We start from the raw sequence: 112,244 nt of genomic DNA on the forward strand, positions 1-112,244 counted from the left end.
CATGCTGCGTCCGAAGCAGGTCCGGCCGGGGTCGTGGTCACCGGTCTGGCCCGCCGCCGCCACGAAGCACTGGTTCTCGATCGCCCGTGCCCGCAGCAGAACCTCCCAGTGGTCCCGCCCGGTGTGCATCATGAACGCCGCCGGCACGACGAGCAGTTCGGCGCCGCCGTCGGTCGCGAGCTGCCGGTACAACTCCGGGAACCGCAGGTCGTAACAGATGGACAGGCCCACCCGGAGGCCCTCCACGTCGACCACAACGGGCTTCTCGCCGGGCGCGACGGTTGCCGACTCCAGGTAGGAGACCCGACCGGGGATCTCCACGTCGTACAGATGGATCTTCCGGTACGCGGCGGCGAGCGCGCCCTCGCGGTCGAACACCAGCGAGGTGTTCCAGGTGTGCGCCGGGTCCGGACCGGCCTCGTGGAACGAGCCGGCGATCACCCACATGCCCAACCGGCGGGCGGTCTCCGCGAAGAAGCGCCCCACCGTGCCGTCGACCGGCTCAGCGGGCGGCATCCGGTCGGCGTGACCGAGGTAGTCGACGTACTCCGGAAGCAGGGCGAGATCCGCGCCGGCCGCCGCGGCCCTGACCAGCAGGGCCTCGGCGGCGGCGAGGTTCGCCGCCCGGTCGTCGCGGGCGTTGAGCTGGCAGACGGCGACGCGCATGACCCGAGGGTACGGGCGGAAGCGGGCGCGCGACAGGGCTCAGACGCTGGACAGGACGAGCGCTGCCGCGGCGAAGCCGAGCCCCGCGACCTGTGCCGGCCGGAGTCGTTCCCGGTCGACGGCGAGCGCGAGCAGGACGGTGCTCGCCGGGTAGAGCGAGGCGATGGCGGCCACCACGCTCAGGTGTCCCCGGCCCGCCGCGGCGAGGAAGAGCGCGTTCGCGGCGGAGTCGAGCAGGCCGGCCGCCGCGGCCCAGCCGAGGACCCGCCGTCCCAGGCGCAGTCGTGCGCCGGTGCGGACGGCGAGCGCGAGGCCGAACGCGATCGAGCTGACGCGTACCGCCAGGACCGGCCACATGCCGGCGGCCTCGTCGGCCTGGCCGAGCAGCGCGAAGAAGATGCCGAAGAGCAGTCCGGCGGCCAGCGCCATGCCGAGCACGCGGCCGGAGACGCGGCGCGCCGCGCCGCGCTCCCCCAGGCTGACCAGGCCGATGGCGACCACGGCGAGCCCGGCGCCGCCGAGCGCGACGGCACCCGGGGAGTGGGCGAGGACCAGGCCGGCGACGATCGGCACGATCGCCGCGGTGATCGCGGTGACCGGGGCGACGACGGCCATCACGCCGGTGGCAAGCGCGCGGTAGAGCAGCATGACGCCACCCGCGCCCGCCACGCCGGCGAGCAGTCCCCATCCCAGGTCGAGCGGGCTCGGCGAGCCGGGCACCACGAGGACGAGGACGAGCAGCAGCGGAACGCTGAGGATCTGCGACACCACTGTCACGGCGATCGGGTCGGCGCGCCGGGACGCCTTGCCGCCGGCGAAGTCGGCGGTGCCGAAGGCGAGCGCGGACACGGCGGCGAGGACAATGGGGAGCACCCCGCAGTCGTACCACAATAGTGACCGTGAAGGACAGTGTGATGACCGACGCAAGCGGACGGGTCGGCGCGGTGACCTCCGCTGTCGCCCGTCAGGTACGTGAGCTACGCGCCGCCCGTGGCTGGTCGTTCGAGGAACTGGCCGGCCGGTCCGGGGTCAGCAAGGGCATGCTGGTGCAGATCGAGGGCGCCCGGACCAACCCCAGCATCGGCACGCTCTGCCGGGTCGCCGACGCGTTCGGCGTCAGCATCGCCCGGCTGCTGGAGCCCGCCGAGGAGAGCACCGTACGGGTCAGCGCGGCGGAGGAGGCGCCGGTGCTGTGGCGCGGCCCCCACGGCGGCCTCGCGCGTCTGCTCAGTGGGCTCGGCGAACCCGACCTGGTCGAGCTGTGGGACTGGCGGATGGAACCCGGGGAGGCGCTGCAGTCCCCCGACCACGCCCACGGCACCCGGGAGATCCTGCACGTGCTCAACGGCGCCGCCACTGTCACAGTCGACGGCGTCGACCACGAGGTACGCGCCGGCGAGACTGTCGAGTTCCACGCCGACCGGGAACACGGCTACCGCACGACCGGTGACGGGCCGGTGCGCCTGATGATGGTGGTGGTCACCCCGTCGGGCGAATGGGACCGGCGGACCCGCTCACGCGGACCGCGCCCGGGCTGACCCGGGCGCGGTCGCGAACGGCAGGTCAGGCCGACTTCTCCTCGCGGTCCCGCCGGCGCCGGCCGGTGAACTCGCGGGGCACGATCGTCGGGTTGACGTTCTCCAGGACGACCTCGCGGGTGATCAGCACCCGAGCGGCGTCGGGGTTGCTCGGCACCTCGTACATCACGGAGAGGAGCACCTCTTCCATGATCGCCCGCAGGCCGCGGGCGCCGGTGCCGCGGAGCATGGCCTGGTCGGCGATGGCCTCCAGCGCGGGCGGCTCGAACTCCAGCTCGACGCCGTCCAGCTCGAACAGGCGCTGGTACTGCCGGACCAGCGCGTTGCGCGGCTCGGTCAGGATCCGCACCAGGGCCGAGCGGTCGAGGCTGCGCACGTTGGTGATCACCGGAAGCCGGCCGATGAACTCGGGGATGAGCCCGAACTTCAGCATGTCCTCCGGCATGACCTGGCTGAAGATGTCGTCGGTCGACCGCTCGGACACCGACCGGAGCCGGGCGCCGAAGCCGGTGCCGCCGGAGCCGGTGCGTGCCTCGATGATCTGGTCGAGCCCGGCGAAGGCGCCACCGCAGATGAACAGCACGTTCGTGGTGTCGATCTGGATGAACTCCTGGTGCGGGTGCTTACGCCCGCCCTGCGGCGGCACGTTGGCGACAGTGCCTTCGAGCATCTTCAGCAGCGCCTGCTGCACACCCTCGCCGGAGACGTCGCGGGTGATCGACGGGTTCTCCGACTTACGGGCGATCTTGTCGACCTCGTCGATGTAGATGATGCCGGTCTCGGCGCGCTTGATGTCGTAGTCGGCGGCCTGGATGAGCTTCAGCAGGATGTTCTCGACGTCCTCACCGACGTAGCCCGCCTCGGTGAGCGCGGTGGCGTCGGCGATCGCGAACGGGACGTTGAGCATCCGGGCGAGCGTCTGCGCCAGGTGCGTCTTGCCGCAGCCGGTCGGGCCGAGCAGCAGGATGTTCGACTTGGCCAGCTCGACGCCGTCGGTGCCGGAGCCCGGCGCGCCGGCCGCCTCGGCCTGGATCCGCTTGTAGTGGTTGTAGACCGCGACGGCGAGCGCCTTCTTGGCCTGCTCCTGACCGACGACGTAGTTGTCGAGGAACTGGCAGATCTCCATCGGCTTGGGAAGCTCTTCCCACTTCACCTCGCCGGACTCGGCCAGCTCCTCTTCGATGATCTCGTTACAGAGATCGATGCACTCGTCGCAGATGTAGACACCAGGGCCCGCGATGAGCTTCTTGACCTGCTTCTGCGACTTGCCACAGAAGGAGCACTTGAGTAGGTCGCCGCCGTCACCGATCCGTGCCACCTACGTTCTCCCTGCACTCGTCGGCCGGAACGCCGGCCCTGACCTGCGGGCGCCGGAGCGCCCGTCCGTCCTGTCGTCCCACCATGCTGTCGGCTCCACCTGATCCGACCGGCGGAGCGGTACAGACCCGACGTTACCCGGTGGCCGGGTTTTCTCCGACCCCCAAAACGGGTGTGTCAGAGGTCGACCGGGAACGATACCCCGACCGACCTCCGACCACACGTTGCTCAGCCCGCGGCGTGCGACGCCAGCAGACCCTTCTTGCGGCTGGTCAGGATCGTGTCGACCAGCCCGTACTCCTTGGACTCCTCGGCCGTCATGATCTTGTCACGGTCGATGTCCTTGCGAACCTGCTCGATCGGGCGGTTGCAGTGCCGGGACAGCATGTCCTCCAGCTGCGTCCGCATCCGCAGGATCTCCCGCGCCTGGATCTCGATGTCCGAGCCCTGACCGTAGCCACCCTCGGTGGCCGGCTGGTGGATGATGATCCGGGAGTTGGGCAGCGCCATCCGCTTGCCCGGGGTGCCCGCGGAGAGCAGCACCGCCGCCGCGCTCGCCGCCTGCCCGAGGCAGACGGTCTGGATGTCCGGGCGGACGTACTGCATGGTGTCGTAGATCGCCGTCATGGCGGTGAAGGAGCCACCGGGCGAGTTGATGTACATGATGATGTCGCGGTCCGGGTCGGTGCCCTCCAGCGTCAGCAGCTGGGCCATCACGTCGTTGGCCGACGCGTCGTCCACCTGCACGCCGAGGAAGATGATCCGGTCCTCGAAGAGCTTGTTGTACGGGTTGGACTCCTTCATCCCGTACGACGTGCGCTCGACGAACGACGGCAGGACGTAGCGGTTGTGCACAGCCGCGAACTGGGGCGGCAGGCTCAGGTCGGTCATCGTCAGCTCCTCGGTCAGCTCAGGGTCCCGGCGCCATCCGGAACCTGCGCGGCCCCGATGATCACCTTGTCGATGAAGCCGTAGTCCATGGCCTCCTGGGCGGTGAACCAGCGGTCACGGTCCGAGTCCGCCTCGATCTGCGCCTGGGACTGGCCGGTGTGGAACGCGACCCGCTCCTGGAACATCCGCTTGGTGTAGAGCATCTGCTCGGCCTGGATCGCGATGTCCGACGCGGTGCCGCCGAGGCCACCCGACGGCTGGTGCATCATGATCCGCGCGTGCGGCAGGGCGTAGCGCTTGCCCTTGGTGCCCGCGCAGAGCAGCAGCTGGCCCATCGAGGCGGCCATGCCCATCGCCACGGTCGAGACGTCGTTGTCGATGTACTGCATGGTGTCGTAGATCGCCATGCCGGAGTAGACCGAGCCACCCGGCGAGTTGATCCAGAGGAAGATGTCGCGGTCCGGGTCCTCCGCGGCGAGCAGCAGGAGCTGCGCGCAGATGCGGTTGGCCACCTGGTCGTTCACCTCGCTGCCCAGGAAGATGATCCGTTCCTTGAGCAACCGGTTGTAGACCGAGTCGTCGAGGTTGCCAATGGAGTCGCCACCGCGGGCCTCGTTCACCCGGAGCGACTTCTTGGGGATGTGCATGTCGGTCATGGCAGCCCTTCGCTCTCCGTACCGTCCTACCCGACACTAACCGCTCAGCCGGGAGGCGTACTCCCGGTCGGGGCACTGTTCGCTCTCAGCGCAGTCACCCGCACGGCGTACCCCGGAAAGGGTTTCGGCCGCCCCCCGGCGCGCAGCGCGGGACGGCGGCCGACACCCCCGATGATCAGTGCTGGTGGTCGTGCTCGGCCTCGTTCTGGGCCCGCAGCGCGTCGAGGGAGACCTCGTTGCCCGCCGAGTCCTTGATCTTGATCTTCTCCATCACCGCGGCGAGCGCCTTGCCCCGGCGGACGTCGCCGAAGACGGCCGCGGCGGCGCCGGAGCGGACCAGCTGGTCGTAGTACTGCTGCGGGGCCATGCCGGCGCGCTGCGCCCGGTGCACGATCTCGTGACCGAACTCGTCGTCGGAGACCTGCACGTCCTCGGCGTCGGCCAGGGTGTCCAGCAGGAGCTGGATCTTGACGCCGTCGGTCGCCGCCTCGGTCAGCTCCGTGTCGATCTGCTCCTCGGTCTTCTCCTCCGCCGCGAGGTATTCCTCCAGGGAGGCGCCGATGCGCTCGAGCTGGTCGACCATCGCGGCCTTGCGGCTCTCGACCTCCTCCTTGACGACGCCCTCGGGCGCCGGCACCTCGGCGGCGGCCACCATCTGCTCCAGGGCCTTGTCACGGGCGGCGTAGATCTGCTCGACCTGCTTGCCCCGGGTGACCCGCTCCCGCAGGTCGCCGCGCAGCTCGTCGATGGTGTCGAACTCGCTGGCCATCTGCGCGAAGTCGTCGTTGAGCTCGGGGAGCTCCTTCTCCTTGACCGTGCGGACGGTCACCGCCACGTCTGCGTCACGGCCGGCGAAGTCGCCGCCGACGAGCTGCGTGGTGAAGGTGGTGCTGTCGCCGGCGGCCAGGCCGACCAGCGCCTCGTCCAGACCCGGCAGAAGCTGCTTGCTGCCCACCTCGTGCGAGATGTTGCTCGCCGAACCGCCCGGGACCTCCTCGCCGTCGACCGTGGCGTTCAGGTCGATCTGCACGAAGTCGCCCTCCTGGGCGGCCCGCTCGACGGTCTTCAGCGTGGCGAACCGCTCGCGCAGGCTGTTGATCTGCTCATCGATCTCGCTGTCGGCGATCTCGATCTCGTCGACGGTCACCTCGATGGTGGCCGGGTCCGGCAGGGTGATCTCCGGCCGAACGTCCACCTCGGCGGTGAAGTTGAGCGAGTCGCCGTCGTTGAACTCGGTGATGTCGACCTCGGGACGGCCGAGCGTCTTCAGGTCGTGCTCCCGGACCGCGGCGAGGATGTTCTGCGGGATGGCCTCCTGGATCGCCTCGTTGAGGACGGCCCCCCGGCCCACCCGCTGGTCGATCACCGCGCTGGGAACCTTGCCCCGGCGGAAGCCGGGAACCTGGACCTGCTGGCCGATCTCCCGGTACGCCTTCTTGAGGCTCGGCTCGAGCTCGACGAACGGCACCTCGATGGCGAGCCGCACGCGCGTCGGGCTCAGAGTCTCGACGGTGCTCTTCACAGGCGTACTCCTTGACGGATCTGGGTGTTCAGTCTGGGGCGTGATTGCGCGCATCGAGTGTAGGCGAGCCGGCCGACGGCATCGGCAGGGCCCGGGTACCGCGCGGAAAAAACCGGCGGTTCCCGGGACGATCCGGTCGCGAACGACAGTCGGGGTGGCGGGATTTGAACCCACGGCCCCTCGCTCCCAAAGCGAGTGCGCTACCAAGCTGCGCCACACCCCGGTGGCGACGAAGAGTGTATGCCGTCCGGCCCCCCGCGCGGGTGACCGGGGCGCGGCGCGCGGTGTGGCGGGCGCCGCCGGGTGGCGTCGGGTGGCGTCGGGCGCCACTTCGGGGAAGTGGCTGGGTCCGGGGCGTAGAAAGGCGCCACCTCGCCGAAGTTGTGTGGATCTTGACGGTCGGCGGGGTGCGCGGGGTACGCGCTGCACGGCGGCGGGGGTGATTCGGTACGCTGTCGGCGCGCCCTGCTGTGGTGGGGCGCTCGCGGGCGTAGCTCAATGGCAGAGCTTCAGTCTTCCAAACTGACGGTGCGGGTTCGATTCCCGTCGCCCGCTCCACCCACGAAGGCCCAGGCAGACCGCATGATCGCGGCACCTGGGCCTTTCGCTTCTCCCCCGGGTTGGATCTTGCGTGCCATCCGCGTGCCAGTCACGGTCGGCGTCGACCACTTCCGGCGATCCGGCGGTCCATCGCTTGGGCGATCTCGCGGTCACGCTCGCTGGTGGCGTGCTGGTAGATCAGGGCCGCGCGCATGGTGGCGTGGCCCATGCGATGCATCAGCTCGCGCGTGCTGGCCCCGGAGGCGGCGGCGAGGGTGTTGCCGGTATGGCGCAGGTCGTGGAAGTGGAAGCCAGCCAGGCCCACCGACGCGGCAGTCTTGGTCCACTTGACGGCACGCCCGAAGTTGCCGGAACGCAGCATCGCGCCCTTCGCCCCGGTGAAGATCAGCGCATCATTGCCGTCCTCGACGTGCTCGGCCAGGTGCTCACTCAGCGCCTCGACCGCAGCCTCAGGCAGCGCGACGACACGGACCCCGGCCGCAGACTTCGGTGGCCCGAACTCCAGACGATCCTTCAGCGCCGCCAGCTTCCGGGGCACTCGCACGGTCGCCGCGTCCAGGTCGACGTCACAGCGGCGCAGGGCAGCCAGCTCTCCCCACCGCAGGCCAGAGAGAGCAGCCAGGATGATCAGCGCGGAGAAGCGGGCCGGCATGGCGTCGGCCAGGGCGTAGACCTGGGCGATGGTGGCCGTGGGCCGTTCCGGGGTGTGGTAGCGGTCATAGCCTTTGATCCGGCACGGGTTCTGCCGAAGGATCTCGTCCTCGCGCACCGCCGTGTTGAGGATCGCCCGCAGCAGGCAGTACGCCTTGACCGCCTGGGGCTCCGGAGTGCCGCCGTTGAGCAGGTTGCCGCGCCAGGTCCGGATGGTCGCCGGCTTGATCGCGGCCAGGGCGAGGTGCCCGAGATGCGGCCCGATGTGCAGGGCGAACAGGTACTCGTAGAGCTGTCGGGTACGCGGGGCGAGACGGCGCTCCCTGATCCAACGATCCCCGTAGTCCGACAGCCGGATCTCCCCCGCCTCCGGAGGCACCCACTCCCCCCGCAGGATCTCCGACTCAACGACCGTGAGCCACTTCTCGGCCTGGCGCTCCGTGGCGAACGTCTGCGGTGCAGTCCGCATTACGCCGTCCGGGCCGAGATAACGGGCCTGCCAGCGGGCGGACGGCAGCTTGCGCACGTTGCCGAAACGCCGGCGACGCTTGGCGCCCATCAGGCCACCGCCCCGAACTGACGCCGAAGCTCCGCCCGCGAGGTTGGCACCACCCGATTGGCCTCGATGTACGCGGCCACCGCAGCAGGCTCGAACCGCACCAAGCGCCCGACCTTGACGTAGGCGATACGACGCTCAGCCACCAGCCGGCGGACGACGCGAGGTGTGGCACGAAGGCGAGCGGCCACCTCGCCGGGAGTCAGCAGATCATCCGTCACGTCGGGGCTCCTCTCGTTCTGGGCGGCTCTGAGCAGTTGCCGAAACATCGGCCGGTTCGACGGCGGCGCGTCTGGCGGCGTCGAGCTGGACGCGCCATTGGATGCGTTCGGAGATCGCCCGGAGGACCCGGTGGCCAAGGGGCGGCACGTCCGGGTCAGTCGGCTTGGCGAGTTCCCAGGCATGCCGGACCGTGTCGGACCCCGCCGGGGCGGTGTCGGCATCGGTGGTAACCCCGAGCAACGCCTTGACCCACTCCTTCCGGTCCGCCCGGTGATCCGTGAGGGTCTTACCGGACCACTGTCGGGAGATCAGGACGCGCCGACCGCCGATGCCGAGGGTGTCCCGCTTGTGGACCTTGTTCTTGCAGTTGCCCGGCTTCAACCCGGCCCGGGCCTTCTTCGGCTGGACACCGTAGAGCAGCCAGTTGGCGCACCGCTCCGAACAGGGCGTGTGTCGCAGCTCCTGCCAGAGCCGTTCCAGGTGTGCGCGTTGCCGGACGGTGGAGATGTCGTGGCAGTCGGCGGCCTGCTTGGTGAGGTATTTGGTGATGTAGCCGACGCACCGGTCCGCGTCCTTGGTCCCGGCAAGCACGCCCTTGGCGTCGACCTGAACGCCGAACCGGACCACGTGCACGGGTTCGGCATCGGGGTCGGCGTCGAGCTGGTCCAGGGCGTCATCCCAGGACGGCAGCAGCTCGCCCGAGTCCGGGTCGATGTAGCCGCCGGCGGTGGCGTCCCACTGCGGCGCCCTTCCCGGTTCGTAGACCAGCTCGGCGGCGGGTGGCCACCACACCTGGTGGTAGGTCGCGGCGGCGACCTGCCGGACCAGCGCCCGGGGGATGGTGCCCCGCATGGCGAAGTGCGCGTGAGGAGCCAGCCGGCGCTGCGGCTCGACCGCCCCGGCGTATTGGACGTTCCAGCCGACCGCCCGCCTGAGGTTCTGCCAGAACCGGTCCAGGAGCCGGGGGAAGTGCACCGCGTCCCAGGCGGCCCGCCGGTAGTCGTAGCTGTCCGGGTCGACCGGCGTCCCGTCGGAGTGCACCCGGCCGTAGGAGCCGAGGGTGAGGGTGAGGAACATCGACGGCCGGAACACCTGCCCGGCATGGCCCTCGAAGGTCCGCCCGATGGTGCGGTTCTCCACCGGCAGGCGGGGCAGGTCCGGGGCGTCCTGCCGGCGCTTGGTCGAGCGCACCCGCCGCTTGCCGTCGCCGTCCTCCTGGTCCTCGGCGGCGTGCGGAGGGGCAGGCCGGCCCCGCATGCCTTCGGTGGTGATCTGGGCTTCCAGCTCTCCAATGGCGTCGTCCAGGTCCGCGACCTGATCCCACTGCGAGGCGCGGACGGCTTCGTCGCGGGCGAATTCCAGGTGAGCGCGAGCCACGATCAGGCCGCGTTGGGCGTCGGTGGCGGGTTGGGGGCCGGGGTCGGGTTCGTCGTCGCGGTGCCAGCCCTCGCGGATCTGCTGCTGCCGCAGCCGGCGGGCGCGTTTGGCGCAGGCCGGGCACTTAGCTTCCTGCGTCGCGCCGCACGGCATGTCGATGACCTCAGTGCGGCCGGAGTCAAGGTCGGTGCGGCGCAGGCTGACGGGGCGGGTGCAGACGCCGTAGTCGGCGGCCAGATCCTTGACGACATCGACGGAGCGGGGCATAAGCATCCGGGCGGCCCGGGAGCCCGGCCTCGGCTCCACCACGGGGGCGGGAGCGAGGCCGGGCAGCATCGGGGCGGTCGTCATCGGCCCACCCGCAGCGACGGGGTGAGGTCGCGGACCCGGAGGGCGGGGCGGGGGTCGCCGGTGGTGTGGTCGTCGCGCAGCGGGTCGAAGGCCGCAACCCCGGAGCGGGTGGTCTTGGCGCGGTACATGGCCGCGTCGGCGTCGGCGAGGGCGGCGGCGAGCCCGGCGGGGCTGGCGGGCGCGAGGCCGATGCTGGCGGTCACCGACACCGCGATCCCGGAGGGCAGCCGGACGGGGGCGGCGATGGCGGCGGCCAACTGGCGGGCAGCCGCAGCCGGATCGGTGTTGAGCAGCAGGGCGGCGAACTCGTCCCCACCGAGGCGGGCGGCGACACCGTGAACGGTGCGGAGTCGGTGGGCAACGGCGGTGAGCACGTGGTCCCCGGCGGCGTGGCCGTGGGTGTCGTTGACGGGCTTGAAGCCGTCCAGGTCGACCACGACCACCCACGGGCGAAGCGCAGCGAGCTGTTCCCAGCCGGCGGCGAGGCCAGCGCGGTTGGCGAGGCCGGTGAGCGGGTCGCGGAGGGTCGCGCGTTGCAAGGCGGCCAGTTCGTAGCGGGCTACGTAGAGCCGGTACTGATCCCAGCAGAACAGGGCGAGGCCGGCGGCCAGGAACAGCCCGGAGAGCAGGTGGTCAGTCATCGGGTCACCTCTCCGATCAGCGGGACGCCGTTGCGGCGGGCAAAGGCGGCCGGCGGCACCGGGGCGACCGGGGCAGGCCGGGCCGGCTGGACGGGGGCAGGGCGGGTCGGCTCGACGTCGACCAGGGCGACGGGCTCAGGCACGACAGGAGTCGGTTGGACGGGCGGGGTCGGCGGCGTGACTGGCCGGGGCGTCGGGGTGACAGCCGGCGCAGCAGCGGGGGCGGAGGCAGGTTCGGCGGTCGGGACCGGAGCCGGGGCGGTGGTGAGGACGAGCTTGGACAGGCCCATGAACGCCAGAGCGGGCACGGCGGATAGCAGCCAGCCGGACAGGCCGGGCTTGGCGACGGCGAGCTGTGCGGCGAGGGACAGGAGCACGGCGGCGACGAGCAGGAACATTGGGTAGCCGACCGGCTGACCGTTGCGGCGTCGGCGGCGGATGGTCAGCAGCGCCGCGACGGGCACCAGTTCGGAGATGACGGCGTTGGCCCAGCCGAACCACTCGCCGGTGCCGGTGGGGCTGTTGTCGAGGGTCCAGTCCTTGACGTGGGTGAACGAGGCGGCCCCGGCGAAGCCGGCGACGAGTAGGAGGATGACGACGAGGACCAGGCCCTCAGCGCGGTCGGTGCGGGTGTGGGTGGGGTGGGGTTTCATGCTGCACCGTCCAGGACTTCACCGTCGATGACGCGGAGTCGGCCGTAGGTGTGGGCCATGTCGCGGATCTCGTCGTCGGTCAGGTAGGAGAAGCGGACCCGCATCGGCGTCGGATCACCGTCGATGACCACGAACCCGACACCGGGCAGGGACTGCGGGATGCGGTCGCACAGCGCACCCCGGTCCCGCATCCCCTCACCCAGCACCAGGTCCACCTGCGCCGCCTCAGCCAGCCGCAGCCCGATACGGGTCGGGAACAGGTCCCGGAACGGCAGCACCTCCTTGCGGGGGTCCTGGATCGCCGCCAGGACGTGCACCCCGACCGCGCGGCCCTGGCTGAGCAGGATGGACAGGGCGGCCTTGATCCGGTCCTTCAACTGCCGGTCGGTCAGATACGCGGTCAGGTTCGCCAGCTCATCGATCACCACGACGATCAGCGGCTCATCCGGCGTCGGCGTGTGCTGGCGGGTCCGGCCGTACAGCTTCCCGGCCCGGTCCTTGGCCACGGTGGCGGCTTCCTCGATCAGCTCACACATGGCCGCGTAGTCCTTGCGGGCGAACCGGGCGAACATCGGCGCGCCCATCCCGAGTTCCATGCCGCCCTTGGGGTCCAGGCCCCACAGCTGCACGAGGCCGGAGGTGACCCCGGCGGCGAGGGAGCGGACCACGGACCAGATGACCGAGCCCTTCCCCGAACCCGTGGCGCCCACCACCAAGACCTGAGTTCCGAAGAGGCGCAGGTTGTAGCCGTCGCCGTCCTCGCGCCGGCCGACCGGCAGGGCGGTGAACTCCGGCATTGCCGGCACCGGGAGGGGGCGGAGGAGCTTGGCGAGGGGGTCACCGCGGAACAGGTGCAGCAGCACCACGTCTGGCCGGTTGCCGGGGGTGGCTTTGACCTGGCGGACGCCGAAGGTGTGGGCGAGGCGTTCGGCCACCTTGGCGAAGTCATCGGGGATCTGCCCGGTGACCATCCGCACCATCACCACGTCGACGCCGGCCGCGCAGGTGACCCGGCGCAGGACGGGCAGGACGGTGTGCGAGTCGAAGGAAACGGCGAGCTTGGCGGTGACCATCGCGGCGTGCCAGTTCCGGCCGTACAGCCACCGCCGATACCGGGCCAGCACCGGCCACCACCCGAACCGCCGGAACGACGAACGATGACCGAAGCCCCACCCGGCGGCGACGACCGCCACCAGGACGACGACCCCGACCGGACCGGCCCAGCCGAACCGCACGTAGAGCCAGCCGAAGAACACGGCCGGGGCGGTGACGTACCAGAAGCGAACCAGCACCACGGCGAGGCGGGCGAGGGCCTTGACGGTCCACCAGGTCAGGGCCAGCCACAGCGGGATGCGGATGAACGGGGTACGCACGTTGATCGGGGCGGAGTCGACCCGGTCACCCCGGATCACGTTGACCAGCGGCATCCCTCAGCCCTCCCCGGCCGACGCGGCGGCGGTGAACAGGGAGCCCTGCCCCGGGGAGCCGGGTCGACGGCGCACAACACGGCGGCGGCCCGCCGGACGGGCCGGCATCAGCGCGGCCAGGTCCACCGGCCCCGACTCCGGGGCGGGAACGTGACGGGTCATGGTCGGCAGCCACCGGCCCCGACCGAGCACCGCCCGCAGGTCGACCCGGTCGGACACGTGCGGGGCGATCAAGTCCGGGTCGAGGTGCCGCAGCTTCACCACCGTCCGCGCCAAAGCTGCGGCGGCGGCGGAGATCTCCACCAGCGCGGCCACACGCACCGCGTCGGCCGGAACCGTGGTGTAGACCTCGCGGGCGGCCCGAATGCCGGGGCCGGCGAGGCGCATCACGGTGCGGCGGTGTGTCGTGCGGCGGGGGGCGGGGCGCGGGTTCCCGGCGATGCGGGCAGCGTCAGCTAGCGTGGGCATCAGCCCAACTCCTTCCAGGGAGAACGGGTCAGAGCGCGGGGCGGGCTTGGTCTTGGCGGATGAGGCCCGCCCCGCGTCCAGATCTGGTCAGGCCGCCTGCTTGACGGCGGCGGCTTCGGTCATGGCCCCGGCGCGGATCGACCACGCCTGCCGCGCCCGGCACTTCCCCGAGCCCTTGCACCGCTGGCTGTCGACGTACGGCGTCAGCGTCACGTCGGAGAACTGCACCGCCGGCGGATAGCCCGGGATCTTCGACGCCGGCGGCACCGGCTGCACCGGAGCGGCGATCTTCACCTTGACCTCCTTGGTCCCGCCGAACTTGCCGGCCTCCGGGTCCAGGTCGAGGACCTTGACAACCCACAGCCGCTCGCCCGTGTCCTTGTCGCGGGCCTGGTCGTCACCCTGGCCGCGCTTGTCGAAGTCCGTCACCGGCTCCACACCCAGGCACAGCGCACCCGCCGGGAACACGTAGTCGAACGGAACCGGAACCTTGATCGTGTTCGGGACAGCCACCTTGGCACTCCTTGTGTCTTCGCCACCGACCCCTGCCGGCTAGGCTTCGATGCCCGTCACACTAACAACTGTTAGCTCGACCTATCAACTGTTCGCTCACAAGATCTTCTAAACACGCTGTTGACCAGCGACTACGCACTGAACAACTGATAGGCCACTGATAGGCTCACCCGAAAACTCACGTTGACAGCGAGGGCAGCCATGTCATCCCCGCGTCCGCGCCTCTCCGAGTCGGAGAGCAAGCACCAGCAGGTGGCGCGCCACATCCGAAACGAGATTGAGGCCGGCGTTTTGCGCGACGGCCAGGTCCTGCCGTCCACCCGCGAGCTGGCCGCACAGTGGGACACCAGCGTCTTCACCATCAGCGAGGCGATGAAGCTGCTTGCGGATGAAGGCTTGATCGAGAGCAAATCGCGGTCGAAGCGAGTGGTCCGCAACCCGAACCAGGCCCGGACCAGCCAGATCCGGCTACCGAAGCCACACGTCATCCTGATCGGCGGCTATGCCGGCAGCGGAAAGACCGAGCTGGGCCGCGTCCTCGCGCGACAGACCGGTTGGCCGATGCTCGACAAGGACACCCTGACCCGTCCCGTTGTTGAGGCCGCGCTGGAGGTTCTCGGGCAGTCGCCGCATGACCGAGAATCCGAGACGTATCTGAACGTGGTCCGGCCACGCGAGTACGAGGCGCTGAGCGCCGCCGCTCTAGAGAACGTGGGTTGCGGCAACAGCGCCGTCGTCACTGCGCCCTTCATCCGCGAGTTCAGCGACCCCGCCTGGATCAGTCGTACCGAAGCCTCGTTCGCCAACCTCGAAGCCGCCGTCACGCTCGTTTGGCTCTACTGCGACCCGGACACCATGCACACCTATCTGCGTCGCCGAGGCGCAGCACGGGACGCCTTCAAGCTCTCCGACTGGCCCGGATACCTCGCCACCATGGATATCGACTTCCGCCCGGCAGGGCCGCACATCACTGTGGAGAACTGCGCGTCGAGCGCTCCCTTGCAAACCCAGGCCAAGGAACTGCTCGACACGGTGCTAAGGCGCGGTTCCGCCTGATGCGTGGCGTCATCCTCTATGGCCCTCCCGCTGCCGGCAAAGACACCATCACCCGAGCACTCCGCGACCTTGATCCCGCCTGCCGCCTGTTCCAACGGCTGAAGGCAGGACCGGGACGAACCGCCGGCTACCGCATGACAACCGTCGAGCACATCGACCAGCTGCGCGCCGCGGGCGATGTTGTGTGGGAGAACCACCGCTACGGAGCTGTGTACGTCGTCGACCGGCCCACGCTTGAGGCCGACCTCATCGACCACATACCCGTGCTGCACCTCGGCCAGGTCGATGCCGTCCAGGCCGTCAGGTCCTCCTTGCCGGACGTCCATTGGCTCACGGTCTACGTGCACTGCGCCCGCAACATCGCCCGAAACCGCATCACGGCACGAGCAACCGGCGACACCGCTGCCCGCCTACGTGCATGGGATGAGACCGCGCCGCTGCCGGATGCCAGCCTGGCAATCGACACCGGGACCACCAGCCCCGCCGATGCTGCCCGTCGGATATGCGAGCACCTGGCGCAGCTCGCCGTGTGACATTGCCGAATTGCGCTCTATCAGATCAAGGCGGCCCGCAAGCGGGCCGCGCCGGCCCGGCCCCGGCCTGCTGGCGACCTCCGGCCGGCATCGGCCGGGCCGACCGGCCACGCTTCGGGATTGCCAGACTTCGAAGACCTCGGGGCTCCGCCCCGAACCCCGACCCTCCTCAGAGATGCCGCCGCGGATCACCTCGCCGGGCACCACAAGGGCTACCAGCCTCCCCGGACGGGGCCAAGGTCGTTCGTCCGGTAGGGCGCTCCACCTTGTCCCCGTCCGGGGAGGCTGGACGGTCTGGCGACTGCCCGACGAGGAGATCCGCACACAACTGGCTGCCCCTCCCTGCCCCTCATCAACGAGCAGCCCCACTGGGCGGCCGGGCCGGTGGCGATCTCCGGTGCCTATGACCTACATGTCATGCAGGGGCGCCAGCCAGTTCAGGTGTCCGTCAACCTGCACCAGCGACGTCGGCTTGCTGTCGCCCGGACCGTGAAACGCGATCACTCCCCGGTCGTCCGCCAGCTCGCCGTGGTGCTGTGCCGACGGCGGCTCCTGCCAGACGTGGTACAGCGGCCCATCGCTGCCAATTGAATCGATCGCTTCATCGAAGGCGGCTCGCCGATGGGTGGGCACATGCATTCGTGTCGCGGCATGGAATACAACACGCGGCTCGCCGGGCGGCAGGCTTCGGCCCAGCGGCGAACAGACATCAATGGCGTCGCCGGCGATGATCTCCGGCGGGTCCGCCGCCACGTGTTCGAGGGCGGCCTCAAGAAGCCCCGCTCCGGCGTGGTCCTCGGGCCAGACCAGCGCCCTGAGCCAGCGCCGATTCTGAATGCTTGTGACATCCACTGGGTTCAGGTCCACGCCGACCCTGGTGGCGATCAGCGGGATGTCGTCTAAGTTCGGTGGCTGCTCCGTGCCGAGCCAGCGGCTCTCGATGGTGACCGGAGATTCCTGCCGCCCGAACGAGTGTCCGCCGATGAGGTAGCGGTATCGGTCCACTTGGAGGTGGATGCCCGCACTGGCGCCCACCTCGATCAGATGCACAGGGCCGTCACATTGGCGTCTGAGCGCGGCCAGCGCGAAGCGGAGACCGGCAGCTCTACGCACAACGTTCGATTGCACGAGACGGGAACGGACCAGCTCTCCAAGTTCGCGGCGAAACGCACGACAGAAGTCGACGAACACCGGTCCTGCCGACTCTGCGTCGGCAGCATCGGGCCCGACGACCGAGGGGTAGAAGTGGCGCAGATCGTGGTGGACACCGTCCAGCAGGAGGTAATGGGCTGCGCCGAAGAGCAGGAACGACGCCTGCTGCCCGGAGCGTCGTTCGAGCAGCATCTCCAGTGTTGGCTGGTCGGCCGCAACAGCTGTGCACAACGCCTGGTACAGCGGCGAGGTGGTGAAGATGGCTGGTGCCTGGGCGAAGTGCTCCGACAGACCCTCCAACTCCCGCGTCCGGTCCATGGCACTCCTGTCAGTCAGCCCCAGGCCAGCGTTACCGGCGTCACTGGGCGGCAAGTTAACGGGCAGCATCTGGAGTAGGTGATTGGCATCGCCTCGGTGGCGTCACGAGCCAGTACGGGTGGGGGTCGCCGGGATGGCGGCCGAGACCTCGGTAATCAAGTCGCGGACATCGTCGCCCCAGTGCGAGGCGATGACCAGGTCCCGGGCGGGGTCGATCCAGAGCAGGTGACGGCCGCCGTTGCCGCGGGCGCATCGTCCGCTGGCCGGAGCGCCGGGCTGTACCCGCTGGGAGTCGTTGCGCCACCAGAGGTAGCCGTAGTCGGGGTTCAAGTCGCAGGGACTCCAGGCGCGGTCGATCCACTCTTCGCTGAGCAGCCGCCGGCCCCGCCACTCGCCCCGGCACCGGTGCAGCTCGCCGAGCAGAGCCAGATCCCTCGCGGAGATCCACAGACCGCCGCCCCAGTGCGCCCCGCCGCTGACCACCGGCGTGGGCATCCCGTCGATGTCGATGACCGAGTCGGTGTAGCCGTGCCAGGACCAGGACGAGGAGGCACCGAGTGGTTCGAGCACGTCCTCGCGGAGCACGTCGGGCAGCGGTCGGCGGAACAGCACCGTCAAGGCAAGGCAGAGCAGGTTCACCCGTACGTCGTTGTAGGCCCACCCGGTACCGGGCGCTCCCTCGCGCTCGAAGCCCTCACGGCGGCTCTGCGCGTCCACCCCCGTCGGCTTCCCCCACAGCTCACCGTTCCACCCGCTGGTCTGCTGCAACAGATGCTGCCACGTGATCCCCTCCATTCCGAGGCAGTTGACCATCGGATGACGGACCGTCGCCGACACCAGCGCATCCGGGGCAAGCAGTCCTCGGTCGAAGGCCAATCCCGCTACGGTGGCGACGACGCTCTTGGTGCCGCTGAACAGCATTTCCGGGATCGCCGAGTCGCCCCATTCGGCGACCACCCGACCTCGGTACCGCACGACACCGCTCGCACCGGTGCCAGCCAGCAGGGGACCAGTCACCTCGCGATGCGACTCATCCGCCACCTGCTGGGACAGGTAGGACACCATGTCCTCGATGCCGGAGGTCGCCCGCTGGGCCTGCCGTCGGACAGCTTCCCGGATTGCCGTCAGGTCGCTGGTTGGTTCGCCGCTGTCGCCTGCGATCCCGGAGCCAGGCACCAGAAGCTGACCGGAGGAGTCCTCGTTGACGCTCACGCTCCGACCCTATGGCTGGCCACACTCATCCCGTGCTCCCGCCCACAGCGATGTGGATCACAGGCGACCTGGCCATGGCGGGGCGACGCGGCGAGCACTGGGGCGAACAGGCAGCGTGCCAGCCACGTGCCAGTAGCCAGGGCCCGGAGCGGGCACGAGCGGGCACGAGCGCTCACCTGGCCGGGCGCGACGAGCAGGCGTTTGGGGCATCCCGGGGCGTTGATCTTCGTCCTTCCAAACTGACGGTGCGGGTTCGATTCCCGTCGCCCGCTCCAACAGCCTCCGGCCCCGGTCAGGGGCTGCATCCCCGATCCTGGGCCGGTCGGCGACTCCCCCGCTCGGGCCAGCCGTGGCCGTCAGCTGCTCTGGCCGCCGGCGACGATCCGCCTCACGAACTCAACGGCCGGACCCCTGGAGCGCCGAAGCCAGCAGTTCGTACGTGGCCTGGTCGAAGGCGACCAGGCGGACGTGCTCGACGTTCGTCGGTGTCGCTCTGATGGTCGAGATTGCGATCTCCGCTGCCTGGTCGCCCGGAAACCCGTAGACACCAGTAGCGATGGCGGGGAAGGCGACGCGGCGAGCGGCGAGCTCATCGGCAACCTCGAGGCTGCGCCGGTAGCACGACGCCAGGACGTCGGCCTCACCGTAGCCGCCGCCTTCCCACACCGGCCCGACGGTGTGAATGACATGGCGTACCGGTGGGTCCAGATCGAACGCCGGCGTGGCGACCGCGTCGCCCGGATCGCACGGTGCCAGCGCGGCACCCGCCTGGGCCAGCCGCGGTCCGGCTGCACGATGAATCGCCCCGTCCACACCGCCGCCACCCAGCAGCGACTCATTCGCCGCGGTAACGACGGCATCGACGTCCTCTCGGGTGATGTCACCGAGGACAACTTCGATCACAGGCACGGATCGATGATGCCACCAGAGCACCTCGGCGGCAGATGACCTCCGCCGCTCTCATCGACCGAGGAACCCCACGACGGCGTCGCGCAGGTGCCGGTCCGGCTCGCGAGGGTCAAGGTCCGGGTCGGAGAACGGGCGACCGGCGACGAGTTCGGCCAGAACGGATCGCAGCCGCTCCCGTTCGGCTCGCAGGCCCGACCACGCCGGCTCGGGGAGCCGCAGCACGTTGGCGAGCAGGTCACCCGGGTAGTAGTCGCCCTCCGCCAACGGATCGCGCAGCAGGACCTGCAACGCGAGAGGCAGCAGAGCAGGAACGCCGATTTCCTGCCCGAGCATGATGCGCAGGTCTTCGACAGTGAACTCAGCCAGCGGCTTGCGTCGTAGCTCCACGCAGCGCCTCACGAGAGACGTGGCCTCCGGGCCGGGGTCCGGCCAGACGTCCCGTTCAAGCTGCTCGATCGACGTCACGGCGGTCAGGCTAGCCCGTCACGTTCTAGTTCCCAGGGCTGCTTCCGGGCTTCGGCGCAACGCAGCCCTCCGGAGAATGGGCGAGCAACCGAAGGCTCATCGGCACCCGCTGGCGGAGAGCCAGGCCGAGTACGAACCCCGCGGCCACGAACGAGATGGGAGTGGCTGACTTATGACCAGCCCCTGGCATGTCCTGACCGAGGCAGAGCGAGAGCAGTGGACGTACACGCCGTTGGTCAGCGTGGGACCTCTGCGGTTCGGCATGAGCCACGACGAGGCCGTCGAGGCGCTACCCGGGTTCGCTGCATCGGTCTCCGTCGCACAACACGACTTTCACCAGCCGAAGAAGGCGGAGTTCCGCAACGCGTGCGTCCCTGCCCATGCCACGGCGGTCACGGCTTATTTCGGCAGCTCGGAGGGCCTTTTCTGCGTGGTCGTCGATGCGCGGTACGGCCCACAGGTGACGCTGGACGGGATCAGGCTGGTCGGACGTGTGCCGTCCCGGCTGGAGGAGCAGTTCCTGAGCTACGTGCTGGCGCGCGGCATCGCATCGCAGTACGCCCCGGAAGGCGATCCGGCCTCCGACGAACTGGGGATCGTCGTGCGCGTCCAGCGGGCGGGCGACGTAGTGCTGTCCCGGCCGGTGTTCGCGGTCGTTCGCGAGCGTGCGAACACCCTGTGGGACTGCGTGCCGTACGACGAGTCGGGCATCCACTGATCAGCCCGCATGACCAGTAGCGACCGGATCGGTGACGGGCACGGCCGGATCCCGTCGCCTCGCGAGGACGATCACGCCGATCAGAAGGAGCACGAGCCAGAGCGGCACCAGCACGGGAGCGAGCCCGCGCCAGACGGGCCACACGGGCTCAGCGAGCCGATTCGCGGCCAGATCCGTCCAGGTGAGGGCGGCCCCCGGGAACAGGGCGACGGTCACCAGGGTGCCGACCAGCAGGGGTACGGGCCGACGACTCCGCGCCACCACCCGGAACAGCACCGCACCGGCGACGGCGCCGAGCAGGGTGCCGGTGATCGTGGCGGCTCGGAACCCTGCGGGGGCGGACTGTGTGATGCTCAGCCTCGACCCGTGCGCCGGATGGGTGAGCGTGGCCGTCATCCCGTCTCGCTCGGCCCGCCAGCCGTCGCACGAGGCGCCCGGCACCCGACGGATTTCCCGCCATCCGCGCGTCTCGGCGGCCCGCCGCATCAGCTCGGACAGCGCGCAGTCGGCGCCGTCGCCGTACTGGAACTCGATCCGGCTCCCGCCGACGTCGTCGGCGGCCAGCCAGACGCCGTACCGGTAGCCCTGCACTGTCGTCGCGCCGCTCGGCTCGACACCGGGAAGCAGTTCGCCGGGCGCGCTCCGAATTGCCTCGGCGCTCAGCGGCTCGGTGCCCCGGCCGCCGTACCAGGACCCGAGGGCCAGGCCGGCCGTACCGAACAGCAGCGCGCCGAGCAGCGCCATCGCGACGTACCCCGGCCGACGCCCCACCGGCCCACCCCCTGTCGCCGTGCGGCACAGCGTAGGCGTCGCACACCGTCCGCGGTGCCCCGCGTGACGACGGTGCCGGCACCCCGGTGCGTGGGCAGGCGATCTCCGCGTTCAGGCAGAGAAGCGGGCTTCGCCCGTTCGCTTGTCCACCGCGACCGGAGAGTTGCCGGCCATCGCCTCGCGCCAGTCGCCGGATTCGACGTACGCCTTCCCGTCGTAGGGGAACACGTACACGTCGTCGAGTTCCTTCACGGCGTCGTCCACGATGACGACCGGATGGGGGAAGCGGTATCGGATCTCGGTGTCCAGGAACTCTTCGGCGATCTGCCGCGCCGATTCCGGTGCGATCACGGTTTCACCGTCTCCACATCTCGGCCCAGCCGCTTCCTCGCAGCAGGAATGGCCACCACACGGCCATGTAGCGACGCCGGACGCCACCGCGCCGCTCGACCCGGTGCTCCGCCGTGGCGCGTCCACCGTCGCCCCGGTGCTAGTAGTGGTCCTCGATCGGCCGGCGTGCCTCGTCGAACAGCGCCGGCCCGTCGTACCGCACCGGGCGCGGCGCGGGGGTGGCGGGCTTGACCTGCTCGAACTGTTCGGTGGACAGCGCGTACACGACCCGGCCGAGGCCGGATGCGTTGATCGCCACAGTGCACATCGGGCAGGGCTGGCAACTGGTGTACATGGTGGTGGCGACCGCCGCCTCGGGGGCGAGCTGCCGGGCGGCCCAGCGGGCCAGTTTCAGCTCCGGATGGGCGGTGACGTCCCGGTCGGAGACCACCGTGTTGTGGTCCTCGATCAGGACTGTGCCGTCCGCGCCGACGAGCAGCGACGCGAACGGCCGCTCGCCGGACGCGCCGGCCCGGTCGGCGAGTTCCACGGCGCGGCGCAGGAACGCCTCGTCGTCGGGTGTCATCGGCCCTCCACGTGTTCAGTCTGCGGCCATCTGCTCGACGGATCGGGCCGCGACGGCGAGCAGGGCCGGGTCGGCGCTGCGGGCGTACGCATCACTCAGGGTGTCGATGAATTTGATCGCGTGCGCGTCCCCGGTGTCCAGCGCCCGCGCCATGACGTCGTCGAGTTCCGGCCCGGCGGCCGGCGGGAGGGAACGGGCCTCGGCCGGGGCGTAGGCCGCGGTGACGGCGGCGGTCGCCGCCCAGGCGGCGGCCAGGCTCCGTTGCCACAGCGCCGGCGGCAGGGCCGGCAGGGTACGCAGGACGGCGTTCGGCGCGGTGGCGGCGTGCACGAGCATCACGGGACTGGCGTACCCGTGCGTGCCGTGCCGGACCACCGCAGCGTCGACGACAGCGGCGAGCCGGGTGGGCACGTCGGCGGCGGCGTCGCCGGGCACGGCCGCCGCGGCGGCCGGCCACCGGTCCCGGTCGGCCAGCTGCGCCAGGCGGGACCGGATGCCGAACCGCTGATCGGGTACGCGCGGCACGGCGTCGAGCGCGGACCGGGCGTCGGTTCCGGGGTACGGCCCGCCGCCGGGCGGGGCGAGCGGCTGCCAGCGGGCGGCCCAGTAGGCGAGCCCCTGGCCGAGTTCGGCCACGCGCGGTGCGGTCTCGGCGTCGAGCAGCGCGCGCACGGCGTGGCCGACGCGGATGACGCCGTGGGTGGCGCCGGCGGCGATGCCCGGCAGCAGTCGTGGCCACCAGCGGGCCAGCACGTCGCGCCACGGGTCGCCGGCCAGCTCGCGGTCGAAGAGGTCGAGCCAGTCGCCGGTTCGCACCGGGTCGCCGAGCGGGTCGCGCCACTCGTCGGTGGCGATGCGCCGGATGCCGCGCGGGCGTTCCTCCAGCCGGTCGGCGTACGCGTCGATCCAGCGGTGCACAGCTCGTTCGTGGCCGTGGCGCACCAGGGCTTCCGCCGCCATCGGCACGTGGTTGGACAGCCACCCGTCGCGCTCGGGACCGGTGTGGCGTACGCGCTCGTACGCCTCGTCGAGTACGGAGTTCAGCACGCCCGCAAGCGTCCGACCTGAAGTCCGGTTGACGTCAAGCGGGCGCGGAACCGACTGGTGTCCGGCGGCGTCGAAGCGGCCATGAGACTTCGTGCCCTGCTCGTCGTCGCCCTGGCCGCGCTCGGCCTGGTCGTGGTCATGTCACCCGCCGAACCCGCGTGGGCCTGCTCGTGCGCCCTGTCCACGACCGAGCGGGACGAGCGGGCGGACAGCATCGTCGTCGGCACCGTCTCGGAGGTGACCGACCGCGGGGTCCGGATCACCGTCGACTCCGTCGAGAAGGGCGGCGCCGGGGTCGGGGACACGCTCGGCCTGAAGGTGTCGCGCAGCGAGGAGAGTTGCGGCTACGGCTTCCGCGTCGGCGCCCGTTACCGGGTGAACTCGTCAGCCGGGGAAACCGGGCTGTGCGCCGGGATCCGCGAGATCTCGGCCCCGGCGCTGGCCGCCACCCCGTCCGCCGTCTCGGCGGAGCGGACGCAGGTCGCGGCGCGGCACGTCCCCGGCCCCTGGTGGATCGTCGGCGGCGCGACAGTGGCGGTACTCGCCGCCGGGCTGGTGGTGGCGGCCAGGCGGCGGGCCGGAGGCGGACGCCCCTGACCGTCCTCCGGTCAGGACAGGCGGCGGCGGAGCTGCGCCATGTCCTCCGCGGGCAGCGCGTCGGCCACCAGCAGCCGGGGCAGCAGCTCCGGCTCCAGCATCGTGGCCCGGAACACCAGCGCCACAGTCACGTCGTGGTCGGGCCGGTGCACGATCTCGACCGGGTCCCCGGCGCCGACGCTGCCCGGCGTGATCACCCGCAGGTACGCCCCGGGCCGTACCTCCTGGGTGAACCGCTTGATCCAGCCGTGTTCGCCCAGCCACCCCTGGAACGTGCCGCAGGGGATGCGCGGGCAGGAGACCTCCAGCACCAGGTCCGGGCCGATCCGCCACCGCTCCCCGATCAGCGCGCCGTTGACGTCCAGCCCGCTGGTGGTCAGGTTCTCGCCGAAGCAGCCGTCGGCGAGCGGGCGGCCCAGCTCGGCCTCCCAGTGGTCGAGGTCCTCCCGCGCGTACGCGTAGACCGCCTGGTCGGTGCCGCCGTGGTGGGCGACGTCGTAGACCCGGTCACCGGCGAGCCCGACGTCGCCGGTGCCCTTGGGGCCGGGCGCGGTGACGGCGACGCGACCGTCCACGGGCCGCTTGTCGATGCCGGTGGCCCCGATCCCCTTCCACGGGTTCGGTTGCGGTCGGCCCACGTTGACGGAGATCACCTTCATGACGGTGACGGTATGCGGCCGGGCGTCGTACCGGCCAGTCCATTCCCGGGCCGGGTGGGCGGCGCGGCGGCGCGGCCTGCGTACGATGCGGGCCGGACATCCTCGTCGGGTGGTGGAGGTAGCCGCGGATGGCAGGCCAGCAGGACGGTTTCGCCCTCGGCGTGGACCTCGGCACCTCGAACACCGTGGCGGTGCTGCGCTGGCCGGACGGGCGGACCCGGCCGGTGCTCGTCGACGGCCACCCGATCCTGCCGTCCGGCGTCCACGCCGACGCGGACGGTCACCTGCACGTCGGGCGGGACGCGCAGCGCCTGGCCCAGGCCGACCCGGCCGGCTACGAGCCGAACCCGAAGCGCCGGGTCGACGAGGAGACGGTGGAGCTGGGCGGGCGGGCGTACCGGCCGGCGGAGCTGCTGGCCGCGACGCTGCGCGCGGTCGCGGACGCGGCGGTGGCGGCGGTCGGGATGCTGCCCCCGGCGGTGGTCACCCACCCGGCGGCCTGGACTCCGGCCCGCCGTCAGGTGCTGCACGACGCGCTGGAACTCGCCGGCTGGCCGGCCGCGGCCGAGCACACGCTGGCCGGGCCGATCGCGCCCGGCACCCGCCTGCTGCGCGAGCCGGTGGCCGCGGCGCGCTACTTCACGCAGGTGCTGCGCCGGCCGGTGCCGGTGGGCGGCTCGGTGGCGGTGTTCGACTTCGGCGGCGGCACGCTCGACGTGGCGGTGCTGCGCAACGAGGGCGCCGACCCGTGGGGCGACTCCGGTTTCCAGCTGGTCGCCACCGGCGGGATCCCCGACCTCGGCGGTCTCGACCTGGACGCGGCCCTGCTCGGACGGCTCGGCGAGCTGGTCGGCCCGGTCCACCCGCGCGAGTGGGCCCGGCTGACCGCTCCGGCGAGCACCGCCGAGCGGCGGGACCGCCAGCAACTCTGGGACAACGTGCGCGGCGCCAAGGAGATGCTGTCCCGGGCCATGGTGGCGCCGGTCGCCGTACCGGGGGTGGAGGCGGCGGTCCCGCTGTCCCGGGAGGACTTCGAACGCCTGGCCGCGCCGCTGCTGGCCCGGGCGGTGACGGAGACCCGGGAGGTGACCGCCGCCGCCGGGCTGCGCCCCGAGCAACTGTCCGGCCTGTTCCTGGTCGGCGGGTCGACGCGGGTGCCGCTCGTGGCCCGGCTGCTGCACGCCGAGCTGGGCATCGCGCCGACGGTGCTGGAACAGCCGGAGATGCCGGTCGCCGAGGGCGCGCTCACCGACCTGCCGCTGCCCCGGCGGTCCGGCCGTCCCGCCCACCCGGCGTCGGCACCACCCGCGCCGACCCGGCCCGAGCCGGCCGAACCCGCGCCCACCCCGCCCGGTTCGGCTGCGGACGCCACCGCGGCCACGGTCCCCGGCGGTGCGACGAGGCCGAACCCGACCGCGCCGTTCGGCGGAGCGGACGCGGCGCCCGCCGGTCCGCACGGCACGCTGGTCGCCGACGGGCCCGTCCCACCGACGTCCCCCACGAGATACGACGGCACGCCGCTCGCCGGGGGTCCGGTCCCGCACCCGAGGTACGACGGCACTCCGGGCGCCCCCGGTTTCGTGCCGGGGGCAGCGCCCGCCGCGCACCACGCCGGACCCGGCGTACCCGGGATGCCGCCGCCCCCGCCCGGTGGAGGATGGCCGCCGGCGGGGCCCGGTCCCCGCGTACCCGGGGCGCCCTTCTCCCCCGCCCCGGGCGGTGTCCGGCCCGGCGGCGGCCGGCCACGGCGCGGCCGGTGGGTCGCGCTGGGCGCGGGTCTCGTGGTCGTCGCCGTGGCGGCGGCGGTGCTGCTCTGGGTGTTCCGGGACCGGCACCCGGCGCTTGACTTCCACACCGCCGAGCTGGTGAGGACGGTGTCCGTTGGTGACGCGCGGCCGGACCAGATGTTCACCGCGACGCTCGGGGAACGCGCCTACCTGGTCCGTTCGCTGCCCGACGACCACCTGCACGTGACGGCCGTCGAGGCGGCCACCGGGAAGACGGTCTGGGAGAAGCGGACCGACGCGGCCGCGCAGCGGTGGGCGGGGATCCGGCCGCTGCCCGACGGGCTGCTCGTCCTCGGCGACGCCACCGGCAGCGGTACCCCGCGCGTGCTCGCGGTGCTCGACGGCGACTCCGGCAAGCAGCGCTGGCAGACCGATGTCGGCCGCGACGACACCCTGTACCTCGGGCCCGACACGATCGTCCGGCTGGACCGCACCGGCGAACGCCTGGTCGGGCTGCGGCTGGACGACGGCCGGCAGCGGTGGGAGCGGCCCAACCCGCGCACCGAGTACGGCGACGCGCGCACGAAGGTGGTACCGGTCGGCACCGGCGCGGCGCTGGACGGGCCCGGCAACGCCGAGGGCTCGCCGCTCGCCCCGTGGGCGGGGAAGGCGGACCGGCTCGTGCAGGTCGGCGCGGACCGGTCGGTCCGGGTCGTCGACATGCGCAGCGGGAAGATCCTCAAGGACCGGGGCAACGTCGCCGGGCTCGACGATCCGGTGGCCGCCCGCGACGACCGGCTGTACGTGGCGGAGAACGAGCGCGGCCTGCGGCTGCTCGCCTACGACCTGGGCGGTCTCGGCACGCCGAGCGTGCTGTACGAGGCGCCGGAACAGGGCGGCCGGGTGAAGGATCTCGTCACCTGCGGGGAGCGCCGCGTGTGCCTGCTGGAGACGCCCGGCAGCGGCGCCGACGACACGCGGGTGGTGGCGGCGACCGAGGGTGAGGGCACCCGGCAGTGGCCGGCACCGCGCGCCGAGTCGCTGGTGCCGGTCGGTGAGCACGTGCTGGCCGGGCGGGACTCGCCGGACGCGGTGACGCTGTTCGCGCCGGACGGCACGGCGGTGCTGCGCGACCGGGACGGGACGGCGGTCCGGTTGGACGCCGGCAACCTGCTGATCTTCTCCGAGGCGCCGAGCGCATACGAGGACGACCGCGTCCTCGCCGGGACGGCGGTGGACGGCAAACCGGTCGAGATGGGGCAGCTCAAGCAGATCCGCAGCGAGTCCTGCTCGTGGAACACCGAGATGCTGGTGTGCGGCGCGGAGAAGGAGTTCCGGTTGTACCGGTTCGCCGGCTGACCGGAACTGAGCTTGACAGCGATCGATGCCTCGGCTGGTGTGAACGGCAGAGAGATCGACGTTCGTCAGGAGGCCCCGTGTTCGTCCGACGACGGTGGACCGCACTCGCCACCACCAGCATCCTGATCGCCGCGGCGCTGGCCCATCCCGGGCCGGGCGCCGCCGCACCGCCCTCCCCCGCGATCACGCTCGCCCCCACCGAGACCGCGCTGGTCCGCGTGCGGCTCGCCGACCGGGCGCAGCTCGACCGCCTGGTCGCCGGCGGCGCCGACCTGGCCAACCGTCCCCGCTCGCGCGACGGCGAATGGACCGCCGACCTGGTCCTCACCGGACGGCAGCTCGCCGACCTCACCCGGCAGGGGGCCACCGCCGTGCAGGTGGTGCAGCGCGCCGACGACGGGGCCCGGCACCTGGCCGAGAGCCGCCGCGCCGCGCAGGAGCGCACCCGCGCCGGGCTGCGTACGAGCGGCGCCGCCGCTGTCGACACGCTCCAGTTCCTCCAGGCGTACTGGTGGACCACCGGCGGCCGGACGTTCCTCCAGGCCCAGGTCGCCACCACCGCCACCGACGACCCGGACGTGGAGATCACTGTGAGCTGGCGGACGGCCGACGGTGCCACCGGCTCGTTCCCGCTGTACCGCTTCGAGGACTCGGGCGAGTACCAGTACCACTACGCGCTGCCGCAGCCCGTGCCGAGCCGTCCGGTGCAGCTCACTGCCACCTCCACGCTGGGCGGCACGAGCCGGCCGGTGACGCCGTCGCTCTGGCCGAACGCGACCCCGCCGCCGCAGCCGGCCGGCTATCAGAAGGACTTCATCGACGCCTACCTGACGCCCGTCGACATCAAGGCGCGCATCGCCCGGCTCGGCCGCCAGTACCGCGACCTGGTGGACGTCATCGACCTGCCGAACAAGACCCAGGGATACCGCCGGACCGCCGCCGCCTACCTGGGCGACCCGGCGGCCGCCGCCGTGGTGGTGGAGTCGGTCCGCTTCGGCGACCAGGGCATGAACGGCGTGCAGGTACGCACCGTCGACCCGGGCCGGCCGAACCGGCCGCTGAACATGCGCTACCGGGACCGGGTGCTGACCATCTCGCTGGCCACCGACGGCGCGGGCAAGGTCACGAGCACCACCGACGACGTCGCCGCCCTGATCAACGCCCCGCGGGGCGCCCGCTTCCGGGCCACTGTGGAGGACGGCTCCGCCGGGCTGCCGATGCCGGTCACCGGGCCGGTGCGCCTCGACGACGGCTTGCAGGGCACCGAGGTGCCGGCCCGGCCGTGGACGGTGCAGGCGCTGCGGATCGGCAAGCACCGCGACGGCTCCCGGATCGGCGTGCTGGCGTACTCGCAGGAGCACGCCCGCGAGTGGGCGACCCCGCTCGTCACGCTGGAGTTCGCCGAGCGGCTGCTGGCGAACGCGCGTACCGACGCGGCGACCCGCAAGCTGCTGGAGCAGGTGGACGTGTTCGTCATCCCGACCGTGAACCCGGACGGCGCGAACTACTCGTTCCACGACTACAACTTCCAGCGCAAGAACCTGGTCAACCACTGCACCGGCGCCTCCCGTGACCCGAAGAACCGCACCATGTGGGGCGTCGACGTCAACCGCAACTACACGGTCGGATCCCTGTTCGACGGGTACGTGGGCGCGAGCGCCAACTGCCTGTCCGGCAACTACGCGGGCACGGCGGAGCTGTCCGAGCCGGAGAGCCGCAACGTGATCGACCTGGCCAAGGCCCACCCGAACATCAAGTTCGCGATGAACGTGCACTCGTACGGCGGCTACTTCATGTGGCCGCCCGGGGCGTACAAGGCCGACGGGCGGGTGACGCTGCCGCGCCCGTCGATCGACGAGTCGACACTCTTCCTGGGCAGCGCCCGGCGCATCGTGGGCGCGATCGCGGCCGAGCGCGGCACCGTCACCTGGCCGTCGCAGACCGGCCCGGTCGCCGACGTGCTCTACTCGGCGGCCGGCAACTCGGCCGACCAGCTCTACTACGAGCTGGGCATCTTCGCCTGGGACTTCGAGGTGGGCAACGACAGGTGGAACGAGGCCACCGGTCAGTGGGAGGGCGTCGGCTTCCAGCCGCCGTTCGACGAGGCGCACGCCGAGGCGCAGGAGTACGCCGGCGGCCTGGTGGAACTGGTGCGGGTCGCGCGCGACTACGCCGCCGGCAACCCGGTCCGGCGCTGACCGCGGCGGTCCCCGGCCGGTGGAGTCCGGCCGGGGACCGTCCGTCCGGCGCCGTGCCGGCCCGGTCGCGTCAGCTCGTGGCGCCGAGGTCGCGGAAGACGGCGAGCGCGCCCGGGTCGTCGATGGTCGCCGGGACGGGCTCGTCGCGCCCCTCCACCAGGCCCCGCATGGTGCGCCGCAGGATCTTCCCGGAGCGGGTCTTCGGCAACGCCGGCACCACAGTCACCCGGCGGAACGCGGCCACCGGGCCGATCCGCTGCCGGACCAGCGCGACCAGCTCCGCGGCGAGCGCGTCCGGGTCCACGTCGGCGCCGGCCTTGAGCACCACGTACCCGCTGGGCACCTGCCCCTTGAGCGCGTCGGCCACGCCGATCACCGCGCACTCGGCCACCGCCGGGTGCGTCGCCAGGACCTCCTCCATCGCGCCGGTGGACAGGCGGTGCCCGGCCACGTTGATGACGTCGTCGGTGCGGCCCATCACGTACAGGTAGCCGTCCTCGTCGAACCGGCCGCCGTCGCCGGTCAGGTAGTGGCCGGGGAACGTCGACAGGTAGGAGCGGACGAACCGCTCGTCGTCGCCCCAGAGCGTGGGCAGGCAGCCGGGCGGCAGCGGCAGCCGGATCACGATCGAGCCGTCCGTGCCGGGCGGCACGTCCCGGCCCGCGCCGTCGACCACGCGCACGTCGTAGCCGGGCACCGGCACCGACGGCGACCCGGGCTTGATCGGCAGCGGCTCCAGGCCGCGCGGGTTGGCCGCCACCGGCCAGCCGGTCTCCGTCTGCCACCAGTTGTCCACCACGGGTACGCCGAGCCGCTCCCCCGCCCAGGCCCAGGTGTCCGGGTCCAGCCGCTCACCGGCGAGGAAGAGGGTACGCAGCGCGCCCAGGTCGTACCGGTCGATGTGGCTGCCGTCCGGGTCCTGGCGGCGGATCGCCCGGATCGCGGTGGGCGCGGTGAACAACGCGGCCACCCGGTGCTCGGCGGCGACCCGCCAGAACGCCCCGGCGTCGGGGGTGCCGACCGGCTTGCCCTCGTAGAGCACCGTCGTCGCGCCGGTGAGCAGCGGCGCGTACACGATGTAGGAGTGGCCGACCACCCAGCCCACGTCGGAGGCGGCCCAGAAGACCTCGCCCGGCTCGATGCCGTAGACGTTGCGCATCGACCAGCGCAGCGCCACCGCGTGCCCGCCGTTGTCCCGCACCACGCCCTTGGGCCGGCCGGTGGTGCCGGAGGTGTAGAGGACGTAGAGCGGGTCGGTGGCGGCCACCGGCTCGCACGGCGCCGGTTCCGCGTCCGCCATCACCTCGGCCCAGGTCAGGTCGCGGCCCGGCACCAGCGGGGCCGGCTCCTGCGGGCGCTGCACCACCACGCAGCGCTCCGGCGCGTGCGCGGCCTCGTCGAGTGCGGCGGTCAGGATCGGGTGGTACGGCACCACCCGGTCGGCCTCGATGCCGCAGGAGGTGGCCACCACCACCTTCGGCCGCGCGTCGTCGATCCGGACGGCCAGTTCGTGCGCGGCGAATCCGCCGAACACCACGGAGTGCACCGCGCCGATCCGGGCGCACGCCAGCATGGCGACCACCGCCTCCGGGACCATCGCCAGGTAGAGCAGCACCCGGTCGCCCCGGCCGACGCCGAGACGGCGCAGCGCACCGGCGAACCGGGCGGTCTCGGCGAGCAGTTCGGCGTAGGTGAGGGTACGGACCGTGCCGGTCACCGGGCTGTCGTGGATCAGCGCGGGCTGGTCACCACGCCCGGCGGCGACGTGCCGGTCCAGCGCGTTGTGGCAGGTGTTCAGCACCCCGTCGGGGAACCAGCGGTACAGCGGCGCCGCCGAGTCGTCGAGGATGCGTTCCGGCGGGATGACCCAGTCGATGTCGGCCGCCGCGTCCCGCCAGAAGCCGGCCGGGTCGGCGATGCTCCGCTCGTACGCTGATCGATACGCGCCCATGCCGTCATGCTGCTCCGCGACGCCGGGCCGGCACGACGGCCGGGCGGGGCCGGTGCGCCGGAAGCACGCCCCGGCTCGCTGAACGGCCGCTCACGGCGGTGGGCGGTCGCCGGCCCGGCCGTTTCCGCCGGCCCGGACGGGGGTAGGGCGGGCACATGGAGACGAACACGAAGGCGTACCTGGTGGGCGGGCCCCGCGACGGCAGCAGCCAGGACGCGGACGGCAAGGCCCTGGTGGAGATCGAGATCGACGGGATGATCCACCGCTACATCCGGACCACCAAGCAGCACGGCGACGACGGCGTGGTCTACAACTACGACGGCATGGTGGCGCCCGGTGGCGGCGAGCCGGGCGTCGAGGACCCGGCGGCCCGGGTCGCGTCGCCGAAGGCCGACGAGCAGAGCTGAGCGCTCAGCCCAACGGGCGACGGATGAAGCCCGTGCGGCGGGGTAAGGCAGCACGGTCCTGGTGGAGCGACGACCGGTGTCGCGGCGTACCGCGGCCGGGCACGGGCGGGCGGCACGCATGCCGCCCGCCCGTGCGTCCCGCGGACCACCCCGGCAAACCGAGTTTGATCAATGACGGGCATCGACTAGCGTGCCCAGACGTGAAAACGAACCGGATCATCCCGATCCTCCTGACCTGTGCCGTGCTGGGCCTCGCCGCGTGCGGCGACGAGAAGCCCTCGACCACGGCCGGGCCGGCGGCCACGTCGGCCTCCGCGGCCCCCTCCACGGCGGCCCCCTCGCCGTCGGCGGCCGCCGTGAGCGACAAGGACCTCTGCACCGCCGCAGAGAAGATCAACAAGGACATGCGGACGAAGCTCATGGCCGTCGTGCAGGGGGGCGGCGACCTGACGAAGCAGACCGGCGCGATCCTGATCGAACTCGGCAGCCGGGTGACCGAGCTGGCCGGGACCGCCGGCGACGGCAAGGCGGCCACCGCCCTGAAGGAGTTCGGCGCGGAGGCCGGCAAGGCCGGCTCGGCCGCCGACCCGGGCACCGCTGCCGACAACCCCGCCATGGAGAAGGCCAGCAAGGACATCAACGCCGCCTGCAAGACGGCCGGCGCGCCGACCACCTTCTGAGGCCGACGCCCCGGGTCGTCCGTCCGGCGCGTACCGGACGGACGACCGGTGGGCTCAGTTGCCGGTCACCCAGTTCCAGGCGGAGACCACCCACTCGGTCTGCTGGAGATAGGCCACACCGACGCCGACCAGGAACAATGCGGTCACCAGGTGGGCGCCCCTGGCGCTGCGGCGCACCCGGCCGAACTGCCGCTCCAGGATCAGCCGGCCGAGCAGCCGGGCCAGCGCGAACAGGCCGACCGCGGTGAGCAGGCTGAGCACGAACGTCAGCAGCGGGGCGACCAGGTTGCCCCGGCCGGAGATCGCCCAGATGCCCCAGCACACGAACGCGAACAGCGCGCCGGCGGCGCTCAGCTCGCCGCCCTTGCGCGCCTGGGCCAGGTGCCAGCTCATCGGCCGGCGCGGCGCCGGCTCCGCCGCCCAGTCGCCGTGCTGCTCGACCGTGGGGAACTGCTCGGTGCGCGGCGTACGCGACGGGCGCGGCTGACCGACCGCCGCCACCCCGCGCTGGAACGCGTCCCGCTGCGGGGGCACCACCCCCGGCTGGGGCGGCACCTCCACGGTGCGCTCGGCCCACGGCTGTGTCTGGTCCGCCATCTTCCGTCCTCCCCCTCGACCGATACCGGCCTCCGTTCCGAGGGTAGCCAGCCCGCAAATAGGGTGCCGACCCCCGTCACCGTGCGATACACACGTGCCGTGACTGACGTGCTGGTATCCCGAGCCGAGGACTTCGACGACATCGCGGCGCTGCTGGCGCTGGCCTTCCACGGCGATCTCGACCCCGAGGTGCAGGCGCTGGAACGCCCGATCTTCGAGCCGGACCGGTCGCTGCTGGTCCGCGACGGCGGGACGGCGGTGGCCCACGCCGCCGCGTTCAGCCGCGAGCTCGCGGTGCCGGGCGCGGAGGTGCCCGCCGCGCACGTGACGATGGTCGCTGTCGCGCCGACGCACCGGCGGCGCGGCCTGCTCACCACGCTGATGCGCCGCCAGCTGCGGGACGTCCGCGACGCCGGCCGGGAGCCGATCGCGGTGCTCTGGGCCAGCGAGGGACGCATCTACCCCCGCTTCGGCTACGGGTCGGCGGCCCCGCGCTACGTCCTGTCCGTGGACACCACCGGCCTGCGGCTGCCCGCCCCGGCGCCCGCCGAGGGCAGGCTGCGTCTGGACCGTCCGGACGCGCACCGGGACGAGCTGGCCCGGCTGTACGAGCGGGTCCGCGCCGAACGTCCCGGCTGGTCCCGCCGCGACGAGCGCTGGTGGTCGTACGTGCTGGCGGACCTCAAGGCGCACCGGGGCGGCGCCACCGAGCGCCGGGTGCTGCTGCACGAGGGCGCCGACGGCCTCGACGGGTACGCGCTCTACCGGACGAAGGACAGCTCGTCGGCCACCGGGCCGCAGGCCGAGGTGCAGGTCGGCGAGGTGGTGGCGGCGACGCCGGAGGCGTACACGGCGCTGTGGCGGTTGCTGCTCTCGGTCGACCTGACCCGCCGGCTGTCGTTCCCGATCGCGGCTCTGGACGAGCCGCTGCTGCGGCTGGTGGACGAGCCCCGCCAGCTCTCCCCGCAGCTCGCCGACGCGCTCTGGGTGCGGGTGGTGGACGTGCCGGCCGCGCTCGCCGCCCGGCGCTACGCCACCGACGTGGACGTGGTGATCGAGGTCACCGACGAGCTGCTGAAGGAGAACACCGGCCGCTGGCGGCTGGTCGGCGGGCGCGACGGCGCGCAGTGCACGCCCACCACAGCCCCGGCCGGGCTGGCGTGTGACGTACGCGCGCTCGGCGAGCTGTACCTCGGCGGCGCGAACCCGTACGCGCTGGCCGCCGCCGGCCACGTCCAGGAGCTGATCCCGCACACGCTGACCGCGCTGACGCCCGCCTTCACCTGGCACCGCGCCCCCTCCCCCATGGAGGTCTTCTGACCGCCCCCGCCCGCTTCCCCCGTCGATCATGAAGTTGGCGGCGTGAACCGTCCGGTTCGTCCCGGCCAACTTCATGATCGCGCGACCCAGGGCGCGGGTGGGTCGGGGGCGGTACGGTCGGGGGATGGGTGAGGCGGAGCGACGGCGACGACGGCTGCGGCATCACGGCGAGGCCGGCACCCCGGCCGACGCCGACAGCACCGGCACCAGCGGGACCACCGCCAGCACCGCACCCGTACACGACGACGTGGTGTCCCGGCCCGCGCGCGGTGGCCGGCCGGGCGAGCCGGAGCCCCGGGGACGCCGCGCCGCCGCGCCCGCCGAGGAGGGCGAGCGCGGGCTGCGCGGGCTGGTCGGCTCCGGCTCGTCGCAGGTGAGCGTGACGGCCGCGCTGCGGGCACGCGACGCGGCCCGCCCCACCGAGGACGACCTCGCCGAGGCCGAACAGCGGGTGGTGCTCATCCGCCGCAACTGGGTGCCGCGCGAGGACCTGCCCCGCAACGGGCGGTGAACCCGGAGGGGTCCGCTCAGGCGGGCAGCTCGGGCAGGCGGCGGCTCTGCTCGTAGGCGGCCACCTGCTCGATGCGCCGGCTGTGCCGGGGGTTGCCGGAGAACGGCGTGGTCAGGAACGCCTCGACGAGCGCGGTGGCCTCGTCCAGCGTGTGCTGCCGGGCACCGATCGCGACGATGTTGGCGTCGTTGTGCTCGCGGGCGAGCTGGGCGGTGTCGACGCTCCAGGCGAGCGCCGCCCGGACGCCCGCGACCTTGTTCGAGGCGATCTGCTCGCCGTTGCCGGAGCCGCCGATCACCACGCCGAGGCTGCCCGGGTCACCGACCACCCGGTCACCGGTGTGCAGGCAGAACGCCGGGTAGTCGTCGTCCGGGTCGAAGACGTGCGGTCCCACGTCGACCACCTCGTAGCCCTGCTTGGCCAGGTGGTTGGCGAGGTGCACCTTCAACTCGAAACCGGCGTGGTCGGATCCCAGGTAGACGCGCATACCGCGCAGTCTGACAGGCCCGCGTCCGGGCCGGCGCGCGGGCGGCGACCCGGAGGCGGATTCGTCACACGGTCAGTGCGGCAGCTCGGCCACGACCAGGCCGGCCCGCGCCTTCGGGGTGAACCAGGTGCTCTTGCGCGGCATCTTCTCCCGGGCCAGGTTCACCGCGACGAAGTCGTCGACAGTCACCGGCGCGACGAGCACCGCCAGCTCGGCCCGGCCGGCGTCGACCTCACCGACGAGCCAGCTCGCCGGGTAGTCGCCGCCCACGTACGTGATCCGCTTGTCGCCCGGGTCGAGGCCCAGCGCGTCGCGCAGCAGCAGGCGCTCGACGAGCGCGTGGTCGAGGTTCTCCAGCCGGCCGGCGCCGACGTGCGGCAGCGTCACCGCGTAACCCCGGCCGCCCAGGTGGAGGTGCACGACGCCGCCGGTGGCCGGGACGTCGACCGGCCCGTGAACCGGGGTGACCTCCGCGCCCGCCGCGCGCAGCCGGTCGAGCAGCTCGTCCGGCGTGGTGGTCAGCTCGCTGACCAGCCGGTTGTAGGGCTGGATGGCGACCGACGCGGGCGTGGTGACCACCGCGAGGAAGCGCGGGAAACCGCCGGTCTGCGCGGCCAGGCTGCGGTGGTTGCCGTCCGCGACCACCAGATCCCCGCCGCCTGCCAGCGCGGTCAGTTCGTCCTGCGCCGGGCCCGGACCGAGCAGCCAGATCGCGTGCGTGCGGCCGGACTGGTCGACGTCCGTCGCGGCGGGCGCGCCGGCCGCGTCGGTCGCCGCCGCGAGCGCGGCGTGCAGCTCGTCGCCCTTGCCGGTCTGGAGCAGGAGTACGGGCGAGAGCAGGTGACCGAGCGCCTCGGCCAGGGCGACGCGCTCCCGCACCTTGGCGATGAACACGTCCTCGTTGCGGATCACCAGGCCCGGCTCGTCGGCGCGGGTGGAGATCTGGTCGGTGTCGACCATGGCCCACAGCCCGTACGCGCTCTCCTCGCCCGGCGCGCTGATCCGGTAGAGCACCATCACCTGCTCGGCCGGCGTGTAGCTGCCGTCCGCCTTCGCCTCGGCCAGGCGCGCCACGGCATCCGGCAGCGCGTCGAGGAAGGACTTCCCGAGGCTGCCGGGCGCCCGGTGGGGCATCTCGATGCCCAGGGCGCTGTGCGGATTCGCCTCGACGATGGAGGTGATCTCCGCGTCGTCGGCGAACTCGTCGTAGTTCTGCGCGCCGGTGCCGCCAGTGGTGATCCAGGCCCGGGCGATCGGATGCACGACCGTCATGTCCGCTGACGCTACCCGGGCCCCGATCGGCGCCGCCGCCGGACTCACCCGCTTACCACCAGGTGATAGCGACCAGCCCGGGACGGCTCAGGCGGTGGAGTTGCGGTGCCGGCCCGCGGCGGGGCGGCGCACCGGCGGGGCGGGGCGGGAGCCGGCGTTGAGGCGTACCGTCATCGCACCGACGGCGGCGCCGGACCGCGACGGCGCGCGGCCGGGCCGGACGGTCTCGCCCGGCGGTGTCATCCGCGAGGTGGCCACCACCCGGGCCACGCCGACCACGATCGGCGGGGCCAGCAGGTCGGCCACCTCGGCCGGGCCGGCCGGCCAGTGGCTCTCGGTCACCGACCAGTACGTCGCACCGGAGTCCTCGGTCGCCTGCTGCGGCGCGTCGTCGGACATGCGGCGGTGCTTGGCCATGGGAACGCCTCCAGGAGCTGCCGTGCTGCGGCCCCCGCGGGCCGTCGGCTGGGACACCCGGTGAAACGAGCCCCGCACCGGCCCGGTGACGGGCGGTGCGGGGCCCGGGCGCGTCACGTCCCGCGCTCAGTCGAAGATCGGACCCTGCTCCCGGGTGCGCTTCAGCTCGTAGAAGCCGGGGGTGCCGGCGACGAGCAGCACGCCGTCCCAGAGACGGCCGGCCGCCTCGCCCTTCGGCGCCGGGGTGATCACCGGGCCGAAGAAGGCGACCTGACCGCCGTTCGGACCCGGGGCGTGGATCACCGGGGTGCCCACGTCGGTGCCGACCGGCCGCATGCCCGCCTCGTGGCTGGCCCGCAGCGCCTCGTCGTACTGGGTGGACCCGGCCGCGTCGGCGAGCGCCGGGTCCAGGCCCACGTCGGTGAGCGCGCCCACCAGCATGTCCCGGCCCAGGCCCTCCTTGCCGAGGTGGATCCGGGTGCCCATCGCGGTGTAGAGCTTCGCCAGCGCCTCGGCGCCGTGCGCCTGCTCGACGGCGATGCACACCCGCACCGGGCCCCAGCCGTCGCGCATCAGGTCCCGGTACTCCTCCGGCAGTTCCCGGCCGTCGTTGAGCACGGACAGGCTCATCACGTGGAACCGGATGTCCACGTCCCGGACCTGCTCGACCTCCAGCAGCCAACGGGAGGTGATCCACGCCCACGGGCACAGCGGGTCGAACCACATGTCCGCGGTGACACGTTCGGTCACGGTGTTTTCCCTTCACGACATCGTCGCGCCGGGGACCCGGCGCGGTCACCTCCGATCCTCACCCCGTACCCCGGCGCCCGGTACCGGAATGAGAGCGTGACCTCGACCACCGAGAGCGGTCCGTGCATGGAAGACTCGGTCTTCGACGGGCCGTCACGAGCGGCCGGGGGAGAACCGGCGCCGCGGGGCGCGGCGAGACGAGTGGGATGGAGACGAACAGTGCCGGGAGTGCGCAACCTGACCCAGGTCGAGGCGACCGAGCGGGCCCGCCTGCTCGAGGTGACCGGGTACGACATCAGCCTTGACCTGTCGACCGCGGTGCAGTCCACCGGTCGCACGTTCCGCTCGGTGACCGAGGTCCGGTTCCGCTGTACCGAGCCGGGGGCGACCACATTCATCGAGACAGCCGCCGAATCGGTGCGGTCGGCCACGCTCAACGGCGAGCCGGTGGACCTGTCCGGCTGGTCCGCCGAGAAGGGACTGACGCTCAGCGGCCTGGCCGCCGACAACGTGCTGGTGGTCGACGCCGACTTCGGCTACTCCAACAGCGGGCAGGGCCTGCACCGCACCGTCGACCCGGTGGACGGCGAGACCTACCTCTACAGCCAGTTCGAGACCGCCGACGCGCAGAAGGTCTACGCCTGCTTCGACCAGCCCGACCTGAAGAGCGTCTACACCTGGCACGCCACCGTCCCGGACCACTGGCGGGTCGTGTCGAACATGCCGGTGCAGCGCGAGGAGGCCGCCGGTGAGGGCCTGAAGACGGTGCACTTCACCGTCTCGGAGCGGATGAGCACCTACATCACCGCGCTGTGCGCCGGCCCGTACCACGAGGTGCGCCGCACCCACGACGGCATCGACATGGGCTACTTCTGCCGGGCCAGCATGGCCCCGCACATGGACGCCGACGACCTGCACCTGATCACCACGCAGGGCTTCGACTTCTTCCAGGAGAAGTTCGGCGTGCGTTACCCGCTGCCCAAGTACGACCAGCTCTGGGTGCCGGACTTCAACGCCGGCGCGATGGAGAACTTCGGCTGCGTCACGCACGCCGAGTCGCACTACATCTTCCGGTCGCAGGTCACCGACTTCGAGTACGAGCAGCGCGCCAACACGATCCTGCACGAGCTGGCGCACATGTGGTTCGGCGACCTGGTCACCATGCGCTGGTGGAACGACCTGTGGCTCAACGAGTCGTTCGCCGAGTGGGCCAGCCACTGGTGCAACACGCACGCCACCCGCTTCACCGACGCGTGGACCACGTTCCTGTCGATCCGCAAGAACTGGGGCTACCGGCAGGACCAGCTCTCCTCCACCCACCCGGTCTACTGCGAGATGCCGGACCTGGAGGCCGTCGAGGTCAACTTCGACGGCATCACGTACGCCAAGGGCGCGAGCGTGCTCAAGCAGCTCGTCGCGTACGTGGGCGAGGAGCCGTTCCTGGCCGGCCTGCGCGCCTACTTCGGCAAGTACGCCTGGGGCAACGCCACCTTCGACGACCTGCTGTCCGAGCTGGAGTCGGCCTCCGGCCGGGAGCTGCGCAAGTTCGCCGCCCAGTGGCTGGAGACCGCGCAGGTCAACACGCTGCGCCCGGAGGTGACCATCGGCGCCGACGGCACGTACGAGCGGGTGGTGGTCCGGCAGGAGGCGCCGGCCGCCTACCCGACGCTGCGTACCCACCGCATCGGCGTCGGCCTGTACGACCTGACCGACGGCCGGCTGGTGCGCCGCGAGCTGATCGAGACGGACGTGACCGGCGAGCTGACCGAGCTGTCCGAGCTGCACGGCAAGCCGGCCGCCGACGTGCTGCTGCTCAACGACGAGGACCTCACCTACGCCAAGCTGCGGCTGGACGAGCGGTCGATGGCCACTGTGGTGCAGCACATCGCCGGCTTCGACTCGTCGCTGGCCCGCGCGCTGTGCTGGACCGCCGCCTGGGACATGACCCGGGACGCCGAGCTGTCGGCCCGCGACTACGTGGCGCTGGTGCTGGCCGGGCTGACCGCCGAGACCGACATCAACCTGGTCACGGCCACGCTGCGGCAGGCGACCACGGCGCTCACCTTCTACGCCGACCCGGAGTGGGCGCCGACCGGCTGGGCCGACCTGTCCCGTACCGCCCGGACCGCGCTCGCGGCGGCCGAGCCGGGCAGCGGCTTCCAGCTCGCCTGGGCCCGCGCGTACGCCTCGTCGGCCCGCTCCGGCGAGGACCTGGCCACGCTGCGCGGCTGGCTGGACGGCAACGGTGTGCCGGAGGGGCTGACCGTCGACACGGAGCTGCGCTGGACGGTGCTCCAGTCGCTCGTCGCCAACGGCGCGGCCGGTGCCGCCGACGTGGACGCGGAACTGGCCGCCGACCGTACCGCCAGCGGCGAGCGGGAGGCCGCGTACGCGCACGCGCTGGTGCCGACCGCCGAGAACAAGGCCGCGGTGTGGGCGCTGCTCACCGGCCCGGACGCGCTGCCCAACTGGCGCAACCGGGCGCTGTTGCAGGGCTTCACCCACCCGGCGCAGGTCGAGCTGACCGCGCCCTACCGGGAGCGGTACTTCGCCACGGTGGACCAGGTGTGGGCGCAGCGCGACAGCGAGCCGGCGCAGGAGTTCGTGCAGCTCGCCTACCCGGCGTACCTGGTCGAGGAGGACACCGTCGCGGCCACCGACGCCTGGCTGGCCCAGGACGGGCGGCCGGCGTCGCTGCGGCGGCTGGTGGCCGAGGGCCGCGACGGCGTGGTCCGCGCGCTGAAGGCCCGGGAGCGGGACGCGCGCAGCGCCTGAGTGAGGCATGCCGGCCGGGGCCGGCGCGGGTGGCAGCCCGCGCCGGCCCCGGCCGCTGTCGTGGGCCCTGCGCCGCCGGCGAACGAGAAAGCCCGGCCCGCGTGTGCGCGGGCCGGGCTTCGTCGTGTGTGCGGGCGGATCAGCCCTTGCCGGCGTGGCTGGCGAGCTGGTCGAGGCCCTGGATGATGCCGCCGGCCAGGTCGCCGCCGCCGAAGGAGGCCACCATGGAGAGCGCGGCCAGCTTGGCGTACGTGTCCGGGATGCGCTTGCGCGCGTACTTGCCGGTGACGATCTCCAGCTGCCGCTGGTTGGGCGACACCGCGATCAGCACCGAGCGGTCCGGGTCGGCGAGCTGGCGGTGCAGCCGCTCGGCGTGCTCCCGGATCGGCTCGTCGAGGCCGCCGACGTAGACCGAGAAGACCAGACCGGTGCCCTGGTCGGCGAGGCGCAGCGCCTCGTCGATGCGGAGCAGCTGACGGGTCGAGAACGGTCCGTCCAGCACGTTGGGCGGGGTGCCCGTCCCCGTCGTGGGCCGCGCTTCACCAACGGTCACTTGCGCCTCCGGTTCCACCGGCCGGCGCCTCCCGGCCGGCCTGCTCCTGCTTGCGGCTGGTCAACGCCGGCGCCTGCGCCCCGGCGGCCAGCGCCGTGCCGGCCGAGTCGGCCAGCTGCTCCGGACGGCCCAGGAACCAGACCGGAGTGAAGTCGAAGGGCCGGCCCGGCCGGTAGCGCTTGGCGCCGCCACCGTTGCCGCGGCTGCCGACGGCCGCCAGGGCGGCGATCAGCAGCACCGCGGCGGCCGGGATGCCGACGAAGACCACCAACGTCTCGGTAACAGACAATCCCAACGCCCCCAGGCGGAAAGAGAGACCAGGAATGGTGCGGGTCGGCCGGTCAGGACCGGTCGCGTCCCACGTCACTTGTGATGTTCACGTTAGCGGAGTCGGCGGCCCGCCAGATTGCGGGGTGCTGATCCCATCCGTCACTCCGGTGCTCCAGTTGCGCGGCAGTGGCGAGCAACGTCGCGTCGTCGCCGTACCGGCCGGTGAGCAGCACCCCGACCGGAAGCCCGTCGGCGGTCCGTCCGACCGGCAGCGAAACGGACGGATCGCCCGTCACGTTGAAGACCGCGCAGTACGGCGAGAAGCGCCGCTGCCGGTCGAAGTCCTCGGCCGGTTCGAGGGCGGCGAACGCGCCCACCGGCGCCTGCGGGGTCGCGAGCGTCGGGCAGAGCAGCAGGTCACAACCGGCGGTACGGCGTACGCCACGGCGTACCTGCGCCTGGAGTTCGCCGAGCGCGGCCATCAGCCGGGCCGCGCCGAGCGCCTCGCCGCGCTCGCGCAGGAACCGGGTCAGCGGCAGCAGGTCGCCCTCGCGCCCGGCCGGGACCGGGGTGACCGCCAGCGCGTACCAGACGGTCTCGAACAGCGGCCACGCCTCGGGGCCGAGCGGCGCGGGGACGTCGACCACCTCGTGGCCGGCGTCGGTGAGCAGCGCGGCGGCCCGGTCGACGGCGGCGACGCAGTCCGGGTGGACCGGTTCGTCGGCGAGCATCGGCGTGGTGAAGCGGCCGACGCGCAGCCGGCCGGGGCCGGTGGCGTGGGCGGCGCGGGTGACGCCGAGGTACCCGCCGGCGGGCGACTCCGGCGGCAGGTACGGCTCGCCGGGCACCGGGCGCGCGAGCACGTCGAGCAGCGCGGCCACGTCGCCGACGGTACGGCCGATCGGCCCGTTCACCGGCAGCCCGAAGCCGCCGAAGCCGAGCGGCCCGCCGGAGACCATGCCCCGGCTGGGTTTGTAGCCGACCAGGCCGCAGAGCGCGGCCGGGATGCGCAGCGAGCCGCCGCCGTCGGAGCCCTGGGCCACCGGCACGAGCCCGGCGGCGACCGCCGCTGCCGCTCCGCCGCTGGACCCGCCCGCGGTGTACGCGAGGTCCCACGGGTTGCGGGCCGGCGGCGCCACCAGCCCTTCGGAGTAGAGCGAGCAGCCGAGTTCGGAGGTGGTGGTCTTGCCGAGGCTGACCAGGCCGGCGTCGGCCAGGAGGCGGACCACGTCGGCGTCGACCGGCGGGACGAAGTCGGCGAAGGCGGCCGAGCCGAAGGTGGTGCGTACCCCGGCGGTGAGCGTGAGGTCCTTGATCGCGGTCGGCACCCCGTGCAGCGGGCCGCGTTCCTCCGCCCCGAGCGCGTCGGCGGCACGGGCGGCGGCAAGGGCCCGGCCGGCGGTGACGGTGACGAACGCGCCGACGGTGTCGCCGAGCGCCTCGACCCGGCGCAGGTGGTGCTCGACCAGCTCCAGGCTGGACAGCTCGCCCCGGCGGATCGCGGCGGCCTGTTCCAGCGCGGTCAGGTCATGCGGCTCGGCCATGCCGTCCATCCTGCCGGTCCGGCGGCCGGGAGGCCCGGCGACACGTCCGGCGGCAGGTCCATATGCGGGTGATCCGGCCCGCGGCGGCCGGTCCATATGCGGGTGACATGACCGGTTCGGGATGGTCCGCCGGGCGGGCGTGACGCGCAGGATGTGAAGATCGACGCAAGTCGATCGAAGGCCGCCCCCACCACCCCGAGGAGCACGCCGTGCACCACGCACCCGGCACACCGGACCACCCGTCCCGGCTTCCGCGCGCCCTGCGCCCCCTGCTCGCCCTCGCCCTGACCGCCGCCGGCCTCGCCGCCCTGCCGGTGACCCCGGCCGGTGCCGGTGACGGCGGGCCGGCGGCAGCGCTGGCCGCGAACCCCTACGAGCGCGGCCCCGCGCCCACCGCCGCCTCCATCGAGGCCACCCGGGGCCCGTTCGCGACCGCCCAGACCACCGTCTCCGCATCGAGCGTCAGCGGCTTCCGCGGTGGCACGATCTACTACCCGACCAGCACCGCCGAGGGCACGTTCGGCGCGGTCGCGATCTCCCCCGGCTTCACCGCCGGCCAGTCGGCAGTCTCCTGGCTCGGGCCGCGGCTGGCCTCGCAGGGCTTCGTGGTCATCACCATCGACACCCTCTCCGTCTACGACCAGCCGGCCAGCCGCGGCACCCAGCTCCTGGCCGCCCTGGACTACCTGACCAACACCAGCGCGGTACGTACCCGGATCGACCGCAACCGGCTCGCCGTGATGGGGCACTCGATGGGCGGCGGCGGCAGCCTGTCGGCGGCGAACGCCCGGCCCGCGCTCCAGGCGGCGATCCCGCTGACCGGCTGGCACACGACGAAGAACTGGTCGTCGGTACGCGTGCCGACGCTCGTCATCGGCGCCGAGAACGACTCGGTGGCACCGGTGTCGTCGCACTCGGAGCCGTTCTACACCAGCCTGCCGGCCACACTGGACAAGGCGTACCTGGAGTTGAACGCGGCCAGCCACTCGGCGCCGACCTCGCCGAACGTGACAGTCGCGAAATACAGCATCTCGTGGCTCAAGCGGTTCGTCGACGACGACACCCGCTACGAGCAGTTCCTCTGCCCGGCGCCTCGCGGCTCCGCGATCGAGGAGTACCGGGACACCTGCCCGCACTCCTGAGCCGTTCCGGGTGCGTCTGCCCTCGGCAGACGCACCCGGAGTTCGTCAGCGGCCGAGGAACCGCAGCGCGTTGCCGCCGAGCAGCGCGTCCCGCTGCGCGTCGGTGAGGAAGTCCGCCCGGTGCACCACCTGGCCGACCGGCCGCTCCCCCAGCGGGTACGGGTAGTCGCTGCCGAGCAGCACCCGCTCGGCGCCCATGGTGTCCACCAGCAGCCGCAGCGCGGCCGGCTCGAAGACCACCGAGTCGACGTGGAACCTGTCGACGTACGAGCTGGGCGGCGCGCTGGACGCGCCGCGCACCAGGTCTCCGCGACGGTGCCAGGCGTTGTCGGCGCGGCCCAGCCAGAACGGGAAGCTGCCGCCACCGTGCGCGAAGCAGATCCGCAGCGTGTCCGGCACCCGGTCGAACACGCCGCCGAGGATCAGCGCGAGCACCGACAGGTGCGTCTCGGCCGGCATCCCGGTCAGCCAGCGGGCCATCCACCGGTCCAGCCGGGGGCCGCCGGGCATGTCCCACGGGTGCACGAACACCGGCGCGCCGACCTCGGCGCAGTGGGTCAGGAACTGCACGATGCCCTCGTCGTCCAGGTCCCGGTCGCCGACGTGGTTGCCGATCTCCACGCCGGCGTGCCCCGCCGACAGGCAGCGGTCCAGCTCGGCGCAGGCCGCGTCCGGGTCCTGCAACGGCACCTGGCAGAACGGCACCAGCCGGCCGTTGCCGGCCGCGGTGACCTCCAGCGTGAGGTCGTTGAAGATCCGGGCCACCTTGACCGCCTGGTCGGCCGGTCGGTCGTAGCTGAAGAACACCGGGGTGGGCGAGACGACCTGCACGTCCACGCCGTCGGCCTCCATGTCGGCCAGCCGGGTCGGCGCGTCCCAGCACTGCGCGCCGATCGGGCGGAACTCCGTCTCCCCCACCATGATCATGGCGGCGCGCTCGGAGTCCACCCGCAGCCAGGGCCAGCCGGACCCGCCGCACGCCGCGGCGAGGTCCGGCCACCCCTTCGGTACGACGTGCGTGTGCACGTCCACGACCGGCACGCGTCAGCCCTTGCCCGGGTGCAGCGCGCCGCAGTTGTCGCAGGTGCGGGCCGTCTCGTCGGCGTAGAACGCGGCGAAGACCGGGGGCAGGTCGGCGGCGATGTCGCGGACCTGCAACTCCACCTCGTGCACCTTGTGGTGGCACTCGCCGCAGTACCACTGGAACTTCTCCAGCGTGCCCTCCTCGCGGACCCGCTCGATCACCATGCCGATCGAGCCGGCCTCGGGGCGCTGCGGCGAGTGCGGGGTGTTCCGCGGCAGCATCCACATCTGCCCCTCGCGCACGTGCACCGTACGCGGCCCCTCGGGCAGCATCAGGTTGATGTGCATGTTGCCCTTGACCTGGTAGAAGAACTCCTCGTACGGGTCGACGTGGAAGTCCGTGCGCTGGTTCGGGCCACCCACAACCATGACGATGAAGTCGTCGCTGCCGGGCAGCATCTCCTTGTTGCCCACCGGGGGCTTGAGCAGGTGCTGGTTCTCGCCGATCCAGCCGGAGAAGCTGAACGGCTCGGCGATCTCACTCATGGGAACCTCCCGACGGAAGTAGGGCGACTGCCTGCATCTCGATCAGCAGATGCGGGTGCGGAAGCTGGTGCACGGCCACCGTGGTCCGGGTCGGCCCGGTGGCGTCGAAGAACTCGGCCCACACCTCGTTGTAGCCACCGAAGTCGTTCATGTTGACCAGGTAGCTGGTGACCTGCACCAGGTCGGTCAGGTCGGCGCCGACCGTGCGCAGCAGGTCCCGGATGTTCTCGATCACGGCCCGGGTCTGCTCCCGGATGTCCAGGTCGGTGGTGCCGAACTCGTCCACCGACACCCCGGCGAACGTGTTGTCCGGCCGGCGCGACGACGTGCCGGACACGTAGACGAACCCGCCGGCCACCTTGACGTGCGGGAACGCGCCCCGCGGCACGGCCTTCCCGGCCACCACGCGGGCCGTCACGGCAGGGCCTTGAGCGTGGCGGAACCGAGCTTCTCCACAGTGGCGCGCACGTGTGCGCCGGGGCGCAGCGGCACCGCGGCGGTGGCCGCGCCGGCCAGGAACACCCAGCCCTTGCGCAGCCGGACGCCGTGCCGGCCGGCCAGACGCAGCCCCTCGTCCAGCGCGCGACGCGGGTCGCCGAGGATGGCGGCGGTCGAGCCGACCTGCGCCACCCGCCCGTCGATCTCCAGCAGCACGCCGAGGTTGTCCAGCCCGTCCGGCACCGGCGACCACGGCCCGACCACGAACGCGGCGGCCGAGGTGTTGTCGGCGATCACGTCCGGCAGCGAGAAGGTGAAGTTCGCGTACCGGGAGTCGATCAGCTCGATCGCCGGTGCGACCGCGCGCACCGCACGGGTGAACGAGCCGACCGGTTCGCCCGGGTCGGGCAGCCGGTCCAGCAGGAACGCCACCTCCGGCTCGACCCGGGGGTGGATGAAGTCGCCGACGTCGACACCGCCGCCGTCGGGCACCCGCATCACGTCGGTCAGCCGGCCCCAGATCACCTCGTCCACGCCGACCTGCGCCATCTTGGCCTTGCTGGTCAGCCCCATCTTCAGGCCGACCAGCCGCTCACCCCGGTCGAGGCGGCGCTGCACCAGCGCGGTCTGCACCGCGTACGCGGCGTCGACGTCGAGGCCGGTCTCGGCGGCGAGCTGCGGGATCGCGGTGGCGTCGTCGGCCGCCGCACCCAGCTTCTCCGCGATGCCGGCGATGTCCGGCCCGATCATGAGTTACTCCCCTTAGCCGCCAGGTCCAGTGCCACGTCCACGATCATGTCCTCCTGGCCGCCGACCATCCGGCGGCGGCCCAGCTCGACCAGGATCGAGCGGACGTCCACGCCGTACCTGGCCGAGGCCCGCTCGGCGTGCCGCAGGAAGCTGGAGTAGACGCCCGCGTACCCCAGGGAGAGCGTCTCCCGGTCGACCTGGACCGGCCGGTCCTGCAACGGGCGGACCAGGTCGTCGGCGGCGTCCATCAGCGCGAACACGTCGCAGCCGTGCTTCCAGCCGTGCAGCTCGGCGACCGCGACGAAGACCTCCAGCGGCGCGTTGCCCGCACCGGCGCCCATGCCGGCGAGCGACGCGTCCACCCGGACGGTCCGCCCGGACGGCGAACCGAGCGGGCCGTCGCCGAGGATCCGGCCGTGCTCGACCGCCAGCACGCTGTTCGCCACGCCCAGGGACAGGTTGTGGTGCGCGTGGATGCCGATCTGCGTCTCGGGTTCCAGCACCTGCCGGTACGCGTCGACGCGCTGCGCCACGTCCGACATCAGCAGCCGGCCGCCGGAGTCGGTGACGTAGACGCAGTGCGCGCCGTACGACTCCATCAGCTTGGCCTGCGCGGCCAGCCCGGCCGGGTCGTTGAGGTGCGACATCATGAGGAACCCGGAGACGTCCATGTCGTTCTCCCGGGCCCAGGCGATGTGCTGGGCGGAGATGTCCGCCTCGGTGCAGTGGGTGGCGATCCGGACGCTGGTCACGCCGAGCGCCTTCGCCGCCTTCAGGTCGGCGATGGTGCCGATGCCCGGCAGCAGCAGCGTGGTGAGCCGCGCGGTGGTCAGCACCTCGGCGGCGGCGGCGATCCAGTCCGCGTCGGCGGCGGCGCCGTGCCCGTAGTTGACGCTGGAACCGGCCAGGCCGTCGCCGTGCGCCACCTCGACCGCCGCCACACCGGCCGCGTCGAGCGCGGCGGCGATGGTACGCACCTGGTCGACCGTGTACCGGTGGGCGATGGCGTGCATGCCGTCGCGCAGCGTCACGTCCTGGATGTAGAGGTCGGTCATCGCGCACTCACCTCCCGCAGCGCCACCAGCCGCTCGGCGGTACGCAGCGCGGCCGACGTCATGATGTCGAGGTTCCCGGCGTACGCGGGCAGGTAGTGCCCGGCGCCGGAGACCTCCAGGAACACCGACACCTGAAGGCCGGTGAAGTGCCGGCCCAGCACCGGCGCGTACGTGTCGACCGCGTCGAACTGCACGTCCTGCTTGAGCCGGTAGCCGGGCACGTACTCCTGCACGGTCTTCACCATGTCGGCCACCGAGGCGGCGATCGAGCCCCGGTCGGCGTCGGCGTCCGGGCACAGGCAGTAGACCGTGTCGCGCATCAGCAGCGGCGGGTCGGCCGGGTTCAGCACGATGATGGCCTTGCCGCGCTCGGCGCCGCCGACCACCTCGATGGCGCGGGCGGTCGTCTCGGTGAACTCGTCGATGTTGGCCCGGGTGCCCGGACCCGCCGACTTCGAGGCGATCGAGGCGACGATCTCCCCGTACGCGACGGGGGTGACCCGGCCGACCGCGTGCACGATCGGCACCGTGGCCTGCCCGCCGCAGGTCACCATGTTGACGTTCGGTTCGCCCAGGTGCTCGTCGAGGTTCACCGGCGGCACCACGTACGGGCCGATCGCGGCGGGCGTCAGGTCGACGACGGTGCGGCCGTGTGCCCGCAGCACCTCGTCGTGCCGCTTGTGCGCGCCGGCCGAGGTGGCGTCGAAGACGAGCTGGACGTCCGCGAACTCGGGCAGCGCGACCAGGCCGTCGACGCCCTCGGCGGTGGTGGTCACGCCGAGCCGGCGGGCCCGGGCCAGACCGTCCGAGGCCGGGTCGATGCCGGCCATCGCCACCATGCGCAGGCTCTCACTGAGCCGCAGCACCTTGATCATCAGGTCGGTGCCGATGTTGCCCGACCCGAGCACCGCCACTCCGACGCTCATGCTGTGCCGCCTTTCGTTCGCGACTGCGGGGCTCGCAAAACCGGCTCACTCCTCGCGCTCACGGGTCTCCTCCGAGGAGAAGCAGGTACGCACCGAGCCGAGGCCGGAGATGCGCGCCTCGTACGCGGCGCCGGGCGTGACCGGCACCATCGGGCCGAGCGCGCCGGAGAGCACCACGTCGCCGGCCCGCAGCGGGTCACCGGCGCGGGCCATCGTGCCGGCCAGCCACTGCAACGCGTGCAGCGGATTGCCGAGGCAGGCCGCGCCCGCGCCGACCGAGACCGGCTCACCGGCGTGCTCCAGCACCATGCCGCACAGCCGCAGGTCCACGTCGGCGAGCCGCCGGGGCGCGGTGCCGAGCACGAACAGCCCGCTGGAGGCGTTGTCCGCCACCGTGTCCACGATGGAGATGTCCCAGTCCGCGATCCGCGAGTCGACGATCTCGATGGCCGGCAGCACGTGGTCCACCGCCCGGATCAGGTCGACAGTGGTGACCCGCTCGTCCGGCAGGTCCGCGCCGAGCACGAAGGCGATCTCCGCCTCCACCCGCGGCTGGAGCAGCCGGTCGATCGGCACCTCGACACCGTCGCCGACGGCCATGTCGTCGAAGAGCACCCCGAAGTCGGGCTGGAAGACGCCGAAGCTCTCCTGCACGGTCCGCGACGTCAGGCCGATCTTCGCGCCGACGCGGCGGTGCCCCTTGCCCAGCCGTTGCCGGGTGTAGACCTGCTGCACCTGGTACGCGGCCTCGATGTCGCCCTCGGGCAGCAGCCGGCCGCGTAGCGGCGGGCAGGGCTTCCCGTCCTGCCGGGCCACTGCCAGTTCCCGGTTGGCGGCCTCGATGTCCACGGTCATGGCGGCTCCTCGCTTACGTCGCTGGGGATTCCGGCCATTCTGCCCACCACGCGCACTCATGTGAGGTCCACGCAGACGTTGGTCAGCTCGGAGTAGAAGTCGAGCGAGTGCACGCCGCCCTCGCGGCCCACTCCCGACGCCTTCACCCCGCCGAACGGGGTGCGCAGGTCGCGCAGGAACCAGGTGTTCACCCAGACGATGCCCGCGTCGAGCCGGGCGCCGGCCCGGTGCGCCCGGCCCACGTCCCGCGTCCACACCGTCGCCGCCAGGCCGTAGGCGGTGCCGTTCGCCAGCGCGTACGCCTCGTCCTCGTCGTCGAACGGCGCGACGTGCACCACCGGGCCGAAGATCTCCTCCTGGTTGGTGCGGGCGTCCGCCCCCAGGCCGGTGAGCACAGTCGGCTGCACGTACGCCCCGCCGTCACGGCCGTCGCCGAAGCGCGGCGTGCCGCCTCCCGCGCGGACCTCGGCGCCCTCGGTGCGGGCCAGCGCGTAGTGGCCGAGCACCTTGTCCCGGTGCCCGTGCGAGATGAGCGGCATGTTCGCCGTCGCCTCGTCGTCCGGCCAGCCGTACGCCAGCTCGCCGGCCCGCTCGGCCAGCCGTGCGGTGAACTCCTCGAACACCGGCCGCTGCACGTAGATGCGCTCGGTGCAGAGACAGACCTGGCCGCCGTTGGTGAAGCTGGACCGCACCGAACCGGCGACCGCCGCGTCCAGGTCGGCGTCGGCGAACACCAGGCCGGCGTTCTTGCCGCCCAGCTCGAAGCTGACCGCCTTCACCCCGTCGGCGGCGGCGCGCATGATCGCGCTGCCGGTGGCCGACTCGCCGGTGAACGTGATCGCGTCCACGCCCGGGTGGCGGGTCAGGTGCTCACCGGCCGAGCCGGGGCCGAAGCCGTGCACCAGGTTGAACACGCCGTCGGGCACGCCCGCCGCGGCCATCACCTCGGCCAGCAGCGTGGCCGACGCGGGGGTCTCCTCGCTGGGCTTGACCACGACGGCGTTGCCGCAGGCCAGGGCCGGGGCGACCTTCCAGGTGAGCAGCAGCAGCGGCAGGTTCCACGGCACGATGACGGCGACCACGCCGACCGGCTTGCGGACCGCGTAGTTCAGCGCCCGGCCCCCGGCCGGGGTGACTGTGGTGAACGACTCGGTGGGCGCGGTGGCCACGATCTCGGCGAACGCCCGGAAGTTGGCCGCGCCGCGCGGGATGTCGAGCGTCCGGGCCTGCGAGATGGACTTGCCGGTGTCCGCGACCTCGGCGGCGACCAAGTCGTCGAAGCGCCGCTCCAGCTCGTCGGCGACCCGGCGCAGCACCTCGGCGCGTTCCCGCTCCCCCATCCGGCCCCACGGGCCGCGCAGCGCCGCCCGGGCCGCCGCGACCGCGTCGTCCACAGTCGACTCCGACGCCTCGACCACCTCGAACACCGGCTCGCCGGTGACCGGGCTGCGCTTGGTGAACCGGGAACCGGCGTGGACGAACTCGCCGCCGACGAAGTTGCGGAGCAGGCCGGGGCCGTCCGGCGCGTGCCCGGTCATCAGCCGGGGATCCCAGAGCGTCATCGCCGCCGCCCCAGCGCCGCGCGGACACCACCGGCCAGCAGCGCGACCGCGCCGGCCGCGACCGCACCGACCACCGCGTACTGCGCGCGCACCCGGCGGCGCACCTGCGCGTACGGGGTGGTGGAGAAGGAGACCAGCTCGTACTGGGAGACGTAGCGGCCGGGCAGCGCCCGTTCCAGCGCGTGCTCGACCTGCTTGCGGGTGCGGAACACCGGCGAGGCGACCTTGTCCCGCATCTCCACGAAGTTCGCCAGCGCCATCCGGGCGATCGCCTCGGCGTTGTCCTGGCGGCGGTGCTGGAACAGCGGCAATGCGGCGGCCCACTCGTCGTCGCACTCGTCCAGGCAGCGGTCCAGCTCGACCACGTCCTCGAACGCGCAGTTCGCGCCCTGGCCGTAGAACGGCACGATGGCGTGCGCGGCGTCGCCGATCAGGCCGACCTTGCCGGCCACCTGCCACGGCGTGCAGCGCACCGTGCCGAGCACACCGACCGGGTTGTGCTGGTAGTCGTCGACCAGGTTCGGCGCCAGCGGGACCAGGTCCGGGTAGTGCGTGGCGAAGAACTGCTCGATCGCCGCCGGGCTGCTGAGCGAGGCGAAGCTGCGGGTGCCGTGGGTGGGCCAGAACAGCGTGCAGGTGAAGGAGCGGTCCGGGTTCGGCAGCGCGATCATCATCGAGGTGCCGCGCGGCCAGATGTGCAGCGCGCCCGGGTCGAGCGCGAACTCCCCGCCCAGCGGCGGGATGGTCAGCTCCTTGTAGCCGTAGTCGAGGAAGTCCAGGCTCTCGGTCACGCCGCCGTACGCGAGCAGTTGCCCGCGCACCGCGGAGCCGGCGCCGTCGGCGCCGAGGACGACCGAGGCGGTGGCGGTGACCTTGCCCTGCGGGGTCTCGAACGTCATCTCGCCGCCGAGCGGGTCGAGCCCGACCAGCCGGTGGTCGAAGGCGACGCGCACGTTCGGCAGCGCGGCGGCGGCGTCGAGCAGCGCGTTGTTCAGCGCGCCCCGGCTGATCGAGTTGATCGCCCGGTCCCCGGAGCCGCTGTACGACTGGAACTCCGGCTCGCCCTCGACCGGGTGGATCATGCGGCCGCGCATCGGCAGCGCGTCCGCCATCACCTCCTCCTCCAGGCCGATGCGGCGAAGCGCGTCCAGGCCGCGCTCGGACAGCGCCAGGTTGATCGACCGGCCCCGCTCGACGGTGCCGGTACGCGGGTCGGGCCGCCGCTCGTAGAGGGCCACCGGGTAGCCGCGCCGGGCCAGGTAGCAGGCCAGCAGACAGCCGGCCAGCCCGGCGCCGACCACGGCGATCTCGTCGCGCTCGCTCACGAGCCCTCCTTCTCAAACGTTGCCGCCAGCGCCTCGGCGACCCGCCAGCAGTCGTGGTACGTGGAGTAGAGCGGCACCGGCGCGAACCGGACGATGTCCGGCTCCCGGGCGTCGGCGACCACGCCGTGCTCGTGCCGCAGCCGCTTGGTCAGCTCGTTCGCGCTGCCCACCCAGCCGCCTTCCGTTCGCGACTGCGGGGCTCGCAGACCCGGCTCACTCCTCGCGCTCACGCCGATGCGCACGGAGAGCTGGCAACCGCGCCGGGCCGGGTCACGCGGGGTGACCACCGTCAGCGGGCGGCCGGGCGTCACCTCGTCGAGCAGCTGCTCCAGCCAGGCGGTGAGCCGCAGGCTGCGTTCGCGCAGCGCCGGCATGCCGACGGAGTCGAACAGCTCCAGCGACGTGCGCACCGGGCCCATCGCGAAGATCGGCGGGTTGGAGATCTGCCACGCCTCGACGGTGGCCGGCGGCCGGGACACCGGCGTCATCTCGAACCGGGTGGCCGCCTCGGTGCTCCACCAGCCCTCGAAGCGCGGGATCGACGGGTCGCCGAGGTGCCGCTCGTGGACGAAGACGCCGCCCAGCGCGCCCGGGCCGGAGTTGAGGTACTTGTACGAGCACCAAGCGGCGAAGTCGACGTCCCAGTCGTGCAGCGACAGCGGCACGTTGCCCGCGGCGTGCGCCAGGTCCCAGCCGACCACGGCGCCCGCGGCCCGGCCGGCGGCGGTGATGGCGGGGATGTCCATCAGCTCGCCGGTCAGGTAGTTCACGCCGCCGAGCATCAGCAGCGCCACCGTGTGGCCCTCGCGGGCCAGGAAGTCCAGCACGTCCTGGGTGCCGAGCGTGTCGGAGCCGGGGCGCGGCTTGAGGCGGACCACAGTGGTGTCCGGGTCCAGGCCGTGGAAGCGGGCCTGGCTGCGCACGGCGTAGCTGTCCGAGGGGAACGCGCTGTCCTCGATCACGATGCGGGTGCGCTCGCCGGCGGGCCGGTAGAAGCTGACCATCAGCAGGTGCAGGTTGACCGTGAGGGAGTTCATCACCACGGTCTCCGCGGGCAGCGCGCCGACCAGGCGGGCGGCCGGTGCGGTCAGCAGCTCGTGGTACGGCAGCCAGGGCCGCTCCGACTCCAGGTGCCCCTCGACGCCCAGGCGGCTCCAGGCGTCCAGGTCGGCGAGGAGTTCGTCGCGGGTGGCCCGCGGCTGGAGGCCGAGCGAGTTGCCCGCCAGGTACGCCGTGTCGGGGTGGCGGCCGCCGTCGGCGGGCGGGATGTGGAACAGGTGCCGGTGGCCGGGGTCGGCGGCGTCGCGGCGGAGGGCTTCGTTCTCGGGGGTGTGCATGCTGTTCTCTCTCGTCACATCGCGGTGCGGGCCGACCACAGCTCCGGGAAGACCACCCGGGCCATGCTGCGCTGCAACCATGCCAGTCCGGCGGAACCACCGCTGCCGACCTTGGCGCCCATGGTGCGCTGGACGGCCTTGACGTGGTTCCAGCGCCAGTCGCCGAACTCCTCGGCGATCTCGGTGAGCGCGTCGCCGAGCAGGCGCAGGTGGTTGTCCGGCCCGTTGTCGCCGTAGATCCGGACCCAGGCCGCCTCGATCGCCGGGTGTCCCTCGTGCTCGGCGTTCACGTCCCGGGACAGCAGCTCGTCCGGCACGTCGAAGCCCTTGCGGGCCAGCAGCGCCACCACCTCGTCCCAGAGGCTCGGCGTGGCGAGCGCGGCGGTCAGCTCGTCGTACACCTCGGTCTGCCGGCGGAACGGGCGGATCAGCGCCCGGTCGCGCAGGCCGAGCAGGAACTCCAGCTGGCGGTACATGGCGGACTGGAAGCCGGAGCCCTCGCCGAGCCGGTCGCGGAAGCGGTTGAAGTCGGCCGGGCTCATCCAGCGCAGGCCGTGCCACGCGGCGTTGAGGCCCTCCAGGTGCAGGGCGGCCCGGCGCAGCGGGGGCAGCGCCTCCCAGATCCGGTCCTCGCGCAGCTCACGCTTGGCGTGCCGCAGCTCGTGGCAGGTCAGGCCGAAGTACAGCTCCATGATCTGGCTGACCATCAGGAAGGACATCTCGCCCGGGTCGTCGCTGAGCGGCTCCTGGAGCCGGTGCAGCGTGCTGGCCCGCACGTACGCGTCGTACGGCACGCGGTCGGCGAACTCCAGCGTCGGCTCGCCGCCGTTGCGTGCCGCCCGAGCCGCCCGTTCCTGGGGGGTTACCGGGCGCACCGCCGTCGTCTGTTCCACAGTCATTCTCCGTCCGTGCGCGGGGTAGACGTCATGATCCCGCTGGTGGGCGGCCGAATGGAATGCCTGTTCAACGGCGGTATGGTGGTCTCACTTCGCGAACCGAAACCATCTCGCGTCGCCGTCTTTACGGAAGGAAGGTCCGCGCGTGGACGACATGGACTGGGCGCTGCTGCGCGAGCTCCAGGCCGACGCCCGGCTCTCGTACAGCGAGTTGTCCCGCCGGGTTCACCTGTCGCCGCCCGCTGTCGCCGAGCGGGTACGGCGGCTGGAGGAATCCGGTGTGATCACCGGCTACCACGCCCACGTCGACCTCACCCGGGCCGGGCGCACGGTGCTCGCGCTGATCCGGATGTCCTGCTACGGCGCGCGCTGCATCCTCAACGACCCCGACGTCGCGGGCTGGCCGGAGATCATGGAGATCCACCGGATCACCGGGGACGCGTGCAGCATGCTCAAGGTCGCCGCCACCAACATGGGCGAGTTCGAGGAGGTCATCGACCGTCTCGCGCCGTACGGGCAGCCGTCCAGCACGATGGTGCTCTCCACCCCGCTGGCCTGGCACCCCGTGGTCAAGGCGCCTCGTTAGCTTCCCCTGCCCTCCGGGAAAGCAGGCGCCGCTGCCCGTCAGTGGTCCGGCGCACCGTCGCGCCGGGAGGGGGGAACCATGCGAGGGCTCCTGTCACATCGTGCGTTGTCGTCCGTGTTGGGCCTGCTCGGCCTGGTCGCGGCGTTCGTCCTGACCACCGCGCCACCGGCCCGGGCCGGGGAGAGCGTGTTCATCGAGGTGACGCCGAACAGCGTCCAGGCCGGTTCCCGGGTGAACCTGCGCGCCGGGTGCGACAACAGCAACAACCGCCAGGCGCAGGTCACCTCCGACGCCTTCGGGCGGGTGACGCTGCGGCCGGACAACGGCTTCCTCAGCGGCTCGGTCACCGTGCCCGGCAACAAGGCGCCGGGCGACTACCCGGTGAACCTGGACTGCTCCAACGGCAACACCGCCTCGACCATGCTCACCGTGCTCAACATGGCGCAGCCGAGCAAGGGACCGGCGACCGGCGGCGGTGGCACCGCGGGTAGCCGGGGCACCGGCTCGCTGCTGCTGGTCGGTGGCCTGGTCGCGGTGGCAGTGGTCGCCGGTGTGAGCGCCCGCCGTAAGTCCGGCGGCCGCGTCTGACGAGAGGTGCCGCAATGGCCCGCTCATCGCGCCGCCGGGACCGTACCGGCCCGGCGGCGGACCGCAGACGCCGCGCCGCCGCCCGTCCCGGCCGCCGGTCGCCGCAGCGCGCCGGCCGGCTCCGGGCCGCGCTGCGGCTGACCGCCGGGGCCGCGCGCCGGTTCGCCCACGTCGCCGGGCACGCGTTCTCGGCCAGCGTCGCCACCGCCGACCCGCAGTCCCGGCCGGTCCCGGCCCGCGCCGCCAGGACCACCACCCGCCGGTACGCCCCGAGCCGCAACCCGGGTGTCCCGGTGCTCGTGGTGGCGAGCGTGATGGCGCTGATCGTGGCCATGCTCGGCGTGGAACGGGTGACCGGCGTCAGCGTGCTGCCGGACCGGATCGTCGCCGGCCTGCGCCCACCGCCGAAGAAGTTCCCGGTGCTGCCGGCCAGTCCACCGACCGGCCTGAGCATCGGCAAGCTCGACCTGCGTGCGCCGGTGCACCGGGTGGGCATCGCGCCGGACGGCAGCATCGCCGTGCCGGACGTGGAGCGGGCCGGCGAGGTCGGCTGGTACGACCAGGGCCCCACCCCCGGCCAGTACGGACCGGCCGTGCTCGTCGGGCACGTCGACACCACCACCGGTCCGGCCGTCTTCCACGGGCTGAGGGAGCTGGACGACGGCGACCGGATCGAGGTGACGCGGGAGGACCGCTCGGTGGCGGTGTTCGAGGTGACGTCGATCGAGCGGTACGGCAAGGAGAAGCTGCCGGTGGAGGACGTCTACGGCGACTTCAGCCGGCCCAACCTGCGGCTGATCACCTGCGGCGGGCGCTGGGTTGGGGGCGAGACCGGGTACGCGGACAACCTGGTCGTCTACGCCTCGCTGGTCAAGGCGCGCTGAGCGGGCCGGTCAGGCCGCCTCGGGCTCGGGCTCGCGCAGGTCGAGCCAGTCCGCCCAGCGCGGGTCGGGGGCGCGGTGCCCGAGCACCCGCCAGGCGGCTCCTTTGGGCGCGGCCGGCAGGTGGTGCAGCCGCCAGCCCAGCTCGGCGGGCGTCTTGTCGCCTTTGGTGTGGTTGCACCGCGCGCACGCGGCGACCACGTTCTCCCAGGCGTGCCGACCGCCCCGGCTGCGTGGGAAGACGTGGTCGATGGTTTCGGCGGGCCCCCGGCAGTACGCGCACCGCCACCCGTCGCGGGCGAACACGGCCCGCCGGGACAGCCCGACGTGGGTGCGGTACGGCACCCGGACGTAGCGGGTCAGGCGTACCACCGAGGGCACCGGTAACGCGTTGCGCGCGCTGTGCAGGATGCCCTCGCCGTCGGCGACGCAGACCGCCTTGGCGGACAGGACGAGGATCGCGGCACGACGCACCGACACGACGCACAGGGGCTCGTAGGTGGCGTTGAGAACGAGTGCACCGGAGCCCGCCGTGGGTCGTATGTCAGGCATCGCGCTCACCCTCCCGGTCCAGTCGCTCCCGCCTCGTCTGCGCCGGAACCGCCCCGCGGACAGCGCGGAACGGCTCCGACGCCGGCCGGATCACCGACGTCCGTTGCGCCAATAGTCCCTGATCGCGCCCCGGATTGCACGTACTAATCCGGGCTACCCCCTCCGGTAGCGACACTTCACCGAGGTGGCGGTGTCCGCCGCTCGTCACCCGTGCGGTACGAAAGCAGGGTGAACGTCTCCGACCTGATCTCCGCCCTGCTGTCGGCCTTCTCCGACCGGCGCCCGGACTGCCAGGGCAGCAGTTCCTGCGAGTTCCTGTACCGGCTCACCGGCTCCGCCTGGTTCGCCGAGAGCAGCTACTGGATCCTGCTGAAGCCGCTACGGGTCGCGTTGATCCTGTTGATCGCGGTGGCCGCCCGGTGGGCGCTGCACCGGACCATCAACCGGCTGGTCCGGACCACCACCCAGGGCGCGGTGCCGACCATGCTCCGCCCGCTGCGGGAACGCATCCCCAGCGCCACGCTCGACCCGGACCAGTTCGTGCCGGAGCGGCGGCGGCAGCGGGCCGAGGCGATCGGGTCGGTGCTGCGCAGCATGGTCACCGCGTTCGTCTTCGGCATCGCGCTGCTGATGGTGCTCAAGGAGTTCAGCTTCGACCTGGCCCCGCTGCTGGCCAGCGCGGGCATCGCCGGCGTGGCGCTCGGCTTCGGCGCGCAGAGCCTGGTGAAGGACCTGATCGCCGGCCTGTTCATGTTGATAGAGGACCAGTACGGCGTCGGCGACACCGTCGACCTGGGCGAGGCCACCGGCGTGGTCGAGGCGGTGGGGCTGCGGGTCACCACGGTCCGGGACGGCCGCGGCGTGCTCTGGTACATCCGCAACGGCGAGATCGTCCGGGTCGGGAACAAGAGCCAGGGCTGGGCGCTGGTCGTGGTCGACCTGCCGATCGGTTTCGCCGGCACCGAGGAGGCCACCGCCGTGCTGCGTACCGCGGCGGCGTCGGTGGCGCTGGACCCGGAGCTGGCGCCGAGCATCGTGGAGCAGCCGGAGGTCCTGGGCGTCGAGCAGATGACAGTCGACGGGGCGGTGATCCGTACCGTCGTCAAGACCACAGCGGACGGGCAGTTCGCGGTCGGGCGCGAGCTGCGCCGGCGCCTCGCGGAGGCGTTGGAGAACTCGGGGATCGTCGCGCAGATCGCGGCCGCCCGGCTGTTCCCCGGCCTGCCGGTCCAGCCGCCGGCGCCGCCCGCCGCCGAGGGTACGGGCACCGGCGGACCCACCTGAGCCGCCGGACGAGCCGGGCTATTTTCCGGGGTTCCGCACCGCGCGGCCCCTCGGGTATCGTCCGTTCGTTCAGTCGGAGATGCGACGATCAATCCGTTCGCCCTAGCCAGTTGTCAGACGATCGGGCAGAATCCGGTGCACACGCTCCACCGGGGGGCGTGCTCGTGTCCTCGCTGATCGGTTGATCTGACGACGGTTCCCGGTCGGGCCATCACAAGTGGTCGACCAGGAACGATGGAGGCGACGGTGTCCGACGCGCGACCCGCCCGGGAGGGCCCGGCCACCTTCCGGGACGTCTTCGGTCAGTCGGAGTTCCGCGCCATCTTCGCCGCCAACACCCTGTCCTGGGTGGGTGACTACCTGGCCCGCGCCGCGGTCACCGTGCTCGTGCTGCGCGAGACCGATTCGGTCGCGCTCTCCGCCGCCGCGTTCGCCGCCAGCTACCTTCCGTGGCTGGTCGGCGGACCGCTGCTCTCCGCGCTCGCCGAGCGGCACCACTACCGGCGCGTCATGGTGGTCTGCGACGTCCTCCGGATGGCGCTGATGGCGCTGGTCGCGATGCCCTGGATGCCGACCTGGTCGGTCTTCGCGCTGATCTTCCTGGCCACGCTCGCGAACCCGCCGAGCCAGGCGGCGCGGTCCGCGCTGATGCCGCACATCCTGACCGGGGACCGGCTGGTCGTGGGCCTGTCCGCGTTCACCAGCGCCGGCCAGGCCGCCCAGGTCGTCGGCTACCTGATCGGCGCCACGGTGGCGGCGCTCAACCCGAACACCGCGCTGCTCGTCAACGCGGTGACCTTCGCCGTGTCGGCCGCGATCGTCCGCTTCGGCGTACGCGAGCGGCCACCGGCGATGACCGAGGTGCACCGCAGTCACCTGCTGCGGGAGACCGTCCAGGGTTTCCAGATCGTCTTCGAGCGGCCGGTGCTGCGCGCCATCGCGGTACTGGTGTTCAGCGCGATGCTCTTCTCGATCGTCCCGGAGGGGCTGGCCGCGGGCTGGGCCGCCGACCGGACCGACGGCGGGATGGACGCCGGCACCGCCCAAGGGCTGATCATGGCCGCCGTCCCGGTCGGATACATCCTCGGCGGGCTGACCATCAGCCGGCTCGTCGGCCCGGACCGGCGGCTGACGCTGATGCGGCCGTTGATGATCATCGCGCCGGCGACGCTCGTACCCGCGCTGCTCAATCCGCCGCCGGCCGTGGTGGCGCTGCTGGCCGCCGGGTGCGGCTTCGCCGTCGCCGGGCTCGTCCCGGTCGCCAACGGCCTGTTCGTGCAGGCGCTCCCGGACGGCTTCCGGGCCCGGGCGTTCGGCGTCATGGCCAGCGGCACACAGATCATCCAGGGTGCCGCTGTGCTGGCCACGGGCGCGCTCGCCGAGCGCTTCTCGGTCCCGTCGGTGGTCGGCGTGTGGAGCGCCGCCGGGGTGCTGATCATGTCTGTGGCGGCACTCGCCTGGCCCCGGCCGCAGGTGATCCACGACGCCATCGCGACGGCCCGCGCCGAGTCGCCGGCCGGCGGCGGAACCGCGCACGCGCCCGCGCGCGGCCCCGCGTCGGGTGACCGGAACCACGAGCACGGCCGACGCCGGCACGCGGTGACGTGATCCGCGCCGCCCCGCGGGCGGGCGCAGGCGCCGGGCCGCACCTGGCAGGATGGAAGCGTGACTTCCCCAGGCGAGTCGATGACCCTCTTCGAGGCGATCGGCGGTGAACCGGCCTTCCGCAAGCTGGTGGACGAGTTCTACGCCGGTGTCGCCGACGACCCGCTGCTGCGGCCGATGTACCCGGAGGAGGACCTGGGCCCGGCGGCGGACCGGCTGACCCTGTTCCTCATCCAGTACTGGGGTGGCCCGCACACCTACTCGGAGCAGCGCGGCCACCCGCGGCTGCGGATGCGGCACGCCCCGTACCGGATCGGCGCGGCCGAGCGGGACGCCTGGCTGCTGCACATGCGCCGGGCGGTGGACGCGCTCGACCTGCCGCCGCAGCTCGCCGCCGCGCTCTGGGACTACCTGGAGCGGGCCGCCTACTTCATGGTGAACGTGATGGAGGATCCGGCCGCCGGCTGAGCCCGGCCGGCCCGGCCTAGAGCAGGGCGCCCTCGTCGTGCAGCCAGTCGACGAACGTGACGGCGACCGCGGCGCCGCAGTCGAGCATCTCGACGAGCAGCGCGTCGTGGGCGCCGGCGCCGAGCGGGACCTGCAACTCGGCGTAGATCGGGAGCTGACCGCGCTCGGTCGGGTCACCGATGTACGCCTTGCAGAAGCGCCGGGTGTGGTTCCACTCGTTCACCACGCGGTAGGCGCGGTCGGCCCAGTCCGGCGGAACCGTCGCGTGCGGGCGGGCCCGCATCACCAGGATCTCGTCCTCCGGACCCTCCAGCGCGACCAGCACGGCGTGCCGCTCCCACATGGCCAGCAGGTTGCCGTCGCCGTCGGCCAGGTAGCGGACGTCGAGCAGGTCGAGCGCGTCGCAGACCCGGCTCAGCGTGACCGGCGCGACGGTGGCCGGCATGTCCGCGAGGACCGGCCGCTCGGGTGGCGCCACGTCGTCCCCCGGCTGGCGAGGGGTCGGTGGGCCGACCCGGATGGTGTCATCCACTGTGGTCCCGCTTCGAGTCTCCGGCTCCCCGCCAGCGGCGGGACCAGGGCGCCATGACCACCACGGCATCGCTCGCGCACCTCACTCCCCAGCGGATCCGGACGCCTACGGTGCGTTGGATCCGAGGATGGACGGTACCCGGACAGACGGCGTGAGGCATCCCCCCAACGACCGCCCCAAACCGGAAGGACGAACCGGGGTCATCCGTTCGGATGACCTAGCGTCGGCCTGAGTGCAAGATCGGCGACGGTACGCGACCAGGCCGCCCCGAACGGTCCGACGAGTCCGACCCATCGGCCCGCCGTGCGCACCTGAACGTCGTCCGCGCCAGCGCCGAGGAAACCCATCCGGACCAGGGCCTGCACCAGCCGCTGCGACACCTCCACGGGCGTGCGCGGCGCCTCGTCCGGGGTCACCACCACCGCGACGTGGTCCAGCAGCGCGTCCCGCAGCACCCGCTGCCCGACCGCGCGGCCCGCCACCCCGTGCGTGGCCGCCTCGCGCAGCGTCCCGGCCGCCGCCTCCGCGATCCGGCGCAGCTCGGCGCCGGGCAGCGCCTCCACCGCCCGGCTCGCCGCCGGTGGGAGCTGCCACCGCCAGCCGTCGTCCCGGCGTACCGGAAGCGCCCCGCCGCCGGCGGAGAGTTCGGCCAGCAGCTCCCCCGCGGCGACAGTGACGTCCCCGGGGGCGGTGCCCGGCACGGTACGGACCACGAGCACGCCCCACGGCAGCCGCGCCCAGAGGGCGGTACGGCCCGCACCCGGCACCGGCCGCAGCCGCACCAGTGTGGCCGGGTCGAACCGGACCAGCCGGGCCAGGAACGCCCCGGCGTCGGCCGCCCCGGTCAACCCGTGCCCGGTCATCCGCTGAGCCCCGGCGCGTATCGGAGCAGGAACGCCCGCTCCTCCGGCGAGATCCGGCGCGGGCGCTGCTCCGCCAGGTCGAACGGCACCAGCAGCGACCGGGCGGTGCCGGCCAGCGTGTCGCCGTCGTACAGCTCGTACGCGACCGAGAAGGAGGCGGCCCTGATCTGGTCCACCCACAGCTCGATCCGTACCGTCGGCGCGGCCTCGGCGCTGGCCCGGCCGAGCGCGTAGTCGACCGGGCGCAGGTAGTCGACCTCGTGCCGGCGGATGACCACACCGTCGGCGAACGAGCCCACTCCCCACGCCCGGCCGCCGGCGAACATCATCGCTACCCGGGCCTCCTCGTAGAGCGTGAGGAAGCGGGCGTTGTTGACGTGGCCGTACGCGTCCAGGTCGGACCAGCGCAGCGCGCAGTGGTAGACGAAGCGGTCAGTCACGGGTGAGCTTGCGGTAGGTCACCCGGTGCGGGCGGGCCGCCTCGGCGCCGAGCCGGTCGACCTTGTTCTTCTCGTACGCCTCGAAGTTGCCCTCGAACCAGAACCACTTGGCCGGGTTCTGGTCGTCGCCCTCCCAGGCCAGGATGTGCGTGGCGACCCGGTCCAGGAACATCCGGTCGTGGGAGATCACCACGGCGCAGCCGGGGAACTCCAGCAGCGCGTTCTCCAGGCTGGACAGCGTCTCCACGTCCAGGTCGTTCGTCGGCTCGTCGAGCAGGATCACGTTGCCGCCGATCTTCAGCGTCAGCGCCAGGTTGAGCCGGTTGCGCTCGCCGCCGGAGAGCACCTTGGTCGGCTTCTGCTGGTCCGGCCCCTTGAAGCCGAACGCGGCGATGTACGCCCGGGACGGCATCTCGACCTTGCCCACCATGAGGTGGTCGAGCCCGTCGGACACGACCTCCCAGACGGTCTTGTCGCCGTCCAGGCCCTGCCGGTTCTGGTCGACGTACGACAGCGAGACGGTCTCGCCGACCCGGACCGAACCGCTGGTCGGCTGCTCCAGCCCGACGATGGTCTTGAACAGCGTGGTCTTGCCGACGCCGTTCGGGCCGATGATGCCGACGATGCCGTTGCGGGGCAGCGAGAACGACAGGTCGTCGATCAGCACCCGGTCACCGAACGCCTTGGTGAGGTTCTGCGCCTCGATGACCGTGTTGCCCAGGCGCGGGCCCGGCGGGATCTGGATCTCCTCGAAGTCCAGCTTCCGGGTCTTCTCCGCCTCGGCGGCCATCTCGTCGTAGCGGTCCAGGCGGGCCTTGGACTTGGTCTGCCGCGCCTTGGCGTTCGAGCGGACCCACTCCAGTTCCTCGGAGAGGCGCTTCTTCATCTTGGCGTCGCGGCGTCCCTCGACGGAGAGCCGGGCGGCCTTCTTCTCCAGGTAGGTGGAGTAGTTGCCCTCGTACGGGTAGGCCCGGCCGCGGTCCAGCTCCAGGATCCAGTTGGCCACGTTGTCCAGGAAGTACCGGTCGTGGGTGATCGCCAGGACGGTGCCGGCGTACTTGGCGAGGTGCTGCTCCAGCCACTGCACGCTCTCCGCGTCCAGGTGGTTGGTGGGCTCGTCGAGCAGCAGCAGGTCCGGCGCCTCCAGCAGCAGCTTGCACAGCGCCACCCGGCGGCGCTCACCACCGGAGAGCGTGGTGACGTCGGCGTCCGGCGGCGGGCAGCGCAGCGCGTCCATCGCGAGTTCGAGCTTGGAGTCGATGTCCCACGCGTCGGCGGCGTCCAGATCCTCCTGGAGCTTGCCCATCTCCTCCATCAGCTCGTCGGAGTAGTCGGTGGCCATCTGCTCGGCGATCTTGTTGAACCGCTCCAGCTTGGCCTTGGTCTCGGCGACCGCCTCCTCGACGTTGCCGAGGACCGTCTTGGCGTCGTTGAGCGGCGGCTCCTGCGCGAGCATGCCGACGGAGTAGCCGGGCATGAGCCGGGCCTCGCCGTTGCTGGGCCGGTCCAGCCCTGCCATGATCTTGAGGAGGCTGGACTTACCGGCGCCGTTCGGACCGACCACCCCGATCTTGACACCCGGCAGGAAGTTCAGCGTCACGTTGTCGAGCACGACCTTGTCGCCGTGCGCCTTGCGCGCCTTGTCCAGGACGTAGATGAACTGGGCCACGGTGCGGGCTACCTCCGTCGGTTGCGATCGCGGGCTTGTCGGGTGCGGGGGGCCGTCGTCGATCTCCGCCGGCCGCCGCCGGCCGGGAGCCGGCCGCACGCACGCCGCCGTCAATCCTGACAGGTACGGACCGCGACGCCCACATCACCCCACCCCAGGGGTACGGCGGCGAGCCTCGTTGCCGACACGGGTACTACTCGTTAACGTCGGCAGTATGACCAAGAAGATCGCCATCAGCGTGCCCGACGACGTGGCCGAACGACTGGCCCAGGAGCCGAACGTCTCCGCGTTCGTCACCGAGAGCGTGCGGCAACGGATGGCGGGCGAGCGCACCCGGCGTACGCTCCGGCAGGTCGGCTTCCGGCTGTCCGACGGCGGGCTCGCCGACGCGGGCCACGCGCTCGACGAAGCCCAGGCGAAGATCACCCCGGAACTGCGCGCCCGGGCCGCCGCGTTGCTGAGCGAGTCGACACGTGGACGGCCGACCCGTGACTGACCCTGGGCTGGTGCTCGACACCGCGTGCCTGCTGGCCTACTCGGAGGGCACCGAGGCAGTCGGGGAGCAGATCGCGGCGGTCGCGGACCGGGGGCAGACGGTGATCGTGCCGGCGCTCTGTCTCGCCGAGGCGTACCGGCAGGTGGCCGTCGACGGCTGGCGCCTGCTCGACATCCTCGGCGATCTCGACCACGTGGTCGTCACCCCCGTGGCGCACGACATGTGCATGTTCCTCGGCGGCTGGTCGCGCACGCTCCCGAGCATGGACCTCGCCCAGGTGGCGCTGGAGGCCGCACGGGCCACCACACCGATCATGAGCGACCGGCGGGAACTGCTCGGTGAGGTGCTGCCCAAGGAGTGGCCGATCATCGACCTCTGAACCGCCGGTGTCGACAAGATCACGCGGTGGGTTCGGCGGTTCTGGGACGGGTAGGTAACTCCGGCACGGGGGATCAGACGCCGCAGCTACGCTCAGTACGCTCATCGCGGTGGACCCGTCAGTACCCGGAGGTGGCCGATCGTGACCGTCCGTAGCTCCTTTGTCGTAGTGGCCAACCGCCTGCCGGTCGACGAGGTGAGCACACCCGAGGGGCGGCAGTGGCGGCGCAGCCCCGGCGGGCTGGTGACCGCGCTGCACCCGGTGCTGGCCGAGCACCAGGGCACCTGGGTGGGGTGGGCCGGCGGCACCGGCGCCGCGCCCGAGCCGTTCGACCTGGAGGGCATCCGCCTGCACCCGGTGCCGCTGAGCGCCGAGGAGCTTGAGCGCTACTACGAGGGCCAGTCGAACGCCACGATCTGGCCGCTCTACCACGACGCGGTGGAGACGCCCGCCTACAAGCGGCGCTGGCGCGAGGCGTACCGGCTCGTCAACGCCCGGTTCGCGGAGGCCGCCGCCGACGTGGCCGCCGAGGGCGCCACGGTCTGGGTCCAGGACTACCAGCTCCAGCTCGTGCCGGCGATGCTCCGGGAGCTGCGGCCGGACCTGCGGATCGGTTTCTTCCTGCACATCCCGTTCCCGCCGATCGAGCTGTTCATGCAGATGCCGTTCCGCACCGAGATCCTGCGTGGACTGCTCGGCGCGGACCTGGTCGGCTTCCAGCAGCGGCTGGCGGCGCAGAACTTCGTCCGCCTGGCCCGGCACCTGCTCGGCCTGCGCTACGAGGGCCAGATGATCCAGGTCGACGGCCGGCAGGTGAAGGCGGGCGCGTTCCCCATCTCGATCGACACCAAGGAGATGGAGCGGCTGGCCGAGGATCCGGCGATCCAGGCCCGGGCCAAGCAGATCCGGGAGGAGCTGGGCAACCCGAAGACGATCATCCTGGGCGTCGACCGGCTCGACTACACCAAGGGCATCGAACTCCGGCTGAAGGCCTTCCGAGAACTCCTCGCTGACGGAAAGTTGACAGTTCCGGACGCGGTTATGGTGCAGGTCGCCACGCCCAGCCGCGAGCGTGTGGAGCACTACCAGGCACTTCGGGTGAAGGTGGAACGCGAGGTTGGCCGGATCAATGGTGAATTCGGCCGGGTCGGCGTGCCTGCCGTGCATTATCTGCATCAGTCGTACAGTCGCTCCGAACTGGCCGCGATGTACGTCGCGGCCGACGTGATGATGGTGACCCCGCTGCGAGACGGAATGAATCTGGTGGCCAAGGAGTACGTCGCATCGCGCGCCGACCAGGGCGGCGCGCTCGTGCTCAGTGAGTTCGCCGGCGCCGCGACAGAGCTGCGCCAGGCGTTCCTGTGTAATCCGCACGACCCGGACGCGGTGAAGGACGCGTTGCTGCGGGCCGTGCATGTCGAAAAGCCCGAAGCCCGCCGCCGGATGCGCGTCATGCAGCGCCATCTGCGCAGCCACGACGTGGGCCACTGGGCCAAGTCGTTCCTCAGCGAGCTCGGCGTCCCCGATACGGAGGCTGCGTGACCTCGCCCGCCCCCGCCGCCTCCCACGGCGGCGTGCTGGATCCCGAACTGCGTGCCGCCATCGGCCGTATCGCCCGGGTTCCGCAACTCCTGGTCGCCTGCGACTACGACGGCACACTGGCGCCGATCGTCGAGGACCCCAGCAAGGCCGTGCCGCTGCCCGAGTCGGTGGCGGCCGTACGCGCGCTCGCCGCACTGCCGCAGACGAGCGTCGCCGTCGTCTCCGGCCGGGCGCTGCGCGACCTGGCCACACTCTCCCGGCTGCCCAGCGAGGTGCACCTCGTCGGCAGCCACGGCTCGGAGTTCGACATCGGCTTCGTCGAGCGGCTCACCCCCGAGCTGATCGCGGTCCGGCACCGGCTCCGTGAGGCGCTGCGCGAGATCGCCGCCGAGCACCCGGGCATCCGCCTGGAACGCAAGCCGGCCAGCGTGGCCGTGCACACCCGGGGCGTCGACCCGCACGTCGCCGCCCGGGCCGTCGAGGCGGTCCGCAACGGCCCCGCGACCTGGGAGGGCGTGACCGTCACCCAGGGCAAGGAGGTCATCGAGCTGTCGGTGGTCGTGACCAACAAGGGCACCGCCGTCGACCAACTCCGCACCCAGCTCGCCGCGAGCGCGGTGCTGTTCATCGGCGACGACGTCACCGACGAGAACGCCTTCGGCAACCTGACCGGGCCGGACGTCGGCATCAAGATCGGTCCCGGGGAGACCCGGGCCGACTACCGGGTGGCCGAGCCGATCGAGGCGGCCCGCGCGCTGGGGCTGCTGCTGGAGACGCGGCGGCACTGGCTGTTCGGCGAGCGGGCGGTGCCGATCGAGCGGCACTCGATGCTGGCGAACGGCCGTACCGTCGCGCTCGTCACGCCGGAAGCCAAGATCACCTGGCTGTGCCACCCGAAGCCGGACTCGGCGGCGATCTTCGCCGACCTGGTCGGCGGCAGCCCGGCCGGGCACTTCACGGTCGGTCCGGAGCGGGGCGGCATCCCGCTGGGCCAGCGCTACCGCAGCAACACGATGACCGTCGAGACCCGCTGGTCCGGCCTGACCGTGACCGACTGGCTCGACCTGCCGGTCCGCGAGACCACGCCGGACGACCCGGCCGTGGTCAGCGGCGACTCGACACTGGTCCGGGTGCTCAGCGGCACCGGTCGGGCCCGCGTCGAGTTCGCGCCGCGCCCCGAGTTCGGCCAGGTGGCGGTGCAGCTCCAGCCGCTCGACGACGGCCTGCTGGTGCTCGGCTCCAACGAGCCGGTCGCGCTGCACTCCCCCGGCGTCGAGTGGGAGGTCACCAACGACGCCGGGTACGAGACCGCGAAGGCGGTGGTCGACCTGTCCGCGGCCGGCGGCCAGGTCGTGCTGGAGCTGCGCTTCGGCACGCAGAGCCTGGACCCGCACCGGCTGCCGCTGCACGAGCGGCAGGCCGCCGCGGAGCAGCCCTGGAAGGACTGGGTGGCCTCGCTGCGGCTGCCCGCGACCGCCCGGGACCTGGTCGCCCGCAGCGCGCTGACGCTGCGCGGCCTCTGCCACGAGCCGACCGGGTCGATCCTCGCCGCGGCCACCACGTCGCTACCGGAGGAGCTGGGCGGTGTCCGCAACTGGGACTACCGCTACTGCTGGCTGCGGGACGCCGCGATGACCGCCCGCGCGCTGGTCGACCTCGGCTCGACCGAGGAGGCCGAAGGGCTGCTGCGCTGGATCGACGGCGTGGTCGAGCGCACCGGCGGGCACCCGGAGCGGCTGCACCCGCTCTACACGGTGGACGGCTTCGAGCTGGGCGCCGAGGCGGTCATCGACACGCTGCCCGGCTATGCCGGCTCCCGGCCGGTACGCGTCGGCAACCTCGCCAACCACCAACTCCAGCTCGACGTCTTCGGCCCGGTCGCGGACCTGATCGCGGCGGTGGCCGACGCCCGGGGATCGATCCGCGACGACGAGTGGCGGGTGCTGGAGAACATGGTCGAGGCGGTACGCCGCCGCTGGCACGAGCCCGACCACGGCATCTGGGAGGCCCGCCTCCCCCCGCGGCACCACGTCTTCTCCAAGGTCATGCTCTGGATGACAGTGGACCGGGCGCTGCACGTGGTACGCCGGCACGGCGGCGAGGACCGGCCCGAGTGGGTCGAGCTGCGCGACCGGATCGCCGCCAACGTGCTGGAGCACGGCTGGCACCCGGAGGCCGAGGCGTACAGCGTCGCCTACGGCTACGAGGAGATGGACGCCTCGTCGCTGTGGATCGGCATCTCCGGGCTGCTCGCCGGCGACGACCCGCGCTTCCTCTCCACCGTCCTCAAGATCGAGGCGGAGCTGCGCAGCGGCCCGGTCGTCTACCGGTACCACTGGGACGACGGCCTGCCCGGCCGGGAGGGCGGCTTCCACATCTGCACGTCGTGGCTGATCGAGGCGTACCTGCGCACCGGCCGCCGCAGCGACGCGGAGGAGCTGTTCACCCAGATGCTCGACACGGCCGGGCCGACCGGGTTGCTGCCGGAGCAGTACGACCCGCTGGCCGAGCGCGGGCTGGGCAACCACCCGCAGGCGTACAGCCACCTCGGCCTGATCCGGTGCGCACTGCTGCTGGACAACATGCTCAAGCAGTGACCTGACCGAGCGCCCGGACGGCGGCGGGGACCCCACGGTCCCCGCCGCCGTCCCCGTCCCACCCCAGCCCGCCCCGCCCCAGCCCGCCCTCCCCCGGCGATCTTGCACTTACCGCCCTGCCATAAGGGGCTATAACGGGCGCATGGCGGGCGCTAAATGCAAGATCGGCGCCATCAGGCGTGGGCGCCGTCGGGCGCGCGCGTCAGGGGGTCAGGGCGTGGACCACGTCGCCTACGACCACGATCGCGGGTGGGCGCAGCGCGGCGGTCTCGACGTCTTGCGCGACCGTGCCCAGCGTGGAGCGCAGCGTGCGCTGGGCCGCCGTCGTGCCCTCCTGGATCACCGCGGCGGGGGTGTCCGCCGGCTTGCCGTGCGCGATCAGGGTCGCGGCGATGGCGGCGAGGTTCTTCAGGCCCATCAGGATCACGAGCGTGCCGCGCAGCCCGGCCAGGGCGTCCCAGCGTACGAGCGACGCGGGCGCGTCGGGTGCGAGGTGCCCGGACACCACTGTGAACTCGTGCGCCACGCCCCGGTGGGTCACCGGCACCCCGGCCACCTCCGGCACCGCGATCGCGCTGGTCACGCCGGGCACCACAGTCACCGGCACGCCCGCCTCGGCGCAGGCCAGCAGTTCCTCGCCACCGCGGCCGAAGACGTACGGGTCGCCGCCCTTGAGCCGTACCACCACCTTGCCGGCCCGGGCCCGGTCCACCAGGATCCGGTTGATCTCCTCCTGGGCGCGCGACGGCCCGTACGGGATCTTGGAGGCGTCGACCAGTTCGACGTCCGGGCGCAGCTCGTCCAGGAGCAGGCCGGGCACGAGCCGGTCGGCGACGACCACCTCGGCCTCGGTGAGCAGCCGCCACCCCTTCACGGTGATCAGCTCCGGGTCGCCCGGTCCGGCGCCGACGAGCGCGACCCGTCCCCCGGCGGCGCCTTCCGCCTCGGGCGACGGCGCGAAGCCGGGGCCGGTCCGCGCGCCCAGCAGGTCCCGCACGGCGTCGCGGACGCCCATCGCCCGGCGCGGGTCGCCGCCGCCGAGGACCGCCACGGTGACCGGGCCGTGCCGGGTCACCGCCGGAGTCCACGCGCTGGCCGCCGTGCGGTCGTCGGCGCGGACGCAGAAGATCCGCCGTTCGGCCGCTGCCGCGCTGACGGCAGCGGCGGCGGCCCGGTCGTCCACCGCCACCTGGACCAGCCAGGCGCCGTCCAGGTCGCCGGGGGCGAACCGGCGCGGCTCCCAGTGCAGCCGCCCGGCGTCGACGTGCGCGCGCAGCGCCGGGGTCAGTTCGGGCGACACCAGCAGCACGTCCGCGCCGGCGTCGAGCAGCGCGGGCACCCGCCGGGTGGCGACCGCTCCCCCGCCGACGACGACCACGCGCCGCCCGCCCAGCCGCAACCCCAGGGGGTACGGGCTCGGCGGCGTCGGCCTGGTCACTTCTCCGCCACCCCGGCGGAGTCGAACGTGGCCACCTCGTGCAGCACCCGGACCGCGCCGGTGACCACGGGCAGGGCGAGCAGCGCCCCGGTGCCCTCGCCGAGCCGCAGTCCCAGGTCGATCAGCGGCTCCAGGCCGAGGTGCCGCAGCGCCGCCGTGGCACCCGGCTCGGCGCTGCGGTGCCCGGCGACCATGGCGCCCACCGCGTCGGGCGCGAACGCGGCGGCGGCGAGCGCGGCGCTCACCGCGATCACGCCGTCGAGCAGCACCGGCACCCGTCGCGCGGCGGCGCCGAGGATCAGGCCGGTCAGCGCGGCGTGCTCCAGCCCGCCGACTGTGGCCAGCACGCCCAGCGGGTCGGCCGGGTCGGGCTCGTGCCGGGCCAGCGCGGCCCGCACGACCGCCACCTTGCGGGCGTACGTCTCGTCGTCGACCCCGGTGCCCCGCCCGGTGGCCGATTCCGCGTCGACGCCGGAGAACGCGGCGATGAGCGTGGCGGACGGGGTGGTGTTGCCGATGCCCATGTCGCCGGTGAGCAGGATGCCCGCCCCGGCGTCGATCAGCTCACCGGCGACCCGGATGCCGGTCTCGACGGCCGCGCGGGCCTCGTCCCGGGTCAGCGCGGCGGTGACTGTCATGTCGCGGGTGCCGGGGCGGACGTTCGCGGCCACCAGACGCGGCCCGGCCGGGTCGGCGGACTCGGCGCCGGGGATCGGGGTGGCGACGCCGACGTCCACCACCGTGACCGAGGCGCCGGCCTGGCGGGCGAACGCGTTGACCACCGCGCCACCGGCCAGGAAGTTGGCGATCATCTGGGCGGTGACCTCCTGCGGCCACGGGGTCACGCCCTGGGCGTGCACGCCGTGGTCACCGGCGAAGATCGCCACAGCGGCCGGTTCGGGCAGCGGCGGCGGGCAGGCACTGGCCAGCCCGGCGAGGCGTACCGAGAGCGGCTCCAGGGCGCCGAGCGAGCCGGCGGGCTTGGTCAGCCGTCCCTGCAACTCGCGGGCCGCCGCCATGGCGGCCTCGTCGAGCGGCCGGATCGCCGCGACTGTGGACTCCAGCATCATGCCTCCAGGATCCGTGCCAGCGTCTCGATGAACGCGTCGGTGGTGCCCCGGTCGCGTACCGCGATCCGGAGCCAGTCCGGGCCGAGCCCGGGGAACGTGTCGCCCCGGCGTACCGCCCAGCCGTGCGCGCGCAGCCGCTCGCGTACGTCGGCGGCACCGGCCACGTGGATCAGGACGAAGGCGGCGGCCGGGCGCCCCGCCACGCGTACCCCCGGCAGGCCGGACAGGCGGGCCACCAGGTGGTCGCGGTCGGCGGCGAGTTCGGCGGCGATGGCGCGTTCGGCCGCGACGGCGGCCGGCGCGGCGCAGGCGGTGGCGGCGGCGAGCGCCGGCGTGGAGACCGCCCAGAGCGGCTGCGCGGCGGCGAACCGGGCCAGCAGGGCGGCGTCGCCGAGCAGGTAGCCGATCCGCAGCCCGGCCAGGCCCCAGGTCTTGGTGAGGCTGCGCACCACCACGAGGCCGGGCAGGTCGCGGCGGGCGGCGAGGGACTCGGGCTCGCCGTCGACGCCGGGCGCGGCGGTGGTGTCGGCGAACGCCTCGTCGACCACGAGCACCCGGCCGGGACGGGCCAGCGCGGCGATCGTGTCCGCCGGGTGCAGCACCGAGGTCGGGTTCGTGGGGTTGCCGATCATGACCAGGTCGGCGTCGTCCGGGACGCAGGCCGGGTCCAGGCGGAAGCCGTCGGCGGGGTCGAGCAGCACCCGGTCGACCCGGTGCCCGGCGGCGCGCAGCGCGGCCTCCGGCTCGGTGAACTGCGGGTGCACCACCACGGGGTGGCGGACGCCGGACAGCGCGCGGGCGATCAGGACGAATCCCTCGGCGGCGCCGGCGGTGAGGAGTACCTCCTCCGGGGGTCGCCCGTGCCGGTGAGCGACGGCGGCGCGGGCCGGCGCCGGGTCCGGGTACGCGGCCAGGTCGCCCAGCGCGGCGACGACCGGGTCGGCCAGCCAGTCCGGCATCGGGGCACGGCGCACGTTCACCGCCAGGTCCACCAGGCCGGGCGTGGCCTCGGCGTCCCCGTGGTGGCCCAGGTCGGGCTCGTCGAGCGCGGCGGCGCTCCCGGTCGGTGCTGCGGGCATGTCCGCGATCCTGCCGGGTAGCCGCCGCCCGGGACAGCGCATCCCGGCGTGGGTCGCGTCACGGTCCGCCAGTTTATGAGTTCTTCTCATTTCCGAATCGGAAATGTCATAGCTTGACCCCGTGAGCAGTCGTCCCCTTGCTTCCGCTGGCCGTCTCGTTCCCCTTCTCCGCGCCGGGCTGATCGCCGGCATCGTGGTCGCCGCCGCCCTGTACCCGCTGGTCGCCGTCACCGGCATCGGGGCCAAGGCCACCGCGCACGCGATCGAACAGAAGACGAGCATCCTCAAGACCGCGCTGCCGGCCGAGACCTCGTACGTCTACGCGCCGGACGGCAAGACGGTGCTGACCATGTTCTACGAGGAGTACCGGCAGTACACCAAGATCGAGAGCATGTCGCCGAACATCCAGCAGGCGATCGTCGCCGCCGAGGACAACCGCTTCTACCAGCACCACGGCGTCGACCCGAAGGGCGTGGCGCGTGCCTTCGTCTCCAACGCCCGGTCCGGCGGGGTTTCCCAGGGCGCCTCGACGATCACCATGCAGTACGTGCGGATGGCGCTGCGGGACAGCGCGACCACGCCGAAGGAGGTCCAGGAGGCCACCCAGCAGACCAGCCTGCGCAAGGTCAAGGAGATGCGCATGGCGCTGGACATCGAGAAGCACCTGAGCAAGGAGCAGATCCTGGAGCGCTACCTCAACTCGGCCTACTTCGGCCACCGCGCGTACGGGATCTACGCCGCCTCGCAGATCTTCTTCTCCAAGACGCCGGCCACGCTCACCCCGGTCGAGGCGGCCACGCTGGCCGGGCTGGTGAAGTCACCGTCGGAGTACGACCCGATCACCTCGGACCAGAAGGACGCCACCGGCCGGCGCAACTACGTGCTGGACAACATGGCCCGCCTCGGCTACCTGTCACCTGACGCCGCCGCCGCGGCGAAGGGCCAGCCGATCAAGCTGAAGCTGACCGACCCGCCGAACGACTGCGCCGCGATCGACGGCGGGCACCGCAGCTGGGGCTTCTACTGCGACTACCTGAAGAACTGGTGGAGCTCCCAGCCCGCGTTCGGCGAGAACCGGCTGGAACGGATGGACAAGCTGCGCCGCGGCGGCTACCGGATCGTGCTCGCGCTCGACCCGAAGACCCAGGCGGCGGCGGAGAAGAACGTCGGGGCCAAGGACAACACCGGCAGCCCGTTCGCCAACGGGATCGTGGTCGCCGAACCCGGCACCGGGCGGATCAAGGCGATGGCGGTGAACCGGAACTACTCGCTCGACCTGGCCGAGAACCCGAACAGCTCGAACCCGGAGGCCGGCCCGAAGGTCAAGGCGAACTATCCGAACACGGTGGCGCCGCTGCTGGGCGGCGGGACGCTCCCGGGCTACCAGGCCGGTTCGACGTTCAAGATGTTCCCGATGCTCGCCGCGCTCAACGCCGGGATGCCGCTGTCCACCGCGTACGACTCGCCGCACACGTACAAGTCGGCCGTCTACGACGGGTGGGCCCCGTCCAACGCCAGCGGCGCGATGACCGGCCGGCAGACCATGTGGTCCGGGTTCGGCAAGTCGGTGAACACGTACTTCGTCCAACTGGAGGAGAAGATCGGCGCGGACGCCGGGGTGCGCCTGGCCGAGCAGCTGGGGCTGCGCTGGCGTACCGACGTGGACAAGGAACAGGCGTCGCCGGGGAAGGCGAAGAAGTGGGGCGCGTTCACGCTCGGCGTCTCCGACGCCACCCCGCTGGAGATGGCGAACGCGTACGCCGCCATCGCCGCCGACGGACGCTACTGCGAGGCCATCCCGGTCAACGCGATCATGAACCGGGACGGCACGCCCGCCACGTACACGACGGCGGGCGGGGTGCAGCGGGAGGTCGCCAAGCCGCGGTGCCGGCAGGTGGTGAACGCCGACGCGGCCCGGGCCGCCACCGACGCGGCGCGCTGCCCGACCGGCGACACCCCGGCCAAGGGGAGCTGCGGCGGCTGGTCGACAGCCGACAGCGTGCGGGGCACCGTGGGCCGCCCGGTCGCCGGCAAGACGGGTACGACGGACAGCACCCGGTCGGCGTGGTTCGTCGGCTACACGCCGGAGCTGGCGGCGGCGAGCTTCATCGCCGACCCGGACAATCCGTTCAACGCGGTGGGCGACGGGCAGTCGCAGATCCCGGTGAACGCGGTGGCGCAGACCCTGCGGGACTCCCTGAAGGGCCAGCCCACCCGCCAGTTCACCCCACCCTCGGACCAGATAGTCGGCTGATCCCCTCTGTTCCGCCCGGGGGTGCGCCCGGGTAGTTGATCAAGGAGTTTGCGTCAGGGATCGAACGATCTCCAGACGCGAACTCCTTGATCGACGTTGAGAGAGGGGCGGTCAGCGGAGGTCGGCGGCCACGAAGGACCACAGCTCCAGGTCGACCCGGGCGCCCCTGACGAAACCGGCGTTGCGCAACAGGCCTTCGTAACTGAAGCCGGCCTTCTCGGCGACCCGCCGCGACGCCACGTTGCCGGCCGCCACCCGCAGCTCCACCCGCTGGAACCCGTGCTCCAGGATCAGCGCGATCGCCACCGCGTCCACCGCCTCGACCGCCAGGCCGTAGCCCCGGGCGTGCAGCGCGATCGCGTACGACAACTCGGTGAGCCGCGCGCCCCAGTCCGTGCGGCGGGCCCAGAGCGAGCCGACCACCCGCTGGTCCTCCCGGCGGACCACCGCCCAGTGGTCGCCGTCGCCGCTGTCGCGCCGCTGCCGGGCAAGCTCGGTGCACCACGCCCGCCCGTCGATCTGCCCGGACGCGTCGGCCAGCGGCAGCCAGCGCTGCGTCTGCCGGTCGGCGAACACCTCGTCCACCGCCTCCGCGTCGGCGGCGACGAGGTGCCGGACCTCGATGCGCGGGGTGGAGACGGTCAGCGCCGGGAACCGGCGTACCGCCACCTGCCCGATCATGCCGAAGCCCCCACCGGTGCCAGGGCGGCGGCCACCAGCCGGGCCGCGATGTCCGGATGCGCGGCCCAGTGCGGTACGAGCTGCGAGGCGTGCACGGCCTGCCGGACGAAGCCCTCCGGGTTGCCACCCTCCCAGCGCCAGGCCGGCCGGTCACCGGCGCGCGGAGTGAGCACGGCGGCGTGCTGCTTGTGGCCGGTCACCGTGGCGCCGGCCGCCGCCACCACGCTGTCGGTGACCGCCGTGGCCGTCCGGTAGCCGACCACCAGGCCGTCCCGGACCGTGCCGACCGCGTCGAGCACCCCGCACATGGGCAGGCCGTCCAGCTCCCGGGCCAGCCAGAGCAGGCCCGCCCCCTCGGCGATCACCGGACGGCCGGAGCGGGCCAGCTCGGCCACCGCGATGCAGAGGCGGCGGTTGGCGGAGAGCTGCTCCGCGTACGTCTCGGGCAGCCCGCCGCCGACGACCAGCGCGCGGGCACCGGCGGGCAGCGCCTCGTCGCGCAGCGGATCGAGCGTCACCACCTCGGCGCCCGCCGCACGCAGCAGCTCGGCGGTCTCGGGGTGGCTGTAGGTGCCGGCCGGCCCGCCGGCGAGCGCCACCACCGGCCGCTCCCCCGACGGCTGCGGGGCGTCGGCCGGCTCCGGCGACCACGGCTCGACGGTGAGCGCGGGGGCGGAGCGGGCCAGCGCCAGCAGCCGGTCGAGGTCGACGGTGGCGGCCACCGCCTCACCGAGCCGGCGTACGCCGCGTTCGGCGTCCGCGTCGGCGCACACCACGGGCCCGGTGCCATAGCGGCGGGCGGGCAGCACCGGGGGCAGCTCGTGCCGGCGCAGCGCCCCGTAGACCGGCACGCCCACGTCGTCGAGCGCCTCGCGCAGCAGCGCCTCGTGCCGGGGTGAGGCCACCCGGTTGAGGATCACGCCGCCCAGCCACAGCTCGTCGTCGTACGCCCGGAAACCGTGCACCAGCGCGGCCACCGACTGGCCCATCGCGGCCACGTCCACCACGAGCACCACCGGACTGCGCAGCGCGGTGGCGACTGCCGCCGTGGACTCGCTCTCCGGTCGCCCGGCGACCGAGTCGTAGAGGCCCATCGTGCCCTGCACCAGCGCGAACCCGGCGCCGGCCGCGCCGTACGCGAAGAGGGGGGCGATGCGCTCCGGGCCGACGAGTCTCGGATCAAGCGTGCGCCCGGCGCGCCCGGCGGCGAGCCCCAGATACGCCGCGTCCACCTGGTCCGGCCCGACCTTGAACCCGGCCACCGGGATCCCCCGGTCGGTGAGCGCCGCGAGCAGGCCGAGGGAGACGGCGCCGGTGCCGTGCCCCGAGGAGGGCGCACTCAGTACGACGCGCGGCACGTCGGTCATCATCGACTCCTGATGTGGGTGGTTTCCGCCCGCGTGACCATACCCGTCCGGCCCGGCGCGCGAGGGCCACGCACTCCGCCGTTTTCTCCCTGGCCGCGGCGAGTGGCATCGCTCATACGGGTAGCCTTGGCTAACGTGTACCGGTTCCTGCTGACCCCGCGCTGGCTCGGCTACCTCGCGCTCACGCTCGTCGCCGCCACGGTGATGGTGTTCCTGGGCAACTGGCAGCTGGACCGCTACCGGGGCCGGACGGCGGTCAACGAACGGATCGACGCCGGGGCCACCATGACGCCCGCGCCGCTGCGCGACGCGCTCCCCGCACCCAGCGGCGGCGACGTCGGTCCCGCTCCGTCCGAGGAGCTGACCTGGAGCCGGGTCACCGCCACCGGCCGGTACGACAGCGCGAACACCGTCCTGATCCGCGGCCGGACCGTCGACCGGACGGTCGGCTTCGAGGTGCTCACCCCGCTGGTGCTGGCCGACGGCACCGCGGTGCTCGTCGACCGGGGCTGGATCCCGCCCGTGCCCGGCGCCGGCGCGACAGTCCAGCCGGAGGTGCCGGCGGCGCCGACCGGCGAGGTGACGGTCACCGGCCGGGTGGTCGGCAGCGAGAGCGGCGGCGGCGCGGTCAGCCGGCGCGACGGCAAGCTGGAGGCGCGGCGCATCGACATCCCGCGCCTGGCCCAGCAGCTCCCCTACCCGGTGACCGGCGGCTACGTGCTGCTCGACGGGCAGACGCCGGCCGCGGACCCGGCCTTCCAGGCGGTCCAGATCGGGCACACCAACAACTGGCAGAACTTCGGCTACGTCTGGCAGTGGTGGATCTTCGCGGTGATGAGCCTCTTCGGCTACGGCTGGGTGGCACGCCGGGAGGCCCGCCGCCGGGCCGGGCTGGACACCCCGGGTGAGCCGGTGGACCGCGCCGCCGAGCCGGCCGCCCCCACCTCCGCCTGAATCCGGCGCCCTCCCGGTGGGCACACCGGGCGGCGGGGACGTTGTAGGGTCCGCGGATGATCGTCAATCGTGGGGGTCGCGGTGACCTCTGACGCCACGACGCCCCCGGCCGCCGAGCCACCCGCGTACGACCCGTGGTCGGCCATGCCGCCGGCCGTCGCGCCGCCAACCGAGCAGTTCCCGGTGATCGCCGCGCCGGACGCACCCGTCGCCCCGGTGCCCACCGCGCAGTTCCCCGCCACGCCGGCGGCCCCGCCGCACTCCGCGCCGCCGTTCTCCGCCCCACCGGCCACCGCGCAGTTCCCGGCCGCGCCCCAGTTCTCGGCACCGCCTGCCCAGTTCTCGGCACCGCCCGCGCAGTTCTCCGCACCGCCCGCGCAGTTCTCCGCGCCGCCGATGGCGCCCGCCGGGGCGGTCGCGCCGTTCCACGGGCCGGCGGGCGCGCCCGGGCCGTACCCGCCGGCCGGGCCGGTGCCACCCACGCAGTCCGTGGTGGCGGTGCAGATCGCCGAGATCATGGTGACGCCACCGGTCATCCGTACCCCGGCCGGTGTCCTGCCGCTCGCCGGCGCCTCCTGGTACGTCACCGACCACTGGCAGAAGGAGGAGAAGATCGCCCCGTGGGCCGTCGTCGCCGCGATCCTCGGCTTCTTCTGCCTGACCGTGTTCAGCCTCCTGTTCCTGCTGATCAAGGAGACGCGGCACTACGGCACCGTGCAGGTGACGGTGAGCAGCGGCGGGCACCAGTACGTCGCGCGGATCCCGGTGACCGACCAGTTCCAGGTGCAGCAGCTCAACAACCAGGTCAACTACGCCCGGTCGTTGTCGGCCGGCTGAGCCGTCAGCCGGTGACCCGGCCGGCGTGGATGGCGCGGACCGCGTCGATGGTGTCCGCCTCGGCGGCGGTCTTGTCGTCGCGGTAGCGCAGCACGCGCGCGAAGCGCAACGCCACGCCGCCCGGGTACCGGCTGCTGGTCTGCACCCCGTCGAACGCGATCTCGACCACCTGCTCCGGCCGTACCCGCACCACCCAGTCGCCCTTCTCCACGGCGAGTGACAGGAACCGCTCGGTCTGCCAGCGCAGCAGCTCGTCGGTGAGCCCCTTGAAGGTCTTGCCGAGCATGACGAACTCGCCTGTGCGCGGATCGCGGGCACCGAGGTGCAGGTTGGACAGCCAGCCCTCCCGCCGGCCGCTGCCCCACTCGACCGCGAGGACGACGAGGTCGAGCGTGTGCCGCGGCTTGACCTTGACCCAGGCCGAGCCCCGCCGGCCGGCGTCGTAGGGCGCGGCCGGATCCTTGACCACCACGCCTTCCTGGCCGGCGTCGACAGCCGCGGCGAACGCCGTGGCCGCCTGGTCCACGTCGTCCACCTCGACCCGGTCGACGAGCAGCGAGGCGTCGACCGCGCCGGCCAGGGCCGCCCACCGCTCCCGCCCGGGCGCGTCGATCAGGTCGGTGCCGTCGAGGTGCAGCAGGTCGAAGAAGTACGGCGTGAGCACCGGCTCGCCGGTGCGCTCGGCGGCGGCCAGCACGGCGGGCGCGACCTGTGTCGGCCCGGTGGTGCTGGGCGTGGTGCGCCGGGCCGCGCGGCTGGACGTCTCCTGGAACGGCAGCGGACGGCCGGCGGCGTCCAGCCCGATCGCCTCACCGTCGAGCACCAGCTCGCGGGCGGGCAGCGCGCGGACGGCGGCCACCACCTGGGGCAGCCGGCCGGTGATCTCGTCGAGGCTGCGGGTGAAGACGGCGATGTCCGGGCCGGAGCGGTGCACCTGGATGCGGATGCCGTCGAGCTTGACGTCGACCACCGCCGGCACGCCGGTGGCGGTCAGCGCCTCGTCGACCGAGGGCGCGCTCTGCGCCAGCATCGGCGCGAGCGGCCGGCCCACCTGGAGCCCGAACCCGGCCAGCGCGGCGGCACCGCCGGTGAGCGCCGCGACCGCCACCGCCCGCAGGTCACCGGCGAGCAGCAGGGCACGCCGGACGGCGGTGACCGGGACGTCGGCGGCGCGCGCGACCGCGTCCGCCAGCAGCCCGGCCTGCGCGCCCTGGCGCAGCTCACCCCGGAACAGGCCGGTCAGCAGGCGCTGCTCGTCGGCGGTGGCCGCGGCGAAGAGACGGCCGACCAGCTCCCGTCGCCGGGCCTGCGAACCGGCCCCGGCGACGCGGGAGATCTCCTCGATCGCCGCGTCGACGGCGGCGACGGTGAGCGTCGGCTCGGCGGCCGGCGGAGGCAGATCACGCAGGCCCGCCCAGCCGACACCGGTCTGACGCTGGCGCAGCTCACCGGCGAGGTAGCCGGCGCCGGCCGGGATCTCGCCCGGCTCCAGCCCACGGAGCGCGGCGGCCAGCAGCTCCACCTTGGCCCGTCGGCCACTGGTGGCCCCGACCGCGGCCGAGGTGGCCGCCAGCTCCGCGAAACGCACGACCACATCCTGCCAGCCGGCTGTGACATCGGGGCGGATCCGGCGGCCCGGCACACCGCACGGGTGCGCCGGGCCGCCGGGCCGACGGTCAGGCCGAGACGGGTTCCTCGATGCGCAGGCCGCGCCCGCGCACGCCCTCGGCGACCCGGGTGAGCAGCGCGTCGAGCGTGACCAGAGCGGCGGAGAGCTCGCCGATCTGTTCGTTGAGCGTGTCCTCGGACCACGCGGAGACGTCGACGTCCCCCAGAGCACGGACGGCGGCCTGAAGCCGCTCCATCTCGTCGTTCGTACGCATGTTCGAAAGGCTATAACACCCCGCCCGCCGACACACCACAAACTCCGACATCGGCCCCGAAGTTACGGTTTCGACACCTCAGGCGCGGTTTCCGGCCTCCGCCACCCGGGCCAGCAGCAGCGCCTCGGCCAGGCACACCCGGGCGAACTCGCCCAGGTGCAGGCTCTCGTTCGGCCCGTGCGCCCGCGCGTGCGGGTCCTCCACACCGGTCACCAGGATCGCGGCCTGCGGGAACATCTCCTGGAACGTGGCGATGAACGGGATCGACCCGCCGACCCCGATGTCGACCGGGTCGGTGCCGTCCCAGGCCGTCCGGAACGCCGACCGGGCCGCGTCGAACATCGGCCCCGAGGCGTCGATGACGCAGGGCGCGCCGTCGTGCTCGAACGTCACCGACACCTGCGCGCCCCACGGCGCGTGCCGCTCCAGGTGCGCGGTCAGGGCCGCGTACGCCTTCTTCGGGTCGTCGCCCGGCGCCAGCCGCACGCTCAGCTTCGCCTTCGCGGATGGCACCAGCGCGTTCGGGGCCTCGCCGGTGGCCGGCGCGTCCACGCCGAGGATCGCCAGCGCCGGCTTGGTCCAGAGCCGGTCGGTGATCCGGCCGGTGCCGAACAGCTTCGCGCCGTCGACCAGGCCGGCCTCGGCCCGGAACCGGTCCTCCGGGTAGTCGACGCTGGCGCCCTCGCGGGCGGCCAGCCCGTCCACCGCGACGTCGCCGGCCTCGTCGTGCAACGTGCCGAGCAGCTTCACCAGCGCGGTGAGCGCGTCCGGCACGGCGCCGCCGAACATGCCGCTGTGCACCGCGTGGTCGAGCGTGCGCACCTCCACGAAGCAGTTGACGATGCCGCGCAGCGAGGTGGTCAGCGCCGGCACGCCGACGTCCCAGTTGGTGGAGTCGGCGATCACGATGACGTCCGAGGTCAGGTCGTCGCGGTGCTCGGCGAGCAGTCGCTCCAGCGAGTCCGAGCCGTACTCCTCCTCGCCCTCGATGAACAGCACCACGCCGACCGGGAGCCGGTCGCCGAACGCGCGCAGCGCGGCGACGTGCGCCATGATGCCGGCCTTGTCGTCGGCGGCGCCCCGGCCGTAGAGGCGGCCGTCGCGCTCCACCGGCTCGAACGGGTCCGACTCCCACAGCGACAGGTCGCCGACCGGCTGCACGTCGTGGTGGGCGTACAGGAGCACGGTGGGAGCACCGGGCGGGGCCGCCTTCGTGCCGATCACGGCCGGCTGGCCGCCGGACCGGACGATCCGCGTGTCGAGGCCGCAGCCGCGCAGCAGCTCCGCCACCGCCTCGGCGGAACGCTCCACGTGCGAGTGGTCGAAGCCCTCGAAGGCGATGCCCGGGATGCGGACGAGTCGCTCGAGGTCGGCACGGACGCCGGGCAGTTCCCGCTCGACGGCGGCCCGCACCTCGGACTCGGAGAGGATCGGAGTGGTCATGACCGGAATCGTATGCTGGCCTTACCCCGCCACGCCGCCCGAGCCCGATCGCCGCCCCACGCGCACGTAGTAGCGGTCGCCGTCGTGCGGCAGGTCCGGTGCGCCGTCGACGACCAGGTCCACCGCTGCCGCCGTACCGTCGGCGGCGAAGTGCGCCCGCTCCCCCGCGTGCCAGCGGCGCAGCTCCGGCAGGATCTGTTCCCCGTCGCGGGCCAGCGCCCGGCGCAACCGCAGTTCGGCCGGCGCGGTGACCAGCACCGACAGCGTCAGCTCGGGGCGTACCGCGGCGCGGGCGGCGCTCACCCCCTCGACGATCAGCACCGGTCCGGCCGGCACCGGCACCACCCGGTCCAGGAAGCGGCGGCGCACCCAGCTGTAGCGGCGGTACCCGCCCGCCCGGCCGGCCCGCAGCGGGCCGAGCACCTGCTCGTCCAGCCGGGTCCAGAACGTGAGCTGGTCGTCCCAGCCGTCGAGCAGGTCGTCGGTGTGCACGAGCGGCGGCCGGACGCCGCACGCCAGCTCCGCGAGGGCGTCCGCGAGGCGCGTCGCGAACCGGCTCTTGCCCGCGCCGCTGGGCCCGTCGACGGCGACCAGGCGGGTACGCCCCAACCGCGCCGGGCCGGCCAGCACCCGACGGGCCAGCCCGGAGTACGCCTCGATCACTGCGACGTTCACCCGACCGACGCTAACGTTCCCCCGTCCGCTGGAAACTGCGACCCGGGCGGACCGTTTCGCCGAGCGGCGGCCCGGCGCGCTGGGCATCATCGGGGGGTGCTCCATGACGTGATGTGTCCGGGCGTCGACGCCCTCCTGGAACAGGCCCGCGCCGGTCTCCGCCGGCTCACTCCGCACGAGACCGTCGAGGCGGTCCGTGGCGGCGCGCTGCTGATCGACACGCGTACCGAGGCGCAGCGCCGCGAGGAGGGTGAGCTGCCCGGCGCGATCGTCATCGACCGCACGGTGCTGGAGTGGCGGCTCGACCCGGCCAGCGCGTGGCGCATACCGGAGGCCACCGGGTACGACCGCGAGGTCATCGTGGTGTGCCGGGAGGGGTACAGCTCCAGTCTGGCCGCCGCCAGCCTCCAGACGCTGGGGCTGCGACAGGCCACCGACATGATCGGCGGGGTGCAGGGCTGGCGGGAGGCCGGGCTGCCGATGTCCGACCGCCCGGCCGACGTGCGCTACTGAGCCCTCGCGGTCGGCGCTGAGGCTCGCGATCCCAGCCGGATCGCACGGCCGGCGAGTGCCGGCGGAGCGGCCCTCTACGCCGGTGGCGCGCCGGGTGGGACGAACGGCAGTCCCGGCGGTGGGCCGGACTCGATGAGCCGCCACAGCGCGTCCGTGTCGAGGTGTTCCTCCACCAGGTCGCCCAGCAGGTCCAGCGTCCCCTCCCGGGCCGCCGCGAAGGACGTGTCCGGCGCGACCTTGAAGCCGGTCCGCCCGGCCGCCTGCGCGACCTCGGTCAGGAACCGGCGGCGGAACGCGTCGGAGGAGAAGGCGCCGTGCCAGTGCGTGCCGTACACGGTGCCGAGGCGCGCGCCCTCGCCGGTGCCGTCGGCGTAGCGCAGCAGCGGCGCGAGTCCCGGGTCGGCGGCCGTGACCCGGCCGTGGTGGATCTCGTACCCGTGCACCGGCACGTCGCCGGCGGCGGTGCCCTCGGCCCGGCGGACCGTCTTGCGCGGCTCGAAGGTGATCTCGACGGGCAGCAGCCCGAGGCCGGGTACGGTGCCCCGGCGGCTCTCCACCGCGTCGTGGATCGCCCGGCCCAGCATCTGGAAGCCGCCGCAGATGCCGAGCAGCGGCCGTCCGGCGGCGGCGTGCGCCCGGACCGCGTCGGCCAGGCCGGTCTCCCGCAGCCAGGCCAGGTCGGCGACTGTCGACTTGGTGCCGGGGAGCACCACCAGGTCGGCGGCGGCCAGTTCGGCCGGCTCGACGGTGAGGCGGACCCGCACGCCCGGCTCGGTCGCGAGGGCCTCCACGTCGGTGGCGTTGCTGATCCGCGGCAGCCGGACCACTGCGACGTCGAGCCAGTCGGTGCCCCGGGGCGCGGCCGGGCGGCCGAGCACCCGCCCGTACGCGAGCGAGTCCTCCGCGTCGAGCCACAGGTCCAGCGCCCACGGCACCACCCCGTACGTCGGGCGGCCGGTGACCCGGCGCAGCATGTCCAGCCCCGGCTGGAGCAGGCCGCGATCGCCCCGGAACTTGTTCACCACGAACCCGGCCAGCAGCGCCTGATCGGCCGCGTCGAGCAGGGCGACGGTGCCGAACATCGAGGCGAACACGCCGCCCCGGTCGATGTCGCCGACCACGATCGTGGGCAGCCCGGCCTGCCGCGCCAGGCCCATGTTGACGTAGTCGCCGTCGCGCAGGTTGATCTCGGCGGGGCTGCCCGCGCCCTCGCAGATCACCACGTCGTACTCGGCCCGCAGCTCGGCCAGCGCCGCGTACGCCGTGGTGGCGAGCCGGGACCGCACCTCGTGGTAGTTGCCGGCGGTGACCGTGTCGACCGCCTCGCCGAGCAGCACCACCTGGCTCGCGTGGTCGCTGCCCGGCTTGAGCAGTACCGGATTGAAACGCAGGTCGGCTTCGAGCCCGCAGGCGGCGGCCTGCATCGCCTGGGCGCGGCCCAGTTCGCCGCCGCGCCCGTCCGGGCCGACCACCACGGCGGAGTTGTTCGACATGTTCTGCGCCTTGAACGGCGCGACCCGGACGCCCCGGCGGCGCAGCCAGCGGCAGATGCCGGCGGTGAGCACGCTCTTGCCGGCGTCGGAGGTGGTGCCGGCGACCAGCAGCCCGCCGCTCACCGCCCGCTCCCCCGGCGGGCTGCACGCGTGAGGACGCCCAACGCCGCCCGGCCGGTGGCGCCGACCAGGCGACCGACTGTCACCGGGTAGAGCGCGGCCATGCCGAGCGCGGTCACGCCCACCGCGCCGGAGATCCGGGCGGCACGCTTCAGGTGCCGCGCCTCGGGGCGGGGGCCGTCACCGAGGAACGGCCGGGTCTCGGCGCGGCCGAAGTAGACGTTGCGCCCACCGAGCCGGACGCCGAGCGCGCCCGCCATCGCCGCCTCGCACTGACCGGCGTTCGGGCTCGGGTGGTCGGCCCGGTCCCGCCGCCACACGTGCCAGGCGGCGGCGCGGTCCCCGTGCGCCACCGGCGCGACGGCCACCGTGAGCAGCCCGGTGAGCCGGGACGGCACGAGGTTCAGCGCGTCGTCCAGCCGGGCCGCCGGGGTGCCGAAGCGGGCGTACCGGGGCGAGCGGTGGCCGACCATCGCGTCGAGCGTGTTCGCCGCCCGGTAGCCGAGCAGGCCGGGCAGGCCCGCGACCGCGCCCCAGACCAGCGGGGCGACCACGGCGTCGGAGGTGTTCTCGGCGACCGATTCGACTGTGGCGCGGGCGAGTTCGGGCTCGTCGAGGGCGGACGGGTCACGCCCGCACAGGTTGCCGAGGCGGGCCCGGGCGGCGGGCAGGTCGGCCCGGCCGAGTGCCCGCGCCATCACCCGGGACTCGTGCCGCAGCGTGCGCCCGCCGAGCACCGTCCAGGTGCCGGCGGCCACCAGCGCGGCCCGCGCGATCGGATGGTGTCGGGTCGCCAGCGCGGCGGCGGCACCGAGCAGGACCGGCGCGCCGACCGCGAGCGCCGTGAACGCGGTGCCGGCCGCCCGGTCGGGGCGGTAGACCCGCCGTTCCAGCGCACCGGCCGCGGTGCCGAAGCCGGCCACCGGATGCCACCGGCGGGGGTCGCCGAGCAGGGCGTCGAGCGCGTAGCCCGCCACCATCCCGGTCGCGTTCGCCATGGCGGTCGCCTGCCGCACCCGTCACCACCTCCGGCGGGCCAGCCTAGTCGTACCGCGGGGTGGTGACGCCGACGTCACCACCCCGCGCCCCCGTCGGACGAAGGGTCAGGCGGGCACCGGGGTGCGCCGCCGGCCACGGCGCCCGGAGGGGGTCCCGGCGGCGCCGCCGGAACTCGCGCCGCCCGGCTCGCCCTCACCCGGTCCACCGGCACCCGGTGCGGTGACCTCACCCAGCTCGTCGTCCCCGGCCGGGGCCGGCTCGTCGCCCTCCTCGGGGGACAGGTCGTCGTCCTCGGCCGGCAGGCCCGGGCCGGTGCCGGACGGACCGTCCGCCCGCACGCCCGGCAGACCGCCGGACGGTCCGCCGAACCGGGCGTCCCCGCCGCGAACGGGCGCACCGGGCCGGTCGTCGAACGGGTCGGGCTCGCCCACCCGCTCGACGGTGCCGACCAGCCCGACCCGGCCGCCCCCGTACTCCGGCGGCGGGAAGTCGTCGTCGAAGGGCCGGTCGTCGAACGTCGCCGGGGCCTGCGCGTCCGGCACCGGCTCGGTCGCCTCGCCGTGCACCCGCTGCTCGGCCTCCGCGTCCTCGACGGTGCTGGTGGCCGCGCGGGGCTGGTTGCGCAGGAAGCGGGCCCGGCCCCGGGACAGGTCGTGGCCGACCGCGACCGCCTCCAACTCGTAGAGCGTGCGGTGGGTGCCCGCCTCGTCGGTCCAGTCCCGGGTGTAGAGGCGCCCGGCCACGATGACCGGATCACCGACCGCCACCGAGGCGGCCACCCCCTCGGCGAGGCGGCGCCAGCAGTTGACGCGTACCCGAAGGCTGTTGCCGTCGACCCAGCGGCCGCTGTCGCGGTCGAGCCGGCGGGCGGTCGAGGCGACCTTGAAGTTGGCCACCAGCGTTCCGCTCTGCGTGGTCCGGCGCCACTCCGGCGCGGTCAGCACGTTGCCGACGATCGTCACGTACGTATCGAACATCGCCCCTCCCAGGGATCGACTTGTCCGGGAAGCGTCGGCCGACCGACCCGCCCGGACCACCCGCCCGGCCCGTGCCTGTGGATGACGGACCGCCCTGTGGACAACCACCTGATCAAGGTCCCGATCTGCTAGGCCGACCGGCCCTACGGGCCTGACCTGCGACGACGCATGATCGAAAGGAGCCGGCAGGCAGGCGTTCCGGAATCGCGCCGGTTGGGTAAGTACTTGATCAACCGAGAGAAAGGGAGCTCCCATGCTTCTCCGAGACGTCCGCGAGGCAGCGCGATGAGCGCCGTGGCGAACCCCGCGACCGTGGCCGAGTGCCTGCGGGTCGGCGCCGGGTTCTCCCAGGGCGACCGCAACTGGATCGCCGAGCAGTTCGCGACCCTGGACGCCCGGCTCGCCGGCTTCCACGCCGACGCCACCGAGCTTGAGGTGTCCGTCAAGGATCGCGAGGCCCGGGGCCAGAAGGTGACCCTGGAGTGCTGGGTCGCCGGGCGGCAGAAGATCGTCACCACCTCGACCGAGGAGGATCTGCACGCCGCGCTCAACGACGTCCGGGACGACCTGCGCCGCAAGCTCAACGACGCGAAGACCCGGCAGGAGCCGCGCCACAACAAGCACCTGCGCGCCGTCGACCAGCCCGATGGTGCCCCGTTGCAGGACGCCGAGCGCGAGGACGCCGAGACCGTCTGAGGCCCGTATGCCCCCGTCCGTCCGGTGCGGGCGGGCGGGGGCTACCGCCGGGTAGCCCGGCGGCGTACCGTCGCGGTCGTGGAACCGGACGTGCTGGGCGCCCCCTACGAGCGGCGGACGATCGACCTGGGCACCGACGACGAGGGGCCGGTGGTCGCGACCCTGGTGCGGCGGCGGGCCGACCGCCCGACCGGCCGCGCCGTGCTCTACGTGCACGGCTTCGTTGACTACTTCTTCCAGACCCACGTGGCCGACTTCTTCGCCGAGCGTGGCTGGGACTTCTATGCGCTCGACCTGCGCAAGTACGGCCGCAGCCTGCTCCCGCACCAGACCCCGAACTTCTGCCGCGACCTGAGCGACTACTTCCCCGAGCTGGACGCCGCCGCGGAGATCATCCGCGCCGAGGAGGGACACGACACCCTGCTCGCCATGGGCCACTCGACCGGGGGCCTGATCATCTCGCTGTGGGCGCACGACCGCCGCGACGCCGGCCTGGTCGACGGCATCGTGCTCAACAGCCCCTTCTTCGACATCAACGCGCCCTGGATGGTGCGCCGGCCCCTCGCGGCCGCCGTCTCCCGCCTGGGCCGCAGGGCGCCGCAGCGTGTGCTGCCGTTCGGGCTGGGCACGGTGTACGGCGAGAGCCTGCACGCCGACCACCGGGGCGAGTGGCGGTACGACCTGGCCTGGAAGCCGCTCGCCGGGTTCCCGGTCCGGGCCGGCTGGATCAACGCGATCCGCGCCGGTCAGCGCCGACTGCGGGCCGGGCTGGACATCCCGGTGCCGGTGCTGCTCGCCTGCTCCACGCGCAGCTTCCGGGGCACGAAGTGGCACGACAGCGCCACCGGCGCCGACGCCGTGCTCGACGTCGAGCACATGGTGCGCTGGGCGCCCCGCCTCGGCCGGCACATCACGCTCGCCCGCTTCGACGGCGGACTGCACGACCTCACGCTGTCCAGTCCCGGCGTACGCGAGAAGGTCTTCGCGGAGGTCGGACGGTGGGCGGAGGGATTCCTGCGCGCCGGGCCGACCGAGCCGGAGCCCACGACACCGCCGGCCCCGCGGCGGCCGGCCGACGCGGCCGCCGAGGGCTGAGGCCGGTCCGTCCCGCCGCCGGGACGCCCGGCCCAGTCGGCCGTCCCGCCGCCGGACGGCCGGTTCAGTCGGCGACGACCGCCGTGAGCGCGGCGCGGACCCGGTCGAAGGTGGCGATCGGATGGCCACCGGCCTGCGGCGGCAGCACCACGCCGAGGCAGCGCAACGCCGGCCCGCCGTCCGGCCCGGCCTCGACCGCGAACACCGGCGCGCCCACGTAGCCTGCGGGCAGCTCCGTGGTGACCCGCACCTCACCGCCGTCCCGGGCGACCCGCTCGACGACCGCCTCCAACGGCCGCGCCCCGCCGTCGCCGACGCCCAGGGCCAGCACGAACGCCGACGCGGGCGCCGCGCCGATCCGGGCGACCGAGTCGGCCGGCGCGGCCACCGCCTCGGTGACATGCTGGGTACGCCAGCGCCAGCCCCGGTCGTCGGCCCAGCCGTGCAGACCGCCGGTCGGCATCGCGGCGAGCCCCAGTTCCGGCAGGTGCAGCCAGTGGTCGGCGAAACCGGGCAGGTCGATCGGCTCGTCCGCCCCCTCGGCCGGGTCGGTGACACTCGGCCGCAACCCGATCTCGCCGTACGCGCGGTCGGTGAGCGCGTCGGCGGTGAGCAGCCACTCGTGCGCGACCTCGCCGTCGTCGGTGGCGCCGACCAGCTCGCTGTAGAAGAAGGCGGTGCCGGGGACGCCGGGCGGTGTGCCCGGGCCGTCCGAGCCGGTGAGGGGCAGGATGGCCCGTCCGAGGAGCTGACACAGCTCGAAGACGATCTCGTTCTCGGTTTCCTGGTCGAGCAGCATCCGACGAGGGTACGGATCGCGTCCCGCCCGGCCCGCGCCGGACCCGCCGCAACTGTGGTGCCGGTCCGGGCCCCGGCGTGGGACGCTGAGGGGCGGGTCGCGTCCACGGGAGTGGTGTACGACTTGCCCGTGATGGGCGTGTTGCGTAGATGAGAGACGGCCATCGCGTCGATCCTTCAAGACGACCAAGTCAGAGAAGGAAGAGAGAACGCGATGGCCGCATCAGAAAGTGTGAACCCTGTTGACCTGCTGCGCGAGCAGATCGCGGGCGCGTCGCCGGACGTGTTGCAGGCGATGATCAAGACGTTCGCGCAGGCGGTGATGTCCGCCGAGGCGGACGCGATCTGCGGCGCCGGTTACGGGCAGCGCAGCGACGAGCGGGTCAACTCCCGCAACGGCTACCGGCAGCGAGAGTGGGACACCCGTGCCGGGACGATCGACCTGGCGATCCCGAAGTTGCGCCAGGGCAGCTACTTCCCGGACTGGCTGCTGACGCACCGCCGGCGGGCCGAGCAGGCACTCGTGTCGGTCGTGGCGACGTCGTACCTGCTCGGGGTGTCGACGCGGCGAGTGGAGAAGCTGGTCGAGCAGCTCGGGATCCGCCAGCTGTCGAAGTCGCAGGTCTCGGAGATGGCCGCGCACCTGGACGCCCAGGTCGAGGCGTTCCGCAACCGGCCGCTCGACTCAGCGCACTACACGTTCGTGTGGATGGACGCGTTGACGATGAAGGTCCGTGAGCACGGGCGGACGGTCAATGTCCACGCGCTGATCGCTGTCGGGGTCAACGCCGATGGTCAACGCGAAGTGTTGGGCGTGGACGTCGCCTCCGACGAGGACGGCGCTGGCTGGCTGGCGTTCCTGCGGTCGCTGACCGCCCGCGGCCTGTCCGGTGTTCGCCTGGTCATCTCCGACGCCCATCCGGGCCTGGTGCAGGCCATCGGTGCGGCGCTGCCAGGGGCGTCCTGGCAGCGGTGCCGGACCCATTACCTGCGCAATCTGCTGACGAAGGTCCCGAAGTCAGCGCAGCCGTGGATCGCCACCCTGGTCCGCACGATCTTCGACCAGCCCGACGCCGACGCCGTCCGCGCCCAGTTCCAGCGGGTCGTCACGACGATCGAGGCGAAGTTCCCGACCGCGGCCGAGCACCTCGACGCCGCCCGCGACGACCTGCTCGCCTTCACTGCCTTCCCCCGCGAGATCTGGCGTCAGATCTGGTCGAACAACCCGCAGGAACGCCTGAACAAGGAGATCCGCCGTCGCACCGACGTCGTCGGGATCTTCCCCAACCGCCCGGCAATCATCCGCCTCGTCGGCGCGGTCCTGGCCGAGCAGACCGACGAGTGGACCGAAGGCCGCCGCTACATGGGCCTCGAACTACTCGCCAAAGCCCGCCTCGTCACCGTTGACGCCGACCAACGTGACACCGACCAGACCGGCCCCGCCCCGATCGCCGCATAACATCAGACCGGATCCCGCGATGGCCGTCTCCTACACCACCAACGCGGACGTGACCGAGGGGCGGAACGGACGCGCCGACCCGTACCCCCGGGCACGCGGGGAGCGGCGGTACCCTCTTGGCGCGACGACCGTCGGCGCGCGCCCGTAGCTCAGCGGATAGAGCAGGGGACTTCTAATCCCAAGGCCGCAGGTTCGAATCCTGCCGGGCGCACAGGCACTTCTCTGATCCGACCGGCTCGCGTGGGGCTATTCGTGGTGCGAGCGCGCTACGGTGGCCGCGTGGCAGCCTCGAACGGACGCACCAAGCGCCAGCGTGGCGAGATCGAAACCCTCCCCAGCGGGTCACTGCGCGTGAAGGTCTATGCCGGCGTCGACCCGATCAGCGGCAAGAGGCACTACCTGACCGAGGTCATCCCCGCCGGCCGCACCGCCGCCAAGGAAGCCGAGAAGGCACGTACGCGGCTGCTGGCCCAGGTGGACGAGCGGCGCAACCCGCGCACCCGCGCCACGCTCGACCAACTTCTAGACCGGTGGCTTGAGGTGGCCGACATTGAGGCCACCACCCGCATGGGCTACGTCAACAAGCTCAACAAGCATGTACGGCCGGTGCTCGGCAAGCTGCCGGTCGGCCGACTCGATGCCGAGACGTTGGAGTCGTTCTACGCGAGCCTGCGCCGCTGCCGCGACTGGTGCGGCGGCAAGACGTACGTGAAGCACCGCGTGGAGGGCGAGCACACCTGCACGGCAAAGTGCCGGCCGCACGTCTGCAAGCCGCTCAGCGCTTCGTCGGTACGGCAAATCCACTGGATCCTCAGTGGCGCTCTCAGCCGTGCCGTCCGGTGGCGTTGGATCGCCGTCAACCCCGCCAGCCAGGCCGAGCCACCCGCGCCGCCGCACCCCGACCCGCAGCCGCCGAGTCCGGCCGACGCAGCCCGCATCATCAGTGAGTCGTGGCGCGATCCGGACTGGGGTGCGCTGGTCTGGTTGGCCATGACCACCGGCGCCCGCCGCGGCGAGCTGGCCGCGCTGCGCTGGCACCATCTCGACCTGGCCGCCGGTGTGCTGACGCTGCGGCGCAGCGCCTACCTGGACGAGAACGGCCAGCTACAGGAGAAGGACACCAAGACGCACCAACAGCGGCGGGTGGCGCTCGACCCGGAAACGATCGAAGTGCTACGCGAGCTGCACGGCCGATACGTCGACCGCCTGGCGCAGCTCGACGCGGACGCCGATCCTGCCGACTACGTCTTCTCCCCCGAGCCGGACAACAGCCGCGGCTACCGCCCTGACACCATCACCCAGCGGTACGGCCGGCTCGCCAGCCGGCTCGGCATCGACAGCCACGTTCACGCGCTGCGCCACTACTCGGCAACCGAGCTAATCAACGCGGGTGTTGATGTGCGGACGGTCGCCGGACGGCTCGGCCATGGTGGTGGCGGCACGACGACGCTTAGGGTGTACGCCGCGTGGCTGTCGGAGTCTGACCAGCGGGCTGCTGGCACGCTGGCAGCCAGGATGCCGCCGCGCCCGATCACGCCAACGAATCGAAATGCGGCAAGCAGCCCGTACCAACAGATCGCGAGCAATCTGCACCAGCAGATCGACGCCGGTCGGCTCCAGCCCGGCGAGGAGCTTCCAACCGTTGCCGAGCTGGCAACGACCTATGGCGTCTCGGTCGGTACGGCTCACCGGGCTGTCGCTCTACTGACGGCACAGGGTTTGGTGAGCGTCACCCAAGGGCGCCGAGCAACTGTCGCAGCTAGATGAGATGTTGCCCCTGAGCGCCTGCCACTTTACCCACTACTCCCAATTTGAGGCGCGAGCGGCGCTCCTACCGAGCGATCTTGCAACCATGAGCTATAGACAGTGTTATGCCCTCGACTGACGCGCAACCTCCCCAGACATCCGGCGCACCCCATGACTTCGGCGCAAATGGCTCAGTTCCGATACTAAAACTGTGGGGTATCCGCTGGACGATCGCCGTAGCAGTATCCGTCGCGCTGATTAGCGTGGCGGGACTGCTAGCTGCCGCTCTCTGGTATGCAGGCTTTCCCGGGCTTGAACAAATAGAGACAGTTACCGCTGCAACGCTATTCGATCTACTCAAGTTGGTATTCGCGGTCGTTGCAGGTGTTGGCGGTGTCGCCGCATTGGTCGTGGCCTACCGGAAGCAAAGAGTCGCAGAGCATGCGAATCGGCTTTCGGAGTACGCGCAGGAGTTGGCGCGTGCAGCAGACGCTCGCGCAGACGCGTCCAAGGCTCTCGCCGAGCAAGCTGATCAGCGCGCAGAAACGGAGCACCACAGGAACGGCATTCGCTTGCTGAATGAGCGATTTTCAACCACAGCAGACCAACTGGGGTCCGACAAAGCTGCCATTCGACTGGCCGGAGTATATGCGATGGCTGGACTTGCGGATGATTGGCGGGAAGGCCGCCAAACCTGCATTGATGTTCTGTGCGCATACATGCGTCTTCCTTACAGCCCGCCTGGGATGACTGTCGCCACCGTCTCAGGCGAAGCGAATGATCAGAGGGTTTTAGCGAATGATGCCGATTTGAACTCTAAACAAGAACGAGAAGTCAGGCACACCGTATTGCGATTGATCGGAGATCACCTACGTCGCATCGAGGGAGATCCGTTCTCCTGGAGCGGGTACGAATTTGATTTCACGGGCGCAGTAATCGACGGAGGAAACTTCGCCGGGGCAGAGTTTAAAGGCGGAAGAGTATCTTTCGAGCGAGCCACTTTCGTCTTAGGCGAATTCAGCCTAGCCGGCGCCACCTTTGACACTACTCTCGCGTCTTTCGCGGGCGCCAAGTTCGAGGGCGCCGGCGTTTCTTTCAAAGCCGCGTCTTTCATGAACTCTGAACTCGATTTCGAGTCCTGCGAAGTGAGCGCAGGCGAGCTTGACTTTCGCGACATTAAGCTCAATGGGGGCCGCCTATCACTCCGATCGTCCAACCTCACGGGCGGTACGGTCGACTTCCATAGGGCGGTACTTGAGGATGGCGAGCTTGACTTTAGTGACTCGACCATCCGCGGCGCAGGGGTTCACTTCCATCGGGCTCAATTTCGATGCGATACTCGATTCGATCGGATCGAAGTTGACAATGGAGAGGTTACGTTTACGCAGGCAGTCTTCGCGAAAGCGTTGACATCGTTTTCCCAATCGAAACTGCGTGCCGGATTAGTGTCTTTCGGAGGAGCAAGCTTCGAAGGCTCGGACGTTTCCTTCAGTGGCACCCAGTTCCATGGTGCGGCAGTTTCCTTCACAAGCGCCTCGCTAACAGCGGGGTCGATAAACTTCTGGTCAACTAACTTCAATAGAGTAGACGTATCCTTCGGCGGCACCACCTTCCAGGGTGGAATTTTTATATTCAAAGCGGCGCAGGTAGGCGCGGATGCCACGGTCGACTTTCATGGATCAAGGTTCATTGGGACAAGTGCGCTCTTCGCGCACCTGCGCATTCAAGATGGAAGAATCGCAATGGCGGGCGCTCGATTCGAAATTCCCCCCATTTTCTCCTTCGACGGATCCCGCCTTGGGCCTCCCAGGGGCCTGGAACTGCCAAAGAACCTTCGACTTAACAGGGACGGCTCAGCGCAGGAAGTAGGATTGGATGCGAGCCAAGAGCTTGCGCTCAAAGAATGGCGGCCGACTAATCTAGCAAAAGATCGCCAGCCGGGGAAATCAGGCCACCCAAATCAGCCTAGGGATTAGAAATAGATCGAAGACATCGACGCCAGTTCGACCGGCTACGGCCGGGCCACCGAACATGAGATCAAAGGCAGCCCCCACATATGACCGCTGAATCGACTTCGCTCCAAATGACGCTCGACACGAGCTGCGTAATCCATGCCGCTCAAGAGGGCCGATATGCCGCGGAACTGGCCGAACTGGTATTCCTTGCCCAAGCCGAGAGGGTCGGCCTCTATTTAACCGGGGCTTTTGACGTAGACATGGAGAAGGCGAAGCAGCACAACAAGCAAGTAAATTTCGAATGGCTGCAGAAAAGACCAGTCATTAGGCGAATACCGCAACCCTTTCGCTTCGACTTCTCGCCGCTTGGCGACCCTCGCCACGCGCTGATGGGAGGTCCCGATGATTCTGCACTTGTCAAGAGACTTGAAGAGATCGTTCTCCCAACAGATCTCCGTCCTGGAAAATTCAATCCAGCGCAGGAACCGCATCTACAGGCCCGGTTTCGCCGGAAGGTCGCTGATGTTCAGCACCTAGGCGGCCACATGATGAGCGGCAACGACTACTTCGTCACGACGGACGCGGATGACATGATCAAGAAACGCGATCGGATTCGCGAAGCAACAGGAATTCGGATCATTGACCCAACCGAGGCTGCCACCATCGCCCGACTCGGCCGTGCGCTCTCGCCTTAATTGCCATCCCGTCCACCTCTCTTGGGTGGGTCTGCTTGACTTCGCCTCAGTCGATGGTGGACGGTATGGCTACTCAACCCGAAACCAGAGTGTCCTCGCCGGGACATATCATGTACCTGCGTGCCGGCTGATACCGGCGCTGCGCCGCCAGCAGCCCGAGCGTGGCCAGCGCACCCCTCTCGCGGCCCGCGCCGCTAAGCGCCAGAGGCAGATTCGGCTGCCCATCGCTTGCTCGGCATGATGGGCCTATGCGCTTGCTAGTTCTCGGCGGAACCTGGTTCGTGGGTCACGCGGTCGTTACGGCCGCGATCGATGCCGGCTGGGAGGTGACCACCTTCAACCGAGGCACATCCGATCCTTTCCTAGAGGCTGTGTCGTCCATCCGGGGTGATCGGACGAAGCCGGAAGACCTGGCTCGCCTCGCAGCCTCTGGGCCCTGGGACGCCGTGGTCGATACCTCGGGCTACGTGCCGAGCAACACGCTCGCAGTCACACGCGCGCTCGCGCCGGTCGCTGCCCGCTACGCCTTCATGTCGACGCTCAGCGTGTACCAAGACTGGCCGGTGAAGCCGCTCAGCGAGCAATCCGAGGTGCTCTACTGCCCGCCAGATGCCGGCCCGGACTACGGCACCGACACCGAGGACGGACCGACCCGCTACGGCTACCAGAAGGCCGGTTGCGAGGCTGCGGCAGTCGCCTCGTTCGGGGCTGACCGGACAACGATCCTGCGACCCGGTGTGGTGCTCGGCCCGCGAGAGTACGTGGGCCGCCTGCCCTGGTGGCTGCGCCGTGTGGGCGCTGCCGGGGAGGTGCTGGCGCCAGGCTCCCCGGGCCGGACCATCCAGCCGGTCGACGTGCGCGACCTGGCCGCCTTCACCTTGCAGACCATCAGCGACCAATCGTCCGGCGCATTCAACGTCTGCGCCCCGATTGGCAGCTCGACCTTCGGAGAGTTACTCGCGCGCTGCGCCGAATCGACGCACGCTGATGCCTCCTTTACGTGGGTGCCCGATGACTTCCTACTGGCACAGGGCGTACGGCAGTGGTCCGAGCTGCCGCTCTGGCGCACCTTCGACGGCGTGTGGAACGTCGACACCACCGCCGCGCAGGCCGCCGGTCTTCGCACCCGCCCGCTAGAACAGACCGTGCGGGACACCTGGCGATGGTTGGTCGACACCGAAGATATCGGCAACCATGACCGCGCTGCCGAGGTCGGTATCAGCCCAGCGAAGGAAGCACACGTGCTAGCGGCCTGGCACCGCTCAGGCGAGCGGTCGAGCTGAGGTCTCCGACAGCCACACCGCGATGCGCTCGCCGAGCTGCCGCGCCTCGGCGTCACCGCTCCACGGCGCTTCGTTCAGCAGACGCTCGATCCGGGCCAGCCGGCCAGTCAGCGAGACGTTGCGCTTGTGGGGAGGTAGTTCGAGAACGGTACGCAGAGCTTCCGCAGCGCCGTCCTTGTCCCGCATGTGAAGGTGCGCTGCGGCTACGTCGATGTTCGTTCCGCTGATCTGCGAGTACGGCCGCCTCGCCGCCGGCAGCGCTTCGTAGACGCTCAGCGCCTCTCGGGCGTACCTCGCGGCTTGGTCGCCGTTCCGGAGGTCGAGCCATGCGGCGGCGGCGCAAGCCGCGGCGCGCGCGTCTCCGAATGCGAACTCCCCGCCGGTCGACGTAGCCAGTTCGTCGGGGTGGCCCTCTGCCGCCTCCCGGTCCCGCTGGGCAGCGTCCAGCACCGCAGCCACCGACTCTGAGTCGTCGAGTAGGGCGTGGGAGCGAGCGGCGATGTAGCGCAGCCTCAACTTCGGCTCGCCGTCAGGCGCCGCGCGCATCGCTCGCTCGAAGTAGCTCAGGGCGGCATCCGGCTCACTGCGCCAGTTCGCCAGCGTCATTTGCAGGCCGTACGTCCACGCCTTCAACGACGCGTGGCCGGCGAGATCCGCGTACTGGGTCGCCGCCCTGGCCAACGCCGCCGACTCGTTCCAGTGCCCAAGGTCGAAGGCGGTAGAGGCCATGAGTGACGCACCTTGGCCGATGACCACGAACAGGTCAGCCAACTCCCCCGGCCGACGCGTCCGCTCAGCCAGTGCTCGCGCTTCGTCACGCAGCCGGCGTGCGCTTGAGAACGTATCGAAGGCAGCCATCCCGCCAGACCTGGCCAGCAGTGCCATGTCCTGCTGCAATGCCTCGATCGACTCGTGCGGCACCCCGATGCTCGACAAAAGCGAGTCGTTGACGATTGCGTCGGCAGCCTCGCTCACGACATCCCCAACAGCGTGACCACCGCTGAGGCTTCCTTCCTTGCCAGCCCCGCTGTTCAGGTTGTGGAGGAAACGTGATCTCACTGAGTCCGAGAGTCGATCGAAGGCAGCGTTCAGCACCTCCTGATTCGCGTTTCCGGGCACGGTCTCCGGCCGACTGTGCCAGTACGCGACCGTCCTGACCGCGACGCCCAGCCACCCAGCAAATCCCTCGTTCGTCATGCCGGCAGCGGCTTGCAGCGCGCAGGCGAGACGCCCCGTCCACTGATTCACCGCCGCCATCGTGGTCCCCGCGCTCGTTGCATCGGCTTGCCGCACGGTTGCACTTGCCTTGCATGGGCACGCCGTCCGACTTCGACTTCACTGGATATCAGAAAGTCATTCGTCACATCAGACTACTGAGGAGACTCCCGTGGCTGAACCCCTCGCCCGTGTTCAGGAGCGCCCCCGCTTCCGGTCCGTCGCGGACACCGCTGCGCTTCTCGGCATGTCGGAGGTGACTCTCTACCGAGCAATCCACGCCGGGCAGTTCCCGGCCATCAAGGTCCGAGGACGGTTCGTGATCCCCTCCCGCGCCATTGACGACATGGAAGCTTCCGCCCTGGCTCACGGCCTGGTCGACGCAGACAACTACGCGTTGCGGCCCGCTAGCTAGCCCGCACGCTTCGGCCCTGGCGGCGCCGGCGGAATGTCGTTCTCCCGAGCCAACTTCCGGATGTACGCCCCGCTGAACGGCGACAACCTCTCAACCTCGGAAGGGCCGACGCCCTCGCGGAGGGCAGCGAGGACAGCCGCCACTACGGCATCGCGGGCGGCCTCGTGAGCCGCCTCGGTCCGCTGGTATCGCTTCGTCGCTGCTGAGAGCACATCTCGGGCGTCACTCATCGCACCAACATACCGCTACCTACTTGCGCAACAGACCCGCGTATCGCTACCTTGTTGCGCAACAGATAAGCGCTTCGCAAGAGGTGTGAGGCGCGCGAAAGGACACGAGGTGACCAGCTTCCAGCCCTTCCCGGCACCCGACCCGACCGCCGACGACTTGGCCGCGATCGAGGGCGAGATTCCCTTGATCGAGGCGGAAGTCCTGCTGCTCGACGCCCAGATCGCCATCGTGACCAACGACGGCCACCCGAGTGACCTGGACTGGCAGCGCATCCGCCGAGCGCAGCGGCGCGTCCTGCGTGAGGCCCGTGCCCTGATCGACAGCAGCCGTACCGACCGGGCCGCCTAGCCGACCAGCGTCAACGAAGGCCCACCTGTTCCCACCTGCCGCCCTACTCGCCTGACCGGAGGCCACCTGCCATGACTGCCCCGACCATCAACGGCACCCGCTACCCGCAGCCCATCGAAGACCTGTTGCCCGCCGCCCGCGCGCTGAACCTGCCCGAGGGCGTGGCGTTCCCGTCGCGGAACCGGCTGATGCGCGAGTTCCGCATCGGCGCACCCAAGGCCGGCGAGTTGCTCGCGCTGCTCAAGGCCGAGCCCGCCACGCTGCCAGCCGACACCGCCGAGCCGACCACCACGGACCCGGTCGCCCCGCCGGCCGCACCCGAGCCCGCCGCACCCGCCGCGCCGGTCGCAATGGACCCGGCGCCCGCCCCGGAGATCACGTCCTCCGAGCCGGACACCGAGGCCACGCCGGTCGGTCGCCCGGACACGCCTACCCCGCCCACCCCGGCCGCGCCGGTCCGTTCGGCGGTGGTGTGGCCGGTGGTGCTGCTCGCGCTCCCGGCGTTCGTGGCGATCTGGTCCGGGTGGGTCGGACTCGGCGGACTCACTGGCTTCGGCGTCGTGCACCCGCTACCCGGGATCTGGGACAGCTTCTCCATCAACTCCGCGATCACGCTGCCGATCGGGGTGGAGACCTACGGCGCGTACGCGCTGTACGTGTGGCTGTCCGGCCGCGTACCGCAGCGGGCACGCCGCTTCGCGAAGTGGTCCGCCATCGCCTCACTCCTGGTCGGCGCGCTCGGCCAAGTCGCCTACCACCTCCTGGAGGCCGCCGGAGTCACCGCCGCCCCGTGGTGGATCACCACCGCCGTCGCCTGCCTCCCGGTCGCGGTGCTCGGCATGGGCGCCGCCCTCGCCCACCTCGTCCGCACCCACGACTAGCCCCGCCCGGCGGCACGGCCCCTGGCTACCAACCTGCGCCGTGCCGCCGGTCCCCCTTCCGATCCGTGAACCGTTGGAGGAACCTCCATCATGACGTCCCCCCGAGATGACGACCGTTTCGACTGGCACGCCGCCGAGCGTGACCTGAACAACCCGGACGCGGAGGTGGTCGACCTGGACGCCGCCCGCGCCGCCCGCACCACCAATCCCGACGACGAGGACGGGCGGCCGGTGCTGGTGGACTCGCCCGCCGCGCAGCGTCCGCCGCGGTTCACCCTCGCCGCCGTGCGCACCGGGCAGCGTCGCCCGATCCTGCCTGCCTGGCTGCGTTCCCGCTCGGAGCTGGCCGACGCGATGCGGTGGGCGGTCGGGCACCTGCTGCACACCACCGCCTACCACCTCACCCGGCTGCCGAAGTACGCCGGCAAGCTGGTGCTGCGTGCCCCTGGCGGGGCGCGGCGGCTGGCGTCTGGGGCGACGCGGTGGGTGTTCGATTGGGAGGGTGAGCGCCTGCGGCAGTCGACCTCGGAGACCCGCGATGGTGAGCTGTACTTGAAGCTGTCCCGGCAGCGTGACCGCCGGGTGCGGTGGCGGGGCATCGTCGCCACCTTCACCCTCGCCCTGTCCCTGATCGGCGGCGCGGCGATGGCGTGGGCGCCGATGTGGGCGCAGTGGGCTGTCCCCGCGCTGCTCGTCACCCTGTGCGGCCTGGCGGGGCAACCGGCGGACAAGCCGCTGCTCGACACCGCCGTGGTCGTGCCCCGAGTCGCCCGGCTGACCTCCGATGTGGTGGTCCGTGCCCTGGCCGTGCTCGGCATCGCCGGCATCAGCCAGGCCATCGCCAAGCAGGGCAGCCGCGCAATCGCCTTCACGGCCCCGATCACCCGCGACGGCCCCGGCTGGCGGGCCGACATCGACCTGCCCCCGGGCGTGACGGCCGGGGACGTGATCGAGCGCCGGGACCGGCTCGCCGCTGGCCTCACCCGCCCTCTCGGGTGCGTGTGGCCGGAGGGGCAGCCGGAGGTGCACCCCGGTCGGCTGCTGCTGTGGGTGGGCGATCAGGACATGGCCGCCACCCCGCCGAAGCCGTGGCCGCTGCTCAAGAGCACCGGGGGTTTCGACCTGGGCCGTGCGGTGCCGTTCGGCACCGACCCGCGCGGCCGGGTCATCTCCATCGAGATGCCCTACACCAACCTGCTGATCGGGTCGATTCCCGGCTACGGCAAGACCGCCGCCACCCAGGTTCCGATGCTCGCCGCTGCGCTGGATCCGTACGCGGAGTTGTGGTGCTTCGACTTCAAGGGCACCGGCGGCCTCGACCCCCTGGAGAAAGTGTCCGCCCGCTACGCCTCCGGGCAGGACGACGACACCGCCGAGCAGGGCCTCCTCGCCCTGCGGGAGCTGCGCAAGGAATGTCAGCGCCGCGCCGCCGTCATCAAGGGCCTCCCGAAGACGGTCTGCCCGGACAACAAGGTCACCCCCGAACTCGCCCGCCGCAAGAAGCTGGGCCTGCACTGGCTCGTCGTCGCCCTGGACGAGGTACAGGAACTCTTCTCGCACGCGGAGTTCGGCAAGGAAGCCGGAGAGCTGGCCGAGAAGGTCATCAAGCTCGGCCGCGCCCTGGGCGTCATCCTCGTGGTCGCCACGCAGCGGCCGGACGCCAAGAGCCTCCCCACGGGCGTGTCGGCGAACGCGGGGACGCGGTTCTGCCTGCGGGTCATGGGCCAGATCGAGAACGACATGATCCTCGGCACCAGCGCCTACAAGAACGGCATCAGGGCGACCATGTTCGCCAAGAAGGACAAGGGCGTCGGCTACCTCGTCGGCGCGGCCGACGACGCACAGATCGTCCGCACCTTCTACGTCGACGGCCCCACCGCCGAGAAGATCACCGACCGGGCACGCGCCCTGCGCGAGGCCGTCGGCACGCTCACCGGGCACGCCATCGGGCAGGCCGCGCCGACCCCGGCCGCCCGGCGGGACACGCTGCTCGACGACATCCTCACCGTGGTCCCGGCGACCGAGGCGAAGGTGTGGGCCGAGACACTCACCGAGCGGCTCGCCGACCTCAACCCCGAGGCGTACGGCGACCTGACCCGCGACCAGCTCACCGCCGCACTCAAGCCCTACGGCATCACCACTGGACAGGTGTGGGGCACCGACCCGACCACCGGCAAGGGCGCGAACCGGCGCGGCGTCGAGCGGCAGCACATCACCGACGCGGTCGCGGACCGTAACAAGCGCCGGGGAGACAAAGCCGCCTAACTCGGACAGCGTGTGGTTGCTAGGTCTAGCGGCACCCCCCGCTAGACCTAGCACCCCCGCTAGCAACCCATCCGGCCCCTGGCCAGCGCCCTAGTTCCTAGCGGCGTCAGCCCTTCGCACCCTCAGAACGGCTCGTGGAGGCGTTTCGTGACCACCATCGCCCTGCTCGCTAGCCTCGCCACCCTCGGTTACACACTGTGTTACCTCGCCGTCTGCGTCGCCTCGCCCTGGGGACGCTGCCGCCGCTGCCACGGCCGCCGCTACCACCGCACCACCATCGGCACCCGCCGCGACTGCCGCCGCTGCGACGGCACCGGCATCCAAGTCCGACTCGGCCGCCGCCTCATCAACTACATCCGCACCGAATACCGGGCAGGCCACCAGTGACCGCCCGACCCGGCCGACACGGTCACACCAACTGGTGCGGGCGGGACCACCGCTGCGGCCTCGGCGAACACCGCTCCGACGAAATCGTGGTGCACCTGCCCGGCCGCGCCCGCGCCGTCCTGGTCCGCGTGCGCACCGCCGCCGGTCGCGAACACGCCGAGGTGCGCGTCCGCGTCGCCCTTGCCCCCGGCGAGGTGGCCGCGCGCCGCCAGTTGGTCGGGCTGCTCGGTGACCTGCGCCAGGCCGTTACCCGTGCCGCCATCGCCGCTCGGCCGCGACCGGGGCGGGCCGCGTGAGGCCCGTACCGCGCCGCGACGGCGCGTCGCCCCGCGACCCGCACCTCACCGGCAGCCTCGAAGTGTGGATGACCGGCACGCCGGCCGAGCTGGATGCCGTCACGGCCATCCTGACCGCCGCTGGCCGGGTGGTTCAGCACGGCACCCGGTGGCCGCTAACCGGTGCCGACGGCCGCCACCGGCTCTACCTACGCCTCACCGTCACCGCCGGCAAACAGGCGACCCGCGCCCCAGACACCTCGCGCGGCGCGCTGATCGACCTCGACATCGCGCGCGCCCACCGCCGAACCGCCTGAGCACCGCTCAAGCCTGGACAGGAGTTCCCTATGTCTAATCTGCTCGCCGCCGCGCTCGCCCACGCCGCGCGCGGCTGGCACGTCTTCCCGCTGCGACCGAACGACAAACGGCCCGCGTTCCCTGACCACACCGCCGACGACTGCACCGGCCGCGACCCGCGCTGCCACGCCGGGCACGTCGGGTGGGAGCAGCGCGCCACCACCGACCCCGACCGCATCCGCCGCGCCTGGTCGACCCGCCCCTATGGCATCGGCATCGCGTGCGGCCCGTCCGGTCTGGTCGTGGTCGACCTGGACGTGCCCAAGCACCCCGACGACACCCCGCCTGCCGAATGGGCGGGAGCGCGCGACGGGTGGGACGTGTTCGCCACCCTCGCCGCCCGCCACGGCACCCCCACCGACCCATTCGACGGGTTCGGCCCGGATGCTGGACCGCGCACCGGCCTTGACGCCACCTACACGGTGACCACCGGCAGCGGCGGCACGCACCTCTACTACCGGCACCCCGCTCCCGGGCCGACGCTGCGCAACACCATCGGGGACCGGGGTGGCCTCGGGTGGAAGGTAGACACCCGCGCCCACGGCGGCTACATCGTCGCCGCCGGCAGCACGGTCGCCGGCCGTCCCTACGCCGTCGCCCTGGACTACGATCCCGCCCCGCTGGCCGGGTGGCTGGCCGGGCTACTCACCCCCGCCCCGCGACCGGCCCGGCAGACAGCCGCGGTAAGCCTGCCGCCCGACCGGCACGGCCGCTACCTGGCTGCCGCGATCCGCCGCCAGGTCGCCCACCTCGCCGCGGCCACTGATGGCCGCCGCAATCACGCCCTGTTCGCCTCGGCGGTGGCGTTGGGGCAGCTTGCCGCCGGAGGTGCACTCACCGGCGACGACGTGACCGCCGTCCTGGAACCCGTCGCCCTGTCCATCGGCCTGCGGCCCGGCGAGGTCGCCCGCACGATCGCCTCCGGGCTGCGGGTTGGCGCGCGGCAGCCCCGCCACCTGACCGACCTCGGGAGGGCAGCATGACAGAGCGGTTGCAGATCGGCACCGGCCCGGAAACCATCCGCGTCCTCAAAGCCGCCCTGACCAACGGGCTGCTGCCCGACACCTACGTCTCAGCCGGCTCCCTGGTACACATGGAAGCCGTCTCCGGCGGCCTCGCCACCGCCGCCGATGAGGACTCACCGCTGCCGGTGTCCGCCAGCGTGGTCACCCCGGCCGGGCTGGCGGGACTGCTCGCCGAGCACGCCTACGTCTACCGACTCAAGACCCGCAAAGGCGACACCGGCGACCCCGAGATGTTCGAAGAGGAAGTCACCCCGCCCCGCGACACCCTCGCCTCCGTCCTGGCGGGGAAGACGTGGCCGGGTGTGGCGCCGCTGCGCGGCATCATCGGCGCACCCGTCCTCCGACGCGACGGCACCCTGTTGCAGCAACCCGGCTACGACCCCGCGACCGGCCTCTACCTCGCCTCCAAAGTCGCCCTGCCACCCGTGCCCGACGAGCCCACCGCCGAGCAGGTAGCCGAGGCACGCACGTTCCTGCTCGGCCGGTTCCTCCGCGACTTCCCCTGGGCCAGCGCAGCGGACCGCGCGAACTATGTGGCGCTGCTGGCCACGCCGATCCTGCGGCACTTCACCCGCTCCCTGACGCCATTCGCGCTGATCGACGCCACCATGCCCTCATCCGGCAAGACGATCCTCACCGCCGGCCCCGGCATGCTTTACGGCCAGCGGGTCATGACGTGGGCGTACTCGGATGAAGAGCTACGCAAGTCCATCACCGCCGTGCTGGCCGAGCAGGTGGGCGTGGTCATCTGGGACAACCTCGCCGAGGGCAGCGTCATCGACTCCGCCGTGCTCGCCCAGCTCGTCACCAGCGGCGTCTGGTCCGACCGGCAGCTCGGCGCGTCGCGGAACATCGCCACCGTCAACGACCGGCTGTGGATGGCCACCGGCAACAACCTGCAAGTCGGCGGAGACATGGCCTCCCGCACCGTCCGCGTGCACCTCGACCCGGATATGCCCCGCCCCGAACTCCGCGACCAAACCGGGTTCGGTATTCCGCACCTCGACCAGTGGATCACCGACCCGACCAATCAACTCACCGTCCTTTGGCACCTCCTGGTCCTCGTCCTCGACTGGACGCGGCAGGGAGCACCCAAGGTGTCCGGACTGTCGATGCGGCAGTTCACCCCGTGGGCGCAAGCCCTCGGCGGATTCCTCGCCCACCACGGCATCGACGGATTCCTCACCAACGCCGCCGACATCCGCGAAATCGATGAAGACGAAACGCGCTGGCGCGCGTTCCTCACCACCTGGCACGACCGCCACGGCGGCCGTGCACTCACCGCCGCCGACCTTCGCCGCGACGCCGAACCGGTGCAGTTCGGCAGCGACACCCACGACCCGTGGGACGGGCAGTTCATCACCACCCACAACGGCCGCCTACCCAACCCCCTGCAACTCGGCCGCATGCTCACCGGACAGGCCGGACGCTGGCGCGGTGATCACGTCATCCGCGCCGGCCGCAACGACCGAGGCGACCGCGCCGTGTTCTGGGTCGAGCATCACGACGGATGAAGACCGCTGAACCATCTCCGCATCTCCGCAACGCCGCACCAACCCCCACCACCAGCGGAAACGGACTGCGGAGATCAGACCAGCAGAGACCGTGGATCTCCGCATCTCCGCAACCTCGTGAGGAGATGAACCCCCATTGCGGAGATGACGGGTCAACGGCACTCCGCATCTCCGCAAGCATTCGCCCAGCTCGCGGCCATGTTTGCGGAGATGCGGAGATGCGGAGATGGTTCAGCCCTTCACACAACGGGTGCCGCTCCGCAGTCTCATGCCGCCCGGTGGCGATTGGGAGGACTCGGCCAACGCGAGTCGGCACCTCCGGAGTAACCCGCCCGCCGATAGGGGCTAACCCCTCTTATGAAAGAAGATGCGAGAGTCGTCAGCTCGCGTGAGCCAGTCCAACAAGTACAGGTAGGCCAACAACGGGAGATCATGAGGAATGTCGCCATCATGGTGCGCCAACAAGGCATTGGTCTGATCTACCAAATGCCCGCTCTTCGCACCATGCCCATGAGTAGCGTTTCTCAGGAGCTTCACGTAACGAGCGGCGGCAACATCCTTCGGCAAACCGGCTATCTGGGTGCCAAGGACGCCTCCCTCAATGAAGAACCCGTCCTGAAGCTCCCTCAGAGCAGCTACCGCACGTCGAGCCAGCGGCAGCAGGATCTCCTTAGCCCCAGACGGGATAGTTGACTCCAAGTCCTGCAGCTTCTTCTCCGCAAATGGTAGGTGGCAAAGTCTGTCAACATCCCTACCTGTCAGCCTTTCAAGCGTGTCAAGCACTGTAAACAGAAGTACCCGCTGGACATGGGCATCTCGGGGCGAAGTCAGAATGGAACTCACCCGACGAAAAAGTTGCTCAACCGTCAGGAGCGCTTGCAGGTGCTTCCGTGGATTGTAGAGTCCTGCACTATCACCGAAAACCGCCAAATCACTCACGACACCAAACAGCGCATCAAGCCGGGCTGCCCACCACGCCACGGCCTCAGAGCAGGCCACGCCTGGCAGGTCGGTGATTGACCATGTTGGACGAATAGCCCCTTGGCTGGGCAACAGATGGAGAAATTCCCCCGGCCCTGACCGCGTTCCGTTGATCGTGTGACCCAGACTGAAAATCAACGGGCCGAAGGTGCGATGAGCCGAGAATGCCCAGAAGGTTGGAGTCATCGCACCGAGAAGTGGGCCCACGTAGGTGTCGAACAGCAAGACGCCTTGCAGGAGGTTTTCGCTACTAGAGAAGACTCTCCCCCCTGCGGCACTTAACTTCTTAACGTGCCGTACATCGCCACTAGCAAGTGTCTCGTCATAAGCGATCCGCAGTAGAACCCCTACCAACTTAGTGCGATGAACCAGCTCGTCCGATCGGTGGACTAGATGAACACCGGAATCCCGGAAAAGCTTGCGAGCCGGATTACCCTCGGCAGGCATATCAACAAGACCGACATAGATGTCACCGACTACCTTGGCAATCTCTTCCGGGTCAGCGACCGTTGCAAGCAATTGCCAGTAATAGAAAAGGTCGAGCAAGGCGCCCGATTGCTCAGCGCGCCGACCTAGTTCATTTACTTGGCCCTGCGCCTTGTTTCTGACCCCAAGAGCCCCATCGGCGTCCCGGGCGAGTCGAGTCAAGATCTCAAGACGAGTCCTTCTTTGCGCCGGTCCGGCCAGATGTTCCGCAACCACTAGCCCCGGTCGGACCCGGCGATAGCTCTCCTCAGTCTGCACTAGCCAGCGCTGAGGAGCAGCCGCGCTTCGGCGAACCCTGAGGTTTGCTTTCGCAAAGAACCCTTCTGGCGCGCCGCCCCACAGCCACGGTGGCACATCGACTGCCACCGACGAGGGAACTGGGTCTGACGGAGGCATGAGTACAGGCTATGCACGAGGTCAACCAACTTCCGGCGTGCCTTTGGCTGACGGCAGGCGGCGGCACACGTGGGGCCGTGCATGGTGCGAGACCAAGGCTCATCACAGAAACTTGCGGCTACCAGGCATGGGATAAGAGCAGCTCAGGAAGGCGAAGATAGATGCGGGTGTCAGGTAGCTGCCACTTCTAATCCCAAGGCCGCAGGTTCGAATCCTGCCGGGCGCACCCTCACCACCCGGGTCAACGGGTTGTGGCTTCCGGTCGAGACGATCACCACGGCCCGTACGGCGGTGGCCACAGCAATGACCGTCAGTAGCAGTCTTCAGTTCTCGCCACGACAACGCCTGAACCGCAGCCGGTAGCTCGAAGGACGATCTGCCGGGCTGCTTGGGCGGGCGTGAGGTGCGTGGTGTCGACGACCTCGGCCTCGGCATGCAGCCACGTGCGGGCCGCCTCGGCGTAGGGCTCGAGGTACTTGAGGCGGAACGGGGAGGGGACGGGATGTTCCCTCTCGATACGCCTGCGGAGGGTGTCCTGGTCGGCGTGGAGGACGAAATGCCTTACCGGTATGGCGTGTCGGGCAAGGCCCCCGCTGATCTCGCGCCAGTACTGCTCCACCAGGACGGTCATGGGCATCACCAGCGTGCCGCCGGTGTAGTCGAGCACGCGGCGGGCGGTTTCGACGACGAGATGCCGCCACGGCGGCCAGTGCTGGAAGTTGTCCGTCGCGGGCAACCCCGGCGTGATGTCCATGAGTGCCTCGCCTACCTTCTCGGCGTCGAACACCCGTGAATCCGGGATCAGTCGTTGCACGAGCACACTGGTCGTCGTCTTGCCCGCGCCGTGGGTGCCGTTGAGCCATACGATCACGGGGCACGTTAACGCGGGCGAGCAACCGGGCGGCGCTGACGTGTCCCCGGCTGAACGTCGGGTAGGTGGGCGCTTGGCGCAGGCCACTACGCTCCACACCAGAAGTGTGGGACTCGACTCTCCACCTCCCGGGCTCTGGAGGTAGTGGTGCCGGTCGTGCTTGGGCCATACCCGCTGTGTCCGACGTGCCAGAAGACGAACGGCGGCCTCATCGCCGCCAAGCACCGCCAGATTCACCTCCGGGCGCACGGCAGGGAGGCATGTGTCGATGCGGGCCTTGCCGGACTCATGGCCAGCCTCTGGGCTGTCTGCGACACGCGTAGCTGTTGCGAGAACGACCGCGGGCGGGCGTACGTCGTACCGACCGCGGACACCTGCGACGCAGCGGAACACCTGCTGACCAGGCTCGGACTGCGCCCGACGAATCTCGACGGGATCCTCTGTTTCCACAAGCCCAGCTCATTTCGACTGGACGACGCCGGCCAGGTGCGACGCGTGCTCGAACAACCAGGCGGTGCCCACTCGCGCTGGCGGGTGAACGAGAACGGGGTGTTCGAACCCGTCCGCCCGGCAGACGAATCCGCGGGCTCTGGCGCCGGTCCATGACGAGCGTCCCCTCAGCGACTACCGTGCCCTGATGGCCGTCTCGTCGTACGTGGCCCGGCTGCGGGCGGTGATCGGCCACGAGCTGATCCAGATGCCGTCGGTGTCGGTCGTCGTCGTCGACGACCGCGCGCGGATCCTGCTGGTACGTCATGCCGAGGACGGGAACGGGTGGGCGGTACCCGGCGGCGCGGTCGACATCGGAGAGTCGCCGGCCCAGGCGGCCGTGCGTGAGATCCGCGAGGAGATCGGCGTTCGGATCAACCGGCCGCGGCTGCTGGACGTGCTCGGCGGCCCCGACTACGAGGTGACCTACCCGAACGGCGACCGCGTCGCCTACGTCACGGCGGTCTACCAGGCGACCATCGCCGACGGAGAGCCGGTCCCCGACCACGACGAGATCAGCGAGCTGGACTGGTTCACTCCGCCGCAGCTAGCCGGTGCCGATCTCAACCGCTTCTCCCGGGCGCTACTGCGGGCCACCGGTCACCTCGCCGGTTGACGGCGACCGCTTCTCGCAGGCCGCTCCGCCGCCGACGGTCGAAAGGAAGCTTCCCGGTCAGGCCGGTCGGCGGTTGGCGTCCGCCCACTCCGCGTCGTTCCAGAGCGCGGGGACCGCGCCGACCGGCTGGAACCGGATCTGCGGATCGTTGCTCTGCACGAGACACATGAGACGGCGGCCGATCAGGCTTGCGCTTCGGGAGTGGCGCGCCATCGTGTCCAGCACGATCTGGGCGGACCGCGGGCCGTGCAGGCGCAACCCGTCCAGATCTAGCCCTCTGCCGACTGGCGACCTGCGGATCGGCTCCACAGCCGGGCCTCGGCCGACAACTGCGCAAACACCTTCTCCTTTGCTGCGCCGTACTGGGCCCGACTGTGGGGATGCAGCGCGGCTGCACGCCTCTTTGCCGCCTCGTAGCGACGGGCAGCCTCCGGGGTGGCCGCGAGGTAGGCGCGAAAGACTCGGTTCGCCTCCGGCACCTGCGACGTGACTCCGAAAACGTGCAGGTGGTGGCTTCGCTTTCCGGCCGTGTCCTTCGCGAAGAACAAGTGCTCATCGTCGTCCGGGAAGGCCAACGGACGATAGGCGTACCCGAGCTGCTCAAGTGGCCGGACGTCGGCGACCACCGCACCTACCTCAGGCACCACCACCAGGATGTCGATGACGGGTTTGGCAGCCAGGCCGGGGACGCTGGTGGAGCCGAAATGCTCGACGCTCAGCGCCGCGGGAAGCGCCTCCGACAACAGCCGTTCTTCGATCCTGAATCGCTCGGGCCAGGCCGGGTCGTAGGGCACCACCTCGACTACAGGCACGTCGTCGCTCACGTCGGCCACCGTAGCGGCCGGCACCTTCTTCCGACCGAGGCTACGACCCGGCTGGGGGCAGAACACGAGGCACATCAGGCGCCCACCGAACAGGGCGGGTTGAACCTCGCTCAGGCCGCCGTCAGCGCCGCCAGGGCCCGGTCCATCGCGGCGTTGAACTCCTCCGGCGTCAGCGTCAGCCGGGACTTGACGTCGCGGCTCCACTGGTCGGCGAGGACTTCGGCGGCACCCGCCTCGACGCCGTCGAGCGCCGCGTCGGCCAGGTCGGACGGCGCGATCTTGTCCACCGGCCAGCCGGCGGACATGTCGGTGTCGGCCAGGCCGAGGTGCACCGCCGTCACGAGCGTGCCCTGGTCGGCGAGTTCCAGGCGTACGCCGTTCGTCATCGCCCACGCGGCGGCCTTGGTCAGGTGGTACGCGCCGGCGCCTCGGGTTCCGAACCACGACATGGCGGAGAGCACGTTCACGATCGCGCCCCCGCCGTTGCGGCCGAGCGCCGGCGCGAAGGCCCGGATCATCTCCAGGTGGCCGAGCACGTTGGTGTTCACCTCGTGCCGCACCGCGTCCAGCGAACCGGCCACCAGGTCGGTGCCGGTCTGGATCCCGGCGTTGTTGACGAGCAGCGTGACGTCCGGGGCGGCAGCGGCGACGGCACGCACCGATGCGGGACTGGTGATGTCGAGCGCCAGCACCTCGACCCCTGGCAGGTCGACGGTTTCCGGCCGGCGCGCGGTCGCGTAGACCTTTCGGGCGCCGCGTTCGAGCAGGCGCTGGGCGAAGGCGCGGCCCAGGCCGCGGTTGGCGCCGGTGACGAGGGCTACCGAGTTGGTGATGTCCATGCCCGGTACGCTAAAACCTGACGTTGACGTCAGAGGCAAGTGTTGATCGCCGAGACCGGGGTGAGAGGAGTCACCGTGACCGAGCCGCTGATCCGCATCGGGGAGGTGGCTCGCGGCGCCGGTGTCTCGGTGCGCGCGGTGCGCTACTACGAGGAACAGGGTCTTCTCTTCCCCAGGCGCAGCCCGTCCGGCCAGCGCCTCTACCGGCCGGACACGGTCACGCTGGTCCGCTTCATCCAGCAGATGTACGCGGCGGGCCTGACCAGCAGCCGGATCGCGGAACTCCTGCCCTGCTGGGACTCCGGGCACACCGACCCCGCGCAGCGGGCCATGCTGCGCGCCGAGCGCGAGCGCATCCAGGCCAGGGTCGACGAGCTGCGGGCCGCGCTGGACCGCCTCGACGAGGTCATCGCGATCACCGACACCCACCCGTAGGCGCGGCCCGCCGGACGCCGCAGGTTTCAGCGGCCCTCGGTCTCGCGGTGGGCACGCAGTGCGCCGGCGACGGCCAGCCCCGCGCCGCCCAGAGCGACAGCCATCTCCACGGCCGAGGAGACCTCGATGGCACTGGCCGCCGGAGCACCCACGCTGATCATGAGCCCCGGTTGCAGGAAGGCGTCCTCGGCGGGCTCGACCAGGGTCCACCAGGTCGCCCACGCGGAGGCGAGAGCCGAGCAGGCCCTCACGGCGACCAGCGCCAGCAGGACCATCCCGGTCGGGAGGAGCCCGTGCCGGTCGCTCCGCCACCCGGACGACGCGAGCAACCTGGCGGTGACGAGCACGGCGAGCAACCCCGGCCAC

The 112,244-nt window shown here is 71.9% G+C and carries 112 protein-coding genes and 3 tRNA genes (2 of these 115 only partly in view); 47 read left to right on the forward strand and 68 right to left on the reverse strand.

The features are described 5' to 3' along the window. Together ACN27D_RS06510 and ACN27D_RS06515 are read right to left on the reverse strand one after the other, a co-directional pair. Window positions 1-666, reverse strand: the 5' portion of a protein-coding gene (locus ACN27D_RS06510) for a carbon-nitrogen hydrolase family protein (protein ID WP_357896923.1). The gene continues 132 nt to the left of window position 1, outside the view; 666 of the gene's 798 nt are visible here — the first part of the coding sequence; it begins with the start codon at window positions 664-666; its stop codon lies beyond the left edge, outside the window. A gap of 39 nt (window positions 667-705) precedes the next feature. Next, window positions 706-1,539, reverse strand: a complete 834-nt coding sequence (locus ACN27D_RS06515) for an EamA family transporter (protein WP_120574193.1) — start codon at window positions 1,537-1,539, stop codon at window positions 706-708. Window positions 1,540-1,580: 41 nt separating this feature from the next. On the opposite strand from ACN27D_RS06515, the gene ACN27D_RS06520 reads away from it, so the two are divergent. Then, window positions 1,581-2,204, forward strand: coding sequence for a helix-turn-helix domain-containing protein (locus ACN27D_RS06520; RefSeq protein WP_421498759.1), 624 nt, complete (start codon window positions 1,581-1,583; stop codon window positions 2,202-2,204). A 25-nt stretch (window positions 2,205-2,229) separates the two neighbouring features. Here the strand turns inward: ACN27D_RS06520 and clpX are convergent, their stop codons facing one another. The 5 genes from clpX to ACN27D_RS06545 all read right to left on the reverse strand — a co-directional run bounded on the left by clpX (window position 2,230) and on the right by ACN27D_RS06545 (window position 6,813). Further along, complete coding sequence (gene clpX / locus ACN27D_RS06525) at window positions 2,230-3,522, reverse strand: ATP-dependent Clp protease ATP-binding subunit ClpX (protein ID WP_091423211.1); 1,293 nt, start codon at window positions 3,520-3,522, stop codon at window positions 2,230-2,232. A 227-nt stretch (window positions 3,523-3,749) separates the two neighbouring features. Further along, on the reverse strand, window positions 3,750-4,412 hold the full coding sequence (locus ACN27D_RS06530; RefSeq protein ID WP_013288034.1) for an ATP-dependent Clp protease proteolytic subunit: 663 nt from the start codon (window positions 4,410-4,412) through the stop codon (window positions 3,750-3,752). Between the two features lie 14 nt (window positions 4,413-4,426). Next, a complete protein-coding gene (locus ACN27D_RS06535; protein WP_013288035.1) occupies window positions 4,427-5,068 on the reverse strand; it encodes an ATP-dependent Clp protease proteolytic subunit in 642 nt (213 codons plus the stop codon). Between the two features lie 175 nt (window positions 5,069-5,243). Beyond that, window positions 5,244-6,590 carry a trigger factor gene (gene tig, locus ACN27D_RS06540; RefSeq protein WP_421498760.1) on the reverse strand — a complete coding sequence of 449 codons (1,347 nt, stop codon included), beginning with the start codon at window positions 6,588-6,590 and terminating at the stop codon, window positions 5,244-5,246. A 149-nt stretch (window positions 6,591-6,739) separates the two neighbouring features. Continuing rightward, window positions 6,740-6,813 (reverse strand) — tRNA-Pro (locus tag ACN27D_RS06545). Window positions 6,814-7,074: 261 nt separating this feature from the next. Here ACN27D_RS06545 and ACN27D_RS06550 point away from each other — a divergent pair. Continuing rightward, window positions 7,075-7,148, forward strand: a tRNA-Gly gene (locus ACN27D_RS06550). A 91-nt stretch (window positions 7,149-7,239) separates the two neighbouring features. On the opposite strand, the gene ACN27D_RS06555 is transcribed toward ACN27D_RS06550, so the two are convergent. The 8 genes from ACN27D_RS06555 to ACN27D_RS06590 all read right to left on the reverse strand — a co-directional run bounded on the left by ACN27D_RS06555 (window position 7,240) and on the right by ACN27D_RS06590 (window position 14,010). Continuing rightward, the gene (locus ACN27D_RS06555; protein ID WP_030273363.1) at window positions 7,240-8,361 is read right to left on the reverse strand and encodes a tyrosine-type recombinase/integrase; all 1,122 of its coding nucleotides are present in this window, start codon (window positions 8,359-8,361) and stop codon (window positions 7,240-7,242) included. After that, window positions 8,361-8,579: a helix-turn-helix domain-containing protein gene (locus ACN27D_RS06560; RefSeq protein ID WP_421498761.1), complete on the reverse strand. Its 219-nt coding sequence runs from the start codon at window positions 8,577-8,579 to the stop codon at window positions 8,361-8,363. Before ACN27D_RS06560 ends, ACN27D_RS06555 begins: the two co-directional genes overlap by 1 nt. Further along, window positions 8,569-10,308 (reverse strand): replication initiator, encoded by a 1,740-nt coding sequence (locus ACN27D_RS06565; protein ID WP_334465658.1) that lies wholly within the window; start codon window positions 10,306-10,308, stop codon window positions 8,569-8,571. The genes ACN27D_RS06560 and ACN27D_RS06565 overlap by 11 nt, the downstream gene beginning before the upstream one ends. After that, entirely contained in the window at window positions 10,305-10,949 is a 645-nt protein-coding gene (locus ACN27D_RS06570) for a GGDEF domain-containing protein (protein WP_393158095.1), read from the reverse strand. Before ACN27D_RS06570 ends, ACN27D_RS06565 begins: the two co-directional genes overlap by 4 nt. Beyond that, entirely contained in the window at window positions 10,946-11,602 is a 657-nt protein-coding gene (locus tag ACN27D_RS06575; RefSeq protein ID WP_334465652.1) for a DUF2637 domain-containing protein, read from the reverse strand. The genes ACN27D_RS06570 and ACN27D_RS06575 overlap by 4 nt, the downstream gene beginning before the upstream one ends. Then, window positions 11,599-13,029: an FtsK/SpoIIIE domain-containing protein gene (locus ACN27D_RS06580; protein ID WP_334465650.1), complete on the reverse strand. Its 1,431-nt coding sequence runs from the start codon at window positions 13,027-13,029 to the stop codon at window positions 11,599-11,601. Before ACN27D_RS06580 ends, ACN27D_RS06575 begins: the two co-directional genes overlap by 4 nt. Before the next feature lie 3 nt (window positions 13,030-13,032). After that, complete coding sequence (locus ACN27D_RS06585) at window positions 13,033-13,497, reverse strand: hypothetical protein (protein ID WP_421498762.1); 465 nt, start codon at window positions 13,495-13,497, stop codon at window positions 13,033-13,035. 87 nt (window positions 13,498-13,584) lie between these two features. Next, window positions 13,585-14,010, reverse strand: coding sequence for a hypothetical protein (locus ACN27D_RS06590; protein WP_421498763.1), 426 nt, complete (start codon window positions 14,008-14,010; stop codon window positions 13,585-13,587). Between the two features lie 252 nt (window positions 14,011-14,262). Between ACN27D_RS06590 and ACN27D_RS06595 the strand changes: the two genes are divergently transcribed. Both ACN27D_RS06595 and ACN27D_RS06600 read left to right on the forward strand, forming a co-directional pair. Then, window positions 14,263-15,066: a GntR family transcriptional regulator gene (locus tag ACN27D_RS06595; RefSeq protein ID WP_232236748.1), complete on the forward strand. Its 804-nt coding sequence runs from the start codon at window positions 14,263-14,265 to the stop codon at window positions 15,064-15,066. Then, window positions 15,066-15,599 carry a kinase gene (locus tag ACN27D_RS06600; protein WP_421498764.1) on the forward strand — a complete coding sequence of 178 codons (534 nt, stop codon included), beginning with the start codon at window positions 15,066-15,068 and terminating at the stop codon, window positions 15,597-15,599. The genes ACN27D_RS06595 and ACN27D_RS06600 overlap by 1 nt, the downstream gene beginning before the upstream one ends. 408 nt (window positions 15,600-16,007) lie before the next feature. Here the strand turns inward: ACN27D_RS06600 and ACN27D_RS06605 are convergent, their stop codons facing one another. The 4 genes from ACN27D_RS06605 to ACN27D_RS06620 form a co-directional block, all read right to left on the reverse strand. After that, a complete protein-coding gene (locus ACN27D_RS06605) occupies window positions 16,008-17,069 on the reverse strand; it encodes a DUF2332 domain-containing protein (RefSeq protein ID WP_052166206.1) in 1,062 nt (353 codons plus the stop codon). A gap of 102 nt (window positions 17,070-17,171) precedes the next feature. Next, a complete protein-coding gene (locus ACN27D_RS06610) occupies window positions 17,172-18,281 on the reverse strand; it encodes a serine hydrolase domain-containing protein (protein WP_421498765.1) in 1,110 nt (369 codons plus the stop codon). Between the two features lie 396 nt (window positions 18,282-18,677). Beyond that, window positions 18,678-19,184, reverse strand: coding sequence for an O-acetyl-ADP-ribose deacetylase (locus ACN27D_RS06615; protein WP_357896959.1), 507 nt, complete (start codon window positions 19,182-19,184; stop codon window positions 18,678-18,680). A gap of 57 nt (window positions 19,185-19,241) precedes the next feature. Further along, on the reverse strand, window positions 19,242-19,655 hold the full coding sequence (locus ACN27D_RS06620; protein WP_421498766.1) for a contact-dependent growth inhibition system immunity protein: 414 nt from the start codon (window positions 19,653-19,655) through the stop codon (window positions 19,242-19,244). Between the two features lie 262 nt (window positions 19,656-19,917). Between ACN27D_RS06620 and ACN27D_RS06625 the strand changes: the two genes are divergently transcribed. Further along, window positions 19,918-20,373 (forward strand): hypothetical protein, encoded by a 456-nt coding sequence (locus ACN27D_RS06625; protein WP_358175178.1) that lies wholly within the window; start codon window positions 19,918-19,920, stop codon window positions 20,371-20,373. Here the strand turns inward: ACN27D_RS06625 and ACN27D_RS06630 are convergent, their stop codons facing one another. The 4 genes from ACN27D_RS06630 to ACN27D_RS06645 form a co-directional block, all read right to left on the reverse strand. Then, window positions 20,374-21,144 carry a hypothetical protein gene (locus ACN27D_RS06630; protein ID WP_421498767.1) on the reverse strand — a complete coding sequence of 257 codons (771 nt, stop codon included), beginning with the start codon at window positions 21,142-21,144 and terminating at the stop codon, window positions 20,374-20,376. A gap of 111 nt (window positions 21,145-21,255) precedes the next feature. Then, window positions 21,256-21,495 (reverse strand): YrhB domain-containing protein, encoded by a 240-nt coding sequence (locus ACN27D_RS06635; RefSeq protein ID WP_252450172.1) that lies wholly within the window; start codon window positions 21,493-21,495, stop codon window positions 21,256-21,258. A 139-nt stretch (window positions 21,496-21,634) separates the two neighbouring features. Beyond that, window positions 21,635-22,060, reverse strand: a complete 426-nt coding sequence (locus ACN27D_RS06640) for a nucleoside deaminase (RefSeq protein ID WP_194803417.1) — start codon at window positions 22,058-22,060, stop codon at window positions 21,635-21,637. 15 nt (window positions 22,061-22,075) lie between these two features. Then, window positions 22,076-23,107, reverse strand: coding sequence for a hypothetical protein (locus ACN27D_RS06645; protein WP_421498768.1), 1,032 nt, complete (start codon window positions 23,105-23,107; stop codon window positions 22,076-22,078). 81 nt (window positions 23,108-23,188) lie between these two features. On the opposite strand from ACN27D_RS06645, the gene ACN27D_RS06650 reads away from it, so the two are divergent. Beyond that, a complete protein-coding gene (locus ACN27D_RS06650; protein WP_421498769.1) occupies window positions 23,189-23,704 on the forward strand; it encodes a hypothetical protein in 516 nt (171 codons plus the stop codon). 11 nt (window positions 23,705-23,715) lie between these two features. Here ACN27D_RS06650 and ACN27D_RS06655 read toward each other — a convergent pair whose 3' ends face one another. Continuing rightward, on the reverse strand, window positions 23,716-24,363 hold the full coding sequence (locus tag ACN27D_RS06655) for an MOSC domain-containing protein (RefSeq protein WP_421498770.1): 648 nt from the start codon (window positions 24,361-24,363) through the stop codon (window positions 23,716-23,718). A gap of 128 nt (window positions 24,364-24,491) precedes the next feature. Here ACN27D_RS06655 and ACN27D_RS06660 point away from each other — a divergent pair, with 128 nt between their 5' ends. Then, window positions 24,492-27,449, forward strand: coding sequence for an Hsp70 family protein (locus ACN27D_RS06660; protein ID WP_421498771.1), 2,958 nt, complete (start codon window positions 24,492-24,494; stop codon window positions 27,447-27,449). A 77-nt stretch (window positions 27,450-27,526) separates the two neighbouring features. Then, a complete protein-coding gene (locus ACN27D_RS06665; protein WP_421498772.1) occupies window positions 27,527-29,647 on the forward strand; it encodes a M14 family zinc carboxypeptidase in 2,121 nt (706 codons plus the stop codon). Window positions 29,648-29,717: 70 nt separating this feature from the next. Here the strand turns inward: ACN27D_RS06665 and ACN27D_RS06670 are convergent, their stop codons facing one another. After that, entirely contained in the window at window positions 29,718-31,598 is a 1,881-nt protein-coding gene (locus ACN27D_RS06670) for a propionyl-CoA synthetase (protein ID WP_421498773.1), read from the reverse strand. A gap of 155 nt (window positions 31,599-31,753) precedes the next feature. Between ACN27D_RS06670 and ACN27D_RS06675 the strand changes: the two genes are divergently transcribed. Further along, the gene (locus tag ACN27D_RS06675; RefSeq protein WP_421498774.1) at window positions 31,754-32,005 is read left to right on the forward strand and encodes a hypothetical protein; all 252 of its coding nucleotides are present in this window, start codon (window positions 31,754-31,756) and stop codon (window positions 32,003-32,005) included. A 200-nt stretch (window positions 32,006-32,205) separates the two neighbouring features. Further along, window positions 32,206-32,685 carry a hypothetical protein gene (locus ACN27D_RS06680; RefSeq protein ID WP_421498775.1) on the forward strand — a complete coding sequence of 160 codons (480 nt, stop codon included), beginning with the start codon at window positions 32,206-32,208 and terminating at the stop codon, window positions 32,683-32,685. A gap of 54 nt (window positions 32,686-32,739) precedes the next feature. Here the strand turns inward: ACN27D_RS06680 and ACN27D_RS06685 are convergent, their stop codons facing one another. After that, window positions 32,740-33,282 carry a hypothetical protein gene (locus ACN27D_RS06685; RefSeq protein ID WP_120573593.1) on the reverse strand — a complete coding sequence of 181 codons (543 nt, stop codon included), beginning with the start codon at window positions 33,280-33,282 and terminating at the stop codon, window positions 32,740-32,742. Window positions 33,283-33,381: 99 nt separating this feature from the next. On the opposite strand from ACN27D_RS06685, the gene ACN27D_RS06690 reads away from it, so the two are divergent. Both ACN27D_RS06690 and ACN27D_RS06695 read left to right on the forward strand, forming a co-directional pair. After that, window positions 33,382-34,602, forward strand: a complete 1,221-nt coding sequence (locus ACN27D_RS06690; protein WP_244933215.1) for a GNAT family N-acetyltransferase — start codon at window positions 33,382-33,384, stop codon at window positions 34,600-34,602. A 124-nt stretch (window positions 34,603-34,726) separates the two neighbouring features. After that, entirely contained in the window at window positions 34,727-35,113 is a 387-nt protein-coding gene (locus ACN27D_RS06695; RefSeq protein WP_421498776.1) for a hypothetical protein, read from the forward strand. 16 nt (window positions 35,114-35,129) lie between these two features. Here the strand turns inward: ACN27D_RS06695 and ACN27D_RS06700 are convergent, their stop codons facing one another. From ACN27D_RS06700 to ACN27D_RS06715, 4 genes are all read right to left on the reverse strand, one after another. Further along, window positions 35,130-35,600 (reverse strand): ribose-5-phosphate isomerase, encoded by a 471-nt coding sequence (locus ACN27D_RS06700; RefSeq protein ID WP_358175155.1) that lies wholly within the window; start codon window positions 35,598-35,600, stop codon window positions 35,130-35,132. Window positions 35,601-35,672: 72 nt separating this feature from the next. Further along, window positions 35,673-36,872, reverse strand: a complete 1,200-nt coding sequence (locus ACN27D_RS06705) for a DUF1015 family protein (RefSeq protein ID WP_358175152.1) — start codon at window positions 36,870-36,872, stop codon at window positions 35,673-35,675. Window positions 36,873-36,959: 87 nt separating this feature from the next. Further along, complete coding sequence (locus ACN27D_RS06710) at window positions 36,960-37,289, reverse strand: hypothetical protein (RefSeq protein WP_421498777.1); 330 nt, start codon at window positions 37,287-37,289, stop codon at window positions 36,960-36,962. Window positions 37,290-37,415: 126 nt separating this feature from the next. Next, a complete protein-coding gene (locus tag ACN27D_RS06715; protein WP_421498778.1) occupies window positions 37,416-38,039 on the reverse strand; it encodes a disulfide bond formation protein DsbA in 624 nt (207 codons plus the stop codon). Between the two features lie 228 nt (window positions 38,040-38,267). Here ACN27D_RS06715 and pepN point away from each other — a divergent pair, with 228 nt between their 5' ends. Beyond that, window positions 38,268-40,814: an aminopeptidase N gene (gene pepN, locus ACN27D_RS06720; RefSeq protein WP_357896898.1), complete on the forward strand. Its 2,547-nt coding sequence runs from the start codon at window positions 38,268-38,270 to the stop codon at window positions 40,812-40,814. Between the two features lie 139 nt (window positions 40,815-40,953). Here the strand turns inward: pepN and ACN27D_RS06725 are convergent, their stop codons facing one another. The 3 genes from ACN27D_RS06725 to ACN27D_RS06735 all read right to left on the reverse strand — a co-directional run bounded on the left by ACN27D_RS06725 (window position 40,954) and on the right by ACN27D_RS06735 (window position 43,181). Next, the gene (locus ACN27D_RS06725) at window positions 40,954-41,367 is read right to left on the reverse strand and encodes a DUF5130 family protein (RefSeq protein WP_421498779.1); all 414 of its coding nucleotides are present in this window, start codon (window positions 41,365-41,367) and stop codon (window positions 40,954-40,956) included. Beyond that, entirely contained in the window at window positions 41,354-41,638 is a 285-nt protein-coding gene (locus ACN27D_RS06730) for a hypothetical protein (protein WP_026268244.1), read from the reverse strand. Before ACN27D_RS06730 ends, ACN27D_RS06725 begins: the two co-directional genes overlap by 14 nt. Before the next feature lie 70 nt (window positions 41,639-41,708). Then, window positions 41,709-43,181, reverse strand: coding sequence for an amidase (locus ACN27D_RS06735; protein ID WP_421498780.1), 1,473 nt, complete (start codon window positions 43,179-43,181; stop codon window positions 41,709-41,711). A gap of 209 nt (window positions 43,182-43,390) precedes the next feature. Between ACN27D_RS06735 and ACN27D_RS06740 the strand changes: the two genes are divergently transcribed. After that, window positions 43,391-44,323, forward strand: coding sequence for an alpha/beta hydrolase (locus ACN27D_RS06740; RefSeq protein WP_421498781.1), 933 nt, complete (start codon window positions 43,391-43,393; stop codon window positions 44,321-44,323). 45 nt (window positions 44,324-44,368) lie between these two features. Here the strand turns inward: ACN27D_RS06740 and ACN27D_RS06745 are convergent, their stop codons facing one another. The 11 genes from ACN27D_RS06745 to ACN27D_RS06795 are packed head-to-tail and all read right to left on the reverse strand — an operon-like array spanning window position 44,369 to window position 55,039. Next, entirely contained in the window at window positions 44,369-45,364 is a 996-nt protein-coding gene (locus ACN27D_RS06745; RefSeq protein WP_013288057.1) for an amidohydrolase family protein, read from the reverse strand. A gap of 3 nt (window positions 45,365-45,367) precedes the next feature. Further along, window positions 45,368-45,892: a 3-hydroxyanthranilate 3,4-dioxygenase gene (locus ACN27D_RS06750; RefSeq protein WP_421498782.1), complete on the reverse strand. Its 525-nt coding sequence runs from the start codon at window positions 45,890-45,892 to the stop codon at window positions 45,368-45,370. Beyond that, a complete protein-coding gene (locus ACN27D_RS06755) occupies window positions 45,885-46,310 on the reverse strand; it encodes a RidA family protein (protein WP_357896893.1) in 426 nt (141 codons plus the stop codon). Before ACN27D_RS06755 ends, ACN27D_RS06750 begins: the two co-directional genes overlap by 8 nt. Next, window positions 46,307-47,080, reverse strand: coding sequence for a 2-keto-4-pentenoate hydratase (locus tag ACN27D_RS06760; RefSeq protein WP_120573583.1), 774 nt, complete (start codon window positions 47,078-47,080; stop codon window positions 46,307-46,309). The genes ACN27D_RS06755 and ACN27D_RS06760 overlap by 4 nt, the downstream gene beginning before the upstream one ends. Next, complete coding sequence (gene dmpG, locus ACN27D_RS06765) at window positions 47,077-48,135, reverse strand: 4-hydroxy-2-oxovalerate aldolase (protein ID WP_393158123.1); 1,059 nt, start codon at window positions 48,133-48,135, stop codon at window positions 47,077-47,079. The genes ACN27D_RS06760 and dmpG overlap by 4 nt, the downstream gene beginning before the upstream one ends. Continuing rightward, complete coding sequence (locus tag ACN27D_RS06770) at window positions 48,132-49,061, reverse strand: acetaldehyde dehydrogenase (acetylating) (RefSeq protein WP_358175137.1); 930 nt, start codon at window positions 49,059-49,061, stop codon at window positions 48,132-48,134. The genes dmpG and ACN27D_RS06770 overlap by 4 nt, the downstream gene beginning before the upstream one ends. A 45-nt stretch (window positions 49,062-49,106) precedes the next feature. Next, window positions 49,107-49,916 (reverse strand): 2-keto-4-pentenoate hydratase, encoded by an 810-nt coding sequence (locus tag ACN27D_RS06775; RefSeq protein ID WP_121683144.1) that lies wholly within the window; start codon window positions 49,914-49,916, stop codon window positions 49,107-49,109. A 56-nt stretch (window positions 49,917-49,972) separates the two neighbouring features. After that, the gene (locus tag ACN27D_RS06780; protein WP_421501116.1) at window positions 49,973-51,454 is read right to left on the reverse strand and encodes a 2-hydroxymuconic semialdehyde dehydrogenase; all 1,482 of its coding nucleotides are present in this window, start codon (window positions 51,452-51,454) and stop codon (window positions 49,973-49,975) included. Window positions 51,455-51,474: 20 nt separating this feature from the next. After that, the gene (locus tag ACN27D_RS06785) at window positions 51,475-52,803 is read right to left on the reverse strand and encodes an FAD-dependent oxidoreductase (protein WP_393158125.1); all 1,329 of its coding nucleotides are present in this window, start codon (window positions 52,801-52,803) and stop codon (window positions 51,475-51,477) included. Beyond that, the gene (kynU, locus tag ACN27D_RS06790) at window positions 52,800-54,140 is read right to left on the reverse strand and encodes a kynureninase (RefSeq protein WP_421498783.1); all 1,341 of its coding nucleotides are present in this window, start codon (window positions 54,138-54,140) and stop codon (window positions 52,800-52,802) included. The genes ACN27D_RS06785 and kynU overlap by 4 nt, the downstream gene beginning before the upstream one ends. A gap of 14 nt (window positions 54,141-54,154) precedes the next feature. After that, window positions 54,155-55,039, reverse strand: a complete 885-nt coding sequence (locus tag ACN27D_RS06795) for a tryptophan 2,3-dioxygenase family protein (RefSeq protein WP_135241658.1) — start codon at window positions 55,037-55,039, stop codon at window positions 54,155-54,157. A gap of 142 nt (window positions 55,040-55,181) precedes the next feature. On the opposite strand from ACN27D_RS06795, the gene ACN27D_RS06800 reads away from it, so the two are divergent. The 3 genes from ACN27D_RS06800 to ACN27D_RS06810 all read left to right on the forward strand — a co-directional run bounded on the left by ACN27D_RS06800 (window position 55,182) and on the right by ACN27D_RS06810 (window position 57,094). Continuing rightward, on the forward strand, window positions 55,182-55,622 hold the full coding sequence (locus tag ACN27D_RS06800) for an Lrp/AsnC family transcriptional regulator (RefSeq protein WP_091423095.1): 441 nt from the start codon (window positions 55,182-55,184) through the stop codon (window positions 55,620-55,622). Between the two features lie 78 nt (window positions 55,623-55,700). Further along, the gene (locus ACN27D_RS06805; RefSeq protein ID WP_120573575.1) at window positions 55,701-56,210 is read left to right on the forward strand and encodes a hypothetical protein; all 510 of its coding nucleotides are present in this window, start codon (window positions 55,701-55,703) and stop codon (window positions 56,208-56,210) included. Window positions 56,211-56,224: 14 nt separating this feature from the next. Further along, complete coding sequence (locus ACN27D_RS06810; RefSeq protein ID WP_120573574.1) at window positions 56,225-57,094, forward strand: class F sortase; 870 nt, start codon at window positions 56,225-56,227, stop codon at window positions 57,092-57,094. A gap of 9 nt (window positions 57,095-57,103) precedes the next feature. On the opposite strand, the gene ACN27D_RS06815 is transcribed toward ACN27D_RS06810, so the two are convergent. Continuing rightward, entirely contained in the window at window positions 57,104-57,643 is a 540-nt protein-coding gene (locus ACN27D_RS06815; RefSeq protein ID WP_013288071.1) for an HNH endonuclease, read from the reverse strand. A 255-nt stretch (window positions 57,644-57,898) separates the two neighbouring features. On the opposite strand from ACN27D_RS06815, the gene ACN27D_RS06820 reads away from it, so the two are divergent. The 3 genes from ACN27D_RS06820 to ACN27D_RS06830 all read left to right on the forward strand — a co-directional run bounded on the left by ACN27D_RS06820 (window position 57,899) and on the right by ACN27D_RS06830 (window position 61,000). Then, the gene (locus ACN27D_RS06820; protein ID WP_393158245.1) at window positions 57,899-58,927 is read left to right on the forward strand and encodes a mechanosensitive ion channel family protein; all 1,029 of its coding nucleotides are present in this window, start codon (window positions 57,899-57,901) and stop codon (window positions 58,925-58,927) included. A 234-nt stretch (window positions 58,928-59,161) separates the two neighbouring features. Continuing rightward, window positions 59,162-60,535, forward strand: coding sequence for an MFS transporter (locus ACN27D_RS06825; protein WP_358175123.1), 1,374 nt, complete (start codon window positions 59,162-59,164; stop codon window positions 60,533-60,535). A 78-nt stretch (window positions 60,536-60,613) separates the two neighbouring features. Then, window positions 60,614-61,000: a globin gene (locus tag ACN27D_RS06830; RefSeq protein ID WP_120573572.1), complete on the forward strand. Its 387-nt coding sequence runs from the start codon at window positions 60,614-60,616 to the stop codon at window positions 60,998-61,000. A gap of 16 nt (window positions 61,001-61,016) precedes the next feature. Here the strand turns inward: ACN27D_RS06830 and ACN27D_RS06835 are convergent, their stop codons facing one another. The 4 genes from ACN27D_RS06835 to ettA form a co-directional block, all read right to left on the reverse strand. Beyond that, window positions 61,017-61,601, reverse strand: coding sequence for a YbjN domain-containing protein (locus tag ACN27D_RS06835; protein WP_120573571.1), 585 nt, complete (start codon window positions 61,599-61,601; stop codon window positions 61,017-61,019). Between the two features lie 131 nt (window positions 61,602-61,732). Further along, window positions 61,733-62,395 carry a hypothetical protein gene (locus ACN27D_RS06840; protein ID WP_421498784.1) on the reverse strand — a complete coding sequence of 221 codons (663 nt, stop codon included), beginning with the start codon at window positions 62,393-62,395 and terminating at the stop codon, window positions 61,733-61,735. After that, window positions 62,392-62,835, reverse strand: a complete 444-nt coding sequence (locus ACN27D_RS06845) for an acyl-CoA thioesterase (RefSeq protein ID WP_120573569.1) — start codon at window positions 62,833-62,835, stop codon at window positions 62,392-62,394. The genes ACN27D_RS06840 and ACN27D_RS06845 overlap by 4 nt, the downstream gene beginning before the upstream one ends. Continuing rightward, window positions 62,828-64,504, reverse strand: a complete 1,677-nt coding sequence (ettA, locus tag ACN27D_RS06850) for an energy-dependent translational throttle protein EttA (protein ID WP_252450201.1) — start codon at window positions 64,502-64,504, stop codon at window positions 62,828-62,830. The genes ACN27D_RS06845 and ettA overlap by 8 nt, the downstream gene beginning before the upstream one ends. 214 nt (window positions 64,505-64,718) lie before the next feature. Here ettA and ACN27D_RS06855 point away from each other — a divergent pair, with 214 nt between their 5' ends. The 4 genes from ACN27D_RS06855 to otsB all read left to right on the forward strand — a co-directional run bounded on the left by ACN27D_RS06855 (window position 64,719) and on the right by otsB (window position 69,518). Next, window positions 64,719-65,000 (forward strand): hypothetical protein, encoded by a 282-nt coding sequence (locus tag ACN27D_RS06855; RefSeq protein WP_121685652.1) that lies wholly within the window; start codon window positions 64,719-64,721, stop codon window positions 64,998-65,000. Next, window positions 64,993-65,379 carry a hypothetical protein gene (locus ACN27D_RS06860; RefSeq protein ID WP_147457916.1) on the forward strand — a complete coding sequence of 129 codons (387 nt, stop codon included), beginning with the start codon at window positions 64,993-64,995 and terminating at the stop codon, window positions 65,377-65,379. The genes ACN27D_RS06855 and ACN27D_RS06860 overlap by 8 nt, the downstream gene beginning before the upstream one ends. Before the next feature lie 141 nt (window positions 65,380-65,520). Beyond that, window positions 65,521-66,921 (forward strand): alpha,alpha-trehalose-phosphate synthase (UDP-forming), encoded by a 1,401-nt coding sequence (locus ACN27D_RS06865; RefSeq protein WP_013288079.1) that lies wholly within the window; start codon window positions 65,521-65,523, stop codon window positions 66,919-66,921. Further along, entirely contained in the window at window positions 66,918-69,518 is a 2,601-nt protein-coding gene (gene otsB, locus ACN27D_RS06870; RefSeq protein ID WP_358175111.1) for a trehalose-phosphatase, read from the forward strand. The genes ACN27D_RS06865 and otsB overlap by 4 nt, the downstream gene beginning before the upstream one ends. 202 nt (window positions 69,519-69,720) lie before the next feature. Here otsB and cobA read toward each other — a convergent pair whose 3' ends face one another. Genes cobA through cobC form a run of 3 tightly spaced genes read right to left on the reverse strand, consistent with a single transcriptional unit; the run spans window position 69,721 to window position 73,105 of the window. Beyond that, window positions 69,721-70,956, reverse strand: coding sequence for a uroporphyrinogen-III C-methyltransferase (cobA, locus tag ACN27D_RS06875; RefSeq protein WP_421498785.1), 1,236 nt, complete (start codon window positions 70,954-70,956; stop codon window positions 69,721-69,723). Continuing rightward, complete coding sequence (gene cobT, locus ACN27D_RS06880; protein ID WP_421501117.1) at window positions 70,953-72,023, reverse strand: nicotinate-nucleotide--dimethylbenzimidazole phosphoribosyltransferase; 1,071 nt, start codon at window positions 72,021-72,023, stop codon at window positions 70,953-70,955. Before cobT ends, cobA begins: the two co-directional genes overlap by 4 nt. Beyond that, entirely contained in the window at window positions 72,023-73,105 is a 1,083-nt protein-coding gene (gene cobC, locus ACN27D_RS06885) for an Rv2231c family pyridoxal phosphate-dependent protein CobC (RefSeq protein WP_421498786.1), read from the reverse strand. The genes cobT and cobC overlap by 1 nt, the downstream gene beginning before the upstream one ends. 121 nt (window positions 73,106-73,226) lie before the next feature. Between cobC and ACN27D_RS06890 the strand changes: the two genes are divergently transcribed. After that, window positions 73,227-75,359 carry a transglycosylase domain-containing protein gene (locus tag ACN27D_RS06890; RefSeq protein WP_350814940.1) on the forward strand — a complete coding sequence of 711 codons (2,133 nt, stop codon included), beginning with the start codon at window positions 73,227-73,229 and terminating at the stop codon, window positions 75,357-75,359. Window positions 75,360-75,470: 111 nt separating this feature from the next. Here ACN27D_RS06890 and ACN27D_RS06895 read toward each other — a convergent pair whose 3' ends face one another. After that, on the reverse strand, window positions 75,471-76,040 hold the full coding sequence (locus ACN27D_RS06895) for a GNAT family N-acetyltransferase (protein ID WP_421498787.1): 570 nt from the start codon (window positions 76,038-76,040) through the stop codon (window positions 75,471-75,473). Next, entirely contained in the window at window positions 76,037-77,407 is a 1,371-nt protein-coding gene (locus ACN27D_RS06900; protein ID WP_421498788.1) for a cobyrinate a,c-diamide synthase, read from the reverse strand. Before ACN27D_RS06900 ends, ACN27D_RS06895 begins: the two co-directional genes overlap by 4 nt. A 135-nt stretch (window positions 77,408-77,542) precedes the next feature. Here ACN27D_RS06900 and ACN27D_RS06905 point away from each other — a divergent pair, with 135 nt between their 5' ends. Continuing rightward, window positions 77,543-78,361, forward strand: a complete 819-nt coding sequence (locus tag ACN27D_RS06905; RefSeq protein ID WP_357795105.1) for an SURF1 family protein — start codon at window positions 77,543-77,545, stop codon at window positions 78,359-78,361. Window positions 78,362-78,442: 81 nt separating this feature from the next. Next, window positions 78,443-79,198: a hypothetical protein gene (locus ACN27D_RS06910; RefSeq protein WP_421498789.1), complete on the forward strand. Its 756-nt coding sequence runs from the start codon at window positions 78,443-78,445 to the stop codon at window positions 79,196-79,198. Between the two features lie 4 nt (window positions 79,199-79,202). Here ACN27D_RS06910 and ACN27D_RS06915 read toward each other — a convergent pair whose 3' ends face one another. From ACN27D_RS06915 to ACN27D_RS06930, 4 genes are all read right to left on the reverse strand, one after another. After that, the gene (locus tag ACN27D_RS06915; RefSeq protein WP_421498790.1) at window positions 79,203-80,786 is read right to left on the reverse strand and encodes an ATP-dependent DNA ligase; all 1,584 of its coding nucleotides are present in this window, start codon (window positions 80,784-80,786) and stop codon (window positions 79,203-79,205) included. An 88-nt stretch (window positions 80,787-80,874) separates the two neighbouring features. After that, window positions 80,875-81,081, reverse strand: a complete 207-nt coding sequence (locus tag ACN27D_RS06920; protein ID WP_030273275.1) for a hypothetical protein — start codon at window positions 81,079-81,081, stop codon at window positions 80,875-80,877. Window positions 81,082-81,159: 78 nt separating this feature from the next. Next, the gene (locus tag ACN27D_RS06925) at window positions 81,160-82,524 is read right to left on the reverse strand and encodes a dipeptidase (RefSeq protein WP_421498791.1); all 1,365 of its coding nucleotides are present in this window, start codon (window positions 82,522-82,524) and stop codon (window positions 81,160-81,162) included. Window positions 82,525-82,545: 21 nt separating this feature from the next. Further along, window positions 82,546-83,199: a uridine kinase family protein gene (locus ACN27D_RS06930; RefSeq protein ID WP_421498792.1), complete on the reverse strand. Its 654-nt coding sequence runs from the start codon at window positions 83,197-83,199 to the stop codon at window positions 82,546-82,548. A 111-nt stretch (window positions 83,200-83,310) separates the two neighbouring features. Here ACN27D_RS06930 and ACN27D_RS06935 point away from each other — a divergent pair, with 111 nt between their 5' ends. Next, window positions 83,311-83,712 carry a rhodanese-like domain-containing protein gene (locus tag ACN27D_RS06935; RefSeq protein WP_120573558.1) on the forward strand — a complete coding sequence of 134 codons (402 nt, stop codon included), beginning with the start codon at window positions 83,311-83,313 and terminating at the stop codon, window positions 83,710-83,712. A gap of 74 nt (window positions 83,713-83,786) precedes the next feature. On the opposite strand, the gene ACN27D_RS06940 is transcribed toward ACN27D_RS06935, so the two are convergent. The 3 genes from ACN27D_RS06940 to ssb form a co-directional block, all read right to left on the reverse strand. Continuing rightward, on the reverse strand, window positions 83,787-85,328 hold the full coding sequence (locus ACN27D_RS06940) for a cobyric acid synthase (protein WP_421498793.1): 1,542 nt from the start codon (window positions 85,326-85,328) through the stop codon (window positions 83,787-83,789). Continuing rightward, the gene (locus ACN27D_RS06945) at window positions 85,325-86,341 is read right to left on the reverse strand and encodes a cobalamin biosynthesis protein (RefSeq protein WP_421498794.1); all 1,017 of its coding nucleotides are present in this window, start codon (window positions 86,339-86,341) and stop codon (window positions 85,325-85,327) included. The genes ACN27D_RS06940 and ACN27D_RS06945 overlap by 4 nt, the downstream gene beginning before the upstream one ends. An 87-nt stretch (window positions 86,342-86,428) precedes the next feature. Continuing rightward, entirely contained in the window at window positions 86,429-87,301 is an 873-nt protein-coding gene (gene ssb, locus ACN27D_RS06950) for a single-stranded DNA-binding protein (protein ID WP_421498795.1), read from the reverse strand. A 285-nt stretch (window positions 87,302-87,586) separates the two neighbouring features. Between ssb and ACN27D_RS06955 the strand changes: the two genes are divergently transcribed. After that, on the forward strand, window positions 87,587-87,997 hold the full coding sequence (locus tag ACN27D_RS06955) for an HPF/RaiA family ribosome-associated protein (RefSeq protein WP_120573525.1): 411 nt from the start codon (window positions 87,587-87,589) through the stop codon (window positions 87,995-87,997). Window positions 87,998-88,075: 78 nt separating this feature from the next. After that, window positions 88,076-89,092: an alpha/beta hydrolase gene (locus ACN27D_RS06960; RefSeq protein WP_421498796.1), complete on the forward strand. Its 1,017-nt coding sequence runs from the start codon at window positions 88,076-88,078 to the stop codon at window positions 89,090-89,092. A 64-nt stretch (window positions 89,093-89,156) separates the two neighbouring features. On the opposite strand, the gene ACN27D_RS06965 is transcribed toward ACN27D_RS06960, so the two are convergent. After that, window positions 89,157-89,891 carry a hypothetical protein gene (locus tag ACN27D_RS06965; RefSeq protein ID WP_187690283.1) on the reverse strand — a complete coding sequence of 245 codons (735 nt, stop codon included), beginning with the start codon at window positions 89,889-89,891 and terminating at the stop codon, window positions 89,157-89,159. Window positions 89,892-90,104: 213 nt separating this feature from the next. On the opposite strand from ACN27D_RS06965, the gene ACN27D_RS06970 reads away from it, so the two are divergent. The 6 genes from ACN27D_RS06970 (at window position 90,105) to ACN27D_RS06995 (ending at window position 97,028) form a co-directional block, all read left to right on the forward strand. Then, complete coding sequence (locus tag ACN27D_RS06970; protein WP_421498797.1) at window positions 90,105-91,349, forward strand: IS256 family transposase; 1,245 nt, start codon at window positions 90,105-90,107, stop codon at window positions 91,347-91,349. Window positions 91,350-91,487: 138 nt separating this feature from the next. Further along, window positions 91,488-91,560: transfer RNA gene (locus ACN27D_RS06975), tRNA-Arg, on the forward strand. Window positions 91,561-91,628: 68 nt separating this feature from the next. Beyond that, complete coding sequence (locus ACN27D_RS06980) at window positions 91,629-93,116, forward strand: tyrosine-type recombinase/integrase (protein ID WP_421498798.1); 1,488 nt, start codon at window positions 91,629-91,631, stop codon at window positions 93,114-93,116. Window positions 93,117-93,220: 104 nt separating this feature from the next. Beyond that, a complete protein-coding gene (locus ACN27D_RS06985) occupies window positions 93,221-95,071 on the forward strand; it encodes a pentapeptide repeat-containing protein (RefSeq protein ID WP_421498799.1) in 1,851 nt (616 codons plus the stop codon). Window positions 95,072-95,151: 80 nt separating this feature from the next. Continuing rightward, entirely contained in the window at window positions 95,152-95,745 is a 594-nt protein-coding gene (locus ACN27D_RS06990; RefSeq protein WP_421498800.1) for a hypothetical protein, read from the forward strand. Window positions 95,746-95,993: 248 nt separating this feature from the next. Continuing rightward, complete coding sequence (locus ACN27D_RS06995) at window positions 95,994-97,028, forward strand: NAD-dependent epimerase/dehydratase family protein (protein WP_421498801.1); 1,035 nt, start codon at window positions 95,994-95,996, stop codon at window positions 97,026-97,028. Here the strand turns inward: ACN27D_RS06995 and ACN27D_RS07000 are convergent. Next, the gene (locus ACN27D_RS07000) at window positions 97,008-98,276 is read right to left on the reverse strand and encodes a hypothetical protein (protein WP_421498802.1); all 1,269 of its coding nucleotides are present in this window, start codon (window positions 98,274-98,276) and stop codon (window positions 97,008-97,010) included. The genes ACN27D_RS06995 and ACN27D_RS07000 overlap by 21 nt on opposite strands. A gap of 139 nt (window positions 98,277-98,415) precedes the next feature. On the opposite strand from ACN27D_RS07000, the gene ACN27D_RS07005 reads away from it, so the two are divergent. From ACN27D_RS07005 to ACN27D_RS07045, 9 genes are all read left to right on the forward strand, one after another. Beyond that, window positions 98,416-98,658 (forward strand): helix-turn-helix domain-containing protein, encoded by a 243-nt coding sequence (locus ACN27D_RS07005; RefSeq protein WP_421498803.1) that lies wholly within the window; start codon window positions 98,416-98,418, stop codon window positions 98,656-98,658. Window positions 98,659-98,997: 339 nt separating this feature from the next. After that, window positions 98,998-99,237, forward strand: a complete 240-nt coding sequence (locus ACN27D_RS07010) for a DUF6284 family protein (RefSeq protein ID WP_421498804.1) — start codon at window positions 98,998-99,000, stop codon at window positions 99,235-99,237. A 71-nt stretch (window positions 99,238-99,308) separates the two neighbouring features. Next, the gene (locus tag ACN27D_RS07015) at window positions 99,309-100,118 is read left to right on the forward strand and encodes an ABC transporter permease (protein WP_421498805.1); all 810 of its coding nucleotides are present in this window, start codon (window positions 99,309-99,311) and stop codon (window positions 100,116-100,118) included. A 90-nt stretch (window positions 100,119-100,208) separates the two neighbouring features. Continuing rightward, window positions 100,209-102,383, forward strand: a complete 2,175-nt coding sequence (locus ACN27D_RS07020; RefSeq protein ID WP_421498806.1) for a cell division protein FtsK — start codon at window positions 100,209-100,211, stop codon at window positions 102,381-102,383. Between the two features lie 147 nt (window positions 102,384-102,530). Then, entirely contained in the window at window positions 102,531-102,770 is a 240-nt protein-coding gene (locus tag ACN27D_RS07025; protein WP_421498807.1) for a hypothetical protein, read from the forward strand. Continuing rightward, window positions 102,767-103,066: a hypothetical protein gene (locus ACN27D_RS07030; RefSeq protein WP_421498808.1), complete on the forward strand. Its 300-nt coding sequence runs from the start codon at window positions 102,767-102,769 to the stop codon at window positions 103,064-103,066. Before ACN27D_RS07025 ends, ACN27D_RS07030 begins: the two co-directional genes overlap by 4 nt. Next, complete coding sequence (locus tag ACN27D_RS07035) at window positions 103,063-103,362, forward strand: hypothetical protein (protein WP_421498809.1); 300 nt, start codon at window positions 103,063-103,065, stop codon at window positions 103,360-103,362. The genes ACN27D_RS07030 and ACN27D_RS07035 overlap by 4 nt, the downstream gene beginning before the upstream one ends. A gap of 30 nt (window positions 103,363-103,392) precedes the next feature. After that, window positions 103,393-104,385 carry a bifunctional DNA primase/polymerase gene (locus tag ACN27D_RS07040; RefSeq protein WP_421498810.1) on the forward strand — a complete coding sequence of 331 codons (993 nt, stop codon included), beginning with the start codon at window positions 103,393-103,395 and terminating at the stop codon, window positions 104,383-104,385. Next, on the forward strand, window positions 104,382-105,941 hold the full coding sequence (locus ACN27D_RS07045; RefSeq protein WP_421498811.1) for a hypothetical protein: 1,560 nt from the start codon (window positions 104,382-104,384) through the stop codon (window positions 105,939-105,941). The genes ACN27D_RS07040 and ACN27D_RS07045 overlap by 4 nt, the downstream gene beginning before the upstream one ends. 345 nt (window positions 105,942-106,286) lie before the next feature. Here ACN27D_RS07045 and ACN27D_RS07050 read toward each other — a convergent pair whose 3' ends face one another. Together ACN27D_RS07050 and ACN27D_RS07055 are read right to left on the reverse strand one after the other, a co-directional pair. Then, the gene (locus ACN27D_RS07050) at window positions 106,287-107,774 is read right to left on the reverse strand and encodes a hypothetical protein (protein ID WP_421498812.1); all 1,488 of its coding nucleotides are present in this window, start codon (window positions 107,772-107,774) and stop codon (window positions 106,287-106,289) included. Window positions 107,775-108,114: 340 nt separating this feature from the next. Then, the gene (locus ACN27D_RS07055; RefSeq protein ID WP_421498813.1) at window positions 108,115-108,675 is read right to left on the reverse strand and encodes an AAA family ATPase; all 561 of its coding nucleotides are present in this window, start codon (window positions 108,673-108,675) and stop codon (window positions 108,115-108,117) included. Window positions 108,676-109,312: 637 nt separating this feature from the next. Here ACN27D_RS07055 and ACN27D_RS07060 point away from each other — a divergent pair. Beyond that, on the forward strand, window positions 109,313-109,780 hold the full coding sequence (locus ACN27D_RS07060; protein ID WP_421498814.1) for an NUDIX domain-containing protein: 468 nt from the start codon (window positions 109,313-109,315) through the stop codon (window positions 109,778-109,780). 269 nt (window positions 109,781-110,049) lie between these two features. Here the strand turns inward: ACN27D_RS07060 and ACN27D_RS07065 are convergent, their stop codons facing one another. Next, on the reverse strand, window positions 110,050-110,604 hold the full coding sequence (locus ACN27D_RS07065; protein ID WP_358175078.1) for a GrpB family protein: 555 nt from the start codon (window positions 110,602-110,604) through the stop codon (window positions 110,050-110,052). 110 nt (window positions 110,605-110,714) lie between these two features. Further along, on the reverse strand, window positions 110,715-111,443 hold the full coding sequence (locus ACN27D_RS07070) for an SDR family oxidoreductase (protein ID WP_358175075.1): 729 nt from the start codon (window positions 111,441-111,443) through the stop codon (window positions 110,715-110,717). A 75-nt stretch (window positions 111,444-111,518) separates the two neighbouring features. On the opposite strand from ACN27D_RS07070, the gene ACN27D_RS07075 reads away from it, so the two are divergent. Beyond that, window positions 111,519-111,878 (forward strand): MerR family transcriptional regulator, encoded by a 360-nt coding sequence (locus ACN27D_RS07075; RefSeq protein WP_186466385.1) that lies wholly within the window; start codon window positions 111,519-111,521, stop codon window positions 111,876-111,878. Window positions 111,879-111,904: 26 nt separating this feature from the next. Here the strand turns inward: ACN27D_RS07075 and ACN27D_RS07080 are convergent, their stop codons facing one another. After that, window positions 111,905-112,244 carry the final stretch of an aminopeptidase gene (locus ACN27D_RS07080; protein ID WP_421498815.1) on the reverse strand. The gene runs 509 nt beyond the window's last position, so the window shows 340 of its 849 coding nt (coding positions 510-849); its start codon lies off the right edge, out of view; it ends in the stop codon at window positions 111,905-111,907.

Origin of the sequence: Micromonospora sp. WMMD1274, from assembly GCF_049179035.1 — a bacterium.
GTDB classification, from domain to species: domain Bacteria; phylum Actinomycetota; class Actinomycetes; order Mycobacteriales; family Micromonosporaceae; genus Micromonospora; species Micromonospora tulbaghiae.

Excerpts from the sequence above, each read along its gene's own strand:
- ACN27D_RS07070 (WP_358175075.1), bottom strand. The coding sequence starts at position 111,443 with ATGGACATCACCAACTCGGTAGCCCTCGTCACCGGCGCCAACCGCGGC.
- ACN27D_RS07045 (WP_421498811.1), top strand. The coding sequence starts at position 104,382 with ATGACAGAGCGGTTGCAGATCGGCACCGGCCCGGAAACCATCCGCGTC.
- ACN27D_RS06965 (WP_187690283.1), bottom strand. The coding sequence starts at position 89,891 with ATGCTGCTCGACCAGGAAACCGAGAACGAGATCGTCTTCGAGCTGTGT.
- ACN27D_RS06925 (WP_421498791.1), bottom strand. The coding sequence starts at position 82,524 with ATGACCACTCCGATCCTCTCCGAGTCCGAGGTGCGGGCCGCCGTCGAG.
- ACN27D_RS06995 (WP_421498801.1), top strand. The coding sequence starts at position 95,994 with ATGCGCTTGCTAGTTCTCGGCGGAACCTGGTTCGTGGGTCACGCGGTC.
- ACN27D_RS06840 (WP_421498784.1), bottom strand. The coding sequence starts at position 62,395 with ATGACCGGGCACGGGTTGACCGGGGCGGCCGACGCCGGGGCGTTCCTG.
- ACN27D_RS06895 (WP_421498787.1), bottom strand. The coding sequence starts at position 76,040 with ATGATCGGGCAGGTGGCGGTACGCCGGTTCCCGGCGCTGACCGTCTCC.
- ACN27D_RS06795 (WP_135241658.1), bottom strand. The coding sequence starts at position 55,039 with ATGACTGTGGAACAGACGACGGCGGTGCGCCCGGTAACCCCCCAGGAA.
- ACN27D_RS06555 (WP_030273363.1), bottom strand. The coding sequence starts at position 8,361 with ATGGGCGCCAAGCGTCGCCGGCGTTTCGGCAACGTGCGCAAGCTGCCG.
- ACN27D_RS06805 (WP_120573575.1), top strand. The coding sequence starts at position 55,701 with ATGCGAGGGCTCCTGTCACATCGTGCGTTGTCGTCCGTGTTGGGCCTG.
- cobT (WP_421501117.1), bottom strand. The coding sequence starts at position 72,023 with ATGCTGGAGTCCACAGTCGCGGCGATCCGGCCGCTCGACGAGGCCGCC.
- ACN27D_RS06650 (WP_421498769.1), top strand. The coding sequence starts at position 23,189 with ATGAGACTTCGTGCCCTGCTCGTCGTCGCCCTGGCCGCGCTCGGCCTG.
- ACN27D_RS06625 (WP_358175178.1), top strand. The coding sequence starts at position 19,918 with ATGAGCCACGACGAGGCCGTCGAGGCGCTACCCGGGTTCGCTGCATCG.
- ACN27D_RS06825 (WP_358175123.1), top strand. The coding sequence starts at position 59,162 with ATGGAGGCGACGGTGTCCGACGCGCGACCCGCCCGGGAGGGCCCGGCC.
- ACN27D_RS06695 (WP_421498776.1), top strand. The coding sequence starts at position 34,727 with ATGGGTGAGGCGGAGCGACGGCGACGACGGCTGCGGCATCACGGCGAG.
- dmpG (WP_393158123.1), bottom strand. The coding sequence starts at position 48,135 with ATGACCGACCTCTACATCCAGGACGTGACGCTGCGCGACGGCATGCAC.
- ACN27D_RS06735 (WP_421498780.1), bottom strand. The coding sequence starts at position 43,181 with ATGGCCGAGCCGCATGACCTGACCGCGCTGGAACAGGCCGCCGCGATC.
- ACN27D_RS06855 (WP_121685652.1), top strand. The coding sequence starts at position 64,719 with ATGACCAAGAAGATCGCCATCAGCGTGCCCGACGACGTGGCCGAACGA.
- ssb (WP_421498795.1), bottom strand. The coding sequence starts at position 87,301 with ATGTTCGATACGTACGTGACGATCGTCGGCAACGTGCTGACCGCGCCG.
- ACN27D_RS06670 (WP_421498773.1), bottom strand. The coding sequence starts at position 31,598 with ATGGGCGCGTATCGATCAGCGTACGAGCGGAGCATCGCCGACCCGGCC.
- ACN27D_RS06570 (WP_393158095.1), bottom strand. The coding sequence starts at position 10,949 with ATGACTGACCACCTGCTCTCCGGGCTGTTCCTGGCCGCCGGCCTCGCC.
- ACN27D_RS06520 (WP_421498759.1), top strand. The coding sequence starts at position 1,581 with ATGACCGACGCAAGCGGACGGGTCGGCGCGGTGACCTCCGCTGTCGCC.
- ACN27D_RS06705 (WP_358175152.1), bottom strand. The coding sequence starts at position 36,872 with ATGACGGTCGTGCATCCGATCGCCCGGGCCTGGATCACCACTGGCGGC.
- ACN27D_RS06970 (WP_421498797.1), top strand. The coding sequence starts at position 90,105 with ATGGCCGCATCAGAAAGTGTGAACCCTGTTGACCTGCTGCGCGAGCAG.
- ACN27D_RS06935 (WP_120573558.1), top strand. The coding sequence starts at position 83,311 with ATGTGTCCGGGCGTCGACGCCCTCCTGGAACAGGCCCGCGCCGGTCTC.
- ACN27D_RS06685 (WP_120573593.1), bottom strand. The coding sequence starts at position 33,282 with ATGGCGGACCAGACACAGCCGTGGGCCGAGCGCACCGTGGAGGTGCCG.
- ACN27D_RS06530 (WP_013288034.1), bottom strand. The coding sequence starts at position 4,412 with ATGACCGACCTGAGCCTGCCGCCCCAGTTCGCGGCTGTGCACAACCGC.
- ACN27D_RS06700 (WP_358175155.1), bottom strand. The coding sequence starts at position 35,600 with ATGCGCGTCTACCTGGGATCCGACCACGCCGGTTTCGAGTTGAAGGTG.
- ACN27D_RS06675 (WP_421498774.1), top strand. The coding sequence starts at position 31,754 with ATGGAGACGAACACGAAGGCGTACCTGGTGGGCGGGCCCCGCGACGGC.
- ACN27D_RS06760 (WP_120573583.1), bottom strand. The coding sequence starts at position 47,080 with ATGATCGGGCCGGACATCGCCGGCATCGCGGAGAAGCTGGGTGCGGCG.
- ACN27D_RS07040 (WP_421498810.1), top strand. The coding sequence starts at position 103,393 with ATGTCTAATCTGCTCGCCGCCGCGCTCGCCCACGCCGCGCGCGGCTGG.
- ACN27D_RS06770 (WP_358175137.1), bottom strand. The coding sequence starts at position 49,061 with ATGAGCGTCGGAGTGGCGGTGCTCGGGTCGGGCAACATCGGCACCGAC.
- ACN27D_RS06600 (WP_421498764.1), top strand. The coding sequence starts at position 15,066 with ATGCGTGGCGTCATCCTCTATGGCCCTCCCGCTGCCGGCAAAGACACC.
- ACN27D_RS06655 (WP_421498770.1), bottom strand. The coding sequence starts at position 24,363 with ATGAAGGTGATCTCCGTCAACGTGGGCCGACCGCAACCGAACCCGTGG.
- ACN27D_RS06955 (WP_120573525.1), top strand. The coding sequence starts at position 87,587 with ATGAGCGCCGTGGCGAACCCCGCGACCGTGGCCGAGTGCCTGCGGGTC.
- ACN27D_RS06750 (WP_421498782.1), bottom strand. The coding sequence starts at position 45,892 with ATGAGTGAGATCGCCGAGCCGTTCAGCTTCTCCGGCTGGATCGGCGAG.
- ACN27D_RS07060 (WP_421498814.1), top strand. The coding sequence starts at position 109,313 with ATGGCCGTCTCGTCGTACGTGGCCCGGCTGCGGGCGGTGATCGGCCAC.
- ACN27D_RS07015 (WP_421498805.1), top strand. The coding sequence starts at position 99,309 with ATGACTGCCCCGACCATCAACGGCACCCGCTACCCGCAGCCCATCGAA.
- ACN27D_RS06640 (WP_194803417.1), bottom strand. The coding sequence starts at position 22,060 with ATGACACCCGACGACGAGGCGTTCCTGCGCCGCGCCGTGGAACTCGCC.
- ACN27D_RS06565 (WP_334465658.1), bottom strand. The coding sequence starts at position 10,308 with ATGACGACCGCCCCGATGCTGCCCGGCCTCGCTCCCGCCCCCGTGGTG.
- ACN27D_RS06605 (WP_052166206.1), bottom strand. The coding sequence starts at position 17,069 with ATGGACCGGACGCGGGAGTTGGAGGGTCTGTCGGAGCACTTCGCCCAG.
- cobC (WP_421498786.1), bottom strand. The coding sequence starts at position 73,105 with ATGCCCGCAGCACCGACCGGGAGCGCCGCCGCGCTCGACGAGCCCGAC.
- ACN27D_RS06815 (WP_013288071.1), bottom strand. The coding sequence starts at position 57,643 with ATGCCTGACATACGACCCACGGCGGGCTCCGGTGCACTCGTTCTCAAC.
- ACN27D_RS06985 (WP_421498799.1), top strand. The coding sequence starts at position 93,221 with ATGCCCTCGACTGACGCGCAACCTCCCCAGACATCCGGCGCACCCCAT.
- ACN27D_RS07020 (WP_421498806.1), top strand. The coding sequence starts at position 100,209 with ATGACGTCCCCCCGAGATGACGACCGTTTCGACTGGCACGCCGCCGAG.
- ACN27D_RS06990 (WP_421498800.1), top strand. The coding sequence starts at position 95,152 with ATGACCGCTGAATCGACTTCGCTCCAAATGACGCTCGACACGAGCTGC.
- ACN27D_RS06575 (WP_334465652.1), bottom strand. The coding sequence starts at position 11,602 with ATGAAACCCCACCCCACCCACACCCGCACCGACCGCGCTGAGGGCCTG.
- ACN27D_RS06920 (WP_030273275.1), bottom strand. The coding sequence starts at position 81,081 with ATGCGTACGAACGACGAGATGGAGCGGCTTCAGGCCGCCGTCCGTGCT.
- kynU (WP_421498783.1), bottom strand. The coding sequence starts at position 54,140 with ATGCACACCCCCGAGAACGAAGCCCTCCGCCGCGACGCCGCCGACCCC.
- ACN27D_RS06775 (WP_121683144.1), bottom strand. The coding sequence starts at position 49,916 with ATGACCGTGGACATCGAGGCCGCCAACCGGGAACTGGCAGTGGCCCGG.
- ACN27D_RS06660 (WP_421498771.1), top strand. The coding sequence starts at position 24,492 with ATGGCAGGCCAGCAGGACGGTTTCGCCCTCGGCGTGGACCTCGGCACC.
- ACN27D_RS06780 (WP_421501116.1), bottom strand. The coding sequence starts at position 51,454 with ATGACCGGGCACGCGCCGGACGGCCCCGGCCTGCTCCGCAACTTCGTC.
- ACN27D_RS06535 (WP_013288035.1), bottom strand. The coding sequence starts at position 5,068 with ATGACCGACATGCACATCCCCAAGAAGTCGCTCCGGGTGAACGAGGCC.
- ACN27D_RS06585 (WP_421498762.1), bottom strand. The coding sequence starts at position 13,497 with ATGCCCACGCTAGCTGACGCTGCCCGCATCGCCGGGAACCCGCGCCCC.
- ACN27D_RS06900 (WP_421498788.1), bottom strand. The coding sequence starts at position 77,407 with ATGACCGACGTGCCGCGCGTCGTACTGAGTGCGCCCTCCTCGGGGCAC.
- ACN27D_RS06710 (WP_421498777.1), bottom strand. The coding sequence starts at position 37,289 with ATGGCCAAGCACCGCCGCATGTCCGACGACGCGCCGCAGCAGGCGACC.
- ACN27D_RS06835 (WP_120573571.1), bottom strand. The coding sequence starts at position 61,601 with ATGCCGTGGTGGTCATGGCGCCCTGGTCCCGCCGCTGGCGGGGAGCCG.
- ACN27D_RS06830 (WP_120573572.1), top strand. The coding sequence starts at position 60,614 with ATGACCCTCTTCGAGGCGATCGGCGGTGAACCGGCCTTCCGCAAGCTG.
- ACN27D_RS06810 (WP_120573574.1), top strand. The coding sequence starts at position 56,225 with ATGGCCCGCTCATCGCGCCGCCGGGACCGTACCGGCCCGGCGGCGGAC.
- ACN27D_RS06580 (WP_334465650.1), bottom strand. The coding sequence starts at position 13,029 with ATGCCGCTGGTCAACGTGATCCGGGGTGACCGGGTCGACTCCGCCCCG.